At 44.5% G+C, this 115343-nt stretch carries 100 protein-coding genes, 13 tRNA genes and 1 pseudogene (2 of these 114 cut by a window edge); 73 read left to right on the top strand and 41 right to left on the bottom strand.

Annotated features, from left to right (window positions below; all coding sequences use genetic code 11):
- Positions 1-1135 carry the 5' portion of a gamma-glutamyltransferase gene (gene ggt / locus L5M40_RS03010; RefSeq protein WP_263177629.1) on the bottom strand. It extends 605 nt beyond the left edge of the window, so the window shows 1135 of its 1740 coding nt (coding positions 1-1135); it begins with the start codon at positions 1133-1135; its stop codon lies beyond the left edge, outside the window.
- Positions 1136-1243: 108 nt separating this feature from the next.
- On the opposite strand from ggt, the gene L5M40_RS03005 reads away from it, so the two are divergent.
- Positions 1244-2584: a GNAT family N-acetyltransferase gene (locus L5M40_RS03005; protein WP_263177630.1), complete on the top strand. Its 1341-nt coding sequence runs from the start codon at positions 1244-1246 to the stop codon at positions 2582-2584.
- Between the two features lie 74 nt (positions 2585-2658).
- Here L5M40_RS03005 and L5M40_RS03000 read toward each other — a convergent pair whose 3' ends face one another.
- Both L5M40_RS03000 and L5M40_RS02995 read right to left on the bottom strand, forming a co-directional pair.
- On the bottom strand, positions 2659-3282 hold the full coding sequence (locus L5M40_RS03000; protein WP_263171908.1) for a LysE family translocator: 624 nt from the start codon (positions 3280-3282) through the stop codon (positions 2659-2661).
- Between the two features lie 219 nt (positions 3283-3501).
- Positions 3502-3990 carry a hypothetical protein gene (locus L5M40_RS02995; RefSeq protein ID WP_263177631.1) on the bottom strand — a complete coding sequence of 163 codons (489 nt, stop codon included), beginning with the start codon at positions 3988-3990 and terminating at the stop codon, positions 3502-3504.
- 255 nt (positions 3991-4245) lie between these two features.
- On the opposite strand from L5M40_RS02995, the gene L5M40_RS02990 reads away from it, so the two are divergent.
- From L5M40_RS02990 to L5M40_RS02965, 6 genes are all read left to right on the top strand, one after another.
- Positions 4246-4821 carry a YbhB/YbcL family Raf kinase inhibitor-like protein gene (locus L5M40_RS02990; RefSeq protein WP_263177632.1) on the top strand — a complete coding sequence of 192 codons (576 nt, stop codon included), beginning with the start codon at positions 4246-4248 and terminating at the stop codon, positions 4819-4821.
- A gap of 11 nt (positions 4822-4832) precedes the next feature.
- On the top strand, positions 4833-5999 hold the full coding sequence (locus tag L5M40_RS02985) for a major royal jelly family protein (protein WP_263148910.1): 1167 nt from the start codon (positions 4833-4835) through the stop codon (positions 5997-5999).
- Positions 6000-6132: 133 nt separating this feature from the next.
- Positions 6133-6609 (top strand): VOC family protein, encoded by a 477-nt coding sequence (locus L5M40_RS02980; protein ID WP_263148911.1) that lies wholly within the window; start codon positions 6133-6135, stop codon positions 6607-6609.
- A complete protein-coding gene (locus L5M40_RS02975; RefSeq protein WP_263148912.1) occupies positions 6596-7585 on the top strand; it encodes a glycine betaine ABC transporter substrate-binding protein in 990 nt (329 codons plus the stop codon). Before L5M40_RS02980 ends, L5M40_RS02975 begins: the two co-directional genes overlap by 14 nt.
- A complete protein-coding gene (locus L5M40_RS02970) occupies positions 7582-8067 on the top strand; it encodes an Atu1372/SO_1960 family protein (protein ID WP_198573679.1) in 486 nt (161 codons plus the stop codon). The genes L5M40_RS02975 and L5M40_RS02970 overlap by 4 nt, the downstream gene beginning before the upstream one ends.
- A gap of 169 nt (positions 8068-8236) precedes the next feature.
- Entirely contained in the window at positions 8237-8791 is a 555-nt protein-coding gene (locus L5M40_RS02965) for a sugar O-acetyltransferase (RefSeq protein ID WP_263177609.1), read from the top strand.
- A 123-nt stretch (positions 8792-8914) separates the two neighbouring features.
- On the opposite strand, the gene hppD is transcribed toward L5M40_RS02965, so the two are convergent.
- Entirely contained in the window at positions 8915-9955 is a 1041-nt protein-coding gene (hppD, locus tag L5M40_RS02960; protein ID WP_263148914.1) for a 4-hydroxyphenylpyruvate dioxygenase, read from the bottom strand.
- 76 nt (positions 9956-10031) lie between these two features.
- The gene (locus L5M40_RS02955; protein WP_263177610.1) at positions 10032-11192 is read right to left on the bottom strand and encodes a homogentisate 1,2-dioxygenase; all 1161 of its coding nucleotides are present in this window, start codon (positions 11190-11192) and stop codon (positions 10032-10034) included.
- A gap of 207 nt (positions 11193-11399) precedes the next feature.
- Between L5M40_RS02955 and L5M40_RS02950 the strand changes: the two genes are divergently transcribed.
- Positions 11400-12314 carry a LysR family transcriptional regulator gene (locus L5M40_RS02950; RefSeq protein ID WP_028759592.1) on the top strand — a complete coding sequence of 305 codons (915 nt, stop codon included), beginning with the start codon at positions 11400-11402 and terminating at the stop codon, positions 12312-12314.
- Between the two features lie 256 nt (positions 12315-12570).
- On the top strand, positions 12571-13365 hold the full coding sequence (locus L5M40_RS02945) for a TIGR00266 family protein (protein WP_028759593.1): 795 nt from the start codon (positions 12571-12573) through the stop codon (positions 13363-13365).
- A 92-nt stretch (positions 13366-13457) separates the two neighbouring features.
- Here L5M40_RS02945 and L5M40_RS02940 read toward each other — a convergent pair whose 3' ends face one another.
- The 3 genes from L5M40_RS02940 to L5M40_RS02930 all read right to left on the bottom strand — a co-directional run bounded on the left by L5M40_RS02940 (position 13458) and on the right by L5M40_RS02930 (position 16005).
- Positions 13458-14726, bottom strand: a complete 1269-nt coding sequence (locus L5M40_RS02940; protein WP_219255603.1) for a hypothetical protein — start codon at positions 14724-14726, stop codon at positions 13458-13460.
- A 369-nt stretch (positions 14727-15095) separates the two neighbouring features.
- Positions 15096-15434: a hypothetical protein gene (locus tag L5M40_RS02935; RefSeq protein ID WP_263177611.1), complete on the bottom strand. Its 339-nt coding sequence runs from the start codon at positions 15432-15434 to the stop codon at positions 15096-15098.
- A gap of 109 nt (positions 15435-15543) precedes the next feature.
- Positions 15544-16005 (bottom strand): EVE domain-containing protein, encoded by a 462-nt coding sequence (locus L5M40_RS02930; protein WP_028759596.1) that lies wholly within the window; start codon positions 16003-16005, stop codon positions 15544-15546.
- 277 nt (positions 16006-16282) lie between these two features.
- Here L5M40_RS02930 and L5M40_RS02925 point away from each other — a divergent pair, with 277 nt between their 5' ends.
- The 5 genes from L5M40_RS02925 (at position 16283) to L5M40_RS02905 (ending at position 21699) form a co-directional block, all read left to right on the top strand.
- On the top strand, positions 16283-16663 hold the full coding sequence (locus L5M40_RS02925; protein ID WP_263177612.1) for a DUF6508 domain-containing protein: 381 nt from the start codon (positions 16283-16285) through the stop codon (positions 16661-16663).
- A gap of 139 nt (positions 16664-16802) precedes the next feature.
- On the top strand, positions 16803-18515 hold the full coding sequence (locus L5M40_RS02920) for an AMP-binding protein (protein ID WP_263177613.1): 1713 nt from the start codon (positions 16803-16805) through the stop codon (positions 18513-18515).
- 344 nt (positions 18516-18859) lie between these two features.
- Positions 18860-19606 carry a substrate-binding periplasmic protein gene (locus tag L5M40_RS02915; protein ID WP_212601317.1) on the top strand — a complete coding sequence of 249 codons (747 nt, stop codon included), beginning with the start codon at positions 18860-18862 and terminating at the stop codon, positions 19604-19606.
- Between the two features lie 165 nt (positions 19607-19771).
- On the top strand, positions 19772-20812 hold the full coding sequence (locus tag L5M40_RS02910) for a M14 family metallopeptidase (RefSeq protein ID WP_168827414.1): 1041 nt from the start codon (positions 19772-19774) through the stop codon (positions 20810-20812).
- A complete protein-coding gene (locus L5M40_RS02905) occupies positions 20809-21699 on the top strand; it encodes an alpha/beta fold hydrolase (RefSeq protein WP_263176605.1) in 891 nt (296 codons plus the stop codon). The genes L5M40_RS02910 and L5M40_RS02905 overlap by 4 nt, the downstream gene beginning before the upstream one ends.
- A 35-nt stretch (positions 21700-21734) precedes the next feature.
- Here L5M40_RS02905 and L5M40_RS02900 read toward each other — a convergent pair whose 3' ends face one another.
- Positions 21735-22142 carry a YccF domain-containing protein gene (locus L5M40_RS02900; RefSeq protein WP_263163022.1) on the bottom strand — a complete coding sequence of 136 codons (408 nt, stop codon included), beginning with the start codon at positions 22140-22142 and terminating at the stop codon, positions 21735-21737.
- A gap of 267 nt (positions 22143-22409) precedes the next feature.
- On the opposite strand from L5M40_RS02900, the gene L5M40_RS02895 reads away from it, so the two are divergent.
- The 4 genes from L5M40_RS02895 to L5M40_RS02880 all read left to right on the top strand — a co-directional run bounded on the left by L5M40_RS02895 (position 22410) and on the right by L5M40_RS02880 (position 26962).
- Positions 22410-23459, top strand: a complete 1050-nt coding sequence (locus L5M40_RS02895) for a pyridoxal-phosphate dependent enzyme (protein WP_263176602.1) — start codon at positions 22410-22412, stop codon at positions 23457-23459.
- Between the two features lie 61 nt (positions 23460-23520).
- Complete coding sequence (locus L5M40_RS02890; RefSeq protein ID WP_105252194.1) at positions 23521-24234, top strand: NrtR DNA-binding winged helix domain-containing protein; 714 nt, start codon at positions 23521-23523, stop codon at positions 24232-24234.
- A 357-nt stretch (positions 24235-24591) separates the two neighbouring features.
- Positions 24592-25479: a ribose-phosphate diphosphokinase gene (prs, locus tag L5M40_RS02885; protein WP_263176601.1), complete on the top strand. Its 888-nt coding sequence runs from the start codon at positions 24592-24594 to the stop codon at positions 25477-25479.
- Between the two features lie 10 nt (positions 25480-25489).
- The gene (locus L5M40_RS02880) at positions 25490-26962 is read left to right on the top strand and encodes a nicotinate phosphoribosyltransferase (protein WP_263176600.1); all 1473 of its coding nucleotides are present in this window, start codon (positions 25490-25492) and stop codon (positions 26960-26962) included.
- A gap of 157 nt (positions 26963-27119) precedes the next feature.
- Here the strand turns inward: L5M40_RS02880 and L5M40_RS02875 are convergent, their stop codons facing one another.
- The 5 genes from L5M40_RS02875 to L5M40_RS02855 all read right to left on the bottom strand — a co-directional run bounded on the left by L5M40_RS02875 (position 27120) and on the right by L5M40_RS02855 (position 30655).
- Complete coding sequence (locus tag L5M40_RS02875) at positions 27120-27380, bottom strand: hypothetical protein (protein ID WP_011789018.1); 261 nt, start codon at positions 27378-27380, stop codon at positions 27120-27122.
- A 300-nt stretch (positions 27381-27680) separates the two neighbouring features.
- Positions 27681-27854, bottom strand: a complete 174-nt coding sequence (locus L5M40_RS02870; RefSeq protein ID WP_006082106.1) for a hypothetical protein — start codon at positions 27852-27854, stop codon at positions 27681-27683.
- Positions 27855-28580: 726 nt separating this feature from the next.
- Positions 28581-29303 carry a ChrR family anti-sigma-E factor gene (locus tag L5M40_RS02865; RefSeq protein WP_105252198.1) on the bottom strand — a complete coding sequence of 241 codons (723 nt, stop codon included), beginning with the start codon at positions 29301-29303 and terminating at the stop codon, positions 28581-28583.
- Entirely contained in the window at positions 29296-29958 is a 663-nt protein-coding gene (locus L5M40_RS02860; RefSeq protein ID WP_028759609.1) for a sigma-70 family RNA polymerase sigma factor, read from the bottom strand. The genes L5M40_RS02865 and L5M40_RS02860 overlap by 8 nt, the downstream gene beginning before the upstream one ends.
- A gap of 145 nt (positions 29959-30103) precedes the next feature.
- On the bottom strand, positions 30104-30655 hold the full coding sequence (locus tag L5M40_RS02855) for an LON peptidase substrate-binding domain-containing protein (protein WP_028759610.1): 552 nt from the start codon (positions 30653-30655) through the stop codon (positions 30104-30106).
- Between the two features lie 101 nt (positions 30656-30756).
- Between L5M40_RS02855 and L5M40_RS02850 the strand changes: the two genes are divergently transcribed.
- Entirely contained in the window at positions 30757-31371 is a 615-nt protein-coding gene (locus L5M40_RS02850) for a class I SAM-dependent methyltransferase (protein ID WP_263176598.1), read from the top strand.
- Between the two features lie 289 nt (positions 31372-31660).
- Positions 31661-32605: a chemotaxis protein CheV gene (locus tag L5M40_RS02845; RefSeq protein ID WP_028759612.1), complete on the top strand. Its 945-nt coding sequence runs from the start codon at positions 31661-31663 to the stop codon at positions 32603-32605.
- Between the two features lie 174 nt (positions 32606-32779).
- Here the strand turns inward: L5M40_RS02845 and L5M40_RS02840 are convergent, their stop codons facing one another.
- Entirely contained in the window at positions 32780-33421 is a 642-nt protein-coding gene (locus L5M40_RS02840; protein WP_028759613.1) for a hypothetical protein, read from the bottom strand.
- 51 nt (positions 33422-33472) lie between these two features.
- Positions 33473-33832, bottom strand: coding sequence for a DUF2750 domain-containing protein (locus L5M40_RS02835; RefSeq protein ID WP_028759614.1), 360 nt, complete (start codon positions 33830-33832; stop codon positions 33473-33475).
- 419 nt (positions 33833-34251) lie between these two features.
- On the opposite strand from L5M40_RS02835, the gene L5M40_RS02830 reads away from it, so the two are divergent.
- Positions 34252-35556, top strand: a complete 1305-nt coding sequence (locus L5M40_RS02830; RefSeq protein WP_263176590.1) for a lytic murein transglycosylase — start codon at positions 34252-34254, stop codon at positions 35554-35556.
- A gap of 135 nt (positions 35557-35691) precedes the next feature.
- Entirely contained in the window at positions 35692-36180 is a 489-nt protein-coding gene (locus tag L5M40_RS02825; RefSeq protein ID WP_105252202.1) for a peptidylprolyl isomerase, read from the top strand.
- Between the two features lie 167 nt (positions 36181-36347).
- Here L5M40_RS02825 and L5M40_RS02820 read toward each other — a convergent pair whose 3' ends face one another.
- Positions 36348-38291, bottom strand: coding sequence for a M1 family metallopeptidase (locus L5M40_RS02820; protein WP_263176588.1), 1944 nt, complete (start codon positions 38289-38291; stop codon positions 36348-36350).
- Positions 38292-38559: 268 nt separating this feature from the next.
- On the opposite strand from L5M40_RS02820, the gene L5M40_RS02815 reads away from it, so the two are divergent.
- The 4 genes from L5M40_RS02815 to L5M40_RS02800 all read left to right on the top strand — a co-directional run bounded on the left by L5M40_RS02815 (position 38560) and on the right by L5M40_RS02800 (position 44715).
- Positions 38560-38787, top strand: coding sequence for a DUF3389 family protein (locus tag L5M40_RS02815; RefSeq protein ID WP_006082094.1), 228 nt, complete (start codon positions 38560-38562; stop codon positions 38785-38787).
- Positions 38788-38879: 92 nt separating this feature from the next.
- Complete coding sequence (locus L5M40_RS02810; RefSeq protein WP_263163007.1) at positions 38880-39551, top strand: alpha/beta hydrolase; 672 nt, start codon at positions 38880-38882, stop codon at positions 39549-39551.
- 363 nt (positions 39552-39914) lie between these two features.
- Complete coding sequence (ushA, locus tag L5M40_RS02805) at positions 39915-41633, top strand: bifunctional UDP-sugar hydrolase/5'-nucleotidase UshA (protein WP_105252205.1); 1719 nt, start codon at positions 39915-39917, stop codon at positions 41631-41633.
- A gap of 421 nt (positions 41634-42054) precedes the next feature.
- A complete protein-coding gene (locus tag L5M40_RS02800) occupies positions 42055-44715 on the top strand; it encodes a TonB-dependent receptor (RefSeq protein WP_263256219.1) in 2661 nt (886 codons plus the stop codon).
- A gap of 89 nt (positions 44716-44804) precedes the next feature.
- Here L5M40_RS02800 and L5M40_RS02795 read toward each other — a convergent pair whose 3' ends face one another.
- Positions 44805-45164 (bottom strand): TraR/DksA C4-type zinc finger protein, encoded by a 360-nt coding sequence (locus L5M40_RS02795; RefSeq protein WP_028759621.1) that lies wholly within the window; start codon positions 45162-45164, stop codon positions 44805-44807.
- A gap of 187 nt (positions 45165-45351) precedes the next feature.
- On the bottom strand, positions 45352-46302 hold the full coding sequence (locus L5M40_RS02790) for a tRNA-dihydrouridine synthase (RefSeq protein WP_105253104.1): 951 nt from the start codon (positions 46300-46302) through the stop codon (positions 45352-45354).
- A 266-nt stretch (positions 46303-46568) separates the two neighbouring features.
- On the opposite strand from L5M40_RS02790, the gene L5M40_RS02785 reads away from it, so the two are divergent.
- The 11 genes from L5M40_RS02785 to L5M40_RS02735 all read left to right on the top strand — a co-directional run bounded on the left by L5M40_RS02785 (position 46569) and on the right by L5M40_RS02735 (position 56341).
- Positions 46569-46997, top strand: coding sequence for a hypothetical protein (locus tag L5M40_RS02785; protein ID WP_028759624.1), 429 nt, complete (start codon positions 46569-46571; stop codon positions 46995-46997).
- Between the two features lie 116 nt (positions 46998-47113).
- Entirely contained in the window at positions 47114-47983 is an 870-nt protein-coding gene (locus tag L5M40_RS02780; RefSeq protein ID WP_173244261.1) for a DUF692 domain-containing protein, read from the top strand.
- Entirely contained in the window at positions 47983-48729 is a 747-nt protein-coding gene (locus L5M40_RS02775; RefSeq protein ID WP_173244264.1) for a DUF2063 domain-containing protein, read from the top strand. The genes L5M40_RS02780 and L5M40_RS02775 overlap by 1 nt, the downstream gene beginning before the upstream one ends.
- A 150-nt stretch (positions 48730-48879) precedes the next feature.
- Positions 48880-49002, top strand: coding sequence for a hypothetical protein (locus L5M40_RS02770; RefSeq protein ID WP_006082086.1), 123 nt, complete (start codon positions 48880-48882; stop codon positions 49000-49002).
- 81 nt (positions 49003-49083) lie between these two features.
- On the top strand, positions 49084-49452 hold the full coding sequence (locus tag L5M40_RS02765) for a YbaN family protein (protein WP_263256218.1): 369 nt from the start codon (positions 49084-49086) through the stop codon (positions 49450-49452).
- Between the two features lie 268 nt (positions 49453-49720).
- Entirely contained in the window at positions 49721-50272 is a 552-nt protein-coding gene (gene apt / locus L5M40_RS02760; RefSeq protein ID WP_263142462.1) for an adenine phosphoribosyltransferase, read from the top strand.
- Positions 50273-50309: 37 nt separating this feature from the next.
- Positions 50310-53597, top strand: a complete 3288-nt coding sequence (dnaX, locus tag L5M40_RS02755) for a DNA polymerase III subunit gamma/tau (protein WP_263176585.1) — start codon at positions 50310-50312, stop codon at positions 53595-53597.
- A 223-nt stretch (positions 53598-53820) separates the two neighbouring features.
- Positions 53821-54150, top strand: a complete 330-nt coding sequence (locus tag L5M40_RS02750; RefSeq protein ID WP_028759630.1) for a YbaB/EbfC family nucleoid-associated protein — start codon at positions 53821-53823, stop codon at positions 54148-54150.
- A 12-nt stretch (positions 54151-54162) separates the two neighbouring features.
- Positions 54163-54762: a recombination mediator RecR gene (gene recR, locus L5M40_RS02745; protein ID WP_028759631.1), complete on the top strand. Its 600-nt coding sequence runs from the start codon at positions 54163-54165 to the stop codon at positions 54760-54762.
- A gap of 441 nt (positions 54763-55203) precedes the next feature.
- Positions 55204-55695, top strand: a complete 492-nt coding sequence (locus L5M40_RS02740) for a GNAT family N-acetyltransferase (RefSeq protein ID WP_028759632.1) — start codon at positions 55204-55206, stop codon at positions 55693-55695.
- A gap of 232 nt (positions 55696-55927) precedes the next feature.
- On the top strand, positions 55928-56341 hold the full coding sequence (locus tag L5M40_RS02735) for a hypothetical protein (RefSeq protein ID WP_263176584.1): 414 nt from the start codon (positions 55928-55930) through the stop codon (positions 56339-56341).
- A gap of 184 nt (positions 56342-56525) precedes the next feature.
- Here L5M40_RS02735 and L5M40_RS02730 read toward each other — a convergent pair.
- The 5 genes from L5M40_RS02730 to L5M40_RS02710 form a co-directional block, all read right to left on the bottom strand.
- Positions 56526-56602, bottom strand: a tRNA-Met gene (locus L5M40_RS02730).
- A 145-nt stretch (positions 56603-56747) separates the two neighbouring features.
- Positions 56748-56824, bottom strand: a tRNA-Met gene (locus tag L5M40_RS02725).
- Positions 56825-56969: 145 nt separating this feature from the next.
- Positions 56970-57046, bottom strand: a tRNA-Met gene (locus tag L5M40_RS02720).
- A 145-nt stretch (positions 57047-57191) separates the two neighbouring features.
- Positions 57192-57268: transfer RNA gene (locus L5M40_RS02715), tRNA-Met, on the bottom strand.
- Between the two features lie 41 nt (positions 57269-57309).
- A tRNA-Met gene (locus L5M40_RS02710) sits at positions 57310-57386 on the bottom strand.
- Positions 57387-57643: 257 nt separating this feature from the next.
- On the opposite strand from L5M40_RS02710, the gene rlmKL reads away from it, so the two are divergent.
- The 5 genes from rlmKL to rmf all read left to right on the top strand — a co-directional run bounded on the left by rlmKL (position 57644) and on the right by rmf (position 64172).
- Positions 57644-59773: a bifunctional 23S rRNA (guanine(2069)-N(7))-methyltransferase RlmK/23S rRNA (guanine(2445)-N(2))-methyltransferase RlmL gene (gene rlmKL, locus L5M40_RS02705; RefSeq protein ID WP_263176582.1), complete on the top strand. Its 2130-nt coding sequence runs from the start codon at positions 57644-57646 to the stop codon at positions 59771-59773.
- Positions 59766-60020, top strand: a complete 255-nt coding sequence (locus L5M40_RS02700; protein ID WP_113940891.1) for a glutaredoxin family protein — start codon at positions 59766-59768, stop codon at positions 60018-60020. Before rlmKL ends, L5M40_RS02700 begins: the two co-directional genes overlap by 8 nt.
- Position 60021: 1 nt before the next feature.
- Positions 60022-61947, top strand: a complete 1926-nt coding sequence (locus L5M40_RS02695; RefSeq protein ID WP_263176579.1) for an ABC transporter ATP-binding protein — start codon at positions 60022-60024, stop codon at positions 61945-61947.
- 28 nt (positions 61948-61975) lie between these two features.
- A complete protein-coding gene (locus L5M40_RS02690) occupies positions 61976-63808 on the top strand; it encodes a DUF3466 family protein (protein ID WP_263199673.1) in 1833 nt (610 codons plus the stop codon).
- A 187-nt stretch (positions 63809-63995) separates the two neighbouring features.
- On the top strand, positions 63996-64172 hold the full coding sequence (gene rmf, locus L5M40_RS02685) for a ribosome modulation factor (protein WP_006082074.1): 177 nt from the start codon (positions 63996-63998) through the stop codon (positions 64170-64172).
- A 122-nt stretch (positions 64173-64294) separates the two neighbouring features.
- Here rmf and fabA read toward each other — a convergent pair whose 3' ends face one another.
- Complete coding sequence (fabA, locus tag L5M40_RS02680; RefSeq protein WP_028759638.1) at positions 64295-64810, bottom strand: bifunctional 3-hydroxydecanoyl-ACP dehydratase/trans-2-decenoyl-ACP isomerase; 516 nt, start codon at positions 64808-64810, stop codon at positions 64295-64297.
- A 74-nt stretch (positions 64811-64884) separates the two neighbouring features.
- Entirely contained in the window at positions 64885-66618 is a 1734-nt protein-coding gene (locus L5M40_RS02675; RefSeq protein WP_105253105.1) for an AAA family ATPase, read from the bottom strand.
- A gap of 221 nt (positions 66619-66839) precedes the next feature.
- Between L5M40_RS02675 and L5M40_RS02670 the strand changes: the two genes are divergently transcribed.
- From L5M40_RS02670 to L5M40_RS02620, 11 genes are all read left to right on the top strand, one after another.
- A tRNA-Ser gene (locus L5M40_RS02670) sits at positions 66840-66930 on the top strand.
- Between the two features lie 545 nt (positions 66931-67475).
- Positions 67476-69473 (top strand): methyl-accepting chemotaxis protein, encoded by a 1998-nt coding sequence (locus L5M40_RS02665; RefSeq protein WP_263176577.1) that lies wholly within the window; start codon positions 67476-67478, stop codon positions 69471-69473.
- Between the two features lie 178 nt (positions 69474-69651).
- Positions 69652-69742, top strand: a tRNA-Ser gene (locus L5M40_RS02660).
- A gap of 285 nt (positions 69743-70027) precedes the next feature.
- Positions 70028-70118 (top strand) — tRNA-Ser (locus L5M40_RS02655).
- A gap of 478 nt (positions 70119-70596) precedes the next feature.
- Positions 70597-71241, top strand: coding sequence for a UvrY/SirA/GacA family response regulator transcription factor (gene uvrY, locus L5M40_RS02650; protein ID WP_006082070.1), 645 nt, complete (start codon positions 70597-70599; stop codon positions 71239-71241).
- A gap of 103 nt (positions 71242-71344) precedes the next feature.
- A complete protein-coding gene (uvrC, locus tag L5M40_RS02645) occupies positions 71345-73174 on the top strand; it encodes an excinuclease ABC subunit UvrC (protein ID WP_113940885.1) in 1830 nt (609 codons plus the stop codon).
- 47 nt (positions 73175-73221) lie between these two features.
- Positions 73222-73770, top strand: a complete 549-nt coding sequence (gene pgsA / locus L5M40_RS02640; protein ID WP_028759642.1) for a CDP-diacylglycerol--glycerol-3-phosphate 3-phosphatidyltransferase — start codon at positions 73222-73224, stop codon at positions 73768-73770.
- Positions 73771-73984: 214 nt separating this feature from the next.
- Positions 73985-74060: transfer RNA gene (locus tag L5M40_RS02635), tRNA-Gly, on the top strand.
- Positions 74061-74104: 44 nt separating this feature from the next.
- Positions 74105-74178 (top strand) — tRNA-Cys (locus tag L5M40_RS02630).
- A 50-nt stretch (positions 74179-74228) separates the two neighbouring features.
- Positions 74229-74315, top strand: a tRNA-Leu gene (locus tag L5M40_RS02625).
- Positions 74316-74452: 137 nt separating this feature from the next.
- Positions 74453-74539: transfer RNA gene (locus L5M40_RS02620), tRNA-Leu, on the top strand.
- A 464-nt stretch (positions 74540-75003) separates the two neighbouring features.
- Here the strand turns inward: L5M40_RS02620 and L5M40_RS02615 are convergent.
- Together L5M40_RS02615 and pepE are read right to left on the bottom strand one after the other, a co-directional pair.
- Positions 75004-76587 carry a glucan biosynthesis protein G gene (locus L5M40_RS02615; RefSeq protein ID WP_249195627.1) on the bottom strand — a complete coding sequence of 528 codons (1584 nt, stop codon included), beginning with the start codon at positions 76585-76587 and terminating at the stop codon, positions 75004-75006.
- Positions 76588-77039: 452 nt separating this feature from the next.
- Positions 77040-77753, bottom strand: a complete 714-nt coding sequence (gene pepE, locus L5M40_RS02610; RefSeq protein WP_263256217.1) for a dipeptidase PepE — start codon at positions 77751-77753, stop codon at positions 77040-77042.
- Between the two features lie 435 nt (positions 77754-78188).
- Here pepE and htpX point away from each other — a divergent pair, with 435 nt between their 5' ends.
- Positions 78189-79052, top strand: a complete 864-nt coding sequence (gene htpX, locus L5M40_RS02605; RefSeq protein WP_006082065.1) for a protease HtpX — start codon at positions 78189-78191, stop codon at positions 79050-79052.
- A 117-nt stretch (positions 79053-79169) separates the two neighbouring features.
- Here htpX and L5M40_RS02600 read toward each other — a convergent pair whose 3' ends face one another.
- On the bottom strand, positions 79170-80105 hold the full coding sequence (locus L5M40_RS02600) for a LysR family transcriptional regulator ArgP (protein ID WP_263221919.1): 936 nt from the start codon (positions 80103-80105) through the stop codon (positions 79170-79172).
- A gap of 125 nt (positions 80106-80230) precedes the next feature.
- Between L5M40_RS02600 and L5M40_RS02595 the strand changes: the two genes are divergently transcribed.
- On the top strand, positions 80231-80848 hold the full coding sequence (locus tag L5M40_RS02595) for a LysE/ArgO family amino acid transporter (RefSeq protein WP_263176575.1): 618 nt from the start codon (positions 80231-80233) through the stop codon (positions 80846-80848).
- Positions 80849-81092: 244 nt separating this feature from the next.
- Here the strand turns inward: L5M40_RS02595 and bcp are convergent, their stop codons facing one another.
- Positions 81093-81560 carry a thioredoxin-dependent thiol peroxidase gene (gene bcp / locus L5M40_RS02590; RefSeq protein WP_113940881.1) on the bottom strand — a complete coding sequence of 156 codons (468 nt, stop codon included), beginning with the start codon at positions 81558-81560 and terminating at the stop codon, positions 81093-81095.
- A 3-nt stretch (positions 81561-81563) separates the two neighbouring features.
- The gene (locus tag L5M40_RS02585) at positions 81564-82115 is read right to left on the bottom strand and encodes a glycine cleavage system protein R (RefSeq protein ID WP_028759648.1); all 552 of its coding nucleotides are present in this window, start codon (positions 82113-82115) and stop codon (positions 81564-81566) included.
- Between the two features lie 172 nt (positions 82116-82287).
- Between L5M40_RS02585 and dapA the strand changes: the two genes are divergently transcribed.
- From dapA to nadE, 10 genes are all read left to right on the top strand, one after another.
- Positions 82288-83172: a 4-hydroxy-tetrahydrodipicolinate synthase gene (gene dapA, locus L5M40_RS02580; RefSeq protein WP_113940880.1), complete on the top strand. Its 885-nt coding sequence runs from the start codon at positions 82288-82290 to the stop codon at positions 83170-83172.
- Between the two features lie 3 nt (positions 83173-83175).
- Positions 83176-84273 carry an outer membrane protein assembly factor BamC gene (gene bamC / locus L5M40_RS02575; RefSeq protein WP_263176573.1) on the top strand — a complete coding sequence of 366 codons (1098 nt, stop codon included), beginning with the start codon at positions 83176-83178 and terminating at the stop codon, positions 84271-84273.
- A 368-nt stretch (positions 84274-84641) separates the two neighbouring features.
- Positions 84642-85724, top strand: a complete 1083-nt coding sequence (locus tag L5M40_RS02570) for an efflux RND transporter periplasmic adaptor subunit (protein ID WP_198572356.1) — start codon at positions 84642-84644, stop codon at positions 85722-85724.
- Entirely contained in the window at positions 85721-88816 is a 3096-nt protein-coding gene (locus L5M40_RS02565) for an efflux RND transporter permease subunit (protein ID WP_263176571.1), read from the top strand. Before L5M40_RS02570 ends, L5M40_RS02565 begins: the two co-directional genes overlap by 4 nt.
- 181 nt (positions 88817-88997) lie before the next feature.
- Entirely contained in the window at positions 88998-90911 is a 1914-nt protein-coding gene (htpG, locus tag L5M40_RS02560; protein WP_028759653.1) for a molecular chaperone HtpG, read from the top strand.
- A 184-nt stretch (positions 90912-91095) separates the two neighbouring features.
- Positions 91096-91959, top strand: a complete 864-nt coding sequence (locus tag L5M40_RS02555; RefSeq protein ID WP_263176569.1) for a tetratricopeptide repeat protein — start codon at positions 91096-91098, stop codon at positions 91957-91959.
- 140 nt (positions 91960-92099) lie between these two features.
- Complete coding sequence (gene adk / locus L5M40_RS02550) at positions 92100-92744, top strand: adenylate kinase (protein ID WP_028759655.1); 645 nt, start codon at positions 92100-92102, stop codon at positions 92742-92744.
- A 112-nt stretch (positions 92745-92856) separates the two neighbouring features.
- Positions 92857-93876 carry a ferrochelatase gene (gene hemH, locus L5M40_RS02545; RefSeq protein ID WP_263176567.1) on the top strand — a complete coding sequence of 340 codons (1020 nt, stop codon included), beginning with the start codon at positions 92857-92859 and terminating at the stop codon, positions 93874-93876.
- Between the two features lie 411 nt (positions 93877-94287).
- Complete coding sequence (locus L5M40_RS02540) at positions 94288-95592, top strand: inosine/guanosine kinase (RefSeq protein ID WP_028759658.1); 1305 nt, start codon at positions 94288-94290, stop codon at positions 95590-95592.
- A gap of 201 nt (positions 95593-95793) precedes the next feature.
- Positions 95794-96624, top strand: a complete 831-nt coding sequence (nadE, locus tag L5M40_RS02535; protein ID WP_028759659.1) for an ammonia-dependent NAD(+) synthetase — start codon at positions 95794-95796, stop codon at positions 96622-96624.
- Between the two features lie 117 nt (positions 96625-96741).
- On the opposite strand, the gene L5M40_RS02530 is transcribed toward nadE, so the two are convergent.
- On the bottom strand, positions 96742-97242 hold the full coding sequence (locus L5M40_RS02530) for a DUF6942 family protein (protein ID WP_263176564.1): 501 nt from the start codon (positions 97240-97242) through the stop codon (positions 96742-96744).
- Positions 97243-97477: 235 nt separating this feature from the next.
- Here L5M40_RS02530 and L5M40_RS02525 point away from each other — a divergent pair, with 235 nt between their 5' ends.
- Together L5M40_RS02525 and L5M40_RS02520 are read left to right on the top strand one after the other, a co-directional pair.
- On the top strand, positions 97478-99007 hold the full coding sequence (locus L5M40_RS02525) for an alpha/beta hydrolase (RefSeq protein WP_263176562.1): 1530 nt from the start codon (positions 97478-97480) through the stop codon (positions 99005-99007).
- 311 nt (positions 99008-99318) lie between these two features.
- Positions 99319-99395, top strand: a tRNA-Pro gene (locus L5M40_RS02520).
- A 342-nt stretch (positions 99396-99737) separates the two neighbouring features.
- On the opposite strand, the gene L5M40_RS02515 is transcribed toward L5M40_RS02520, so the two are convergent.
- The 4 genes from L5M40_RS02515 to L5M40_RS02500 all read right to left on the bottom strand — a co-directional run bounded on the left by L5M40_RS02515 (position 99738) and on the right by L5M40_RS02500 (position 103035).
- Entirely contained in the window at positions 99738-100151 is a 414-nt protein-coding gene (locus tag L5M40_RS02515) for a DUF819 family protein (RefSeq protein ID WP_317629661.1), read from the bottom strand.
- The gene (locus tag L5M40_RS02510) at positions 100151-100963 is read right to left on the bottom strand and encodes a DUF819 family protein (RefSeq protein ID WP_263256215.1); all 813 of its coding nucleotides are present in this window, start codon (positions 100961-100963) and stop codon (positions 100151-100153) included. The genes L5M40_RS02515 and L5M40_RS02510 overlap by 1 nt, the downstream gene beginning before the upstream one ends.
- A gap of 38 nt (positions 100964-101001) precedes the next feature.
- A complete protein-coding gene (locus L5M40_RS02505; protein ID WP_028759678.1) occupies positions 101002-101883 on the bottom strand; it encodes a LysR family transcriptional regulator in 882 nt (293 codons plus the stop codon).
- A 123-nt stretch (positions 101884-102006) separates the two neighbouring features.
- Entirely contained in the window at positions 102007-103035 is a 1029-nt protein-coding gene (locus L5M40_RS02500) for a porin (protein ID WP_028759679.1), read from the bottom strand.
- Positions 103036-103261: 226 nt separating this feature from the next.
- Here L5M40_RS02500 and L5M40_RS02495 point away from each other — a divergent pair, with 226 nt between their 5' ends.
- Positions 103262-105031, top strand: coding sequence for a flavocytochrome c (locus L5M40_RS02495; protein ID WP_263177242.1), 1770 nt, complete (start codon positions 103262-103264; stop codon positions 105029-105031).
- A 464-nt stretch (positions 105032-105495) separates the two neighbouring features.
- Here L5M40_RS02495 and L5M40_RS02490 read toward each other — a convergent pair whose 3' ends face one another.
- Complete coding sequence (locus L5M40_RS02490; RefSeq protein WP_411569014.1) at positions 105496-105810, bottom strand: efflux RND transporter permease subunit; 315 nt, start codon at positions 105808-105810, stop codon at positions 105496-105498.
- 196 nt (positions 105811-106006) lie between these two features.
- Here L5M40_RS02490 and L5M40_RS02485 point away from each other — a divergent pair.
- Both L5M40_RS02485 and trmY read left to right on the top strand, forming a co-directional pair.
- Positions 106007-106318 (top strand): annotated as a pseudogene (locus L5M40_RS02485) (sensor histidine kinase); the annotation flags it as partial.
- Between the two features lie 633 nt (positions 106319-106951).
- Complete coding sequence (trmY, locus tag L5M40_RS02480; RefSeq protein ID WP_028759682.1) at positions 106952-107548, top strand: tRNA (pseudouridine(54)-N(1))-methyltransferase TrmY; 597 nt, start codon at positions 106952-106954, stop codon at positions 107546-107548.
- 84 nt (positions 107549-107632) lie between these two features.
- Here the strand turns inward: trmY and L5M40_RS02475 are convergent, their stop codons facing one another.
- Complete coding sequence (locus tag L5M40_RS02475; protein ID WP_263177239.1) at positions 107633-108499, bottom strand: LysR family transcriptional regulator; 867 nt, start codon at positions 108497-108499, stop codon at positions 107633-107635.
- Between the two features lie 117 nt (positions 108500-108616).
- Here L5M40_RS02475 and L5M40_RS02470 point away from each other — a divergent pair, with 117 nt between their 5' ends.
- A complete protein-coding gene (locus tag L5M40_RS02470) occupies positions 108617-109723 on the top strand; it encodes an NADH:flavin oxidoreductase/NADH oxidase (RefSeq protein WP_168825364.1) in 1107 nt (368 codons plus the stop codon).
- A gap of 255 nt (positions 109724-109978) precedes the next feature.
- Here L5M40_RS02470 and L5M40_RS02465 read toward each other — a convergent pair whose 3' ends face one another.
- A complete protein-coding gene (locus L5M40_RS02465; protein WP_263138480.1) occupies positions 109979-111766 on the bottom strand; it encodes a DUF3413 domain-containing protein in 1788 nt (595 codons plus the stop codon).
- 66 nt (positions 111767-111832) lie between these two features.
- Positions 111833-112051: a YejL family protein gene (locus tag L5M40_RS02460; RefSeq protein WP_011847036.1), complete on the bottom strand. Its 219-nt coding sequence runs from the start codon at positions 112049-112051 to the stop codon at positions 111833-111835.
- A 77-nt stretch (positions 112052-112128) separates the two neighbouring features.
- Here L5M40_RS02460 and yejK point away from each other — a divergent pair, with 77 nt between their 5' ends.
- Positions 112129-113157, top strand: coding sequence for a nucleoid-associated protein YejK (yejK, locus tag L5M40_RS02455; RefSeq protein ID WP_006081997.1), 1029 nt, complete (start codon positions 112129-112131; stop codon positions 113155-113157).
- A gap of 156 nt (positions 113158-113313) precedes the next feature.
- Here yejK and L5M40_RS02450 read toward each other — a convergent pair whose 3' ends face one another.
- The gene (locus L5M40_RS02450; protein WP_263214227.1) at positions 113314-114312 is read right to left on the bottom strand and encodes a cytochrome-c peroxidase; all 999 of its coding nucleotides are present in this window, start codon (positions 114310-114312) and stop codon (positions 113314-113316) included.
- Between the two features lie 456 nt (positions 114313-114768).
- Here L5M40_RS02450 and L5M40_RS02445 point away from each other — a divergent pair, with 456 nt between their 5' ends.
- Positions 114769-115343 carry the 5' portion of a 6-carboxytetrahydropterin synthase gene (locus tag L5M40_RS02445; RefSeq protein WP_028759687.1) on the top strand. It continues 298 nt past the right edge of the window, so 575 of the gene's 873 nt are visible here — the first part of the coding sequence; its start codon is at positions 114769-114771; its stop codon lies beyond the right edge, outside the window.

The following is a 115343-nucleotide window of genomic DNA, read 5'->3' as shown; positions in this document are numbered from 1 at the left end:
TGATTTCAGCGCTCGGTGTAGCCTTATTCATCGCAATTTGGCTGGCGATTTTTTGGGCGTAGTCCTTACTGGTTAAGGCTCTGACGGGCACCTTATAAAAGTCGGGATCGCCTAAGTATTCGCTGCGATCGCTATAGGCGTACTTCATGGTTTCCGCCATCAGATGAATCGTCTGGGCGGTATTGTGGCCGAGTTTATCTATTGGGAATTGCTGCAATACGTTGAGCATTTCGATGATGTGTACACCGCCCGATGATGGCGGTGGCATAGACACAACCTCATAGCCACGGTATTCGCCGCGCACGGGTTCACGTTCCACAACCTTATAATTTTTAAGGTCGTCTAAGGTCATAATGCCGCCAGCGTCTTTCACCGCATTGATGAGCTTAGTGGCGGTTTCTCCTTCGTAGAATCCTTTGGTGCCTTTTTCAGCGATAAGACTTAACGAATGGGCAAGTTCAGGTTGTTTAAGAATATCATCCACTTGATAGTCACTGCCGTCAGCTTTGTAGAAGATAGCGGCCGTGGTTGGCCATTGGGCCATGCGGCGTTTTAGGCCTGCAAGGGATTGGGCAAGATCTGGCGTTACGCTAATGCCTTCCTGCGCCATTTTAATCGCGGGTGCCGTAACTTGGGCGAGAGTCATAGTGCCATATTTTTCAAGGGCTAAGCTCATGCCCATCACAGTACCTGGCACACCCACGGCAAGACCGTGTTCGCGGCTTAGTTTTTCAACTGCATCGCCATTTTCGTCGAGGAAAATGTTTTTCTTGGCTTTAGAAGGGGCCATTTCACGGTAATCGATAGCGATGGTTTTGTTTTCTTTGGCAATATGCACCAGCATAAAACCACCGCCGCCGATATTGCCTGCACGGGGTAAGGTGACTGCCAAACTGAAGGCGACAGCCACGGCGGCGTCAACCGCATTACCGCCTTGCTTTAGGATCTCAACGCCGGTGCGACTGGCGAGAGTTTCTTGGCTTGCGACCATGCCATGCTTAGCCCACACAGGTTGTGCGGTGGCCATCTGGCTGAAAATTGGCGATTCATCGGCAAGCAGACTGGGAGATGATAGTAAGGGAAGCGCCATCGCAATGGCGAGAATAAGAGGTCTAAAAGGTCTTGTTGGACGCATACTCAATCCTGAATTTATTTTAATTATGGCTATGCAATGTGCCGAGAATTAGGCTTAATTGCAACCTCGTATACTTGTTCACCCCAGTAAAGGACGATAATTTACCCAATGAGACAGCTTATTTTGGCTTTTGCGAGCTCAATGTCGGATATTTCGGCCAGTGCGTGGAATGCCGCCATGGGTGAGGCGAATCCATTTTGCCGCCATGAGTTTCTGTTGGCACTCGAGCAAAGCGGCTCCGCTTGCACAGCAACTGGTTGGACGCCTCGACATTTATGCGTGTTCGATGCGGGTGACACATTAAATGATGTTGCCAGCAAGGATAAAAGCTTGTCGCCTTTGGCTGAAGGAGGGTTTATCAGTGTGCAAACGGCTAAGCACTTCAATCAGTTCCCACTTATTACCGTCATGCCCTTGTACCAAAAATCCCATTCCTACGGTGAGTATGTGTTCGATTGGGCGTGGGCCGAAGCCTATGAGCGCCATGGTCTCGATTACTATCCCAAATGGGTGAATGCGATCCCTTTTACCCCAGTGCAAGGTCAACGGATGGGCATTCATCCCGCATTGGAGCGCGCCGAGCAACTGCGCGTGGCGGCATTACTGCTGCTGACATTGAATCGCCGACTAATATCAGCGCAGGATAATCTCGTACTTGAGGAAGCTATTCTTAATCAGCCAGGGCTGGGCGATAACCCGATTTCCTCATGGCATAGCCTGTTTGTTACCCCAACACAAACGCCGTTATTTGAAAGTTTGCCCAATTCGCTGTTAAAACGCTTAGGCACTCAGTTCCATTGGAATAATCGCAGTTATCGGGATTTTAATGATTTTCTGGCGGGCTTTAGTTCCCGTAAGCGTAAAAATATCTTGAAGGAGCGGGCGCAGTTACAGCCTTTTAATCTTAAGTTTCAGTTTGTCGAAGGGGAGCAGATCACCGCTTCGCAATGGCAGACTTTTATCCAATGTTATCAATTAACTTACCTTAAGCGCTCCGGTCATCGCGGCTATTTAACGCCAACCTTTTTTCAGCAGTTGGGGGCGCAACTCGCTGCGCAAGTCCTACTCTTGGTGGTTGAAGATGCAAAGGGCGAGATGGTCGCTGGCGCCTTGTATTTAAAAGGTGAGAATACCCGAGGGCAGAAATGCTTATATGGTCGTTATTGGGGGACGACGGTTGAGCTCGACGGTTTACATTTTGAGGCCTGTTATTATCAAGGTATTCAATATTGTATTGAACATGAGTTTCAAGTGTTTGATGCGGGCGCGCAGGGGGAACATAAGGTGCTGCGTGGCTTTGAACCCGTAGCAATGTATTCCTACCATAACATCGCCCATTTGGGATTTAAGGCGGCGATTGCCGACTTTGTTGAGCAAGAAACACTGCAAATGCAGCAATATATGGCGCAGATGCAGGATGTGTTGCCCTACAAAAAAGAGCCTTCATAAAGACCGAGTTAACGGGACTTTATTAGGCTCATTTTAGGTAGAACGGGTTACATTTAAGCGGTTAGTTCAAACCGTTAGCTCATGGCTAACCAAACTCCTACGCCTATCATTAGGCTGCCTGCAATGCGGTTTAACCAGCGAATATTATCGCCACGGCTCAAGAAGATGCGCAGGCTTTTGCCACCACTGGCGTAGGCGAGCATAGAGGTAAATTCGGTCACCATGATAATGCTCAGTAAGGCGAGGAGCTGCGGCGCGACGTCGCGCTCGGCATTGATAAAAGGGGGTAGTAGCGACACCATAAATGCCCAACCTTTTGGATTGGCAATGGCGGTAATAAAGCCTTGGGAGATCAAGGTAACATTGCTGGCTCTGGGGTTAGTGTCATCATCACTTAATATGGCCATCTTGCCGCGCGCGCGCCACATCTGTACGCCGATAAAGCCTAAATAAATTCCGCCAACCCATTTGAAGATTTGAAAGACTTCGGGATAGTTGAGCATGATACTGGCCACGCCCATCACGGCGGCTGTCGCCACCAACGCCACGCCTACCAGTTCACCCAGCATCATCCACAGGGTGCGGCGCACACCTATGCTCATACCCAGGGTCATGGCGAGTGTCATGCACATGCCCGGCGTGATAGAAACAAAGAAAAAAGTCGGGATAAACACAGCGAGTAAGGCAAAATCAGGCATGGTTTGGTCATTCTTGGGTGAAGATGAGAAGGCCGATAGTGTAATGAAAACGGCGGATTTAGCCAATCTGCTTATTTTGAACTTGCTCTCTTTAAATGTAATCGGTTGTGTTGGCTGGCGATATTTCACGCAAAAAGCATACTGTAGTTATTATTAACAATATGCTCACTAACCCCATTGTGATTAATTCTGCAGTTGTTCGGTTAACAGCGATTAACCTCATAGTTTACAAGATAAGACATTGACTGTAGGTTCTACATCAGTATCGATCAAGTAGACACTATCGGCGCCCACCATATAATAACTGTATAGGTCTTGGTAAATATGTTCGCCTAATTCACCATAATAAGGACGGCGTGCATTTTTTACCGACTTCCATATTGGCCAAGGTAAAGAAAAATAATCGACATTGGATTGATTCGTGATATTTAAATCTGAATCAATAGGGAATGGCGTATTGCTTTTATCATGATGTTGAATATCGCTAAAGTTATCACTTATGTTATCTAAGAAGGTTTGATAACTTGACTCATCAATTACTTGTATTCCAGATATCGTTGGGAAATATAATTCCATTGTGAATGCATCGTTATCAAGTTCCTGCCACAGAATGGTTAAAGATAAATGGTCTAATCTGCAACTCAGGTTCGGGTGTGGCTTTAGGTTTCTGCTCACGGGAAACCAAGGTTGATAAGCCGCTTTAATCATAGCTAATCCTCGTTATATTATTGTGTTAAGAACATATCTTAGTCGTTTGGTTGTTACTTTTTTGCATTATCTTTGCTGAAACTACCATAACCTAAAAATAACTGAGAAGCATGTTGAGATTATCCAATATTTTTTGAAACTCATATCAACCAAATGCGCCTTATCAATCATAATTTGATTGATATGCTAACCCACATTCTCAAATCAATGGTTAATGACTGTTCTAGTACAGTTCAAAAATGGGTTCAGCACATTATGAAATCGCCTTATTTCTCCTCTTTTAAAAAGACTCTCTTAGTGACTGTCGCTTTGGCCGCCAGTATTAATTACGTTATGGCTGACGACAGTGCCTCTGCGTTTAGTCTCGAAAGTAATTTAGCTGATAATTCAAGGTTTCCTCCTGAGTATTATTGGAATCAATTTGGTTGTTCGGGCGAAAATATTGCGCCGCGTTTAACTTGGCAAAATGTACCTGCCGGTACCAAGAGCTTTGCTGTCACTTTATATGACAAAGATGCGCCTACTGGCAGTGGTTTTTGGCACCGTGTTGTGTATGACATTCCGGCACAGGTGTCGACTCTCGCAGGTGGTGTGAATGGCGGAGCGCTACCCAGTGGTGCCATTGAAGCTAATACCGATTTAGGTAAACCTGGATTCTTTGGACCTTGTCCACCAGAGGGACGTGAACACAGTTATGTATGGACAGTGCATGCTTTGGATGTGGCGCAGTTGCCGATAGACAAGGGATCAACACCCGCTTTGGTGGGATTCAATCTTTGGCAGCATAGATTAGGCGAAGCAAGTTTAACGCTTTTAGCTGGCCCACGTTAGGAGGAATGAAGATGACCATATTATCTAAGCGCATTACATACCCAATTTTATCAAAGGCTTTTACTCTACTGGCAACCAGTTTGTTGTGTTCTCACTCATGGGCGACACAGACTGAGCCGCTGGCAAAAATGGAAGTCTTTGCCGAACTTGATGGGGCTGTGGGCGGTATTACTTTCACATCAGATGATCGATTGATTTTCAGTTATCACCCTTTCTATCAACCTAACATTAAGGTGGCAGAGCTTTTAGCGGATGGTAGTACTAAGCCATTTCCTAATTCGGATTGGCAGCAATGCCATGATCCGCAGGGCAAAGCGAAAGAACCTGACACTTGCCTTAATTGGGTGTTGGGGCTGCGAACCGACGATCAAGACAGAGTTTGGCTATTAGACTCTGGCCAGCAGGCGCCACGTATTGAGCCTAAATTAGTGGCGTGGGATACCAAGAAAAACCAATTAGATCGCATTATTCATTTGCCCGCGCCAGTCTCTCTTCCTGAGTCACAACATAATGACTTTGTTATCTCATCTCGACATCAAGCGATTGTGATTGCCGATGAGGGGATTGGCACGGGTCCCATTGGTGAAAAGGCTGCGCTGGTGGTTGTGGACTTAAATACAGGGAAAAGTCGGCGCCTATTACAGGGTGATAACAGTGTGATGCCAGACTTACAGCGGCCACTGATTATCGATAAGGACTCAAAAGGTAGAAAGCAGATTGAAGTCTATGTGGGTGCCGATGGCATTGCTTTAGATAAAACCCAAACATGGCTCTACTTTGCCCCGATGAATAAAGACAAAGTTTACCGTGTGCGGATGACAGATCTCATCAATCCTTCGTTAACGCCTGCGGCACTCTCTGCCAAAGTGGAGGCTTATGCCGATAAGCCCGACAACGGTGGCTTAAGTATTGATGAAGCGAATAATTTGTATCTAACAGAAGTGGGAGAGCGGGCCATTGGTGTGATCCCTGCTGATTCTCGCCAGTATCGCACTTATGTCCATGATGAACGTATGGTTTGGCCCGACGGTGTGAGTTATGGCAAGCAAGGTTATTTGTACTCTGGGGCTGCGCAATTACCGTTATCGGCACCATTAAACAATGGCAAAGCTGAAAACAGTCCACCTTATTATATTTTCCGTTTTAAGCCGTTAGCGGCGGGCGTTCGTGGTAATTAACCTTAACAATTAATCTTATAACCTTACGTCAAGTGCTTATCTTAACTGAATTTATTCACACGATTTTTGCGGATTAAAACGGTTTGGATTCGCACTTGGTTATACCGAGTCAGTACTGCCAGAGGATGACAATATGAACATAATCGGATTGGATCACTTTACCATCAGAACACCCAAACTGGTTGAAACGCTGTTGTTTTATCAAGTTATCCTTGGATTGAAATTAGGTTGGCGGCCACAGTTTGGTTTTCCTGGACATTGGCTCTATGCCTCAAATAAGCCCATTTTGCATTTGGTGGAAGCGGGCGATCAAGCGCTAGATGCCTACTTAGGGGAAAGCAGAAATATTTATGGCTCGGGACGTGTTGACCATTTGTCGTTTCGTGGTACGGATTTACACCAGATGCAGCAGCATTTATGCCAGCAGAGGATGATTTTTGAGGAACGAATTGTGCCTGAGATTGGTGAACATCAGTTGTTTCTTGAAGATCCGAATGGCATCAAAGTAGAGATGATATTCCCCTATGCAAAGGATAACGCCATCGTAGGAATTGTGATGGATAGGCTCACTATTTTAGACACCAAGGAGCCTGAACATGGCGGAGATTAATGTCTTCAGAAGGCAATTATTGCAAACGCTGGGATTGGGCAGTTTGGCATCATTGGCATTATTTCCTCGAGGTGTGATGGGTATGAATTCATTGAATACGAGTACAAATATGGAGAGCCCACAGGGTAAGCCGATGATTCGCATGGGAGTGACAGACTTAAGTTTTCATCGCGTCACCGCCGCTGTGGTGACCCATGTGATAGGGATTATGGGTAAAGAGGTGCAACGAAGCTATGCATTGCACGAGGCTAATTTTGAGCAGCTAGGTGAAGGCAAAGTGGATATGCTGTGTTCAGCATGGCTGCCCCATAGCCACGGGATTTATCGACAAGGTGTCGAAGAGCGAGTTGCTACGCGGCAACTCGGGCTACATTATGGGCCCTATGCGCTCTGGGGCGTACCCGATTATGTGCCTGTTGAGCAAGTATCGAGCATTGAGGATTTACTCAAACCTAACGTGCAGCAACGTATGCGGCCCATCATTCAAGGGATTGGTGAGGGGGCGGGGATCACGCGATTTTCTAAAAATATCATGGCGCAATATGGATTAACGGCGGCGGGTTATCAATTTAGAACTGGCACTCAGGCCGACTGTGTCGCCGCTTTTGAATCTGCTGTGGCGGTAAACGATTGGGTGATCGTTCCTTTGTGGCATCCACAATTTTTACATCATCAATACGGCATTCGCGATCTTCAGGACCCTAAAGGTTTACTCGGGGGAAAAGATAAAGCGGTATTGCTCGCCCGTGAACGCGAGTTAGCGGTTAATTTCTCGCCCGCACAAATTCAGGTACTTGATAACATAGTATTATCGAATCAAATGGTTGCAGAACTCGATTATGCGGTTAATCGACAAGGAATGACGGAAGATGAGGCCGCTGCGAACTGGCTGACAGTCAATCCTCAGCATTTGACGACGTGGTTAGCCCCGCTGCTTAATCCTGCGAATGTCTCATCTCAGGAGGTGACATTATGATGATCACTCCTGAATCGCGGCTAGTGGCCGCTGGGCTTGAACTACCTGAGGTTGCTGCGGCTCTTGGAAATTATGAACCCTATTCAATTGTTGGCAGTCAGTTAATGACCTCGGGTCAGTTTCCCTATTTAGAGGGCGAGCTTCAGTATCAAGGACAATTGGGCGCAGATCATACTGTGAGCGAAGGCTACGCTGCCTGTCGTCTTGCGACCCTAAATGCCATTGCCCAATTGAAACAGGCTTGCGGTGAGCTTTCGCGGATAAAACAAATTTACCGCTTGGAAGGAGTGCTAAATGTGCATCAATCTTGCTTTGAACATCCTAAAGCACTCGATGGGGCTTCGGATTTATTGCTTGAAATCTTCGGTGAAGCAGGGCGTCACAGCCGGATGATTTGGACAAATCCTGTCATGCCGCTGAACAGTTTGTGTCTAGTGTATTTATTTGCAGAACTCTATTGTGATGACGAACAAAGGCAATGACCTTTGTCTCGATTGAGATTTAATGCTTGAATGTGACTCACATTGGCTATTAGCTAAATGTTCTGTCAGCAAGACGGGTAGTTCATTCAAGAGCATATGAGGCAGTTCTTGAACTTTCATCAATCGATTGTTAGGGTTAGGTCATCATGGACTGAATGTTGACAATACGATGACTGAGAAACAAAAAATGTTGGCGGGCCAGCCCTATAAGGCTTGGGATGATGAGTTATTGGCTGAGCGGATGCGGGCGAAATCCATTTGTCATCAGTTTAATCTGGCCGAACCGACTTTGCTTGATGCCCGAATGGAGCATCTTCGTGGCCTGCTTGATATTCAACACTGCGCCCATATTGAGCCTAATTTCTTTTGCGATTACGGCTATAACATCCATATTGGCAAACAATTTTACGCCAATCATAATCTAACCATATTAGATGTTTGCTCCGTCTCGATTGGCGATAATGTGATGTTTGGTCCCCATGTGATGATTTCTACCGCAACACATCCTATTAATCCCATTGCGCGGCAAACGACGGAATACGGCGCGCCAATTCAAATCGGTAATAATGTCTGGCTAGGCGGAAACGTATCTGTACTACCCGGTGTGACCATTGGTAATAATTGTGTCATCGGTGCTGGTAGTGTCGTGAATAAGAGCATTCCGTCGAACTGTGTGGCGGCGGGTAACCCTTGTAAGGTTATCAAACCTATCGATGTGGACTAGCGTAGGAAAGTTAAAGCCGAGTGATTGGTGTCAAAGCTGATGGTGATTTAGATGGCGATGTAGATATTCGTAGAAAGAAAAACGGTACGCAGTGCGTACCGTTTTTTATTAGCAGGATGAATACTACAGTACGCCGCGGCGCATTTGGTCCCGTTCAATTGATTCAAACAGGGCAGTAAAGTTGCCTTCACCAAAACCTAAGTTATTCTTACGTTGGATGATTTCGATGAAAATCGGTCCAAACAGGTTTTTAGTAAATATTTGCAATAAATAGCCTGTATCATCACCATCCACCAAAATTTGGTGATGTTTGATGCGCTCACGATTCTCAGTCACTTGAGGCAACTTGTCGAAAATGGTGTCGTAGTATTCAGGGATGATGTCTAGGCATTGGATTGAGCTGCCTTCCATCGCATCCAGAGATTTAACGATATCGCGGCTTCTAAAGGCTAAATGTTGCACACCTGGGCCATTGTATTCCTTCAGGTATTCATCGATTTGGTTCTTATCGCTGCCTTTACCTTCGTTGATCGGGATACAGAAGCTGCCATCGGGTGAGCGCAGGGCGTAGGACACTAGCGCGGTTTGTACGCCGCTGATGTCAAAGTAGCGCACTTCAGTAAAACCAAAAATGTTTTTATAGAAGTTAGCCCAATGTTCCATTGTGCCTTTGTAGACGTTGTTGGTTAAGTGATCGACTTCGATAAAGCCTTTCTCTTGGGTGATGACTTGCTCGTCTAAATCTTCAAAATCAGCGGCATAGATATTGTTATCTGCGCCAAAGGTGTCGATGAAATAAATTAAGCTGTCGCCAATGCCGTAAATCGCAGGATAAGGCAGATCTTTGTTGGAATCATCGGCGGGTTTTGCACCACGTTCAACGGCAACGCGATAGGCAAAACCGGCATCTTCTACACGCCAGCCCATAGAACAAATGGCTGGGCCGTGGGATTTAGCAAACTTAGCTGAGAAACCTTCGCGCTCAGTGTTGAGCAGAAAATTAATGTCATTCTGTTTGTAGTATAGGATGTCTTTGTTCTTGGCTTTTTTCAGCAGAGAAAAACCAAAGTCGATAAAGACTTTGTGCATAAAATCAGTATCAGGGCTGGCGAATTCAGTGAATTCGATACCTAATAGGCCCAGTGGATTTAGTTCGCTTGCCATGTTGTTTTCCTCGTTATTTTAGTGCAACACGCCGTCACTCTAATGACTCCCGCATGGGAGTGCTGGTGGCTTGGGGCTAGTCTTCTAGCCAAGAGCGGTTGTAGTCTTTGCTCATGCAATTTTGTACATGTTCGGTTAATTTCAGTGGGGCGAACGTGTCCACCATCACTGCATATTCATAGGTTTCTTTTTTGCCAATTGAGGCTTCAGTTCGGCCCGGTTGTGGTCCGTGGGCCACACCTTTTTGATGTAAGGTCATGTAACCCGCTTCAATGCCCGTGCGGCTCATAAAGTCGCCATCGACGTAATACAAGACTTCGTCGCTATCTATGTTGTTGTGGTAATAAGGCGCCGGAATCGATTTAGGGTGGAAATCGTAGGGGCGCGGTACGAAGTTACAAATCACAAAGTTATGGGCGGTAAAGACTAAGTGATCAGAAGGAGGTAGATGGATTTTGCCTACCTTTGGCGCGTATTCGGTAATGTTGAATGCCCAAGGATAAACGCAGCCATCCCAACCCACTAAATCAAAGGGATGCCATTCAAGTGTGGTGAGTTGGTACTTATCGCCAAACTTACACACTAAGGGGAAGGCGCCGCGCTCAACCACAGCATCTTGCAATGTAGGTACGCGCAAATCGCGCTCGCAGTAAGGTGCCGATTCTAATAGCTGACCATACTCGTTACGGAAATGCTTAGGCACTTCCACCATAGAGAATGACTCGATGACGAAAAGTCGCACATTGCTGTAATCGTTGAATTTAAGCTGATAAGTGGTGCCACGTGGGATCACGAGATAGTCCCACTTTTGGACCTTAATCGTGCCGTACTCGCTGTAGAGTGTGCCTTCGCCTTCGTGGACAAAAACCACTTCATCGGCATAGGCGTTACGGTAAAACTCTTCGGTATCTGCGGTGACTTTGGCGGTATACAGTGCTAAGTCATTGTTATAAAAAATCTTGTTACGGGCGCTGAAAAAATTACCTTCACGGTCGGCGTCGCGGGAATCGAGTTTATAGTTTTGGACCAGCGAATCTTCCCAATTGGCACCATGGCCTAGGCTGTAGGGCGCCACTTCCAATGCTTTGGTTGGCATGTTGTGGTGATATTTATTGGAATAAATATTGGAAAAACCATGGGTTGAGAACAACTCTTCACGGTAAAGCTCGCCGTTTTCCTTTTCAAATGCGATATGGCGCTTATGGGGAATCTGGCCTTGTTTCACATAAAATGGCATGGAGGATCCTTGGTTTTTACAGCGGCGTGAGATTAGCTCTACTTCGCTTGTCGTTATGGTTATGTGATCTTGTTATCAATTTAGTTGCTTGAATGAACAAAAAAAAGAATAATAAATCCGTTATCTCAATCTAAAAATTAGATGGTATTCTAATCTTTACGAATCGTAGTGTTTCCGTGACATGTTCATTAGAGCCAAGGAGTGACCATGCGCATCGATATTGATGCTTTTAATGTGCTGCAAGTGCTGGTGGAAGAGGGCAGTTTTGCCAAGGCGGCGGAGCGATTACACAAAGCGCAATCGGCGGTGAGTTATCAAGTTAAAAAGTTAGAAGAGCACCTAGGCGTGCCGCTTTTTAGCCGTGAGCAATATCGTGCTGAGCTGACGCAAGAGGGCCGCGTGATTTTGGCCGAGGGACAAAGATTACTGCAACACCTTGCAAACATTGAACATCTTGCCAGTCGTTTCAGTGAAGGCTGGGAGCCCAAGCTAGAGCTAGTGATAGACGGTGCCTTACCGATGGAGCCTATCATGACGGCCTTAAAGCGCATGGCTGAACATCAGATCCCCACTAAAATTCAGCTGAATATGGAGTTTTTAGGCGGTGTACAACACAGATTTGAGCGTGATAATGCTGACTTGATGTTAGTGAAAGATTATCGCACTGGCCCCTATTATCATCCGCAGCCTTTGCCTGCAATTACTAGCGTGCTGGTGGCCAGTGCTTCGCATCCTTTATCTTTTATTCGCGAAATTAGTTTGTCTGAGCTGCAGCAACATGTGGAATTAACTATCGAAGACTCTTCACCCAATAAAAGTTACCGCGATGAAATGCAATTTGGCGGCGATAAAGTATTTTATCTTTCTGGCTTTATCATGAAAAAGAACGCCTTGTTAAAAGGCTTAGGTTTTGGCTGGTTGCCGGACTTTTTAGTGCAAGAAGAGTTGGCTAAGGGCGAATTAGTTGAAATCGACTTCGTCGGTGGCAGTCGTTTTACGTTTATTCCACAGCTCGTCTCGACCTTAGAGCGACCGTTAGGTCGTGCGGGACAACTTTTTACCGAGTTGATATTAGAGGAGTTTGCTAAGGCTGAGCAGTTTAATGGTGTGGGTTTGGGTTGATAAGTCTTCGCTTGTCATCTTTTGATACAAGTTACCGCATAAAATAATCGCATTTTGACATTTTATGTCATAGATTAATGCCTAGGTCAGATTAAGGCTTAGATTGAGAGTTAAAATAAGGCCTAAATTCAGACTGAGCTAAGATCTAGATTAAGGTCGAGATGAAGAGTGAAATTGAGCCGCGATAGGTAAAGAGTCGTCCATCGGGGTCAATCTAAAGGATAGTAACAAGGAACTGACAGTTAAGGGGAACAGTATGTCTAGACGTTGTCATGAAGTGGATTATGAAATTATCGGCCACAGTATGCAGTTGGTTGAAGTGGAACTCGATCCTAACGAAACCGTGGTCGCTGAAGCGGGCGCGATGAATTATCTAGAGCAAGATATTAGCTTTGAGGCCAAAATGGGCGATGGCTCTGAGCCTGAGTCAGGCTTTTTTGGCAAGTTGGTGGGCGCGGGTAAACGGGCATTGACGGGTGAGAGCATTTTTATGACTCACTTTACCAACCAAGGCAATCAAAAACGTAAAGTCGCTTTTGCCGCCCCTTATCCTGGCACTATCCTAGCGATCGACTTGGCCGAACATGGTGGTGAGCTTATCTGTCAGAAAGACAGTTTTTTGGCTGCGGCTTTAGGTACACGCGTGACGATGAAATTTAATCGCCGCTTAGGTACCGGATTTTTCGGTGGTGAAGGGTTTATTCTGCAAAGTCTACAGGGCGATGGTATGGCGTTTATCCATGCGGGGGGCACCTTAGTGAAAAAAGAACTAAAAGGTGAAACCTTAAGAGTTGACACAGGTTGTCTTGTTGCATTTACCTCAGGGATTGATTACGACATAGAGCGTGCAGGCTCATTAAAGTCTATGGTCTTTGGCGGTGAAGGTTTGTTTTTAGCCACACTCAAAGGCCACGGGACGGTTTGGCTACAAAGCTTGCCATTCTCACGTATGGCGGACCGTATTATCGCCCATGCCCCATCAGCGGGTGGCAGTGATCGCGGTGAAGGCTCTGTGCTTGGTGGTATTGGTCGCATGCTCGATGGGCGCTAAATTATAAGCTGACATGCTGTCTCCTGTTAAGGCATTCCAGACTATCCTCTGGGATGCCTTTTTAGTTGAAACCTGTCATTTCCTTTATTGTTTTAAGCATTTTCGCCGTTGTTAAGGCTTTGTTGAATGCGTCTTTCAATTAGTTTAGATATGAGATACATCATCAAATAGCCCGTGCCTAAGGCTAAAATCACCGCGACGACATTCTCCGTATACAGGCGGTAAGCGTAGAAAGTACCGACCAGTACTGCGATACCAGCAAGGCGAATAAGTAGGCTTTGAGTAAAGTAGCCATGAGCTTTGATATAAGCTAGCTGGTAGCCATTGAGCATCATAAATATAAAAAACATGGAGAAATGCATTAATACTGGGGCCGCTTTAATGTATTGCTCGGGGAATAACCAAGCGACTAACGGCTTGCTCGCAAAAACCATAACGACAAAAAAAATACCGCTGATCCACAAAGAAACTTTCGTCAGCCATGATTTAATTTGTTGGACTTCGTCAAAGCGTTTTTCTCGTACGCACACTGCGACTTCGGGCAGTACAAACCGGTAGATGGGAAAGACAAAAAGCAGGGTGAGGTAAGTGATCATCGGCCGCACCACCACTTGGAAATCACCCAGTTCATCTATGCTGAAATAGGCAATAGTCAGCAGTACGGTGATGTAAATCATCAAGATACTGGCCCCCGCTTCCATGGACGCCGTCAGGCTTTTCTTCATAAAACTGCGTAAACCCGTATCAAAATGCACTGCACTTAAGGGCGGAGTGGCAATATCTTTGCGCCGTTTTAAGTACATATATAAGGCAACGATGAGCGATGACAGTGTCATGCTGTAAAAGAGTGATGCAATGGCGGTTTGTTTTAAGCCGTAGAAACATAATAAAAAGCTAGTCACTTGCGCGAGCGGCTCTAACCAAGTGACTCTATTGGAGATGGCATATAGCCGGTACATGGCAATTTGATTGGTAAAATAGACCTTGAGCCCCATACTCAGAATAATCCCAACCAATTGAAAATATTCTACATTGAGCTGAAGTTTGTGTTTGATATAGGGTAAAACTAAGCCCCATGTCAGTAATACCATAGCGATCAAGCTGTAGCGGAATATATTGGTAATATCCACATCTTGCTTGGTCTGGGAGTAGGTCACCACCATAGAGGAGCGAAATCCCGTCATTAGGATTAGCGACAGTGAGATAATGTCGATCACTGTGTGATAGAGCGCTAGATCGGCTTTGGCAACCCATTGTGCTAGCCAGAGTTTAAATAGAAAACCCACAGAAATACTGGCGAGTGATGCCCAGAACCCCGCAATAATTGCCTGCTTAACCCGTTGAAGTGAGGTGTTTTCCATTATCAAAAATCCAGCGTTAGTCTACGGTCATTATCGGGATGCTATGAATTCAATTAAGATTTGGCCTTAGCCGCATGAGTATTTTTAGGTGACACTTATCTTGTTCTGTTCGATATCTTTTCACCCTGCATGAGTCTAGCATTTAGCCAATTTACGACCAATAGCCAGATAGTAAAGATATGATAAATATCAATATGTTGCTTTATTGTAAGTTAGAACGTTATTGAGTGAGGACTGGGATGATAAATTGTCTTACAGACAACGTTTTTTGATAGATGAAAGCAGTATTAAGAAGTACAACTACGCCCAGATAAGCGCTGGGCGTAGTTGTAAATGTGTCAGTTATAAATGCCATTTTGTCATGGGAAGTTAATCGGTAATGATATTGACGATATCGAGGATTTTACGGCTGTTATTATCGAGTTTGATTAGTGCACCTTCGACTTGAATGCTAATGATGCCATCTCTGTCTAAGGGCACTACGATGCGGCCGCGATCATAAATATCATGCTCAAGCACAGCACCACGCTGGAGTTTTTTCTGCCAACCGGGTGGCAGTGGCTGGCCTTGGTCAACTTTTTTCTGTAATCCCGGCGGTAGACTTTTATCCTTTTTGTGGTGCTTATGGTCATCTTTAGCAAAGGTTGAGATGGACATAGTTAAGCTGAGGACAAGTCCTGTGATTACCACTGAGGTCAATTTATTCATCTGTACTCCTAAGGGGCATTGAGTTGATGTTGTGTCCAATGCTGGATGTGGCCAACAATAGGCGATGCTAAATGAACTATAGCTGAACGTTCTGGTTCAAGATTGCTTTCTAGCGGGTTAACATGAGTACAGCTTGCCATTGTTCGGCGGTCACAGGTTGGATACTGAGTCTTGACCCCTTAGAGACTAAATACATGTCCGCCAGTTGGGGTAAACTTTTTATCAAACTTAAGGGAATAATCTCGTTAAATTTTTTGACAAAGCGGATATCCACTCGCAGCCATCTTGGTTTGGTTGGATCTGACTTAGGGTCGAAATACTTCGATTCGGGATCGAAGGCTGTGCTGTCGGGATACGCATTGGTCACGACTTCTGCTATGCCGACAATTCCGGGCACTTTGCAGCTTGAATGGTAAAAAAATACCTTGTCGCCAATCTGCATCTCATCGCGCATAAAGTTACGCGCCTGATAGTTACGGATCCCATGCCAAGCTTCGGTTTGGTTAGGGCAAGCCTTAAGATCATCTATGCTGAATTCGTCGGGTTCCGATTTCATAAGCCAGTAGTTCATCTTGTTTCCTTTACTCATACTTGCCGTTAAGCGCTTCAATACCGCTGAGTTTATCTGAATTTTGTCGAATACCCCAGTTCGTCACCCATATCAAACATTGTGAGTTTGATTAAGTTTCCGTTCAGATAACGTGGCTTAGCCTGTTGACAGCAATCTTATTTGGTATGCCTTATGCAAATTCTCGTTTCTAAGGCAAAGCGTCAAATTCGATCTCGGTTTGTGACTGGTGTCGTGCAAGTTGTGGCAGCAGAGGCAACCAAAACCTGTGAGGTGTGTTATGGGGACTTCAACAATGACATCCGATTGTGGCTTATACACTAAATATCTTAAGGATTTTACGGCGGGTGATGTGATCTTAAGTCATGAGCGAATGCTGGAATTTATTAATGACCTGACAACGCAAGGTTGGTTATTGGCTAATTTCACTTGGGACTATTGGTATAACAACAGTTACTTAGTCGATAAACCTGCCTATATTCGTGATGCGAGCATCGCACAATGTAAGTTGCTGCTAACCGCCATGACGCGACTCGAGGTTTTTAGCCCCGGCGTGTTAGAAAATATGCGTCGCCAAGGGGTGTTACTGGCCATTGTTGAGCGGTTACAAAGCTTAAATGTGCCTAAGTCGAGTACTCATTTTGAGTTTCTCAGCCGCTAGCACTGGGCTTTAATGGATTGTTATCTAATAGTTTGTCTTACTCTTTAGTCTAATAAAGTGCTTTTTTACTTGTGACATGATCCGTGGATTGGTTAGTTTGGACCTCGCTAACCATAATAATAAATGCACGGAGGCCTTAATGTCAGTTCCTACAAGCCAAGTTATAAGCCCGCTCAATGTTAGCGAGTTTAGAGGCGAGTCATCACCGAAACTCGTTGAGAAGACCATAGGTCAATATCTTGATGAGATTGCGGCAACGTATCCCGACCAATTAGCTGTCGTAGTACACCATCAACATATCCGCTGGAATTACCGCCAATATCTTGCTCAAATCGATGCGCTCGCCACAGGACTCTTAAAACTCGGTATTAAGTCTGGTGATAGGGTAGGGATTTGGTCGCCTAACAATATCGAGTGGTGTTTAACCCAATATGCGACCGCTAAAATTGGCGCCATCATGGTGTGTATTAATCCTGCGTATCGTCCTGAAGAGTTGCAATACGCGCTAAGTAACGTGGGTTGTCGCGCGGTAATTTGTGCTGATAAGTTTAAATCCAGCAATTATCTTGAGATGCTATATGAATTGGCGCCTGAGCTAACTTCTTGCCCAGCGGGTAAATTACAAGCTAAAGCCGTACCTGAGCTTGAATTTGTGATCCGTATGGGCGCAGAGAAATCCGTCGGTATGTTGAATTTTGATGACTTGATCGTTGATGTGACCGCCGCTGACAGGATAATGCTCGAGAGTATTGCTAAGGAATTAAGCCCATACGATGCGATTAATATCCAGTTTACCTCTGGTACGACGGGCAGCCCGAAAGGTGCGACCCTATCCCATCATAACATATTGAATAATGGCTATTTAGTCGCAGAGGCGATGAAGTTTACCTGTCACGATAAACTCTGTATTCCAGTACCTCTATACCATTGTTTTGGCATGGTACTCGGCAGTTTAGTCTGCTTAGCCAAAGGCGCAACTGCTGTGTTCCCCGGAGAATCCTTTGATCCACTGACGACATTGCAAGTGATTGAGCAAGAGCGTTGCACCGCTTTGCATGGCGTACCGACCATGTTTATTGCCGAGTTGGAACACCCAGAATTTGCTCGTTTTGATTTGAGTTCCTTACGTACCGGCGTGATGGCGGGGGCAACTTGTCCTGAAGAAGTGATGCGACGTGTACAAAACCTGATGTATATGAAGGAAGTGCTGATTGGCTATGGTCAGACCGAATGCAGTCCGCTCAATCACATTACTGAAATCGACTCACCCGTAGAGAAACGCGTTCTCACCGTTGGCCGTGCTTTACCCCATACCGAAGTAAAAATTGTCGATGAATTTGGCGAAGTGCTGCCAATTAATCAACCCGGTGAAGTTTGTAGTCGCGGTTACTGCATTATGCAGTGTTATTGGAATGATCCTGAGAAAACGGCGGCAACCATAGACAGTCAAGGCTGGCTACATTCGGGCGATATTGGCCAAATGGATGAGCAAGGTTATGTGCAAATTGTGGGGCGCATTAAAGATATAATTATTCGCGGCGGCGAGAATATTTATCCCCGTGAGATTGAAGAGAAACTTTACACCCATAAAGATGTGCAGGATGCGGCGGTCTTTGGCGTTCAAAGCGATAAATACGGCGAGGAAGTGTGTGCTTGGATCAAAGTCCGCTCAGGAGCCGCGATTACAGAGGCTGATATTCGTCATTTTCTCACCGAGAAATTCGCCTACTTTAAAGTGCCGCGCTACATCAAGTTTGTGGATCAGTATCCAATGACAGTGACGGGAAAAATTCAGAAATTCAAAATGCGCGAGCTGATGTATCAAGAGTTATATGAAGATATTAATGCTTAAGTGATGTGATTTTGCGAGTGCGCTTTTTTGACTTTCAAGCCGCGCAATGTGGCTTGAATTTTATTCTATCTAGCTATTTCGGTTAGCAGATAAACGAACAAGCTAATTGGCTAATGAAAAAGTTGGCGAGTCATACCATCAAGTCAAGCTGCATGTTGAGTTAGCTTTCGCTGCTAATGTCGTTATTCTAATTGTAACAAAACTTCACTTCCCCGCTGTGGCTTGATGGCTATACTAAAACTAGTCATAAAATCTAACCAGTCATAAAATCTCGGCAGATAAAAACGAAAGCGTTAAGTTGTCGATGATGTAGTCGTAAATCCATGTAGGCAAAGGAGTACTAAATGGTTCGATGGCGTTCAATGCTCCTTGTGTATTGTCTTTCCTTTATGGGATTGAGCGTAGCTAAAGCGGATACCTTAATGCTCACTTCTTTACTTTGGCCGCCTTATTCAGGAGAGCAATTAACGGAGCAGGGTGCCAGTATTGCCGTGGTACGGGCGGCGCTGAACGTTATGGGACATCAGTTAAAAGTGGATTTTTATCCGTGGAGCCGCGCTGTCAAACTTACGACTATGCCGAACTCTGACTACATAGGTTATTTTCCTGAATACTATGTAGAGACAGAAAAGTTTATCTTTTCAAAACCGATTGGCGAAAGTCCATTGGGGCTGGTGGAGCAAAAGTCCCATCCAGTAAGTTGGAATTATATTGAAGATCTTAATCGCTATACCTTAGGTGTGGTGAAAGATTATGTGAATACTCAGGCCTTAGATCGCATGATCGTTTCCGGTGTACAGCGGACTGAAGCTGTGACTTCGGATGAGCATAATGTCAAAAAAGTTGCCGCAGGTCGGATTGATGCCGCGGTGATTGATGTCAACGTTCTGCACTATTTACTCAAGCAAAAGCCCTTACAGCCGCTGGCGACAAAGTTGCAAATCAATCGGCAAATTCTGGCGAATAAGCAGCTCTATATCGCGTTTCGTAATACAGAAGAGGGACGGCGTTGGCGAGATATTGTTGACCAAGGTTTAGCGCAGGTTGACGTAGAAACCATCATTGGAGAGCTACTTTATCGTGAAGACTAATGTAGGGTTTTAGGATAGTTTATTCTTTGTTTTACTCGTTATTTTTCTGCTTATTTCCCCGTACAGTCACTTCTGATATGCAGTTTGTCATCATTTTGTCTTTGTTCACTATTAGTATCACTTTAACGGCATGAGTTGTTCTCTCATTTTATTGATTAAGGTGACATGAAGAAACTTCCTTTTGAGCTTCCATTTGAGTTAGATACGCTGCAGCAACTCATTGATACTCATCATCTTAAGTTAGATTATCAGATCCTTGCCGACATTCCATTCCGCCAAGAGCATTTCCCCCTTTACAGTGTTGAGTTAGGTGGTACAGATACGCCTTGTCCGACAGTACTCTTTGTGGGGGGCGTGCATGGGGTTGAGCGTATTGGATCTCAAGTTATTTTGGCATTGTTAAACAGTTTATTGCAGCGGCTTGTTTGGGATAAACACCTACAACAGATGTTAACGGGCCTGCGGTTAGCTTTTGTACCTGTAGTGAATCCTGTTGGGTTATTCATGGGAACGCGGGGCAATGGTAATCAAGTGGATTTGATGCGTAACGCTCCGATAGAATCCCGTGAAAAAGTGTCCTTTATGGTGGGAGGACAGCGTATATCGTCACGGCTGCCCTGGTATCGCGGTATTGGGGGAATGGAGCTGGAAACTGCGGGTTTAGTTGCCTATGTACAACAACTGTTGAGTCGCAGCACAAGTTTGATTTCGCTCGATGCCCACTCGGGATTTGGCTTGAGTGATCATATCTGGTTCCCCTACGCCCATACCCGTACCGCCTTCGAAAATGCCAATTATATTTTTCATCTAAAACAATTATTTGAACAGAGTTATCCCCATCACGGCCATTATCGGTTGGCGCCGCAGAGCCAGTTTTATCGCACTCATGGTGATATTTGGGATTATCTCTATCGCCAGCACCAAGTGGCTGATCCTTCTGCTCAGGTGCCATTTTTACCTTTGACATTAGAGATGGGATCTTGGGCATGGATAAAGAAGAATCCTAGACAAATATTTAATTTTGCTGGCTTTTTTAATCCACAAAAAACACATCGTCACCATAGGATTTTACGCAGGCATACAGTACTCATGCAATTTATGATGGAAGCGGCCTATGCCCAATCGTTAGAGCAGTTAACACCTGAACGTTTGACTGAGCTGACAGAGCGTGCGCGGCATTATTGGTATCGGGAGTCTCAGTCATGACAACTTGGGTGTTATTAAGGGGATTAATGCGTGATCAGCGCCATTGGAATGGTTTCGATCAGCGTCTGCGACAAAAGGGATTGCGAGTGCTGACACCGGATCTTCCGGGCAATGGGACGCTATCCCACGAATTAAGTCCGCTTAAGATTGCTGATTATGCCCATGCCGTGTGGCAGCAATTAGATGAGCAGGTACAGGAAGGGGAGACTATTTATCTCCTCGGCTTGTCTATGGGCGGTATGTTGGCGTTGGAAATGGCATGCCAGCGACCTTGGCAGATAAGGCATGCCTTTGTATTAAACAGCAGTGCGGCGAATTTATCGTATTGGTATCAAAGATTTAATCCGCTGAATGCATTGAAGGCTTTTTTCATGCGTGCTCGGGGTAACGCTTTACATCCAATCGAGTCGACTATAGTGCGTTTAACCAGTTTTCGTCATCGGCGAGACCGAGAGTTAATTGTCAAGTGGAGTGAGTTTCGCCGCGATACCACACCAAGTAGACGCAATGTATGGCGACAACTTTGGGCGGCTTTTCAATACCAATGTCCATTGACAGTGGAAGTACCGATAACTGTGCTCTGCGGTGACCGTGATGCGCTGGTGAGTATGGCATCGAGTAAGGCGTTAGCACGGCATTTTTACACTGATTTGATTGTACTCGCGTATTGTGGTCACGATGCCGCTATAGATACACCCGCAAAACTGGCGCATTATCTGTTGGAAATTGTGGGGGCGACTAAGCCGCAAGTGCAGTTTTCTGTGGATAGTGAGCCTGCCAATACTCAATATGATTGCAACGATTTATTGGAGGAAGAAATAGCCTTAAACGAAGCGATATTTGCTGTATGGGATGACAAAGCGCTATCCACTCTTGAAACCAAATAATCGAGAGTGAATAGCGCAGTTAACACATTGTCTTATTAAGCTTTAGCCACTACGGTTTGGCCTATCGGTGTGAGGCTGATTAAAGCTAACTTAAGATGTTGTATCCCAAAGGGAATACCGATAATCGTCACAAAACAAGCTAAGGCGTGGACCAAATGCCCTATGGCTAACCAGATCCCAAACAGTAAGAACCAAATGATATTTCCTACCATGCCTAATGCACCTGTGCCCAAGTCTTCACGTCCAGTTAAGTGGCGACGGTTCATTTGTTCTTGGCCGAAGGGCCAAAAGGTCATTTCGCCGATAACAAAACAGGCGCGGCCGAAGGGAATACCAATGATACTGATAAAACACAGGATACCTGCGAGCCACCAAGCGAGTCCCATCACAAATCCGCCGAGTACAAACCAAGCTATGTTGAATATTAAGCGTAATACAGCCATTGAAAGCTCCTTATGTTTACCCTGTTAGCCTTTATCGTTAGCTTCGATAAATTGAATATATGTCAATGTCTAAGCGATAACTATGCCAACTATTTAAATTGTTCATAATCAATTGGTTAATTATATGTATTCGAGATTCATGTGTCATTTTCACTAGTTTTTCGCCAAATTGATAATTTCTTAAGGGCGTAACAGGAAGGGCGGAGTTACACTAGCCTTCCCTTAACTGGTTTAAAAACCAGAGAATTTAATCGTTTGAGTAGCTTGATGTTTGCAAATTCCCCTGTCGATACATTTGCCTTTGCTGGCAGAGACATATTCCTAAAACGTGATGATTTACTGCATCCGGCGTTTAGTGGCAATAAAGCTCGCAAATTCGGCTATTTTTTAGATCATGAGTTTGCAGGCATCAGCAAGGTGATAGGTCACGGCTCGCCATTGGCTAACTCACTGTATTCATTGTCAACATTAGCGAAGATGAAAGGCTGGCAGTGTGATTTTTATGTAGATCATATTGCCAGTCAAATAGTTAAACATCCCACGGGCAATTATGCTGCCGCCTTAGCAAATAGCGCCAATATTATCGATTTAAGTGTGTTAATGGCGCAAAAGCAGACGTTTACTCAGTCGCAATCTGAACCTCAGGTTTTGTTAGAGATTAATGCTAGATCTGAGCCTGCTTTGCAAACGGGTAGTGCGCGACTGAGTTGCCAAGATTATATCGAGGCTCAAGTGCTCGCGAATGAACCGACGGCGCTGTTTATCCCAGAGGGCGGACGCTGTTCCTACGCTGAATACGGGGTAAATGTATTGGCGCAAGAAATAGTGCAATTTGCGCAGGCGAATGATTTAGTCGATTTAACGGTCTTTTTACCGTCGGGGACGGGGACGACAGCGTTATTTTTAAATCAGTACTTTATTCGTCAGCAAACGGCTATTCGCGTCGTGACTTGCGCCGTGGTGGGGGGCGATGATTATTTACGTTTACAATTCTCTATGCTTAATCCAAACACTCTCGAGCATCCACAGATTGTTAATGTCGGCAAGAAATATCATTTTGGTAAACTTTATCCGGAATTTTATGCCATGTGGCAGCGGGTCTGCGCCTCAGGCGTGCAGTTTGAATTACTCTACGATCCCTTAGGTTTTATTGTGCTTGAGGAATATTTACAAGGCGGAGGCTCTCGTCCAGTGATGTATATTCACCAAGGTGGCTTACTCGGGAACGAGACCATGTTGCCGCGTTATCAGCGTAAATTTGGCCAAAGTAGCTATGCCCACGGTGCCAGATATTTACTTAGTGACGCTAAGACATAATGTGTTTGAAGCTGTGTCATGCCTAAGTTAAGCTTATGACATTGAATGATGGGGAATACTCATGACTGAAGCGGAATATCTTGCCAATTACGATCCTAAGGCTTTTAAGGCTCAGCTACTGACAGTGGATGCCGTATTGTTTACCTATCACGATCAGCAACTTAAAGTACTCTTAGTACAACGCTCAAATCATCCATTTTTAGGTTTATGGGGATTACCAGGAGGGTTTATCGATGAAAATTGCGATCAATCCCTTGAGCAAACTGTATTACGTAAACTGCATGAGAAAACCGCAGTAGTGCCACCTTATATTGAGCAGCTATGCACTGTGGGTAATCGTAGTCGCGATGTAAGAGGTTGGTCTGTGACTGTGTGTTATACCGCCTTGATGAGTTATCAAGCTTGCCAAATTCAGATTGATTCAGTGAGTGATGTTAAGTGGTGGCCATTAGCAGATGTGTTGCAGATGCCCTTGGCGTTTGATCATCTGCAGTTAATTGAGCAAGCGCGGGAACGCTTAACACAAAAAGCCTTATATTCTTTAGTGCCAGGATTTGCACTGTCTGAACCTTTTACCTTGCCAGAACTGCAGCATGTACATGAGGTTTTACTGGGCAAGCCTATCCAAGGTAAATCCTTTCGCCGCCGGGTTGAACAGGCCGATTTATTGATCGATACGGGATTAAAGCGCACCGAACGTGGTCGTCCTGCTAATTTATACCGCTTGAAACCCAATACCGCATCGTATCGCTTCTTAAGAAATTTAGAATGTTGATCACAGTGAATGTGGATTTAAGCCAGATATTCACCTTGCTCAATATGAGTTACGGCGACTGCTTATGCCTTATTCATGGTGACTTTGAATCAGTAAAGGCTGTTTAATTACTGATTTTGCCTTAATGTCTCCGGTTCTTGTATTACTCGATACCCATATTGTAGCTTCTTAGTTGTCGCGCCCACAAATAGTGTCTAAAGGACACTATATGCCATTTAAGCATAACATTTCAGGTTGCTCCGTCTGAAATAGTCTAAAAATCAACTTTACACAATAATGTCTTTAAGACACTATTGTTCATGTAGACAACAAGGGCGCCGTCAATTTCGGCAATCTTGCCATAGACAGGAGGTTACTATGTCTCAACGTATTCAAGCGTCTCAAGATATTTCTCACGCTCAATGTTCGCAAGCCGATTTTTATCGGTTACCCGCAGCTAGCGATGAGACTCACTACCGTTTATTTCAATTTGGTGCGGGGGAGAATCATGTTCAAATACTGGTTCCTCCTGCTAAACGAGTAACGATCTTTTTCAGTTATCGGGGCGATCATTCCATCATGCAGCTCTTGTTGTTAACTGATGCATTGCGTCGCAGTGGTGCCGAGCAAATTAATTTGCTACTGCCTTATATGCCGGGCGCTCGCCAAGATAGGGTGTGTAATGCCGGTGAGGCCTTGTCGGTAAAAGTCTATGCTAGCCTAATTAATCAGCAGCAATATGCTTCGGTCACCGTTTTTGACCCTCACAGCGATGTCACCGCCGCATTGTTAGACCGAGTTCAGGTTATAGACAATCACAGCTTTGTCGCCGCTATCACTGCCCAATTATCGGGTGAGCTAGTGTTAGTCTCGCCCGATGCGGGGGCGAATAAAAAAGTATCCGGCTTAGCTAAAGCGTTACAGGGAATGCCGGTGATCAGGGCCGATAAACATCGTGATGTGGTCAATGGCCATATTATCGCTACCGAAGTGTTCTGTGATGACTTATCGGGTAAAACCTGCTTAATCGTTGACGATATTTGCGCGGGTGGCAGAACCTTTATTGAACTTGCCATCAAATTAAAGCAAAAGGGGGCACAAAGCGTCATTTTGATCGTGTCACATTATGAAGATAAGGCCAGCGAGTTGGCTCTGCGCGAGGCGGGCATAGACAGATTATTTTGTACCGATAGTTTAGGTGTCCCAACACATATTTCGAGCGAGTTCTGTCATTGCCATGCTGTTTTGAGTTATATGAATCATTAAGGAAAATATTATGTACTTGAATCCCGTTACTGCTATTGATGGCTACAAAGTCGACCATCGTCGTCAATATCCCGATAATACTCAGGTGATTTTTAGTAACCTGACCGCCCGTAAATCCCGTCGTGGTTACACTGACCAAATGGTGTTTTTTGGCTTGCAATATTTTATCAAGCATTTCTTGATCGACAGTTGGAACCGTGATTTCTTTCAACAACCTAAAGATCAGGTCATTCGCCAATTCTCCCGCCGTATCAATAACTATCTCGGGCCGAATAACGTCGGCACTCAGCATATTGAGGAGTTGCATGACTTAGGCTATTTACCAATTAAAATTATGGCATTACCTGAAGGCTCAGTGTATCCATTAAAAGTGCCTTGCTTGATTTTGTACAATACCGATGAGCGGTTCTTTTGGTTGACCAATTATCTCGAAACCATCCTTTCCGCTAATGTGTGGGGTATGTGTACCAGTGCTACTACCGCGCTGCAATACCGCAAAATATTTGAGACTTACGCGCTAGAAACCGATGGTGACATCGCTTTTGTTGATTGGCAGGGTCACGATTTTAGTTTCCGTGGCATGTATGGTGCAGAGGCCGCTGTAATGAGCGGCGCCGCACATTTACTCAGTTTTACTGGGACTGATACCATACCCGCCATCGATTTTCTTGAGCAATATTACCTTGCCGATAGTGATAAAGAACTTGTCGGTGGCAGTGTGCCCGCAACGGAGCACAGTGTCATGTGCGCGGGTGGCATGGAGAATGAATTAGAGACGTTCCGCCGTTTGATTGAAGATATTTACCCAACGGGCATTGTCAGCATTGTTTCAGATTCTTGGGATTTTTGGCAGGTGATGACAGAATTCACCTTAGCGTTAAAAGACCGCATTCTTGCCCGCGATGGTAAAGTGGTGTTTAGGCCTGATACGGGTTGCCCTGTGAAAATCATTTGTGGCGATCCACAAGCACCAATCGGGAGTCCTGAATATAAAGGCGCTATTGAGTGTCTGTGGGATGTCTTTGGGGGTAGCACAACTGCCAAAGGTTACAAAGCGCTGAATAGCCATGTTGGACTGATCTATGGCGATTCAATCACCATTGAACGTGCTGAAGCCATTTGTGCTGGCTTAAAGGCCAAAGGTTTTGCGTCAACCAATATTGTGTTTGGAATTGGCAGTTTTACCTATCAACACGTGACCCGAGATACTGACGGTTATGCCGTGAAAGCGACCTTTGCGAAAGTTGATGGTAAAGACAGAGAAATATTTAAAGATCCTAAAACTGATGATGGTACTAAAAAATCCGCTAAGGGTTTAGTAGCGGTATTTAAAGATGAGCAGGGTCAATTTTATCTTAAAGATCAAGCCAGCTGGCAAGATGTCAACAATTGCGAGTTTGTCCCCGTATTTGCCGATGGTGAACTATTAACGGAATATTCTTTGGCAGATATTCGCGCAAGGTTGGCAGAGTCTAGAAGTTGAGCCTATCGATTTGTGATTTTTAACGGCTATCGACAATAGCGAAGATAAAACTGGCAATGTGATTTCTATTAGGGTCATATTGTCAGTTAGGTTTTGAATTTATTTTAAGTCGCGTAAGTAAAACGCCCCATAAATAGTCAAATGCAAATACAAGCGATTAAGACAGTAACTGGTTCCGTTTAAGAATTTTATAGGTACGACGGCCAATGTTTTCGAGGTTTTTTAAATCTTTTAGGCTAGGCGTTACCTCACTAAATTGCCAATAACTGATTTCGGCATCTAACATTTCCAGCATTTTCTTCGAACAACCTAAACATTGTCCCTGGCACAGTTGTGCTTCTTCTAAATTGAGTGGAATAGTCTCTTTTATCTGGTTTATCAAGGTTTGCATGGCAATTTGAGTATTGGGTTTTGGCATAGATGATGTGCTGAACAGTATTCATGTGTATGAATATTAGCGGATGCTGCAATGGAAAGAGGTGATCTAACGCTGGATTTGACTCATTTGGTTCGGCAGGTATCTGTGTGAGAGAGATACAGCCTGAACCAAATGTGCTCGTCATAATGACGTAAAAAAGGATAGCGTGTTCGTGACATTCGGCTATCAGTCTACTTAAGTGCTCGGTACTGCGAAGATAATGGAAACCGATTAAATACACTTGAGTAAACGGGTACTGCGGTATTAATTTTTAACTTATCGTTTTACTTACTTTTTGACTTATTTGTTCGCGGACAATAACCATTTCATAAAGCTGATGGCTTCTGTACGTTTAGAAAAAGTCTGTCTGTTTTTACCTTGACGATCGGTAAAAGCAATTGAGGTTTTATTTACTGAGATTGAATCTACAGGGAAGTTCACTGTAATTTCATGTCCATTAATTTTGTATGACATATGCCACACTCCTTTTTGTTAATTCACCCATAGGTGAGATAGTTGTAACTATAAAATATCCTTAGCAATTGTGCGAAAGATTCGTTCTATTGAGTATCGAGGTTACCCCATCTTTGATTCATTAATCAAGAGATGCTTAATCGATAAATATTTCATGTTGTCGATTACGTCAATGGAATAACTCGATTCAACCAGTTGACCATAGCTTAATGACAATACTATGACAACAAGGAGAACAGTAAGTTCACAGACATAACCACATGATTTTAGTGATATCGAATGATTGAGCTTATGGGGTTTTGCTTGTAGTAGGCTTTCTTTATGAGGACCGAACTCTGATTGCTAAATATCAGGCTGGGTTAAAAAGGTAAACAACAAGGTGTATCTCAAAACGACGTGCAGTATATCAATAAAAATGGCTTATGCAAGTTTAATTTTTATTCGATGTCATTATTTATTTGCTAATGTTGAATTAAAGTGTATTTTTCGTGGCTATTTACTTGATTTAAATAGGTATAGTTAGGTTTGTTTATGGGTTGGTTTTTATTTTTGTGGTAATTGACTAAGGTTAATATTGCCGTTTTATAGGTAAATGTTATAAAAATCCCACTAAAATAGGTCATTTTAATGGGATTAATCGTAGTCAGTTATGTAATGGAATTATTAAACTGAATTTATAAATGAATCTATGCGTTTGCTCTTATTTAAAAAGCTCAGTCAAAAGGTTTAATAAATCAGTTCACCTATGGGATTGAGTAGCTTACTCAGACCTTTGGTAAAATGCAGCGGTGCATCTAATACTGTGTAGCATAAGCAACCGTTAATGGTTTTCGGTGAGTGATGGTGTTGGCCGTCGAGCACGATAAAATCACCTGGCACATAGTCACCATTAAGATCGGAAAACTCTCCGGCTAGTAGTAGTGTTAGTTCATAACCTTTATGGGTATGTTGGGGGATTTCACCTTGGGCATCTATATGCAATAGGCTAGCGCGGGTGTTCGTTTCGTCGACATCAAAACGCATGCGACTGACTTTGCCTAATATTTGCCATGGACGGGCCAAATGCTGACGAAACACCGAGGGCACAGTGTAATGCTGTTGCTTTATGTCGACATCGATAGGGGCGTTATTAGGCACATTTGTCGCTGCCGGTTGAGCCATGATTTGCGCCATCATAGCGTCAATGTCCAATGCCGATTCTTGATTGTCGCCTGAGTGTTGCACCTCAACATACTCTCTGTGCATCAACTCTTCGCCCGTATCATTTGCAGCATGACCGCCATCAGGATTTAATGCTAAATTTGCAGCTTGTTCTGTGAATAGGGCAAGCTGCTCTCGACAAGTCTCACATAGGTCGCAGTGTGCGGATATTGCTATCGCCATTGATAAAGGTAAGTTCCCATTGGCATGGCTGACGAGTAATTCTTGTTGGGGATGATGCTTAATCATTGTGTGTCTCCAAGAAGCTTTTCAACTTTTCTAGCCCTAATCTTAAACGGGACTTTATGGTCCCTATCGGTACCTTTAGGGCATCGGCTAGCTCTTGTTGAGTGAGTTCTTGCATGTAAATGCCTTGCACAACTTGTCTTTGTGCTATGGGAAGGGCATCAAGATGTTGGAGTAATTTAGCCGTCAACTTGTGATCAGTGAGTGTGTCTTGAGCCATGGTCGCATCACACAGCGGCCAAATATCATCACCGAAAGTATCTTCTCTATTGTGTTGTACCCGTCTAAGCATATCGAAACATTGATTACGCATAATGGTAAACACCCAAGTTGTCACTGACCCTTTTTCTGCATTATATAGATGAGCCTTAGTCCAAACGCTGGTCATGGTTTCTTGTACTAAATCCATCGCCAACCCTTGTTGATTTAGTCTTTGTAAACCAAAGGCTCGGATCTTGGGCATGAAATGCTGAAATAAGTGACCAAAGGCGGCTCTGTCTCGGTTGTCTGCTACTTGTAGCATAAACGTGATTAAAGCATCCGCTTGAGGCTCGCAGGTTTGGGAAGCTGGAATTTCGTTATCCATAGCCGAATTAGTCAGAGACGTGATTGGGACATGATACCGAGTTTGCCTGCTTTGTGATTGAATATTTTCCATTATTTTCGCTCTTATCCCAGTCGTGAGTGCTGAGTGTGATATCAGTAACGACAAAATTGAGAAGTATGTTGCACTTCTGAGCCCATTTTTGCTGTCAAACTTTCAATCAATACGAAGTGGCTTAAATAAAGGATCATTCACAGTATTATTTAATGACGGCCCGCAATAGATCTCGGGTCATAATATGATCTAAGGCATTAATGCAGGTGTACTTTTCGGATGCTTGTACGGGTAATATTTCTAGCCAGCGCTGGCAGACCCAAGCGATATCATCGAACTGTTCTGTCTGGTAGTGCTTGAGATGTTGCGGATATTCCTTAAGAATGTTTTGTAACATTTGACTCAAGTAACGTTCATCGGTCGCAATACGTACAGCAGGCCAATTGTCGATTAAACTGACGTCTCCGCGCTTTAAACCATCAGCTTCGACACTGATTTTATCAAGTTTAAAGCGTTTTGAACCTTGAATACTGATCCCTAATAGTCCGTCTGGTAAGGTTTCAAAATCAATAATATGCACTAAGGTGCCTATGGGCTGAATGGTTTTACCATCCTCTTCAAGCATACATAAGCCAAAGCCTTGGCCTGACTTTAATGATTCGGCGACCAAGCGCTTATATCTAGGTTCAAATACCCGCAGTTGTGTGTAACCTTCGGGCAATAAACAAATGGGTAATGGAAAAAGAGGTAATTTCATCGTGGCCTCTGGTGAACTTATGTTCTTATCATTACGTACCATAATGGCAGTTCGATCAGTAAAATTATTCAACAGTAGTTTACCCATAGTGAGAGGATGGCATGAAATTAAATCCATTTGAGAAAAAGATCGTTCAGCATCCATTACGTTTTTGGTTACAAAATCATCTCGAAGCGCCCTTATTGACCTCTATGATGCCAAAACCTATGGCTTTGTGCGAACGCGCATTAGAAATAGGTTGTGGGTTTGGTAACGGTATTCAGTTGATCCGCGAACATTTTGGCGCGGGACATATCACGGCAGTGGATATCGACCCTGACATGGTTGCCTCCGCACAATCCCACTGGCAATCTCGGCCGCAAGGGTTAAAAGGGCTGAGTTTCTCGGTTGCTGATGCAACATGTTTACCCTTTGCCGATAGCGAGTTTGATATGGTGTTTGATTTTGCCGTATTTCACCATATTCCAGAGTGGCAAGCGGCCATTAAGGAAGTTGTAAGGGTGCTGAAACCGAACGGATACTTTGTGATAGAGGATTTATATCGTGCCGCAATTTGTAATCCATTGAGCCGACGCTTATTTGAGCATCCACAGCAGAATCGCTTTAATCATAGTGAGTTGTTAACGGTATTGCGCCAGCTGGGATTTGAGATTGTCCGCGATAGAAATGCCTTTAATCTTGCGGGTATGGTGCTCGCCCAGAAAATATTGCGTTAGGCGTTAGAGTTGATGCTTAACCTAAATTGAATCGTTAGGATTAAATGATTGCGCTAGCACTAAGACCAAATATTAGCAATGCCGCGTATTATCTGAAGATATCAGCTTAGGGATGCAGATATCTGAGATGCGCTAAACGAAGTTTATGGCCGAACTTTGCGAGAGTGGTTGTAATTTTTAGATAAAATAGACTCTCGGCATGGTTCTTCATGGGAGTTTACCGCTATAATTTGAGCTAATCCGTCGCATGTGGGGAAAGGATTTTCCTCAAGAGTAGAGAAGCAGCATTATGGCAAACGTACTTGCAACCGTAGATCAGCGTACCAAACTCGTTGGTGAGAACCGACTTGAGTTGTTGCTCTTTAGCATTAATTCCACGCAGTTATTTGCCATTAACGTCTTTAAAGTCAAAGAAGTCGTCAAGCTTCCTCCCTTGAATGCGATGCCGGGTAGTCATCCGCATATTTCTGGTGTTGCTAATATTCGTGGGATTTCTATCCCTGTGATTGATTTACGTTCGGCCATAGGGTTTAAGCCCGTGCCGCCTAACGAAGATGCCAATATGATCATTACAGAATATAACCGCAGTGTGCAGGGTTTCTTAGTCGGTAAGGTTGAACACATTATCAACATGACTTGGAGCGATATTATGCCGCCTCCGAAAACGGCTGGGCGTAATAATTATCTAACGGCAATTACGCGCATAGAGCATCAAGGTCAGTCGCAGTTAGTGTCTATTATCGACGTAGAAAAAGTCTTGGCGGAGATCATTCACTACGATATCCGTTTATCTGAAGGTGTACTCGACGAAACCTTAGTCCATGAAATGCCAGGCAGAAAAATCCTGATCGTGGATGATTCATCGACCGCTAGACGTCAAGTGCGTGAAACGTTAGGCCAACTGGGTATCGAAATTATTGAGGCATCTGATGGCTTACAAGCGCTGACGTTATTGCAGAAATGGCGTGATGAAGGTAAACAAGTTGCCAAAGAATTATTGATGATGATTACCGATGCCGAAATGCCCGAAATGGACGGTTATAAGCTCACTTCTGAAGTGCGTAGCGATAAAGCTATGTCGGATTTATTCATCACCTTAAATACTTCGTTGAGTGGCAGTTTTAACCATGCCATGGTTGAAAAAGTGGGCTGTGATAAGTTTATTTCTAAGTTCCAACCGGATTTGCTGGTGGAAGTGGTGCAAGAAAGATTAAGACAAGTGATCAATCTCTGATCGCATTTTGAGATTCGAACTATCGGTGATTGACCTTGAGTCGATCATCGGTAGGTTTAGTGTTTTTAAAGAACGCTTTAATAACAGTTTTTAATATGGACTTTGAATCACATTCTTTCAACTGCTACTTTTTCAACTGCTTTTCTGCAAACTCACTACCTATAACTCGCTCGATTATAACGCTAATTCGGCTGCTACATCGTGTAATACTTGGCGCTTCATTTCTTTGGCGGCGGCGATATGGATACGGGCGAGCCTTAAGGCATAGTTGAATCTTGCTCGACCGACGAGGCTTACCAGTTCGGCAAAAAACTGTGGATCTAAAGTGAATTGCGTCGAATAGTATTGGATAGCGGCATTGACTGAATTAAAAGTCACGCCATCGAATTCAAAACCTGCGTTATAACCTTGGTCGTCAATTTCTTCGCCCTCTAATACCAGTGGCCAACCGGGCGCATTGATACGGTCGCGGGCAATTTGGTACATCATCCAAGCACTTTTTTTAAAACCTTCAAACACTTTGCAGGAGAATTCAGACTCGGCAAGCTCTTCTTCGGTCCAATTAATCCCAATGGCGAGGTGTTTCGCATAAATACGCATTAGTGCATCTTTGACGGCCATACGACAATCCCAAATGGAGCTAAGAGTATGTTGTTTGGCTAATCGCAAACATTCGCTGCAGGCGGGCACAGCTAACGAAGAATGTGGTGTATGTGTGTGTGCAATATATTCGAAGTGTTGATGACTCGGTTCGCCACAAAACCAGCAAGTATGGCGTTTGTCGAAGGGAATATCGATAAGCGGAATAGCAGACATCAAGGAATGAGCACCTCAGTCCTTGATATCATCAATGGCATACTGAAGCGATTAAACTTCTTCAACATCAACCAAATCTTTTGCTAAAACAATCGGATCAAGTTCAAGACAATCTTCATCGGTTTGCCAATCAACACCGATCAATACACCATCGTCGTTTAGATCTGAGACCCAATATTCTAGAAATTCTTCTAATGAAATAGAAACAGGTTGATAGTCGTGCCATTCGTCGCTGCAATGGGATTTTGCTGTAGCTTCATTTGACCATAATGGCATCACATCTGTGTCTTCAAATTCTGAAGAATCACAAACGACCCAGCCTTCGCCAGTTTCATCCATTAGACCCCAGAGCGTCTGATGTTGTTTTACATTTTTGATAAAGCCAGCCAAAGCCGCATTGATTTCAGTCATGATAGGTCTCTTTGATGTGTGCTGTTAACTTATCCATTATACGGTAACGTGCTGCGATACCAAGGGATTCTTTGTTAAGAATTTTTTTGTGTTGGATAACTGAGCAATAAGCCTATGCCGCAAGGTATTTATGGCGATAAGGATTGTGTTACGTGTCACTATGGGTCAGGATTATTGGTAATGAGTCGCCTTGGTACAGGCTGTTTTACTGACTAAATGTGGCTCAGATAGGGGCTTTACGTAGCGGAGAAACATGTCTTCTATGCTTTTGGCCGTTAAAGGTGTTTTGGATTCTAACCTTTAACTCGTTATGCCAAGGCGAATATCTCTCTAGGGCAATTCCCTCTTGAAGATGGAATATTGTCGTGTTTAGCCACAACAGTGTGATTGTTGTGAGATCAAATATTGGAGTTGTTGATTTGATTAAAATTAAAGGGTTAACTTATCTGTTTGCGAGTATTGCCGCCTGTGTCAGTCTGAGTGCCTGTTCAAGTGCGCCAACGGCGAGTGCCAATGCCAATGCAACCAGCACTAACGCAAGTGGCATTGCAGCTGAAGTCAATCAAATGCCCGATATCAGTGCTAGCGTACAATCTAATGCAGAGGCGTTTCCAATGTGCTTGACTGGACTGCAAGCGCGAGCACGTGCAGAAGGCCTGTCAGAGGCGACGATAAACTCTACCATTGCGAACTTGAAATTTGTCCCTCGAGTGATTGAGCTGGACCAACAGCAACCCGAATTCAGCCAGACATTTGATAATTATTTCAGTAAGCGCGCGACCGAATGGCGCGTCAATGAAGGCCGCCGTTTACTGCAAAAGCACAGTGTCTTACTTCATCAATTAGCGCAAAAATACGGCGTTCCGCCGCAATATATCTTGTCTTTTTGGGGACTGGAAACGAACTACGGTTCCTATAAAGGCAAAATGTCGGTATTGAATTCGCTGGCGACTTTGGCCTGTGAGCCACGCCGTAGCAATTATTTCACCATAGAGCTGATGCAAGCCTTAAAACTGAAAGAAAAGTATCAGTTCGATGATGACACTATGGTGGGATCATGGGCAGGTGCTATGGGACATACGCAATTTATGCCTTCTGCGTATGCCAAATATGCGGTCGATGGTGATGGGGACGGTAAGGCCGATTTATGGAATAGCACCACAGATGCGCTCACGTCTGCCGCGAACTTTTTGCAGCACTTAGGTTGGCAGCGTAATCAGCGTTGGGGGCGTGAAGTCTTGTTGCCAAAGGATTTTAGTTACAGTCATTTAGGTGCGAAACAGCCCTTGTCGTTATCTGAATGGGCAGCGCTCAATGTAACGCAGTCGAATGGGCAACCTTTGCCTGCCGTCGATATTCAAGCTGCGCTGTATTTGCCTGCGGGACACACAGGCCCAGCCTTTTTAGGTTATGAGAATTTTAATGTGATCATGCGTTGGAATCGCTCCGAATTTTATGCCATTACGGTAGGGCACTTGGCCGATCGTATTAATGGTGGACAACCCTTGACAGTCAGTCCGCCTGAGCAACCACGCCTAAGCCGCGAGCAAGTAAAGCAACTGCAAACAAAACTGAACGAGGCTGGATTTGATGTTGGTAAGCCTGATGGCGTGTTGGGACGTAACTCTATGGCAGGGTTGCAAGCCTTTCAACGTAGCAAACAGATGATTGCCGATGGCTTCCCAAGCCCAGAGGTGTTTACCGCTTTAGGACTATCACTGTAGTTACTGTCACTGTAGCCAAAGAGCGCTCGCTACGGGTTTTGAGTGCTTTGAGGCCGGATAAAAAAGTGGAGTGAAAAGCGCAGTTTTGTTAAGCTCGGCCCACAATTGAAATCGAAGAAAATCAAAGGATATTCGATGAGCATTAAAGACGATATGGTTGTGCAGTTTAACTACACACTGCGTGACGAGAAAGGTGAAGTGATCGAGACGAACGAAGGTCGCGATCCGATTGCCTATTTACACGGTCATGACAACATGATGCCAGGTGTAGAAAACGCGATAAACGGTAAAGCCATAGGTGAAAAGTTCACTGTTACCTTGCCTGCCGCTGAAACCTACGGTGAGCGTGTAGCGGATGCTGACGCACACCAACGTGTGTCAGTTAAGCATTTACTGGGTGCGACTGTGTGGAAACCAGGCATGACAGCAGTGGTTAATACCGACCAAGGTCAGCGCCAAGTGACTATCGTTAAAATGGGTAAGTTTATGGCGACTGTGGATGTAAACCATCCATTAGCCGGCCGCGAACTGACATTTGATATTGAAGTCGTAGGTGCACGTGATGCGAGTGATGAAGAAATCGCCCACGGTCATGCCCATGGTGCAGGTGGCCATCACCACTAATCTTTAGGCTTCAGGCTCGGCTTCGAACTTGGCTTTTATCTGACTCCATGTGAGTGGAGTATAAGTTCAGTATGAGTTGAATGAATCGAGGCTAAATATTAAATAGCAAAAGCCCAAACCTAGGTTTGGGCTTTTTGTTTTTATGGTGCTAATGGCTCTTTATCTCGCTAATGGCTATGTTCATGCTCGAGTGGTTTGTCGGCAAACATCATATCTAGGCTTGCTTGGGTTTGGGGATGGTAGCCGCTGTGAGCCTTGAGATAGACACTCTTGGCCCAGTCGTATTTATCAGAGCTTGCTAGCTTTTGATATAAAGGCACGATTAAGCGCATGCGGCCAATATGGGTTAAGTGTTGTTTTAATGCGGGTAGTACTGCGTAATAGCCGTTGTCTAGGGCGAGTGAATACCATGCGAAAGCGATTTCACTGTTGCCAGTGCCCGTAAAATGGAACGCCTTATCTAGCTCGGCAAGTTTGGTTTGATCTAGATTGATCCTTGGCATTTCATTGATGAATCTTAACCACTGGTGGACTGTCCAAGTGCTGGTTTTCAACTCGCTTGCACTGAGTTTACCCTCGAGCCAAGTTTGTCTTTGAGCATCGATATCATCGAAGGCGTGGGAATTGGGCGGCACAAGAAATGACGGTAAACCTTGACCTTCAATCCAAGTATCCACTTCACCTTCACTGACAAGATGGGGATATTTGTTTAATAGATTCAAAGATAAATATTCACGGAATTGCGCCGTAGTAATACTCTGAAATGCAAAATGATTGAAGTAGCTTTTCACAAAAGTGTCGAAGCGTTCACGGCCAAATTTTTGCTCTAAAAATATTAAGAACAACTGGCCTTTTATATAAGGGACACCGCTGAAGGCTTCGTCGGGTGAGCGTTTACCGAGATCGAGATGTAGCACTGAATCGGCAGGAGTAAGTTCTGCAAGCTCTGCAAGCAATTCAGAGTAGCCGATGGTTTGCTCCATCAGTGCTCGGTCTCGGCCATAGAGGTCTTCCATAATGCGATTCTCAACATAGGTCGTAAAACCTTCATTAAGCCAGAGATCGCGCCAAGTGGCATTCGTCACTAAATTACCCGACCACGAGTGCGCAAGTTCGTGGGCGATGAGGCTCACTAAGCTTTTATCACCCGCGATCACTGTGGGTGTAATAAAAGACAAACGCGGGTTTTCCATGCCGCCAAAGGGGAAACTTGGTGGCAAGATAAGTAAGTCATAACGTCCCCAAGGGTAATCGCCATAACGTTTAGCCGCGATTTTGATCATTTCTGGCGTGTCGGCAAATTCTTTGCTCGCTTTGTCGAGGATCTCTGGCTCAGCCCAAATGCCCGAGATGTTATCTAAGGGAGCAAACTTTAAATGTCCTGCCGCAATAGCAATCAAATATGCTGGAATAGCCTGCGGCATAGTGAATTGGGTCTGAGTGCTCGACAGGGTTTTGCGATCGGCACTCATGACCACAGTGATGGCTTTATCGGCAGTAATTATTGCGCTATAGGTTTGGCGAACGGCTGGCGTATCTTGCAGTGGGATCCAACTGCGGGCGTGAATCGCCTGACTCTGACTGAACATAAAAGGCAACTGTTTACCTTGGGTTTGCTCAGGGGTTAACCATTGAATACCAGACGGATTATTCGACGTGTGGTAATTGATTTTAACTTTTTGGGTATCTTCATCGGCAAGTTTGATGGTCAGCGCCGCGCCTTTTACAACGTCCGCTTTGGCTAAGGTGAAGGGCACGCTTTGCCATTTCCCAGCTGTATTTAAAGCACTTACGCTGTTAATCGTCAGATCTCGAGTATCTAAGATGAGTTCTTTCCCCACCTTATGCCAAGCTAAATCGAGGGTGGCTTCACCGGATAAGCGGTTTTGCTTAAAATCGACGGTAAGGGCTAGTTCCAAATGACTCACGCTGACTTCAGTGTAATTGGCGTAGGTCAGTGCATCTTGGTTCTGCTGCGTATCAGCTTGTACAACAGTGGCAGTAGGCTCAGTGGTTAAGGTATTTGGAGTGCTATTGGCATAAGCGCAGGGAAGTAGTTGCAGGGCAAAGACTAGGGTGCTGCAAAGGACGGTTCGGCGAAGTGAAAGCATTATTTATAGTAGCCTAATGATGAAGTATGTTAGTTCGAGTTTGGGGTGATAAGACCATCAATTCAGCTTGGTTTTCTGTTAACCCACTCTATATAGCACAAAAGATATAGCGCAAAAGTTTACCTGATAATTCACTGGATTTGTTATCTCACTGTTAGCTCAAATGTAATCAAACTTTAATGGCTTGGATGCTGGTCAGGAAATGCCATCGGTAAAAGAGCACAAGTTTGCTATGATGACGGCGTTTTCACATAGGGCGGTTATCATAATGGTGTTAGATTTTTCGCAGGGTAAGTTAATCGTTACTGAGTTTGAGGTTCAAGTGCGCCTCAACGTTGCCAGTATCGTACTGCAAGCGAGTGCTGAGGATATCGGCTTGAGACGTCAGCCTCCTATGCTGATCGCCGATGGTGGCGGTGTACGTTGGAGCTTAGTATTGGACTCAAATGCTCAGTTACGTGCGATTCAAGATGTGCTGGGCATGGATGCTGAATAACCTGTGCCCGAGTGGTGATGAGTGTTTAACGTATAGATTTATCATCATTTTTTAGTTGATGAGTGTTTAATATCGAATTGGGAATTTTTAGTATGTCAGTTTCTCTTGAGCGTATTGTTGTCGAACCTAAGACGCCTGCTACGGCTGTGGTTATTTGGTTACATGGATTAGGGGATTCGGGGGCCGGATTTGCTCCCGTAGTGCCTGCATTAGGCTTACCTGCAGATCATGCTATTCGATTTATTTTTCCCCATGCACCAGAGCAAGCCGTGACCATTAATGGTGGCTACATTATGCGCGCTTGGTACGATATTAAAAGCATGGATTTGCATGACAGAGCCGATATGCAAGGCGTGCTTGAGTCGGAGAAAATGGTTGCCGCATTAATTAATGAACAAATCGCGGCGGGTATTGCGAGCCAACGTATCGTATTAGCAGGATTCAGTCAGGGTGGAGTCATGAGTTTATTCTCTGGACTGCGTTTCCCTGAGCCACTTGCAGGGATTATGGCGTTGTCTTGCTATTTACCGACGGGTGATGTGTTACCCGCTGAATTAAGCGCGGCGAATCGCAATACACCCATATTACAGCAACACGGTCTACAGGATGATGTTGTACCATTTTCCGCTGGAATGTTAGCAAAAGAAGCCTTAACTGCGGGCGGCTATCATGTTACGTGGCAAACTTATCCAATGCCTCATTCTGTCATTCCTGAACAATTGAAAGCGATTTCTAAATGGTTATTACAGCGATTTGAAATGTAGATAAGTCTAATTGCTGATAAAAACAGCATGCGGTAAGTTGAAATTTACCCATGCTTGTTTTTTTAAAGGAACAATCGCGATGTTTTTTCATATTTCCTAAGTTATTTATAACAAACGATTAAAATCCATTTATTCCATTTTTATTTTGTATTCTCTAAATATATAAAAATCAGTCATTCAGCTTATTTTTTATATGAAACAAATCCTTCTTAAAATGCCCGCCAAATTTCATATAAATGTCAAGTTTTTAATAAAAATGACACAATTTATCTTTATTATTTGCTATTATCCGTGACGCTGAACTTGATGGAGTTCACGACAATCTTTCTATGATAAAATAATTAAAATCAAGGGGTTGATGTAATGAGACATATGCTTATTAAAGGATTAGTTGCAACTGCTGTTCTCGCTGCACTTGCGGGTTGTAATAATAGTGATGACGATAAAGTTCCAACAACGTGTGCTGAAGCGGGAAGTGCTTGTAAAACGTTTACCGTTTTACATACCAATGACAACCATGGCCGTTTCTGGGAAAACAGTGATGGTGAATACGGTTTAGCCGCTCAGAAAACTCTGGTTGATCAAATTCGTGCAGAAGTGAGTAAGAATGGCAGTCAAACCTTATTATTATCTGGTGGTGATATTAATACGGGTGTACCAGAATCTGATCTTCAAGATGCCATACCAGACTTTACGGGCATGAATAAAATTGGTTACGACGCCATGGCTGTTGGTAACCATGAGTTTGACAATCCGTTATCAGTACTTGATATGCAGCGTCGCCTTGCTGAATTCCCTATGTTAGCGGCGAACATTTACCGTAAAAATGCCGATGGTACTCTTGGTGAGCGTTACTTTGATGCCTATAAAGTATTTGACGTTAATGGTCTTAAAGTTGCTGTTATTGGTTTAACGACAGAAGACACTGCTAAGATTGGTAACCCAGAATACATTAGCGATCTAACATTCACCGATCCCAAGGTGGAAGTTGCTAAAGTGATTAAAGAAATTAAAGATGCCAAAGCGGCAGATATCATTTTCGCTACCACGCACATGGGTCATTACGCGGATGGTAAAAATGGTAGTAATGCCCCTGGCGATGTAGCTATGGCTCGCGCATTGAAAGAAGGGGATTTACAAGTTGTTATCGGTGGTCATTCACAGAATCCAGTGTGTATGGAACCGGGAACTGACAACAAAGCCTATGCAGCCTTTAAGCCTGGTGATGCATGTGCACCTGATAAACAAAATGGCACTTGGATCATGCAAGCCCATGAATGGGGTAAATATGTTGGCCGTGCAGATTTTGAATACTTTAACGGTGAACTCCATCTAGCGAGCTACAAGCTTGTCCCTGTGAATATGCGCAAACTGGATGATGCTGGTAAGAAAACTGCTGACTTAGCTGGCACTAAAATTGAACCGGATTCAGAGTTAAAAGAGCTGCTTTCTTACTATCAAGAGAAAGGTCAAGCTAAGTTAGACGAAGTCATTGCGACAACGGATGCCCTGTTAGATGGTGAGCGTGCAAACGTGCGTAATAAGCAAACTAACTTAGGCCGTATGTTAGCGATGGCACAAAGTGCTAAAGTGACTGCTGATTTTGGTGTAATGAACTCAGGTGGTGTACGTGCATCTATCCAACCAGGCAACATTAGTTACCGTGACGTGCTGACTGTTCAGCCATTTGGTAATATGGTTACCCTTAACGAAATGACGGGTACTGAAGTTGCGGCTTATTTAGGCGCTGTCGGCAGTCTTCAAGTTGGTTCTGGTGGTTATGCACAAATCACTGGTGTGAAAATGACCATTGACTGTGTGGCTAAAACAGCCAACATCAGCGACATCGGTGGCAAGGATTTTAGCCCAACAGCCACTTATAAGTTCACTGTACCTAGCTTTAATGCTGCGGGTGGTGACGGTTATCCTAAACTAACCAGCCCAATTCAAACGGGTTTTGTTGATGCTGATTTACTCTATTCTTTCTTGAAAGAGAAACAAGTGATTAAAGCTGCTGACTACAATCCTGTAGGCGATATTGTTTATGAGAACTCAAAAAGTGTTGAAGGTTGCCAACTTTAAGTAATCAATCATTACTCAGTGTTTCAATATTAATGCCACTCAAATGAGTGGCATTTTTTATGGTTAATTAATATTGAACTAAGTGTGAATTAATATCCAGCGTTTTATTTTTGATACACTTTGATTCATTTGTGGCGTGAGTTTCTCGGTATTCTTTTAGTTAACAATTAAGATTTATTGTATCAAATTAAATATTTAATATATTCAACAGGTCTGTATTGCTTAACCCCATGATGTATATCCGGATATCTTATATTAAAGTTGATTTATTTTGTGTCAATTTGTTTTAATTTGAGATTAATTGTTTTTAATGGTTGACTTAGATGTTGCGCATTAACATTATCCCTACAGCGAAATAGAGTTCGCTTGCCAAATATAAAAATAACAAACATAGGGTTTTATTTACCTCAAGGAGAGATTAATGCGCTATTTAAGTTTAACGGCCAAAGCTGTTCGTACTAGTTTAATTACAGTGACGACAAGCAGTGTGGTTTTTTCTGGAATAGGCTTTTCTGCAGCGGTAAATGCGGCAGAAGAAAATGCGAAAGTTGAACGCATTGAAGTGACGGGTTCTCGTATTAAACAAGTTGATATGGAAACTGTTTCACCCGTGACTGTCATTAATGCTGCGGATATTGCCATGACGGGTGAAAAAACCGTTGCTGACGTATTGAATAACTCTGCGATAAACAGCTTTGGTTCTTGGCGTGGTATTTCTGGCTATGGATCAGGAGCAAGCTCAACCAGTGATGTCAATTTACGTGGTTTAGGAGCGTCTGCGACATTAGTGTTATTAGATGGACGCCGTATGCCGGGCACGAGTTCGAGCTCTGGCTCTGTGGCCGATACATCTTCTATCCCTATGGCTATCGTGGAGCGTATTGAAATCCTGCGCGATGGCGCCTCGGCAGTATATGGTTCCGATGCGGTTGCGGGTGTGATAAACATTATCACTAAGAAGGAGTTTGAAGGGTTTCAACTCGATTACAGCACTGAGCAGCCAAGTGTGGAAGGAGGCGATGCCAACCGTTTATCACTTGCAACGGGCTTTAATACTGATAAAGGCAATATCACGCTAACCTATGAATATTATGATACTAAAGCTGTAATGGATCGTGATATTTGGCGAATGGACGATTCAAGTTATAACGCATATAGTGGATATAGCTCAGTACCAAACGGTAAATATGGACCAGGCAATGGTAGCTGGTATAGTAATTCAGATATATGTCAAAAAACGGAAAATACCATAGACTCAGGTGATGGTCGTTGTTTATATAATCATGGTAATGTCACTAAGTTATTTGGCGATCAAACTCGTAATTCGCTGTTATCTAATTTCTCCTATGAGATTTCAGAGAATATAAAATTCCGAGGTCGTGCTTCTGCTTCATTAGCAGAAACTGAAACCCGTTATGCGGGTACGCCAGTATCAACGAATACCCCTGTGATGAGTGCCGATAATAAGTTTAATCCAGTTGGCGAAGAATTAGTGATTTCTATGCGAGGCGCGCAACTTGGCGAGCGAGATACATTAACTGAAACCAACAATTTTGATATTCTAGGTGGCTTTGTTGGTACAATAGATTCAGGGAATGGTATCGACTGGGAATTAAATGCCCAGCACGCAACATCGACGACAAATAGTTTTAATTATAATTTACTGAACGACGATATTATTCAGCAAGAAATTGATTCAGAGCAATATGATATTTTCAATACCTCTGGAATGAGTTATGAGCAGTGGGATCAACAGATGACAGATCTGTATCGTAAAGCAGCGCATACTGGGGTTTATCAGGGCAAATTTGAAAGTACTCAATTGGATGGTCTTGCTTCGACCTTACTGCTCGATGACGGTGATCTTTCGGTCGCTATGGTCGGTGGTCTTGAATATGAAATGATCAAGTTTAAGCAAACCAGTGATCCAGAATCGGCCGCGGGTATTATCTCCGGCGGTTCGGGGGGTGATGATGTGGATGCCACACGTGACCGTAGCGCCGCTTATTTGGAACTCCAAGTAGGCTTACCTGCCAATGTTGAGTTTTCTGCCGCAGTACGTTATGAGCGCTATGAGCAGGAAGGAACTCTCACAGGGCCTCAGGGGGAAGTCGTTAATTCATCGACCTTCGATGCCGTGGTGCCTAAGTTTGGTTTAAGCTGGCGTCCTATAGACACGTTATTACTGCGTGCTAGCTATGGTGACTCATTCCGCGCGCCGAATATGAGCGAAATGTTCTCGTCTCAATCCTTGAGTTTTGAGAAGGGTGTTGATTCTTTATGGTGTAATGAACCTGGTAACGTGGATGCCATATATTGCGCGACTAATAATCAACACAAAACCTGGTATGGAGGGAATCCTGATCTAGAGGCTGAAGAGGGCAACTCGTTAACCTTTGGCGGCGTTTGGAATGTTACTGACGCATGGAACTTGGAGTTATCTTATTACTCAATCACCTATGACAACAAAATTGAGTCAATTGATGTGGATGATATCCTGCGTGATGAAATCAAGAATGGTTCTTCTCCCTATGTGACGCGCGGTCCTGATGGCAAGATTGAATATATTGAAGCCGGAGTTCGTAACTTAGCTACAGTTGAGACCTCAGGTATCGATTTTGTTACGGCTTATAACTTAGAAACAGGCTTTGGGGATTTCAATTTCAAACTGGATTTAACTCATGTGCTTGATTTTAAAAAGCAGGATAACGCTGAAGCAGACATGATCGATTACGCAGGGTCGACTGACTCGCCCGATTGGCGCGGTAACTTTGCGACCAGTTGGAAATACGATGATTTTTCTGCCGCATGGAGAGTTGTTTATATCGGTAGTCAATCAGCAAGTTATTTCAATGAGTTAGAAGAAACCGACCGTTATGTTGATTACGATAATTACTTTAAACATAATATTCAGTTTGGTTATACCCATGCTTATAACGGCTCTATCACAGTAGGGGTGAATAATGTGTTTGATGCTGAAACACCAAACTATTACACCTACGCCGATTATCGCGATGTGAATGTGGGTTTATATGATGTGTTAGGTAGAACGTATTACCTGAGAATAAACCAGAAGTTTTAGGTTGTCCGCCCTCCCTGGATAACTCAAACCTCCGCTTGCGGAGGTTTTTTTGCTTATAAGGCAGTTTACTGGGTGTCGAATGAGCGCTATCAATGCGTGAGGCGCAGTTCGTGGCGGTGTTCATGCTGATAATGCTCGGCGCAGGAGGTGCAGCGTTGTTCGGTGGGATCTTGGCTTAAGCGTTCGCTTTCAATTTCTGCCTCACAATCCGAGCAAAGACCGTAGAGACCTAAGTCGAGCTGGCAAAAGGCGGCATCAAGTTTATTTAATCGGCAAAATAGTGGGTGTTCAGCCAGTGGTGTCTGAGCCAATTTATCAATTAATTCTGCCAGACTCAGGCTAGCGTAATGCTCCCCTATGGCTTCGAGGAACAGAGGGAGCGCGCCTATTTCTTTCCTTAGATTAGCTTCAAGCTCTGACAATTCATGTCTGATATGGGTGGTGCTCACGTAAAATCGCCTATTTCATTTGACTCTAGGCGTCCAGTCTAATAGTTCCACTATCAACGACTATGATAAAGATCAAGTATCTGCCACATTTTCGGTTTTTTAGCCGTTAAAAATCGAAAAAGTACTTCATTCTTATCGCATTATATGTGCTACGGCAAAAGCCCTTTTATCACATATATCGTTGCGATTATTCGTCGCATAAGTTCCGTTGCGCTGTTTCTAATACGCGGACAATTTCTTCCGTTGTTTTAAAGACTCGCAGTTCCCTAAACAAGGTATCGGCTTCGGGATATTGACGGTTGAGATAGGTAAACCACTGTTTGATCCGGGCTGGATAATAGTCACTTTTACGGCCATTGAGTTCCCTTTGGGTATAACTGAGCATGAGCCCTAAGGTTTGCGCCCAAGTATAAGGAGTGGCTCCTGTCTTGATAGTATCAGCCAAGTTCGGCAATGAAATTGCCCCGCGGCCGATCATGATACTGTCGCAGCCCGTGACCTCGATACAACGCTTAGCATCGTCACTGTTCCAAATTTCACCGTTGGCGATCACCGGGATCGGCAAACGTTTGCGCACTTCGGTGATGTATTCCCAGTAGGCTGGCGGTCTGTAACCGTCGACTTTACTGCGCGCATGGATGGCAAGTTCAGTTGCACCGGCTTCATACACAGCAATGGCGTTTTCCATAAACAGTGACTTATCTTCGTAGCCCAAACGTATTTTGGCCGTTACGGCATGCTCTTTTGGTACTGCTTGACGCATGGCTTTGACAATATCGTGCACACTCTCAGGATATTGCAATAATACGGCGCCACCTTTACTGCGGTTAACAATTTTTGCTGGACAGCCAAAGTTTGCATCAACACCGTGTGAGCCTAGCTCAATGGCACGCAGGGCATTTTCGCCCATACATTGGGGTTCTTGACCAAGCAATTGTACTCGTACTGGCGTACCTGAAGGGGTGTTGCCGTTGTTGAGCAGTTCAGGACACAGTTTGAGAAAGACCTTTTCAGGCAGCAGTTGGTCTACCACTCGCACAAATTCGGTGACGAGCAAATCGTAGGGATTGATGGTCGATAGGATGTCACGCATCAAAGCGTCTACTACGCCTTCCATTGGAGCCAAAATCACACGCACTGCAGTAAACCCATATCTGTTGCAAAGGGCGAGCATTCTACCTTATCAGCCCTAAGTTACAAAGTGGCCTTGTGAAGGAGGATGAATAGGTACGCCAATAAATAAAATCCAAGCTAAACTGATTGTCCTAGCAGGATATTTTTACCATTTCTGTGACTTAGTGATATTTTTGCAATAGAATCGAAATAAGGCAGGTCTTTTGTTGTAAGCCAGCTACTTAAACTGTTGTTGGTCATTATTACTCAATAAACAAGAAGGGATTATTTATGAATTCAGTTAAAAAAACAGCAGTTGCAGTAGCGTTAGGTTCAGTTGTGATGAGTTCAGCTTTTGCTGTCAATGCACAAACTAACCCATTTGGTTTTGAAGCTATGGATGCGGGCTATCAAATTGTCGGTTCAGAAGGCAAATGTGGTGAAGCCAAATGCGGCGCAGACATGAAGAAAGCCGCCGCTGAAAAAGCCAAAGAAGGTAAGTGTGGTGAGGCTAAATGCGGTGCTGAGATGAAAAAAGCGGCTGCAGATAAAGCTCATGAGGGGAAATGTGGCGAAGCGAAATGCGGTGCTGACATGAAGAAAGCCGCTGATAAGGCCCATGAAGGTAAGTGTGGTGAAGCAAAATGTGGCGCTGATATGAAGAAAACCGCCGAAAAAGTGGATGCTAAAGTCGAAGCCGTTAAAAAAGAAGTGAAGTAAAGCGGGTTTGTTTTATCCCTGCAGTTATTGGGATAATTGAGCCTAAAGAGGCCAGCCAGCGCTGGTCTCTTGTGTTTTATTCTTAAGCGATTACAGGTTAGCATTCGTGAGGTTCTATGAATGATCAAAAAAATACGACACAGGTAGGGCTGGGATTAAGACGAGAAATGCTCAGTGAATTTTGTTTACAGGTGCCTGATGCTATTAATTTTTTTGAAGTGGCACCTGAGAATTGGATGACCTTAGGTGGTAAATTTGGCCGCCAATTTCGTGAGTTGACTGAGCAACATACTTTCTACTGCCACGGTTTGAGTTTATCCATTGGTAGCCCTGAACCTTTAGATCTCGCGTTTGTAAAAAATATCAAAACCTTTATGGATTTACATCAAATCCAAGTCTATTCCGAACATTTAAGTTATTGCTCAGGGCAAGGTCACTTATATGATTTAATGCCTATCCCTTTTACCGACGCTGCGGTGAAGCATGTGGCGGCGCGGGTCAAGCAAGTAGAAGATATTCTAGAGCGGCCGCTTATTTTAGAAAATGTGTCTTTTTATGCCGCTCCAGGTGCGCAAATGACAGAACTTGAATTCGTTAATGCCGTGCTGCAAGAAGCCGATTGTAAACTGCTACTGGATGTGAACAACATCTATGTGAACTCGATAAACCATCAATACGATGCCGATGCCTTTTTACAGGCCATGCCGACGGAGCGCATCGCCTATTTGCATATTGCTGGGCACTACAAACAAGCTGAAGATCTGCTCATTGATACCCATGGCGCCGCCATTAACGATCCCGTCTGGACATTATTACAGCGCTGTTATGCTTTGCATGGGGTAAAACCGACTTTGCTTGAGCGTGACTTTAATTTGCCGACAACCGCTGAATTGTTGCTCGAGATAAATCAAATTCACGGTTATCAAATGGCGGCGTCCAGCTCCCATGCCCAAAATAGTGCTCATGCCGTAAAGAGGATCGCCTAATGGATTTTAAGCAAGTGCAGCAATCCTTTATCGATTATATCCGCGATCCATCTTCGCCATTGCCCGTGGATACTGATTTCCGGCGTATGCAGGTTTACCGCGAGTTATTTTTTAATAATGTGCTGGGATTTGTGTCGAACGGCTTCCCCGTGCTGAAAAGTTTGTATTCTGAGGAGGATTGGCTGACTTTGGTGCAGCGTTTTTTCAGTCAACATGATTGCCAATCGCCCATCTTTATCGATATCGCGGGTGAGTTTTTAGATTTTTTACAGCAGGAATATCAGCCCACGGCAAATGATCCTGTTTTTATGCTCGAATTAGCGCACTATGAATGGCTGGAGTTGGCCGTTGCGGTCGCACAGGCGAGTGGGGATGAATCTCAACTTAGCCTAGCGCAAATGTCGACGCAGGCTTTATGTTTGTCGCAGACGGCGAGGGTGGCGCAGTATCATTTTGAGGTGCAGCACATTCGTCAGGATTATCGGCCGCAGCAACGACTCGATACGCCAGTGTTTTTTTGTCTCTATCAAGATGCCGATTGTGAAGTGTGCTTCTTACAGTTAAATCCCTTAAGCGCGCAGGTGCTGGCATTTCTTCAAGCTCAAGGCCAAGCGGGTTTTAAAGAGATAGTTGATTGGTTAACAATCACTTACCCTCAAATGGCGCCAGAGATTATTGAGCAAGGTTGTATGCAGTTACTCGAGCAATTAGCGGCCAAAGGGATAGTGCGCGGACGTCAGTCTTAAGGTTGGGTTTATTGCCGAAATAAATGCAATAACCCTACATTTAGAGGGTTTTTATTAATTTGACAAACCGCTACAATGTCGGCCGTTTTGTGATCTCAATCACTGTACGATTCCTGCGCACTTATACTTGCACATACTAGAGGAGCTGTAATGAGTAGTCAGCCGTTTAAAGACCCATTTAATTTTTTGTATTTTATTGGTTTTATTTTAGTTTTACTGTTGCCGACTCTGCCAGCAAGTCTGTCTTGGTTAAAGCATTTAGGTTTAATTTAAGCGAGCGTTAATCTCTAGCGCGTAGCCTATTGGCCACTCTTCGAGTGGCTTTTGTTTTTCCGATAAAGGGCATTTAAACCTATGGTATTAAAGCGCGGATTATTTTTACTGTTAGGCTTAACCGCTTTAGTCTTAGGTTTAGTTGGTATCGTGCTACCGATATTGCCGACCGTGCCTTTTATCTTGCTTGCTGCCTTTTACTTTGCCCGCTCGAGTGAACGTTTACACCATTGGTTGATGACACATCCCTGGTTTGCCGACGCCTTAACCCAGTGGCAAGAGCAGCGAGCAATGCGTAAGGGATTGAAACGCAAAGCCATGATAGTTAGCGCACTCAGTTTTAGTCTCAGTATTATTGTGGTCCCTATCCTTTGGGTAAAAGGTCTGCTGTTTGTCATGGCATTGGTCCTACTTTGGTATCTTAAAGGTATACCTGAAATAGAGGGATGATTGAGTGATTGAATGGGCTCAGGCGCTGTGACTGAAAGTTTAGTCGTGTTCTTGTTGAGGCTATTTAACTGAGAGCCAACAGGGTTTGATCTAAGGCACAAATTGATAACCTTTCCATCACTTGTGCATTGTGATTGTTGCAACTAAAACTAAAGCGGCATAAGCTTTGTCCGACTTTCGACAATGCGTCCACCCAGTGTGGACGTTTTGTTTTATACCGCCACCGCTAGGTTGGTGAATTGATTAAGTAACTTATTAAGCAAATATGATGGCTATGAATACAGAAACCTTATCCTTGATAAAGCAAAGCATTAAAACGATTCCTAATTATCCTAAGGAAGGGATTTTATTTCGAGATGTCACCAGTTTGCTTGAGAATGCAGCAGCCTATAAAGCGACCATCGACTTGTTAGTTGAACATTATCGTGGTCAAGGCTTTACCAAAATTGTGGGCACTGAAGCCCGTGGTTTCTTATTTGGTGCTCCGTTGGCTTTAGAATTGGGTATCGGTTTTGTACCTGTGCGTAAACCCGGCAAATTGCCGCGTGCAACCATCAGCCAAAGCTATGAACTGGAATACGGTCACGATAGCCTAGAAATTCATACTGATGCGATTAGCGCAAATGACAAAGTGCTCGTTGTTGACGATTTACTCGCCACTGGCGGTACTATCGAAGCGACCGTTAAACTGATCCGCCAACTCGGCGGTGAAGTTAAACATGCGGCCTTTGTGATCTCATTACCTGATTTAGGCGGTGAAGTCCGTTTAACCGCATTAGGGCTTGAGTTGGTTAAACTTTGTGAGTTTGAAGGCGAATAAATCTGCAGCTAAAGGCGCCTTGGGATAGTTTGATGGCATGTCAAATCATGGCATGTTATCTTTCAAAGTTCTCGGGGCGCATGCTCCCGCTTTTGTATCACATACTCTGGGGAGTTCCATGTCATATCAGGTGTTAGCCAGAAAATGGCGCCCTGCCACATTTGATCAAATGGTTGGCCAAAGTCATGTTTTGCATGCCTTGACCAATGCGTTAAGCCAGCAGCGCTTACACCATGCTTACCTGTTTACGGGAACGCGCGGTGTTGGTAAAACCAGTTTAGCGCGACTCTTTGCCAAAGGCTTAAACTGCGAACAAGGTGTGACAGCGACTCCCTGTGGTGTTTGTGGCAGCTGCGTGGAAATCGCCCAAGGCCGTTTTGTCGATTTGATTGAAGTCGATGCCGCATCTCGCACTAAGGTCGATGATACCCGTGAGCTGTTAGACAATGTGCAGTATCGTCCAACCCGTGGCCGCTTTAAGGTTTATCTTATCGACGAAGTGCATATGCTGTCGCGCAGCAGTTTTAACGCACTGCTAAAAACCTTAGAAGAACCCCCTGAGCACGTTAAATTTCTTCTGGCGACCACCGATCCGCAGAAACTGCCAGTGACTGTGTTATCTCGTTGTTTGCAGTTCAATTTAAAAAGCCTGACCCAAGCTGAAATTGGCACTCAGCTCAATCATATCTTGACCCAAGAGCAGTTTCCCTTTGATGTAGAAGCCCTAAAATTGCTGGCTAAAGCTGCCAATGGCAGTATGCGTGATGCCTTGAGTTTGACAGATCAAGCCATCGCCTTTGGTGGCGGTAATGTGATGCTTGGCCAAGTGCAAACCATGCTTGGCAGTATTGATGAGCAGCATGTAGTTGCCTTGCTTAATGCCTTAACCGATGCCGATATTGGTGTGTTAATGCATACCTGTGCCCAAGTGCTTGCGTACGGCGCAGATGCCCAAGAAGTGCTACGCAGTTTACTTGAGTTGTTACATCAAATTACCTTGACCCAATTTGCCCCCGCTTGCGCGCAGCAATCCTTGTATAGCGCACAGATTCGCGCCTTTGCCGAACAGCTTAAGCCGGAACAAGTGCAGCTTTATTATCAGATTTTATTAACGGGTCGCAAAGATTTACCCCATGCACCAGACCCTAAATCGGGTCTTGAGATGGCACTATTACGCGCTGTGGCGTTTGTGCCGGAAAAGCCAGTAAAGCGCTGGCAGCCTGATGCGGTCGCTGAGATCAGTTTACCCGAAGGGCAAACGCCAGTTGCGATAGCGCAAGCTCTTGATGTAAATGAACAACAGTTTGCTGAACCACATACAGCTGAAAAAAAAACAGCATTAATTGAGCCTGCCGATACCGCAGAGCAGGCACTTGATGCTGAGCTCGAAGCGGATGCGGCATTAATTGCCGAACAGACGGTGATTCTAAGTCAGGCGCAGAGTCAGGGATTTAACGCTGGCAGCTTAAACGTTGAGATAGTGAATGCTGAGGTTGAGCCACAAACTCAAACAGTATCAACCGCTCAAGCGCCTTCTCAAGTTACTGAAGCTGCTGCTGACATTGAGGCATCGGTTGCGAGTTTAGATGCTCAGAATAGTGAAGTTCCTGAATTAATAGGGGAAACTGCCGAGTCGAGTATTGTTAATCCAGCAGCGGCTGAAATGGTTGTTGGTTCAAGCGCTGTGGCTGTTGGTAGTGACATTGCAGAGAAAGACAGTGCTGTTCAAGAGACTGTTGATGAAAACACTGCTGTTGACTCCCTCGCTAACCATACTCTTACTAATAGTACGCTAGAGCAAAAGGGGTTTGATGAACATAGCCCTTATGGAACTGAAGTCGAGCATTCTTATCCAGCGATGGGAGCTTATGCCCAAGAGTCAGCGCCGCTCGATTCCTATCAAGATGCTTATGTTGAATTCTCCTCCGGCTCTTACAATGACGATGATTTTCATCACAGCTTTGACTCTCATGCTGTACCTGATGATGTCCAACACTTAGATAATGTTCAAAATTCTGCTGATATTCAAAGCGCTGTAGGCATGGAAGGCTCAGTTGATAGTCAGTCAGTAGTAATGGCTCAAGTGTCTCCTCAGACATCAATTCCAATACTAGCCTCCGCATCCTTAGCCGACGACGATATTCTTTCAGCTGTGTTGGCGGCGCGGGATTCACTGCTATCGGATCTTGACGCTTTAAGTGCTAAGGACGGTGATGAAAAAAAGTCGTCATTGGACTCAAAACTTAAGACGCCAAACACTAAATCACATGGTGTAACCTTACCTAAATCGGTTACTAAAATTGAAGCGAGTCAGCCAAGTGTGGCATTTTCTGTTGATCCAGCATCTGACTTAGACCCTGATTTAGCGATAGATTTTGATGATGACTTCGACTTAGATCTTGAGCCTATCGATCTGCACCAAGCAGTATCTTCAGTCGTCATCTCAACTGGAATTGTCTCTGAGAAGCCTGTCAAACCGTCCGCTGCAGATGATCGTCCGCCTTGGGAGGCAACGCCTGAAGCTGAATCTATCGAAGTGACGCAAGTCGATAGCAATAAGACTGACAGTGTTCAGCCTGTGAGCGCGCAAGCTACTGATATAAATAATGTTCAAGCCTGTCATGCTCAAGATCTTTTAGGCGCGAGTTACGCACCTAATCATGCACAAGATGACACTCTATCCCTGAGTGACGGGCAGGCCGCAGCATCAAGTTTGAAGTCGGAAATACTTCAAAATCAGGCTGTACGTCAAGAAGAAATACCCGCCTCAGAGTTTGCCTCGGTTAGCGCAACAGAACTGACAAATGCGTCGAATACAGTGGAACACACGCATGAGACACAAGTCGCGCTCAGTTCGACTCAACCTATTAGCGGTCATCCATTAGATTTACATTGGTACAAGTTGATGGCGAGCTTAGAGATCGGCGGGCGAGTGCGGCAACTGGCGGTTAATTCTGTCTGTCAAACTTTGAGCGATCCTTTGCCGTTGCTGCTTAAACCAAACCAGAAGCATCTAGCGGCCGATGTTGCCATAGTGCAGCTTGAGCAAGCCTTAACTACCGCGCTCGGGAACCCAAGACGGGTACAAGTGGTCATAGGAATCGATGAACAGCGGGAAACGCCCTTAGAGTTACGTAAGCGTTTCCACCAAGAGTTGCTGCAACAAGCGCATCAATCATTGATCCATGATGACAATGTGCAATGGTTGATCCAACGTATGGGCGCCGAACTCGATGCCGATAGTCTAGTATATCCGCCAGAGTTGTTGAATTTACGCAGTCAGCAAATACAAGCGTTACCTGAGTTAACTGATGCCGCGAGTTAGCTATTATTGGCGAGTCTTTGGGTAAAATTTTTATCGTTAATTTGTAACGCTGTGGTTTAAATTTAGGCTTCGAGTGCATATTTATAGTGATGCTGCTGAGAAACTCTGCATCGAGATCATAAGTTTATTAACAAGATAACGGCATTGATTGCCAATCCCATTTATTTAAGTAAGATTAGCCGCGTTAATGCTTGCGACTAACCCTAATAGAAGAGAAATGACTATGTTTGGAAAAGGCGGTATGGGCAATTTGATGAAACAGGCCCAGATGATGCAAGAAAAAATGGCCAAAATGCAGGAAGAAATCGCCCGTATGGAAATGGTGGGGGAATCTGGTGCTGGTTTGGTGAAAGTGACTATGACAGGCGCGCACACAGTGCGTAAAGTCGAAATCGACCCAAGCCTGATGGAAGACGACAAAGAAATGCTGGAAGATTTGATTGCTGCGGCCTGTAATGACGCTGCTCGTCGAATCGAAGAAAACCAAAAAACTAAAATGGCCGAAGTCACTGGTGGTATGCAATTACCTCCAGGCATGAAAATGCCATTTTAATTGAGATAGCCGATGAAATTTAGTCCACTGTTAGATGAGTTAATTCAGTCCCTGCGTTGTTTACCTGGGGTTGGGCCTAAATCGGCGCAACGTATGGCGTTTCAGTTACTCGAGCGCGACAGAAAAGCAGGGCTTAAATTAGCCAGTGCGCTGTCCAGTGCGATGAGTGACGTCGGTCATTGTCAGTCTTGCCGAACCTACACTGAAGAAACCCTCTGTCCGATTTGTGCTAGCCATAAACGCGGAACCTCCTCCACCATTTGTGTGGTGGAAACGCCGGCTGATGTGTTAGCCATTGAAGCGGGTGGACATTTCACTGGCCGTTACTTTGTGCTTTTAGGCCATTTATCGCCCCTCGATGGTGTAGGGCCAGAAGAGTTAGGCTTAGCGTTACTCGAGCGCCATTTGGCATCGGGTGATGTCACCGAACTGATTTTAGCGACAAATCCAACAGTAGAAGGTGAGGCTACAGCGCATTTTATTGCCGATATGGCCAGACGTCACAAAGTGATGATAAGTCGCATTGCCCATGGCGTACCAGTGGGTGGCGAGTTGGAATACGTGGATAGTACTACGTTGGCGCTGTCCTTTAATGGTCGTTTACCACTTTAATTAAACAGTTTATATTAGAAACATACTATTGATTGTATTGGATTAATTGAAGGCTGAAGTATTCAACTCGATTATCACCTTAGTGCCAGAATATTATAAACCCGCCAAGATTTCATCTTGAGCGGGTTTTTATTTGTCCAGAGTTTCAACCTAGGTGTTGAGGCTGGGTTATGGAGACAGGGCGGTGGTTGATTCAATTCCTATATTGATTGATATCTATCTGTATAAAATCCATGTTTATCAATAGTTTTTTAAATTTCATACTTGTCTTATGTGAGCTTCATCCGTAAAGTCGGTTTAATAAAAATCGGGTTGAGTTGCTTAATCACAGTGATCCACAGTATGCCTAAGTCAATTCGTTGGGCTTAGACCTGTGTACTTAGTTCTGTGTACGTTGAATTGGCCACGTCTTTTTTATTTGAAAACCAGGGAGGGGACTCATTGGGAAATATTACGATTAGGCATGCAGAGAAGAGTGACGCTGCAGCCATTCAAGCAGTATATGCCTGTCCAAATGCCTATGCCGGTACCTTGCAATTACCTTTGCCATCGACCGATAAATGGGAGGCGCGTCTTGCTGCAACATCGAATCATGTTCATCGTTATGTCGCAGAGATTGAAGGTGAAATTGTCGGTGAGTTAGGTTTTGAAGTGTATGAGCAACCTCGCCGTAGGCATGTTGCCTCCTTTGGCATGGGTGTAAAAGACAGTTGGCAAGGCCGCGGTATAGGCAGTGCCTTGATTAACGCGATGCTTGAGCTTACCGATAAATGGATGAATATAAAACGAATTGAATTAACGGTTTATACCGATAATCATGCCGCAATTGGTCTATATAAAAAGTTTGGCTTTGTAATGGAAGGTGAGTCGAAAGATTTTGCTTTTAGAAATGGTGAGTTTGTCAGTGTGTATCATATGGCGCGGTTAAAATAACATGCTGATCTATATGCTATTTAAGCTGTTACTTAAGGCTCTCACTCTAAGAACGAACTTTAAATACGCACTCCAAGTACTAACTTTAAGAATTTGTTCTAAGCGCTCAATTTAAGAACTTACTTCAAGATCTCACTTTACGAACCGAGATCTTGGAATAGTATTAAGCGCTCATTTTCAGAGCTCGCTTTAGGTGTTAAGTGTATGTCTATCTCAACTTTTAAGGATAAAAATGGGACTCATTTTATTGCCGCTGCTGATACTTTGGTTGGGTGTCGGTATTTATGCCATACGTATCGGCTATCAAGTATTGGCTAGGGCTTCTCAATTAAGCTATGCACTCAGTATTTGTACTCTCGCTATAGTGGCATTACTGCTTTATCTCTATTTCGGTTTCGCTCAATTTAAGGAAAATAAAGAGTTGTGGGCGTTCGAAATCTCGATGTTTTTTGCCGCGAATAAGTTCGCTTTTGGCATCATGATTCTTGGTCTAATACTGCACTGGTTCGGTCAAGGTGTTCTCACTTCCGCTTATTTGAAACCTCTACCTTTCATCATGATTTTCACCGTTTCCTTTGGTGCCATGGCAGGAGTCATATTGTCCGACACTTTTATGGCGAAATTTGACATCCAAAAAATGTATTGATGTCAGCTGAACAGTTTAAATCTTATTTTGGACGCTGTTGTTATAGTGGATTTGACCTGATTGCTTTCATCGGTTGTTTATAGGTCGATGGTCTTCTGGTTAGGATTTTACAGAGGGTTATTATGAATTTTAGATACAAAAAAGCCAGCTTGTGCTGGTTATTTTTCTCTTTCATGAAGAGAAGTGGTTGCGGGAGCCGGATTTGAACCGACGACCTTCGGGTTATGAGCCCGACGAGCTACCATGCTGCTCCATCCCGCGTCCGATTGTTGCTGTTAATAACTGTTTTAATTCTGTCATTTGAGAATTGGTTGCGGGAGCCGGATTTGAACCGACGACCTTCGCCTGTTGTTTATAAGGAGTTGAGCCCGATAAGCTGTTTCTCGTTATAAGCACATATATAAAGTGGTTGCGGGAGCCGGATTTGAACCGACGACCTTCGGGTTATGAGCCCGACGAGCTACCATGCTGCTCCATCCCGCGTCCGATTATTGCTGTTAATAACTGTTTTAATTCTGTCATCTAAGAATTGGTTGCAGTAGCCGGATTTGAACTGATTACCTTCGCCTGTTGTTTATAAGGAGTTGAGCCCGATAAGCTGTTTCTCGTTATAAGCACATATAGAAAGTGGTTGCGGGAGCCGGATTTGAACCGACGACCTTCGGGTTATGAGCCCGACGAGCTACCATGCTGCTCCATCCCGCGTCCGATTGTTGCTGTTAATAACTATTTTAATTCTGTCATCTAAGAATTGGTTGCTGGAGTCGTATTTTAACTGACTACCTTCGCCTGTTGTTTATAAGGAGTTGAGCCCGATAAGCTGTTTCTCGTTATAAACACATATAGAAAGTGGTTGCGGGAGCCGGATTTGAACCGACGACCTTCGGGTTATGAGCCCGACGAGCTACCATGCTGCTCCATCCCGCGTCCGATATCTATCTGTATTACTTTACTATTTTGCTTTTAAATGGTTGCGGGAGCAGGATTTGAACCTACGACCTTCGGGTTATGAGCCCGACGAGCTACCATGCTGCTCCATCCCGCGTCCGTCTTCAAAGCGGGGCAGACTATAACGGCAGCGCCTTGGCATTGCAAGGACGAAGATCGAAAAAGGTGGTGAACGCTTAAATATAAAGCGGAGTGGGGGGCTTTCATACAATTTAAACATAAGTTAGGGATTTTTCGTTGATTATCTTAGGTCGAGGATGAGACTAAATGGGGTTTCGACTAATAACTGTTTATCTTTTATGTATTCGAGCAGGTATAATGTCGCTTTGATTTTGACTGCGTACTGATTATCCCATGCTTAATTTTTTTGCCGCCGCCCCTAAGGGCTTTGAATATAGCTTAGCCCAAGAGCTGACAGAATTTGGTGCGACTGAAGTAAAAGAGAGTGTTGCTGGTGTGTATTTCACTGCCCCCTTAGCTTTAGCGTATCGGATTACTTTATGGACACGCTTAGCCAGCCGTATCGTGTTGGTTATCTATAAAGGCAGCTGCGAGTCGGCAGAGCAACTTTATAATGCCGCCTATTGTGTCGATTGGCCGGCGCATTTTTCCAATAAAAGCACTTTTAGTATCGATTTTCATGGTACGGGTGGTTTTATCAATAATACTCAGTTCGGCGCCCTCAAGATTAAAGACGCGGTTGTGGATAGATTCCGGGACGATGACGTTGAGCGCCCAAATGTGTCACGCGTCGATGCTGACTTTAAAGTTGATGCCCATTTTCGTAATGGCGTAATCACGATTGCGATGAACTTCTCTGGTCCATCATTGCATCAACGTGGCTATCGTTCTACTACTGGTGAAGCGCCACTGAAGGAAAACTTAGCCGCCAACATGTTAGTACGCAGTGGCTGGCAAGCGGCGCCTTCGACCTTGCTCGATCCTTTCTGTGGTAGCGGTACTGTGTTGATCGAAGCGGCTTTAATGGCGGCCGATATTGCGCCTGGTCTGCAGCGTAGCCGTTTTGGGTTTGAACATTGGCGTCGTCATGATAAAGCTGTGTGGCAAGAAATCGTTGAAGAAGCGAAAGCGCGTGCCTCATTAGGCGTGAAACGTTGTGAGATTAAATTCTACGGCTCAGATATCGATTCGCGCTTAGTCGCGTTAGCCAAACGTAACGCCGAAAATGCCGGTGTACTCGAGTTAATTGAGTTTCAAGTTGCAGATGCGTTGACGATAACGCCGCCTGCAGAAAGTGGCTATTTGATCACTAATCCACCTTATGGTGAACGTTTAGGCAATGTGTCTGAGTTATTGCAGCTTTACTATCAGCTAGGCGACAAGTTTAAGAAAGAGTTTGGCGGCTGGAAAGTGGCCATGCTGTGTAGTGATATCGAGCTGGTATCATCACTTAAGCTTAAAGCCGACAAACAGATGAAGATGTTCAACGGTGCCCTAGAATGTGCCTTTAACATTTATACCTTGCATGCGACCAGTACGCGTCGTGATACGCCAGTGCTGCCAGACGGCGTCGACATTGCCGATATCGCCCCTGCATTTGCTAACCGCATTAAGAAAAATGCCAAGTTATTAGAGAAATGGGCCAAGAAAGAAGGCATCGACAGCTATCGTATTTATGATGCCGACATTCCTGAATATAACGTCGCAGTAGATAAGTATTTAGATTACGTGATTATTCAAGAATATATGGCGCCAGCAACTATACCTGAAGCCGTAACCAAGCGTCGTTTAAGCGATGTTTTGTTAGCACTGCCGTCGGCCATTGGTATCAATCCGAACAAGATGATCATGAAGACGCGTGAGCGTCAAAAGGGTACGAGTCAATATCAAAAGTTGGATGAGCGTAAGTTAGAGCTTATCACCACTGAATATGGTGCTAAGTTCAAACTGAACTTAACTGGTTATTTGGATACAGGTTTATTCCTTGACCACAGATTGACACGCCGTTTAGTCGGTCAAAAATCTAAGGGACGCCGTGTACTTAACCTGTTTTCTTACACAGGTTCTGCTTCTGTGCATGCGGCGCTTGGTGGGGCTAAATCGGTGACGACGGTGGATATGTCAAATACCTATATTGCTTGGGCGAAGGACAACTTTGCACTCAATGGACTGCAAGGTAAGCAGTATGAGTTTGTTCAATCTGACTGCATGCAGTGGATCCGTGATTGCCGTGAACAGTACGATCTGATTTTTATCGATCCGCCGACCTTCTCAAATTCTAAGCGTATGGAAGATTCATTCGATGTGCAGAGAGACCATGTGAACTTACTGGCATCCTTAGTGAAACTGCTCAGCCCAACGGGTGAACTAGTGTTCTCTAACAATAAACGTAAGTTTAAGATGGACATAGAGGCGCTGACGAAGATGAGCATTAATGTGAAGAACATTGATGACGTGACTTTGCCTATGGACTACAAACGTAATCCACATATCCATAATACCTGGCTTATCACCCATGCCTGAGTTGACTCAAGCAGAATTAGATAACAGGCATTATCTGCTATATCACACAGAGGGATGTCATCTGTGTGAACTGGCCGCAGCCTTATTGGCAGCGGCTGACATTGGCTATCGGGCCATAGATATTTGTGACGATGAATACCTCGCGCAGCGTTATGGCGTATCGATCCCTGTGCTTAAAGCTTGGGATGGTAGAGAATTACATTGGCCATTTAACGCAACGCAATTACAAGAGTTTACAGGAGCTTAGTTTGAGTCTGGTTCGTATCAATAGTGGCTCTTTAGCCTATGGTTACACTCCGTTGTTACAAAAAGCGGATTTTACTATTCAACGCGGCGAGCGCGTGTGTATTGTTGGCCGTAATGGTGCTGGCAAGTCGAGTTTATTAAAAGTGTTATCTGGTGATGTACTGCTGGATGAAGGCGAATTCAACATCGCTGGTAATGTGACCGTTAGCCGTCTACAACAAGATCCGCCAAAGGCTGAGCAAGGCACGGTATACGCTTATATTGCTGCGGGATTAAAGGAAGTGGGTGAGGCGCTTGAGCGTTATCATCAACTGTCCCACGATGTGGCCCATGCCGATCCAGAGCAAATGGATCGTATGCTAAATGAGATGCAAGGTCTGCAAGAAACCTTAGACCACTATAATGGATGGCAGTTAGATTCTCGCATCCAACAAAACTGCGAGTTGTTAGGTCTCGATCCTGACAAATCCTTGAGCGAGTTATCGGGTGGTTGGCAGCGTAAAGTGGCGTTAGCCAGAGCACTGGTGAGCGAGCCAGATCTGTTGTTACTTGATGAACCGACCAACCATTTAGACATAGACACTATCGAGTGGCTTGAAAAGTTTTTACTAGATTATCAAGGCGCTATCGTCTTTATCAGCCACGATAGGGGCTTTATTGCCCGTATGGCGACGCGGATTGTCGATTTAGACCGTGGTGTGGTGACCTCATGGCCGGGCAACTATCAAATGTATCTTGATGGTAAGCAAGAATGGTTGCGCGTCGAAGCCGAGAAAAATGCCTTGTTTGACAAGCGTCTCGCTGATGAAGAAGTGTGGATCCGTCAAGGCGTTAAAGCTAGACGTACCCGTAACGAAGGTCGAGTTCGCGCACTGAAGGCTTTACGTGAAGAGCGAAGTGAACGTCTGAATCGTCAAGGCAATGCTAAAATGGCAGTATCGGATACTGAACGTTCTGGTAAGTTAGTGTTTGATGTGACCGATCTTAACTTCAATCTGCCCGATAAAAATCTGGTTAAAAACTTTAATACAACGGTTATCCGCGGTGACCGTATTGCGCTGATTGGGCCAAACGGTTGTGGTAAATCAACCTTGATCAAGCTGTTAATCGAGAAGCTGCAACCGCAATCGGGCGAAATTAAAGTCGGTACTAAGCTCGAAATCGCTTATTTCGACCAATATCGTGAAGCGTTAGATCCTGAGCAAACCGTTGAAGATAACGTTGGTGAAGGTAAAAAGACCATCACGATCAATGGTCAAGACCGCCACATTTTAAGTTATTTGCAGGACTTCTTGTTCTCGCCTATGCGTGCCAGAACGCCAGTGAAAGCGCTGTCGGGTGGTGAGAAGAACCGTTTGTTATTGGCTAAGTTATTAATTCGCCCAGCAAACTTAATCATTCTCGATGAGCCAACTAACGATCTTGATATTGAGACCTTAGAATTGCTAGAGTCGTTGCTCACTGAATACCAAGGTACGTTGTTGCTAGTGAGCCATGATAGGGCATTTATCGACAATACTGTGACCAGTAGCTGGTGGTATGCGGGTAATGGCCATTGGAGCGAGTATGTAGGTGGTTATCAAGATGCCGTGAACCAAGGGGCAAAGTTTTATTCTGAGGAACCTAGTTCACAAAAGGTGGTCGAAGCTCCTGCGGTTGAAACTAAACCCGTTGAAGTTAAAACTGCAGAACCTGTGAAAGCGGTAAAAAAACTGTCGTATAAGCTACAGCGTGAGTTAGAGTCGCTACCTAATGTGATGGAGCAATTGGAGGCAGAAATTCTCGCATTGCAGACCACTATTGGACATTCAGACTTTTATAGTCAGGCGCAGGATAAAGTCAATCAGGTATTGAGTCAGTTGGCTGATAAAGAAAAGCAATTGGAAGTTTGCTTCGAGCGTTGGGAAGAGCTTGAGTCACTGAAGTAAACCAATAATAAAAATGGGAATAGAATTAATGAAGTCAAAGTTGGATAAAGCCCTTTCCTTGGTTGCCTTAGGTGTCCTTGGTGTATTAAACAGTGCCCATGCTGCACCTGTCTACGAAATCGTTAACATCGATAATTATGACCTGCAGGGCACGCTTGAAGGCACTCGTAACGGTTATGCTTTAGGTGTGAATGCCAATGATGAATTAGTCGGTATTTCAAAGGGTAAGAAAAAACTTAGCAGTTCAGATGTCGAAGGCGGCGTGATTGATGTTGCCGATGGTATCGCACCGGAAGAAACCATTACTTATTCTATTACCGCTGCCATTGTTGCAAATAACTTTGCTTTTATTGCTGCAGAAAATGGTGCAGCTGGGGCTTGGTTACCGACATTCGACAGCATTAATGGTACTACACCGCCAAATGATACTGCTGTGATTAACTCTGTTGATACCTTTTATTACGGTATTAATGATGCCGGTATTAAAGTGGGCAGCATGACTGCGCCTGAAAAGAAAACAGAGAACACTGCAACTACTGATGTTACCGATGATTATTGGTATTACCGCGACTATGAGTTCCGCGGTGTTGTAAAAGTGGGGAGCACTGAAATTCCATTAGTTCCTCCCTACACGCAATTTGTTAATGCTGATAAGACTAAAACCGCAGAGTTAGGTGGATGGTCTGCTGCTACAGCTATTAATAATAATAACTTAGTGGCTGGTTATGCCAGTACTGCTATCAGTAAATATGGTAGTGATCGTGTTAATTATTGTTTAGGCTCGGATAACACTTTGCCATTGGATGTTTGTGTACAACGTGAGCAATATCCGAACTCTACGGGTACGCGTAACATTCAGTACCAGACGCGTGCCTATGTATGGCAAATCGACAATAATATCGCTACGGGAATTGAGTTGCCTTTAGGGTTAACGCCTAAAGCTGATAACACCTTAACCTTTACTGCTCAGGCGCTCGGCGTGAATGATAACGGCGTGGTTGTTGGTCGTTCGCACGTTTATCGTAACAACAATACAGATAAGTTGCACCAAGATGCGGCTTATTGGGCTAAGGATGCCGAAGGTAATTATAAATACCACTGGATCCCAATGGGCGAATCGATTTCAAGTTCCATTGCCTATGACATCAATGATAGTGGTATTCTTGTCGGTAGTTATCGTAGCTATATTCAAGGTTATTTACGCGACAAGTTTTTCTATTTTGATACTAATACACCCGATGTTGGCTATGTAACCCCTAATGATTTTGCCTCAACGGCAACGGATCTTTCGAGTAAACCCAAGGATATTAACAATAAAGGTCAAGTAGTTGGTTACGTTGAAACGACTTACGATAAAGAGAAGCCACGCCCCAAAGCGGGTTTCCTGTATGAGAAGTCGACGGGTGAGTTTAGCAATATCAATAAATTGCTGACCTGCGAGTCTAAGGGGTATGAAAAATCAAACGATGGTAGCTGGGCACGTCATCAGGTCGAAGTTCAGGATGGCTCGGGTAAAATTCTTCAATATAACGCTGATATTTTAGTGGTTGAAGGTACGAGTATCAATGAAGATGGCACTATCGTAGGTACGGCTTTTATTCGTAAACCTTCTTATCAATTTGATAAAGATGGCAACATAGTTATTGGTGAAAATGGCTTACCGCTATTTGAGCTGAGTGGTAGTGGCGAGCCTGTAACGGCTTATGTTCCACGTATGGTTGTACTTAAACCGGCTACCAGTGGTGAAGCTTGTACTGTTGAAGATAGTACCGATACCGGTAATTTTGAGCGTTCTGGTGCGGCAACGTTAGCTTGGTTATTTGCCTTGCCATTGGTGTGGTTCCGTCGTCGAATTCGTTAAGTTTTAAGCTTCAATTCAGACTAAAAAAATCGAGGCGAAATGCCTCGATTTTTTTTCGCTAAGATCTCAATAGTTTAATAAATAGTCAGTATAATAGCCGATTTTTTGATTGATCTTGGCGTCAAAAAGCACTATTTCTATGGGTGAAGCTTTTGCTTCTATTTTATGTAGAACAGAGGACGCTTGCATGAAAAGACAAAAACGAGATCGTTTAGACAGAGCTTTTTCAAAAGGATTCCAAGCTGGGGTTGGTGGACGCTCTAAGGAGCTCTGTCCATATGCAAATCTTGATTCGCGATCGCAGTGGTTAGGCGGTTGGCGTGAAGGTGTGGATGGCCGAGTTAATGGGCTATTTAATAAATAATTGAGTTTTACTCATTAATTAAATAGCCCAGAACAAGCAAAGTAATGCAGCATATTGCCCTCAGATGAGGGCATTTTTATATCTGCAGTACTGATATCTTCAGTGTATTGGAGTAAGACTGATCAGAATGTAGACGTATCGCTAAAGACACCGACTTTAAGATCGGTTGCACTGTAGATTTGACGGCCATCAACTTCAAGGATTGCATCGGCAATACCCATCACCAGTTTACGGTGAATAGTACGCTTGATATTGAGTTTATAAGTGACTTTCTTAGCGCCTGGTAATACTTGACCAGTAAACTTTACTTCACCTACACCCAGAGCACGCCCTTTGCCTTCTGCGCCTTCCCAGCCTAAATAGAAGCCAACGAGTTGCCACATGGCATCAAGCCCTAAACAGCCAGGCATTACCGGGTCGGTAATAAAGTGGCAGTCAAAAAACCATAAGTCTGGATTAATATCGAGTTCAGCGACAATTTCACCTTTGCCAAACTCACCGCCATTATCATTGATAGTAACGATTCTATCTATCATCAGCATGTTATCGACAGGCAGACGAGGTGAGTTTGGACCAAATAATTTCCCATGGCCACAGGCGATGAGTTCTTCTTTATTGAAACTGTTTGCTTTGTTCATTGTTTTACTACTCCAGCAATAAGAGCCGCCAAGATTAGCGAACACGTGTAAGCTAAACAACTCCGATCAGCTAATTAGCGGCGAAAAAATCCCAATTTTGCGAGTAATCTCGTGATTATGCCGATTTCCTCCTCGCCATTTCCTGCGAGCTTGTCTAATCGTTCCTGCACAAGGCCGTATAATGAATCATGTGGAAAATCATTATCTTCATCGGCTACACCCGCAGGCATTTGCATTAATAGCTCAACAGCTTGGTCCATATGCTCGATTGCATAGAGGTGAAATAAGCCTTTGCCTACAGCTGTAATCACTTTGGGATTGAGGTTAAGCTGTAACACGTTCGACTTGGGCATAATAACGCCTTGTTCTCCCGTGAGACCACGACGTTCACACAGATTAAAAAAGCCTTCAATTTTCTCGTTGATGCCACCAATCGCTTGCACATTACCAAATTGATCCAATGCACCAGTTATTGCCAGTGACTGAATAATGGGTTGTTCGGCAATCGCTGACATCAAACAGCAGTATTCGGCGAGTGATGCACTATCACCATCAATTTCTTGATAGGATTGCTCGAAAACGATATTGGCATTTAGGTGTAATGGTGCATCTCGCCCAAAGATACGGTACAAGCAGGCAGAAAGGATCATCATTCCTTTGGCATGTATATTGCCACCAAGTTCAGATTTTCTTTCGATATCGGCGACTTCACCATCACCATAGTGAACAGATGCCGTGATCCGCGCAGGCTCACCATAACTGTAATCGATGGCATCAATGACAGTTAAGCCATTGATCTGACCTACCATAGCACCCGAAGTTGGCAGATTTATGAAGTTGTCATCGAAGCTTTGACCTGAATACTCTTCCGAGCTGTTATGACGATAGTTGGCTTGGGCTAACGCGAGCTCAATACTGCTCGCATTGATACTCGGTTTACCACAATAGGCTTTAGCTTGCACCATCAGTTGGGCAAACTCGAGCATAGACAAACTGAGGCGGCGCTGATGTTCGGTTAACCGTGCACTATAACGAAAAAGTGGCGCTAGGCTTGATTGTTCTAGAGTGACCTCGACACTTTGTGCAACCGCTTGCAACCATGCGACGTATTGTGACTCTGTATAACGGACCAAGTCGATTTCGCTAGCGAGTTCTGCTAGTAGGGTAAAGTGACGTTGAAATTGCCAATCTTCAGTTCTGACTTGGCTATAAATCATTCCTGCACCGATAAGGACAATTTTACAATTGAGCGGGATAGGACTTAAGTTATTGCTAATCTGATACGCTTTATGGGTGAGGATTTGCATCACTAATTCCCATAAACCTTCACGTTTCCACAGTGACTCGGCGCAAATAAATACATAATGACATTCGGCCAGAGCACCAGCTTGATATTGACTTGTTGTTCCTGTTTGTGCCATACGGCCAATGAGGTCTACACGGCGAATATTACCACTGAGGTAGCGATAGCGAGTGGTTTTTTCGGCAATACTGATCTGATTTTCTAGTGGTTTCTCTGATTGCCACTGAAATGTTGCCGCTTTGTCAGTCGGGCGTGTTGCCACTAAATAAGCTGGAGATAACGGCGCTAGGCTATCAATACAGGCTTGGATCATTAATTGGCGGTCAATGCTCGGGAAATCAGCCAGATACAAGTGCTGATCGACAATAGCTTGGTGGAGTTTAAACGCATCCACAGCACGCTCTTGTCCTAAGAGTAATGCGCTTAGATTGTCAGCCGTTTCGGGAAGGGTTGGCAGGCTAAATTCAGGTGCGAGTGAAGACGTGGGTATCAAGAGTGAATTCATATAAGCATTTACCGTGAAAAGTTGCAGTGATTTTACCATACCAAGACGACAAGTCTCTCACTGTATAGGTGTTTTTACCTCTGTTTACTCGATTATTCCTTGAAACTGGGCATGTATTTGTTGTAAAAAACATCGGGGTGAACATAAGTTGAGCATTTGACTCGATATTTAAAAATTGAGGTTTACAAGTTAGCGGTATACTTATATTATTTTCGGCGTTCGGAGGGGTGGCAGAGTGGTTTAATGCACCGGTCTTGAAAACCGGCGTGGGTTTATAGCCCACCCAGGGTTCAAATCCCTGCTCCTCCGCCATATTTAGTCAAAAAGCCGCTAAGCAATTAGCGGCTTTTTGCATTTATACAGTTTGAACCCTTGGGTTCCTGATTTGAAGCGCAGCTCCTGCGCCATATTTACGAGAAAGGCAATCAGTAATGATGGCCTTTTTTGTTTGTGCAATTTGAACCAAGGTTCCTCATTCTAAGTTCAGCTCCTCCGCCATATTTAGTCAAAATGCCGCTAAGCAATTAGCGGCGTTTTGCATTTGTGCTATTTCCGCTCTTGGGTTTTGACCTTAAACGTGGCGTCAGTGCCATGCTTTAGGGAAAGACTATCTGTCATGATTGTTCATTGTGTTAACCTAGATTCTTCATTCTGATATCAGTGACGGCTACTGATTAATGGGCTTTTTTATCCGCGCTTCTCGTTTATGGTCTACACTAAGTTTGTGGCCAAGTTAATGGTTTTTATGGCCTTTAAAATTTGCACTAGGATGGTGCGACGTATGATTCTCGACAGTCTTGGACCATACGGCCGAACAATTCTCCCATCTGGGTGACTTATTTTAAGTAGAGAAAGCTATGTTGTTACCTACACGTATTTCGCAGCGGCTCACAATGGGCAGTGTAGTGCTGCTTCTACTCACCGGGCTCGCGGTTTTTGGTGTGATGTCACTTCGAGGGCAGCCTCGAGTGGTGGCGGCGAGTCAAGAGTTAATTGAGCAAACGGGGAGCAGTATCGTAAGGCAACTCGCACTTAAGTTGGCAAGCATTGAGGGGATTACTTTAAGCCTTGCACACCTCGCCGAAGTGTTGCCCCATGAGCAAGCTCTTTATCTTAACTCCTTACCTAATTTGATTGATAACAATGGCGATCTCACTATTGCTGGGGGCGGGATCTGGCCTGAGCCAGATAAATTCGTCGCTGGGAGTGTCCGCCACAGTTTTTTCTGGGCCCGTGGTAGCGATAATCTACTGGCTTATTCGGATGACTATAATGCGCCATCTGGCCCTGGGTATCATAATGATCCTTGGTATACGGGCGCGCGGACTAGCTCAGTATCTCAATGTTTATGGTCAGAGGCTTATCAAGATCCAGTCACAAAGGTGGCGATGGTGACATGCAGTGTGCCATATCGTCTCTCGGGGACATTTGCAGGGGTCGCAACGATAGATTTAAAACTTGATGATTTAGCTAAATTTTTAACAGAACATGGCAATGTGACTGACGGTTATGCTTTTGCTTTAGACCAAGCAGGTAATATCTTACATTTTCCTGAAACGAATAAGTCCGACACTTTGTTACGTTTTACGGATCTCGTCGGGCAGTTACCTTGGCTTGCCCCCGTTGAAACTGCACTTAAGCAAACCTCAATCAACAAAGTGGTGTCTGTAAGCTTAAATAAGGATGGAAGACTTAATCAGGCGAGTGAGGTGAGTCTTTTTGTGATGCCTGATACCGGATGGGTGATTGGCCTTGTGACGCCTAAAACGCGAGTCACAGGGCTTGCCCGTGAGCTAACATTTGATATTTTATTGTTTTTATTACCATTACTCGCCATTTTACTTTCTCTGGCTTGGTTATCGGGTAAAAAACTGTTGGCGCAACTTGAGGAAACCACAGATCAAATTGCTTCCCTTGGGAGCGGTAGTTTGGGGGCGAATGTTGAACTGCAAATTCAGCGGGATGATGAGATTGGTGCTTTGCGCCGAGCCGTAAACACCTATGCAGGGACGTTAAGGGCAATGTTAGCTCTGATCACTCAAGAAGCGAAGAAAATTCAATTTGAGGCAACGCAATTAAGCGGACTTAGCCGTAAGTTAGCTCAGCGCGCAGAGCAACAGCGGCTGGAGAGTGCACAATTAGCCGCTGCGATAACGCAAATGTCTTCAAGCGCTATGGAAGTTGCGAATAATACCAATGATTGTGCTGCAACTGCGCAATCGTCTTTGATTGTAGTGCGAGAAGGGCAAACTCGTGTTGCAGCCAGCAATACTTCCATCGAGGCATTATCAGGAGAAATAGCCAACGCAACTAAGGTGATATCCCAATTGGCCCAAGACAGCCAAAAGGTGGGCGCTGTATTAGATGTGATTAAGGCGATTTCTGAGCAGACTAATTTGCTCGCTCTCAATGCGGCAATTGAGGCGGCTAGAGCGGGCGATCAGGGTCGTGGTTTTGCAGTCGTTGCTGATGAAGTTCGAACCCTTGCGGGGCGAACTCAAGATTCGGCCAATGAAATTAGTACCATGATTAACGCTTTGCAATCGGCTTCGCGGCTCGCTGTGCAAGCAATGCAAGCTGGGGAGTCCCGCACTGTCCATGCGGTTGCGGAGGCTGAGGGCGCTGCCGATTCTCTATCGAGTACCGTACAAAGTTTCGATGATATTTCACAGCGTGCCCAACAAATCGCGTTAGCTGCTCAGCAGCAAAGCCAAGTCACTCAAGAGATTAATGAGTTGGCAGTGCGAATAAATAGCATTAGTGAAGATAACTCCCTCGATGCAACGGCGCTTGATGTGTTAAGCCTTGAGATGCAGAAACTATCTGACCGTTTAATCAATATCAATCGAGCTTAGTCTTAATATAGTGTGAAGTGTGCCACCTTAAAATGGCACTTCACCTGACAAGGGGGTCAAAGATAAGTTGAATAACGCGATATTTTTAAGCGGATTGGATGTAGATTGACCATGTAGATTGCTTCTTTAAATTAAGGGTTTACAGCAGAGTAGTTGATAGCTATTATCTCGCTCGTTCGGAGGGGTGGCAGAGTGGTTTAATGCACCGGTCTTGAAAACCGGCGTGGGTTTATAGCCCACCCAGGGTTCAAATCCCTGCTCCTCCGCCATATTTAGTCAAAATGCCGCTAAGCAATTAGCGGCATTTTGCATTCATATAGTTTGAACCCTTGGGTTCCTGATTTGAATTGCAGCTTCTGTGCCATATTCACGGGAAAGGCCATCTGCAATGATGGCCTTTCTTGTTTGTGCAATTTTCATTTCAGTTTTCTCATCCTAAGCCCTTTGTTGTTCACGGCTTTCGATTTAAGTGAATATGAAATAGTCAATCAACGCTATTAACCATAAATTTAAGTTTACAGTGGCGACAGAGATAGCTATTATCTCGCTCGTTCGGAGGGGTGGCAGAGTGGTTTAATGCACCGGTCTTGAAAACCGGCGTGGGTTTATAGCCCACCCAGGGTTCAAATCCCTGCTCCTCCGCCATATTTTACAAAAAAGGCCATGTTTATTCATGGCCTTTTTTGTGTGTGAAATTTGAACTAGGGTTCTTCATTCTAAGCGTAGCTCCTACGCTTTTTTGCATTTAAGCTATTTAAAAACCTTAGGTTCCTGATTCTAAGCGTATCTCTTCTGCTATTTTCACGTGAAAGGCTATCAGTAATGATGGCCTTTTGTTTTTCTTGAACTGAAAAATTGCCTATATTTGCTGGATATTTTGATATCGATTTAACAGGGATTTTAGGCTGGTCATTCTGGGGTTATTGCTTCGTTTTTAAACGCTTTTTATTGGTATGCTATTCTGGAATCCTTCCTTTAAATATCATCTAGTTAACAATGTTGAATTTATGCTTTGCGAAATGGGGTTGTTGGGCTAAATTAGCCCTATGAACTCGTTATCCGTTTGCCATGTTGCTTTTTCTAACACACGGATCGAGCTGTAAATTGTAAAAGGTGGGTTAAGTTGATTTCGATATATTTGGTTGACGATCATGAGCTTGTGAGAACTGGTATCCGCCGCATCTTGGAAGATGAACGTGGGATCAAAGTCGTGGGCGAAGCCCCTGATGGTGAGACTGCGGTGCAGTGGGCTCGCCAAAATGAAGCGGATGTGATCTTAATGGATATGAATATGCCTGGGATGGGCGGATTGGAAGCCACTCGAAAAATTTTACGATATCAACCCCATGCAAAAATTATTGTATTAACTGTACACACGGAAGATCCGTTCCCAAGTAAGGTGATGCAGGCTGGCGCTTCGGGCTATTTAACAAAAGGAGCGACGCCACCAGAAGTATTGCAAGCGATACGTCAGGTCTCTCGCGGACAACGCTATTTGTCCCCAGAAATTGCCCAACAGATGGCGCTGAGTCAGTTTAATCCTGCCGATGAAAACCCGTTTAAGTCTTTGTCCGAGCGTGAGTTACAGATCATGTTGATGATCACCAATGGCGAGAAGGTTAACGATATTTCTGAGCAACTGAACTTAAGTCCTAAAACCGTTAACAGTTACCGTTATCGTTTATTTGCTAAGCTGGGGATCAGTGGTGATGTCGAACTAACGCGGTTAGCTATTCGCTATAAGATGTTGGATGCTGGCCATTTTTAATGGAAAGTGGATTGCGTTGGTCGATGACTTTAATCTAGCGAGTTCTTGGGTTATATGTTCCTATGTTGTTTGTGTTAAGTCTCCAAAACTGTGGGTGTGAATGATGTCTAATGAATTTAACGCCCAAAGTTTCTTACGTACTGTTTCATCCTCCGCTGGGGTTTATCGCATGTATGACGTCAAGAATGACGTCATTTATGTGGGTAAAGCCAAAGATCTTAAAAAACGGCTCAGCTCGTATTTTCGTAAAAACCTCGGTAATGTTAAGACCCAAGCCTTAGTTTCACATATTCACCATATTGATGTGACGCTGACCCACAGTGAAACAGATGCTCTGTTGCTTGAGAATGATTACATCAAGCAATACATGCCAAAATACAATGTGTTATTGCGTGATGACAAATCTTATCCTTACATCTTATTAAGCCAGCACGAACACCCAAGGCTCGCCTATCATCGCGGTCCGCAGCGGGAAAAAGGCCACTATTTTGGTCCTTATCCCAATGGCGGCGCCGTGCGTGAAAGCCTGCATTTGATGCAGAAGCTGTTTCCTATTCGTCAATGTGACGATCTTTACTACAAATCGCGCTCACGCCCCTGTTTGCAATATCAACTGTCTCGCTGTAGCGCGCCCTGCGTGGGCAAAGTCAGTAACGCTGATTATGATGAGCAAGTGAAATTAGCCAGCCTGTTTTTAAAGGGGAAAGATCAGCAAGTGATCAGCGCCTTGGTTGATAAAATGGAACTTGCGGCCGAGCAGCAGGCCTATGAACAGGCTGCACGATTTCGCGATCAGATCATGGCGCTGCGTAAAGTTGCCGAGCAACAGGAAGTCTCTAATAATAAAGGCGATATGGATGTTATTGGGGTGCATTATGCGTCAGGCATCGCCTGTTTCCATCTGCTATTTATCCGCGAAGGTAAAATTTTTGGCAGTCGTAGTTATTATCCTTCAGTGCCAGCCCAAACTGATATGGATGAGGTGCTACGCTCCTTTATCCTACAGTTTTATTTAAATGCAGATATTCAACGCACGATTCCAAAAGAAGTGGTGATTAGCCATAATTTTGAAGAATTACATGAACTTGAAGCGGCGATTTCAGAGGCGCTAGATAAAAAGTTTTCGATTAAGACCAATGTTCGCGCCGACAGGGCGAGCTTCTTACGTTTAGCCGTGACTAATGCGACGAATGCAGTGGTTACGCGCCTATCCCATAAGAACACCGTCGAACAGCGTTTTGTGTTACTCGAAGAAATCTTAGAGTTGAGTGGGCCTATCCAGCGGATGGAATGTTTCGATATCAGTCATACCATGGGGGAGAGCACCGTTGCCTCCTGTGTGGTGTTTAATCGCGAAGGGCCGCATAAAGGCGAATATCGTCGTTATAACATCGAGGGTATTACGCCGGGCGATGATTACGCGGCAATGAAGCAAGCGGTAAGCCGCCGTTTCGATAAGATTGAGGCAGGCGGTAAAATCCCTGACATTCTGTTTATCGATGGTGGACTCGGGCAGTTGCGTATTGCCCAAAAGATAGTAGATGAAAAGTTTGTCCATTTAGATAAAGCACCGCAGCTTATTGGGGTGGCAAAAGGTGAGGGCCGTAAACCTGGGCTTGAAACCTTGATCTTAGGGGATACCGAAACCAGCTTTTCCCTCGAAGGGGATTCGCCAGCACTGCACCTTATCCAACATATTCGTGATGAATCCCATCGATTTGCAATCACTGGCCACCGTAACCGTCGCCAGAAAACCCGTAATACTTCAACACTGGAATCGATTCCTGGTATTGGTCCTAAACGCCGTAAAGCTTTGTTACAGCATTTAGGAGGCTTGCAGGAAGTGAAAGGGGCAAGTGTGGCGGAATTAGTCAAAGTACCAGGGATCAGCATAGAAATGGCACAAACCATTCATGATGCATTGCGAGGGTGATAAAATTAAGGCAAGATTGGCGCTGCTTTTGACTAACTGGTTTGATCATGCCGTTTAACTTACCTATAGCATTAACTCTTTTCAGGCTTTTTTTACTGCCCATTTTTGTGGTGCTGTTTTATTTACCCTATGACTGGACCCCTTTTGTTGCCGCATTTACCTTTTGGCTCGCGGCGTTAACGGATGCATTAGATGGTTATGCTGCCCGTAAATTGAAACAATTAACTCGTTTTGGCGCTTTTCTTGACCCAGTCGCTGATAAGTTGATGGTGATTACAGCTTTAGTTTTGTTGGTCGATCAATACGCGAATATCTGGCTGACATTGCCCGCCCTGTTTATGATAGGTCGTGAGATTGTCATTTCAGCGTTGAGGGAATGGATGGCTGAAATTGGTAAACGTGGTACTGTCGCCGTGTCTTGGATTGGTAAATATAAGACGGCTGCGCAAATGGTGGCAATTATTGGGCTGATTTGGCAATACAATCCTTTAATGACTAATGCCGCATTTGTACTGTTATATATCGCCGCTGTATTAACGTTTTGGTCAATGATGAGTTACATTTTAGCCGCTTGGAAAGATCTTACTGCTGAATAGTGCAATAAAAAATCAAAGAGATTATTTAGTGTGCAAGCAGTAAGTTATCGATAAAACAGCGGTTGACACTGGGTGGTAAATCGGTAGAATGCCACCCCGTAGACAAGAGGCAATGTGCAAACAAAGTCTTAACGTTACCAAATATTGATGTTTGATATTAGCTAGGTAATAAAGTGAAATGCTTTGTTTATCTGAGTGAATAGTAAAACAAGATGCGACATTAGCTCAGTTGGTAGAGCGATACCTTGCCAAGGTATAGGTCATCGGTTCGAACCCGATATGTCGCTCCAATATTTTTAAAGTCTAATTCTACTCAACATGAGTTAGCAACTATGGCGCGATGGCAGAATGGCTATGCTGCGGATTGCAAATCCGTCGATCTCGGTTCGACTCCGGGTCGCGCCTCCATAGATATAAAATATTAATGACACGATTCCCGTCGTTAATATCAAGAGTTTGCCCGAGTGGTGGAATCGGTAGACACAAGGGATTTAAAATCCCTCGCTGGTAACAGCGTGCCAGTTCAAGTCTGGCCTCGGGTACCATTATTTTGGTCGTGATGGTAAAAATAAAGTCCGAATCTTCAATAGGCTTTATTAAATAGATTTATTAGTGTTAAGCGTTAATGATGTAGAGTTAATAATATTTTTGACATGATTCCCGTCATTAATATTCAGCGTTTGCCCGAGTGGTGGAATCGGTAGACACAAGGGATTTAAAATCCCTCGCTGGTAACAGCGTGCCAGTTCAAGTCTGGCCTCGGGTACCAAAAAAGAAAAAGCCTCGATATTTATATCGAGGCTTTTTTGTATTTAGATTTCTACTTTTAGTCGGCATTCTTCGTGAGGGGTTTAAGGTCAAACTTGACTGACACACTTAACGTACTGCTTACTTTAGTTCGCAGAGGTCCTTGCGGCGACGCACATCAGGAGAGGCTAATAACCCTAAAATCACACAATAGTGCTACGTTTTAAGCTGATAGTGTCATTTTGAAGTAAGCCTGTAGTTATGCTGGCAGAAGTCGAACGATAAAGTGTGGGATTATGTTTGCTGAAAAGCAGGTCATGAGTTTTTAGCCTTGGCTTGTTCTATTTATGCTAGAGATAAAACCTATAAATAGTAAGCCTATAAATAAAACCCTAGGTATAAAAAAGCGCCAGTAAAAACTGGCGCTTTTATTCATTTACTCGGTCAGTTTATGCTTGTTAGACAGTGATACTAGTGAATATCAGCTTATTGCCAATCATCGCTATTCCAGCGGTACAGCCAAGTCGCTGCAAGTGGTTTATCGTCTTTCTTAAGCTGTATTCTCAGTTCGGCTACATTGGTACTTTCTGGTTCGAAGCTGATAAATACTCGAGCGCCATTGATGTCTGGGTGGGCGACAATCCGAGACGACAGGATTTTACCTTTGCTGATGCTGGCATCGATGATAATTTTATCAATATCTTGCGGCTTGATGTTACTGAAATCGATAAGTAATTCTTTGCCTTTTGCTAACACTTGCCCCTTAGTACTGCGGACAACACGTGCTTTTGACGCCGTAGAAGGGCTGTCGTTTGAGGCTGTTATGCGATAGGAGTATTTATAGGGCTGATCCTTTTTCAGTCCGCCTTGCGGCTCCCAATAGGCAACTATGTTGTCGTTGGTTTCAGCATTAGAGGGAATTTCAAGCAACACCAGTTGGCCTTTGCCCCAATCATTGAGGGGTTCAATCCATGCTGAAGGTCGAAGTTGATAGTTTGCACTCAGATCTTGATAGTCTTCAAATTTACGATGGCGCTGGATAAGACCAAACCCCTTTATATCTTCATCGCCAAAAGCACTGATCTGCAGTTTGTTAGGATTATTTAATGGGCGCCATAGGCGCTCGCCATTACCGCGATCGATTTGTAGGCCGTCGGAGTTATGTACTTGTGGGCGGTAATCGGGTTTATCTGAGTTATCGAGTCCGCCAAAGAGGAACATAGAGGTCAGCGGTGCAAGACCCACATGCTGGATATCTTTACGTGGGAATAAGGTTACATCCACTTCGACACGTGATGGTGCACCGGGATAAATACCAAAACGATAGGCGCCAGTGACACTTTGGCTATCTAGCAGAGCATGAACCACAATTGCCGTCTGATATTTAGATGGGCGCTCGACCCAGAAACGCTTAAACAGGGGATATTCTTCACCTTTTGGCTGAGCGACATCAATCGCTAGACCACGATTAGACAAGCCATAGGTTTGCCCTTTAGAGAGCACGCGAAAATAGCTCGCACCTTGAAACATGATGAATTCATCTTTTATTTCATCATCATTGATAGGGTAATGTAAACGCACACCCGCATATTGGCCCACTTGGGTGATGAGTTTTTCAATGGTGTCGTTAGGGACATCGAACGAAGCTTCTGTTAGCTCAATTGGAATAGCTTTGCTGTTTTCGACCACGTCGATATCGACAAGGTTTTTATAGAGAAAGCCTGGAGCAAAAAGTTGTACCGAAAATTTGGTCGGTGTTCCGCCCCAAATCGCGGCATTTTCTTGGTAATTGATTTTGCCATAGGTAGCGAAATCGAGATCAACCAGTTCTTTAGGTGCTTTTTTCGCTTCTTTAAATGGCTTTTGCGACAGTTGTTGAGCGAGTTCAATAACTGTGTCTTGGGAGAATTTTTTAGATTTCTTCTCTGGTGCAGGCGTTGGTGTTGTCTCTGCCGCTGCGGCATTGACGTTGTTTATGCCGACGACATAGACGATGGCGGTCAAGATGACAAAAGGTAGTTTTTTGAGTAATGCCGGATAACCGGTAGGGTAATTCATCATAAGATTCATTCGCAAAATGGAAACTCCTTACTAAAATGACGCTGATTCATAGGCACAATATATGCTTCAGTCTATCTAATCCCTAAATATTAATAACTTGTCTGCTATAAAATCCTCAGTCGTGGGATTCGAGTAGCTGAGGTGAGGGATAATTTTACCTGCGTAGCTAGAGATTTGTAACATAAATTATGCTTGGCGCTATTTTAGGTGCCGTTCTCAATATTTTGCGGTGTGATTTTACGATAAGTAATCGCAATTGGTACTGCAGTAAAAACTGTCTTGGCTGAGCTAACACTGTTTTCATTGAATTCAGTGGCGTTTTTACACAAAATTGGCGCAGTTGAATCGAGAGTGTTAATTAAAAACTTACAATATCAAATGGTTAATGTTGACTATTGCTAATGAGTGTTTCAGGCTCACGGTGTTAACTGTGAGCCCATTTAGATATGCTAACGTGGATATTAGGACTTGAGTAAGTGCGATAGGTCACTGCCCACAGGGATTGGGATCTCTTGCTGCTCACCACTGAATAAATACGCAGGTTTGTCACCTAAGAGTGATAGTGTGTCTCCTTGTCGCCACAAAGCTGAGCCTTCAACTATGCCGATCACTGGGGTTAATGGGTCGACTTTAGTGAATTCTAATAACCGCTGGGCACGGGTTTCACCATTGTGGCCCGGTGCTTGGTAATTGGAATAGTGTGGATTGAGCTGGAACGGCACTAAGTTTAATGCGTTGAACGAAGGCGGTTCGATGATCGGCATATCATTAGTGGTGCGAATACTCAGTCCCGATACGTTTGAACCCGCGCTCCAGCCGATATAAGGTTTACCAAGGGCGACTTGCTCACGAATAAGCGCGACCAGATCATAATGATATAGTTGGTGTAACAGGTGAAAGGTGTTACCCCCACCGATTAAAATTCCATCGGCATCTTTTATTGCTTGTTTAGGGTCTGGATGCTGATGAATACCACTGATATCGAGTTCAAGCTCAGCTAGCCCAGTCACGACAGACGCTAAATAAGTGTCATAACTCATGCTAACCCCTGCATAGGGGATAAAAATCCATTTTTGTGCGTTGGCGGTGAGCGGTTTAATAAAAGGGATCGCGTGGGCAAGATAAGGCGTATCACCGACACGAGAGCTGCTCAGTAGTAGGGCGTTGATTGTCATTTTGTATCCTGAAATCTCGGAGTGTATTGGTATGTTAACAAAGATTAATTCCGATAAACATAGAGAGTTAAAGCAGAATTGCGCTCTAGCACGGCTAGCGGCGGTGTTTTTCAAGATACTTATCCCCACCAAGATGGAGCGTTCGGGGCATTCTACTTCTGTATTGCATCAATGCAAAAGTCAGTGATTGATGCGCCTTGAATTAAAGCTCTCAGAACGCGATGAAACTCGTCTCTTGAGGTTGCTTGGGCATAAGTTTAAGTTTCGATTAATATACTGTCCCTAGACTCTCGGCCATGAAAGGCAGTGTCTATATACGAGAAAGATAATCTATTTTAAAAACTCTTTTCTTTTACCACTTGAATTTCGATGATTTGGACATATTATGTCTTTGAACAAAGTTAAATGGCCTATTCTTGCCCTAAAGGAGCTGAAATGAAGCGTATATTTCTATTGATTGCGACTAACCTAGCTGTGTTGCTAGTAGCCTCAATTGTGATGTCTATTCTAGGCGTGAACACGTCTACTATGGGTGGACTGCTGGTGTTCGCTGCCATTTTTGGATTCGGTGGGGCCTTTATCAGCTTAGCCATTTCAAAATGGATGGCGAAAAAGACCATGGGTTGTGAAGTCATCACTACCCCACGTGACAGTACCGAACGTTGGTTAGTGGAGACGGTTGCCCGTCAAGCTAAGCAAGCGGGGATTAAAATGCCAGAAGTGGCTATTTATCAATCGCCTGACATGAATGCGTTCGCTACTGGTCCAAGTAAAGACAATTCATTAGTGGCTGTCAGTACGGGTCTGTTATATGGCATGAGCCAAGATGAAATTGAAGGCGTATTAGCCCACGAAGTGAGCCACGTTGCTAACGGTGACATGGTGACCTTGACACTGATCCAAGGTGTGGTAAACACGTTCGTGATCTTCGCGGCACGTGTGGTTGCTGGCATTATCAACAACTTTGTATCGAGCAATGATGAAGAAGGCGAAGGTTTAGGTATGTTTGCTTACATGGCCGTTGTTTTCGTACTGGATATGCTATTCGGTATCTTGGCTTCAATTATCGTCGCTTACTTCTCACGTATTCGTGAGTACAAAGCCGATGAAGGTGCGGCACGTTTAGCGGGTAAAGGTAAGATGATTGCTGCGCTTGAGCGTTTACGCCAAGGCCCTGAAAGTACGGCAATGCCTGCACAAATGTCAGCCTTCGGTATTAACGGCAAACGTTCAATGGCGGAAATGATGATGAGTCATCCTCCATTAGAGAAACGTATTGCTGCGTTAAGAGCGAGCTAATAAAAGAGTGAGTTAACTCTTAACTCTTAACTCTTAAATGTGAGTGCTTAAGACTCACTTGATATTAGATTTAAGACTTTTAACATCGGGCTCAAACTTTGGTTTGAGCCCGATTTTTTATGCCTGCAGCAAATTATGCTGCGCGGTTGCCGCAAGGGCACGGTAAACCAGTGTCGTTTGTTTTGCTTTGATATTCCAATGCTGCCAAAACAGCGGCACCCGCATGCGCCGTTCAGGGGTGATCTCAATCAGTATCCCTTTATCGATTAATGGTTTAGCTTGTAAGTGCCCAACAAGTCCATAACCTAAACTCAAGTTAATCGCTTCTAAAAAGCTTTCTGAGGAGGGGATTGTATGTTGCCACCATTGCCCTGGGGTCATATTGAAATACTGGGCGAGAAACTTCTCGTGCAGCTTATCTTTGGTGGAGAACACTACTGCTGGCGCCTTTGCTAACTGAGCTTGGTTGATGGCGTTGAATGACGAGGTGTCACTAAATGATGGAGTATCGCTCAGATCGCTAAAATAGCGCGCGGCAAATTCGGGCGTAGCCACACATAGGTATTCCATGGTGCCTAAAAACTCACTGCTGCAACCCGCCATCGGCACTTCGGTTGTGGTGACACATCCGACCGCTTCACCATTTTTCAATAGATGATGGGTGTAAGACTCATCATCGACAATTAATTCCAATAACCAAGCGTGGCGACTGAACATGCCTGCTAGCGCAGGTAAAAACCACGTGGCCAAACTGTCGGCATTCACAGCGATGCGCACTGTGGTTGGATGGTTGGGATCGTCGGCGTCCATCTCGGCTCTTAATTCACTCTCGAGTAATTGTACCTGTGAATAGTGGCGCAACAGGCGCTTACCTGTGGGCGTTGCGACCACAGGATTGGAGCGAATAAGCAGTGACTGACCGACTTTTTCTTCAAGTTGTCGAATGCGCTGTGATACAGCTGACTGAGTAATGTGCAGCACTTTAGCGGCGCGATCGAAACCGCCTTCCGAGACCACAACGGCGAGCGCTTTGAGATTGGCGTATTCCAGCATAGTCATCCTCAAATGAGTGTGTTTGGACCGTTATTAATTTTACTTATGATACATAAAAAACATTAGTTATATTAATTTTGTTGTTTTGACTATTCTAGCGCCTTCTTCGAACATGAGAGGTGGTTATGCAAGCGGCATTTATACAGGGTATGGGAATTGGTGGCAGTTTGATTATTGCTGTGGGCGCGCAAAATGCCTTTGTGCTCAAGCAAGGCATTAAGCGCTCGTACACATTACCGATTGCCTTGCTCTGCTCTATCATCGATGCGCTGATGATCACTGCGGGTGTCGCGGGGCTAGGACATATTATTGAGTCGTTTCCCACTATTAAGCATGTGGCGAGTTTCGGTGGCGCCGCGTTTCTACTTTGGTATGGTGCGAATGCGCTAAAGGCGTCGTTTGTGGCTAAGGGCATTGAGATGGATCAGGCCGATAATGCGGACACATTTAAGAAAGCCGTACTGACGACGCTTGGGATCAGTTTACTTAATCCGCATTTGTATCTTGATACTGTGGTGTTGCTCGGCAGCATTAGCACTCAATTTGATGATTTCGATCGGCCTTGGTTTGGCGCGGGTGCCATACTGGCATCATTTATTTGGTTTTTTGGCTTAAGTTTTGGTGCGCGTTTGTTAGCGCCCATTTTTACTCGCCCAGCGGCATGGCGTTATCTTGACCGTTTTATTTGGTTAACCATGTGGAGCATTGCCGCTGCGATTATTTGGCCCTATGTGGCAGGATAACCGGTGTTGGGATGCCATAGAATACGGGCATAGCTGAATACTTTTGCGGTTTTTTTGCTCGGTTAGAACGTATCTTGTGATATGAAAGTGAAAATTTTTCATGAAAAAGGTCCTGATTTCAGGACCTTTTCGCTATCGATTGCCGATTATTTATTCAGGCTACCAAGATCAACTGACAACGTTTACACTTTTGTGCCGATTAAAGCAGCAGCTTGAAGCCTTGTATTCGTCGTCATATTAGTCATTAACCCGCGATTTGCGCGAGTACGACTTCATGGTGATCTTTGGTTTTAAACTTATCGAATACGTGGGCGATGGTGCCGTCGGTATTGATAAGGAAGCTTAATCTGTGGATGCCATCATAGGTTTTTCCCATGAATTTCTTTTCACCCCAGACCCCAAAAGCGTCGGCGACACTGTGGTCTTCATCGCTCAGCAAAGTGAAGTTGAGTGCTTGTTTCTCTGCAAATTTAGCCAGTTTAGCCACAGGATCTGGGCTAATGCCAAATACAGTGACATTATGACTATCGAGCTCGGCTTTACTGTCACGTAGGCCGCAGGCTTGAACTGTGCAACCCGGCGTTGATGCTTTCGGGTAAAAATACACTAAAACAGGGCCTTGCTTAAGGCTGTCTGCCAGCGATACTGAGTTGCCATGTTGATCTTGCAGTGTAAAGTGAGGCGCTTTTGCCCCAGCCGTTAAGGTATTCATCTATTATCCTCTGTCCTCTAAGATGGCAGTGCCTTCCATACGACGAATAGTACAATCTAAGGTCATATCTTGGGCGAGCTGATAGATACTCTGTTCGAGCTTTTCTAGTTCAACTTTTTCAGGAATATTAATGGTTAGCGACACATTTTGCGTTTGTTCACCACCGGGGAGTTCCTCAGAAAATGAACGTACTGCGGCAAGATCTAATGACCTGTCAGCAAGGAACTGGGTAATACGTTTAATGGTGCCGCGTTGGTCTTTACCCGTAAAGCGTACTTCGAGGCGAGAAAGGTAGTTTTGTGGTGTGTGTTTAGAGGTGCGTTTCATCACCGTCAGCAGTTCTAACTCAACGCTGAGACTGGGGAACATACTTTCAATTTTCGTTATTGATGCCCACGAGCCAGACAACATCATGATCAGGGTAAATTCGTTACCAAATAATGCCATACGGCTGTCGACGATATCGCAGTCACAGTCACTGGCAAGTCGAGCTAGTTTACTTACAAGTCCAGGACGGTCGAGACCCATCGCTGTTACGACCAGGAAATTGGTCATGAATTTTCCTCACTTTTTCGATATCATAGAGCGAAAACTCAGGGTTAAAGCTGAGTTTTTGTGCGGGATGTAATGCTACCATAACTAATTCAATTTGAGAGCCCCGTTAATGCTTGTCATTAGTGGTTGGCATCAGTACCATAGCGAATCCTGAAATCTTGGGGAAAGTCAGATGATAAACGGAAGCATCGTAGCCTTAATCACGCCAATGAACAGTGATGGCTCAGTAGATTTTGCAAGTCTTGAAAGGTTAGTCGAATTCCATATTGACCAAGGCACAGATGCCATTGTGGCCGTTGGTACTACTGGCGAGTCAGCGACTCTGCCTATGCCTGAGCATGTAGCGGTCGTTTCACAAACCGTTAAATTTGCTGCGGGACGTGTTCCTGTCATTGGTGGCAATGGCGCCAATGCCACATCTGAAGCCGTTGAGCTCACCAAGTCCTTATCTAAGGTGGGTGTTGCCGCTATGCTTGGCGTAACGCCATATTATAATAAGCCAACGCCTAAGGGATTGATTGCGCATTATAAAGCTGTGGCCGCTAGCACAGATATTCCACAAATTCTTTATAATGTTCCAGGCCGTACTGCCGTTGATATGCTGCCAGAAACTGTTGCCGAGCTTGTTAGCGTGAGCAACATTATTGGTGTAAAAGAGGCGACCGGTGACTTATCCCGTGTAAAACGTCTGCGCGAACTGTGCGGCGACGATTTCCTCTTGTATAGCGGTGATGATGCCACTGCCAGAGAGTTTTTACTCTTAGGTGGAAATGGCGTAATTTCTGTGGCTAACAACATAGTACCAAAGGCTTTTAAAGCTATGTGTGATGCGGCGCTCGCGGGCAATGGCGAGTTGGCTCAGAGCATAGATACCCCGCTGCGCGGTTTGTATAGCACACTGTTTTGTGAAGCCAACCCTATCCCAGTAAAATGGGCTGCCCATCGTATGGGTTTGATTGAATGTGGCCATATTCGTTTACCTTTGACTGAACTTTCTGAGCAATGTCATGGTCTGTTGATAGAAGCAATGACTCGTGCCCAGATAGAGGTTAAATAATTAATGTTAAAGAAAGTCACTCCACTGATCTTAGTTGCTGCAGTTGCAGCCTGTAGTTCGCCACTTGATCGCCGCCAAGCGAACGGTAACGACGACTATGTTCAGGCCGAGCAAGCGCCTTTGCTTAAGATCCCCGCGGGATTAAAAACGCCACCCTACAATAAAGAATTCGATTTACCAGCACTGGGTTCTAAAGTGAATGCTTCGCTGTATGGCAAAAACTTAGATATTCGTCCGCCACTGCAAGTACTGCCAATGGCGGAAGGTACTCATGTGGAAGAGGGCAGTGACAACATTAAAATCGTGGTTGAATCCATCGACAATGCTGTGGATTTGAAACAAGAAATCTTCACAAACTTAGATGGTTTCTTTGCCCAAAAAGGTATTGCTGTTCGTAGCCGTGATTTTGACAAAGGCAACGTAGAAACCGATTGGATTGAAAGCCGTGAAGTGATTGAATCGAGCATGTGGGGTGCGGATAAAGTTTATCTGTTGCGCCAACGCTATCGTTTTGACGTGGAAACGCGTCCACATGGTCGTACTGCAAATATCGTTATTCACTTAGTTGAACACGAAGAGTTCTACGACGATAAAGCGCAACAAGTTTTATTAAGCGGTGAAGATAAGCAAAGATACACTATTGATATGCTGAACAGCGCCATTGCGTATATCAGCGTTAAGCGTGACCAAGCGATCCAATCGAATCGTTTGAAGCAAACCTTAGGTATTAATGTTGATCTCGTGACGCCTGAAGAAGGTAAAGCTTACTGGTCTGCTAAAGCCTCTTATAAGCAAGTGTGGGATCGTCTACGCATAGTGCTACCAGAAATGGGCTTTGAAATTGCCGATATGGATAGTGCTAAAGGATTGTACTTTATCAAGTTTGACGATAACTCTGGTTTCTGGAGTTCATTGTGGGGCGAAGATAAGTTAGCACTGAAAGAAGGTAGCTACCGTTTACTGCTTGAAGATGGTGATACTCCAGAAGAAACGAAAATCTTCCTTCGCGATAACGAAGATCAGCCATTAAGCGATGAAGTAGTTAGCAATGTGTACCAGTCACTGTCAAACCTGATGAAAGAAGAACGTCAAATACGTTAATTTCAGCAGTTGACTAGAAAAGGGCGAATTATCGCCCTTTTTTATTGACTGCAATTTGAGTTTTAAGCAGGGGATTGTCGATTATCTAGGCGATCTGTGTTGCAGAATTAAATTATCTATATACCAATCTTTTTCAAATGGTTTTAGTGATAAATGTTGATTTAGTGGCAATAAGTAAAATTAATCACTTAACAACCTTGTTATCGTACTGCATTCTGGCAACTCAACCATTGATATCGCCAAAGACACTTAATCATACATATTTTGCGCTATCAGCGTAATTTGTAAGAAAAAGTAAAACGTATTGATGCGATGATGTGAGTGAGTAAACTAGCCGTCATTAATGCGAGTCATTCCTTGGAAGCCCGATGAAAAAAATTATTCTAATAATCGCCATATTGGCCGCGGCATGGTTTGGATACCAAGCCATGCAACCGCAAGAGATTGCTGCAGCCCAGATTAAACTCATACCTAATGTGGTGATTGCCACTGCCGCTATGGCGCCCATTCGCGATGAAGTTGAAGCTATTGGTAGCAATAAAGCCGCAGAATCTGTAACGATAACGCCTAAAGTCACCGACATGGTGATAGCGCTTAAATTTGACGACGGTGATATCGTTAAAAAGGGCGAGTTATTAGTCCAACTGCAAAATGCTGAGCAGATCGCTAAGGTTAAAGCCGCGCAAGTCAAAGTCAGTGATAATCAACGTGAATTAGCTCGGATCAGTTCGTTGGTGACTAGCCGCACTGTGGCCGAGTTAGAACGCGACAGATTACAAACCCTTATTGATACCACCCGTGCCGAGCTCGAACAGGCGCAATCATCACTCAATGATCGCAGTATTCTGGCGCCTTTTAATGGCCGTTTAGGTTTACGTCAAATCAGTGTGGGCAGCTTAGTGTCACCCGGCACTGTAATTACGACATTGGATGATATTTCTACCATTAAGCTCGATTTTTCAGTGCCAGAGCGCTTTATTCAAGATTTAGAGCCAGGTAAAAAGGTGGAAGCCAAAGCGGTCGCTTTCCCTGATGTGACTTTCAAAGGTGTGGTGACATCGATTGATAGCCGTGTGAATCCAACCACGCGCACAGTGATTGTTCGCGCCGAAATCCCCAATCCTGAACTGCGTTTATTACCGGGCATGTTGATGAAGGTTAAACTCATCAAGCGTAGCCGCGAGGCCTTGATGTTGCCTGAATCTGCTATTATCCCGATCCAAAACAGCCATTATGTTTACAGCGTCAATGCCGACAAGGTGATTGAACGTAAACAAGTCACTATTGGTATTCGCACCCGTGGCTGGGTGGAGATCTTAGATGGTTTAGCCTTGGGCGAAAACGTGGTCATCCGCGGCTTACTGAAAGTTCATCCTGGGGATAAAGTGCAAACTGAGTTCGCGGAAAAGTTTAGTTATCTTGCCGATACGAACGCGGAGCCAAGTGTATGATCCTTACTGATCTCTCGGTCAAACGTCCCGTATTTGCCTCAGTGATCAGCTTGCTGCTGGTCGCTTTCGGGCTTGTCTCCTTTGATAAATTGCCCCTACGCGAATACCCGAATATAGATCCACCAGTGGTATCTATCGACACGAATTACCGCGGTGCCAGTGCTGCCGTGGTGGAAAGCCGCATTACCCAATTGATTGAAGACAGGATCAGTGGCGTCGAAGGTATTCGTCACGTGAGTTCATCGAGCAGTGATGGCCGCTCATCGGTTACCTTAGAGTTTGATATTAGCCGTAATATTGAAGATGCAGCTAACGATGTGCGCGACAGGATCTCAGGTTTACTCGACAATTTACCCGATGAAGCAGATCCCCCAGAAGTACAAAAGGCCAATGGCAGTGATGAAGTGATCATGTGGCTCAATCTCGTGTCGGATCAAATGACCACCCTCGAATTGACCGATTACACCAACCGCTATTTGTCGGACCGCTTTTCGGTGGTCGATGGTGTTGCGCGGATGCGTATTGGTGGCGGTAAGGTTTACGCCATGCGCGTTTGGCTTGACAGACAAGCCTTGGCCTCTCGCAGTTTAACGGTTGCCGATGTTGAGGCCGCGCTCAGAGCTGAGAACGTCGAGTTACCTGCAGGTTCGATAGAGTCGAAGGAGCGGCACTTTACAGTGCGACTGGAGCGGGGTTATCGCACTGCCGAAGATTTCGCAAACTTAGTGATCACCCAAGGGGAAGACGGTTATTTAGTCAAACTGAGTGATGTCGCACGGGTGGAAATTGGCTCTGATGAAGAGCGGATTATGTTTCGTGGCAACAAAGAGGCAATGATAGGTTTAGGCGTGTCTAAACAGTCAACCGCCAATACGTTAGAAGTGGCGCGCGCAGTGAATGCGCTGGTTGACAAAATCAACCCGACCTTGCCAGCGGGGATGTCGATTAAACGCAGCTACGATAGCTCAGTGTTTATCGAAGCCTCGATTAAAGAAGTGTATCAAACCCTGTTCACAGCGATGATTTTAGTGATTATCGTGATTTATCTGTTCCTTGGCAGCGTGCGCGCTATGTTGATCCCCGCGATCACTGTGCCAGTGTCTCTGCTCGGCACCTTTATTGTGCTGTATGCACTAGGTTATACCATTAACCTCTTGACCTTATTGGCAATGATCCTCGCCATTGGTATGGTGGTGGATGATGCGATTGTGATGCTGGAAAACATCCATAGACGTATCGAGGAAGGAGATTCACCACTCAAAGCTGCTTTTCTCGGTGCGCGTGAAGTGGCTTTTGCTGTTATCGCGACTACACTCGTGTTGGTCGCGGTCTTTATGCCAATCACTTTCCTTGAAGGTGACTTAGGTAAACTCTTTAAAGAGTTTGCCGTGACCATGAGTGCGGCGGTCCTGTTCTCTAGCCTAGTAGCGCTCACACTCACGCCCATGATGTGCTCTAAGTTGCTTAAGCCGAGCTCGCAGGATTCTTGGTTGGTGCGTAAGGTCGACGGCATAATGACAAAAGTGTCCAACCGATACCAATTGTCCTTAAAATCCGCCATGGCCCACCCGATATTGGTGTCGATTCTGGTGTTAGTCGCATTAGGTTCTAGTGTCTATTTAGTCCAAAAAGTACCGCAAGAATTTGCACCACAGGAAGACCGTGGTTCGTTATTCTTGATGGTCAATGGGCCACAGGGCGCGAGTTACGAATACATAGAATCCTATATGAATGAAGTGGAAAACCGCTTGATGCCATTGGTCGAAACGGGTGATATCAAACGTCTGCTCATTCGTGCCCCCCGTGGCTTTGGCCGCGCGGCGGATTTCTCTAACGGTATGGCAATCATAGTACTGGAAGATTGGGGCAAACGTCGTCCAGTAAAGGAAGTTATCGTCGACATTAATAAGCGTCTTGCCAATCTCGCCGGGGTGCAAGCGTTCCCTGTAATGCGCCAAGCCTTTGGTCGCGGCGTAGGTAAACCTGTGCAATTTGTGGTTGGTGGACCTAGCTACGAAGAGCTTGCCCGCTGGCGCGATATCATGATGCAAAAGGCGGCACAGAATCCCAAATTATTGGGATTAGATCATGATTATAAAGAGACTAAGCCTCAACTTCGTGTCGTCATCGACAGAGACAGAGCGGCGAGCCTTGGAGTGTCGATTTCAAATATTGGCCGTACGTTGGAATCCATGTTGGGCTCACGCTTAGTGACGACGTTTATGCGTGACGGTGAAGAATACGATGTGATCGTTGAAGGCGAGCGCGATAATCAAAATACGGCGGCGGATCTGCAAAATATCTATGTTCGTTCCGAGCGCAGTCAGGAGCTTATTCCGCTGTCGAACTTAGTGACTGTGGAGGAGTTTGCCGACGCCAGTTCGCTTAATCGCTATAATCGCATGCGCGCGATCACCATAGAAGCCAGTTTGGAAGATGGTTATAGTCTAGGTGAAGCCCTTGATTATATGAATCAATTGGCGCGTACCTATTTGCCAGCGGAAGCGGTGATTAGCTACAAGGGCCAATCCCTCGATTATCAAGAGTCGGGTAGCTCTATGTACTTCGTATTCATCCTCGCACTGGGGATTGTATTCCTCGTGCTCGCGGCGCAGTTTGAGAGTTATATCCACCCTGTGGTGATCATGCTTACTGTGCCGCTGGCTACCGTCGGTGCATTAATTGGTTTGTGGCTTACGGGGCAGAGTCTTAATATTTACAGTCAGATAGGCATTATTATGCTGGTCGGGTTAGCCGCGAAAAATGGCATCTTGATTGTCGAGTTTGCTAACCAATTACGGGATAAAGGTGTTGATTTTGATAAGGCCATTATCCAAGCGTCAGCGCAGCGGTTACGACCTATCTTAATGACAGGGATCACCACTGCTGCTGGTGCCGTGCCATTGGTATTGGCGGTAGGCGCGGGTGCTGAAACTCGTTTTGTGATTGGTGTGGTTGTGCTATCGGGGATTTTACTGGCAACCCTATTCACTATCTTCGTGATCCCCGCCGCTTATGGACTCTTTGCCCGCAACAGCGGATCGCCCGAAGCTATCGCCCAACAGTTAGAAAAAGAATTAGCCCAAGACTAACGCCTCGTGCAGGTTGATGTTGAAAGCATACATATAGGCGCTTGGTATTCATCAAGCGCCTTATTTTTCGCCATTCGAACCTCGTTTTAGCCCTTGCCCTTGAAAAGCAAATTTGGAGCCCCATTTAGTAAACACTAAGCGTTACTTTTACCAAATTGCGTAACAAATAAAGGAAAATTTCATGTCACAACAAGAAACTCATGGTTTTCAAACAGAAGTCAAACAGCTGTTGCATTTGATGATCCATTCTTTGTATTCCAACAAAGAAATTTTCTTGCGTGAACTGGTCTCCAACGCTGCGGATGCGGCGGACAAGCTGCGTTATCTGGCGTTGACCAATGACGCACTCTATGAAGGCGACGGTGAACTGCGAGTCCGTATCAGTGCCGATAAAGAAAAAGGCACTGTGACCATCGAAGACAACGGCGTGGGTATGACCCGCGACGGCGTGATTGAGCATTTAGGCACAATCGCAAAATCAGGCACCGCTGATTTCTTTAAGAATCTATCGGGCGAATCCTCAAAGGATTCCCAGCTAATCGGTCAGTTCGGTGTCGGTTTCTATTCGGCTTTTATCGTGGCGAAAAAAGTCACCGTTCGCACCCGTGCTGCCGGTCATAAGGCCGATGAAGCCGTATTGTGGGAATCAGAAGGCGAGGGTAACTTCACCGTTGATACCATCACTAAGGCGAGCCGTGGTACTGAAATTACGCTGCACCTGCGTGACGAAGAAAAAGAATTTGCCGATGATTGGCGCCTGCGTTCGATCATCACTAAATACTCAGATCATATCTCTGTGCCAGTCGAAATGTGGCAAGAAGGCTCGCCAGAGCGTGATGGTCCTGATGGCGAAAAAATTCCTGCGACCGAAGGTCAATGGAAAGTCATGAACAAAGCCACGGCTTTGTGGATGCGCAATAAAGCTGACATCAGTGATGAAGAGTATCAAGAGTTTTACAAACACATTTCCCACGATTATACCGATGCACTACTGTGGAGTCATAATCGGGTAGAAGGTAAGCAAGAATACACTAACCTATTGTATATTCCTGCAAAAGCGCCTTGGGATATGTGGAATCGCGACCGTAAACACGGCCTAAAACTGTTTGTGCAACGTGTGTTCATCATGGATGACGCTGAGCAATTTATGCCATCTTATCTGCGCTTCGTGCAGGGCTTAATTGACTCAAACGATCTGCCGCTGAACGTATCCCGCGAAATTCTGCAGGATAACCACGTGACCAAAGCGATGCGTACTGGTATCACCAAACGTGTGCTTGGCATGCTGGAAAAACTGGCGAAAGACGATGCGGAAAAATATCAACAGTTCTGGGCTGAATTTGGTCAAGTGCTGAAAGAAGGGCCTGCGGAAGATTTCGCTAACCGTGAGCGTATTGCTGGCTTATTGCGTTTTGCCTCGACCCACACGGGCAGTGCGGCGCCGACTGTGTCACTTGATGACTACATCAGCCGCATGAAAGAAGGCCAAACTAAGATTTATTACATTGTTGCCGACAGCCATGAAGCCGCAGCTAACAGCCCACATTTAGAGTTGCTACGTAAGAAAGGCATTGAAGTCTTACTGATGTCAGAGCGTATCGACGAGTGGCTAATCAACCACTTAACTGAGTACAAAGAGAAACAATTGCACTCAGTGACCCGTGGTGATTTAGAACTTGGCGAGCTGGAAGATGCATCTGAAAAAGAAGCGCAAGAAAAGCTTGAGCAAGAATCGGTAGCTTTAGTTGAACGCATTAAAGCGGCATTAGGCTCAACCGTTGCGGATGTGAAAGTCACGTCACGCTTAACTGACACCCCAGCCTGTGTGGTGGCGGGTGAAGGCGAAATGTCGACTCAGATGATCAAGCTGATGCAAGCTGCGGGTCAACCTGTGCCAGAAGTGAAGCCGACATTTGAGATCAACCCAGCGCACCCATTAGTATCGCGCTTAAATGATCTTCAAGATGAAGCCGCCTTCGCGGATTGGTCAAATCTGCTGCTGCAACAGGCGCAATTATCTGAAAAAGGTAGCCTTGCGGACCCATCGGCCTTTATCAAGCTGATGAACCAAATGTTACTGGCTAACATGAAGTAAATGACTATCGGGGCCCTTCTTTGAACGGCCCCGATATTGTTTCTAGTGCAGGAAGAGTGGTTTGCGCCTAGCCTGTCACTCAATCCGTTAGCGGTAAGACTCGATTTTAAGACTTGGTTCTAACGCTTAGTTTTAAAAGAATAAGGCCTCCCATGATAGAGGCCTTAAATGTTAAGGGAATACTATGGACAATATCCTCAGTCTGACTAAAGACAATATTCAGCAAGTGGTTGACGCCTCGATGCAACAGATCGTGGTGTTAGCATTTTGGGCTCAGCCGCAGGAACAAAGTGTGGCTATGCTGCACACCTTAGAGAAAATTGCCGCGCAAAATGCGGGTCGATTCGTGCTCGCAAAAGTTGACTGTGAAGCCGAATTAGAAATTGCCAATTACTTTCGCATTCAAAGTCTACCGACCACGTTAGTATTAGATAAAGGTCAGCCTGTCGATGGTTTTGCTGGCCTGCAAGATGCGGCGCAAGTCACGGCTATGCTGGATAAACATTTGCCGCCTATGTGGCAGTTACAGTTAGTACAGGCCAAAGCATTGCTCGCCTTGAGTCAAGTAAGTGCAGAAGATCTTGCTACTGCAGCTGTGTTGCTTAAAGAAGCACATACAGGGTCAAATCAAGCGGGTGAGGTGAGTCTAGTGCTTGCCGATGTGTATCTGATGCAGGGCGAATTAGTGTTAGCACAAGCCATGCTTGAGAAGGTAGGGCTTGCTGACCAAGATGGTTACTACCAGAGTTTAAAAGCTAAGCTCGCACTTGCCTTAGATGCGGCGGATACCCCTGAAATTCGCGATTTGCAGCAAAAGTTTGAGCAAAATCCAACAGATTTAGTGTTATTACTCGAGCTGAGTAAGGCATTGCATGCTGCCCACCGCGATGATGAAGCATTAGAACTGTTATTCGGTGTGCTAAGTAAAGATTTAGGTGCTGAAAATGGCACAGTAAAACAAGTGTTTATGGAAGTATTAACGGCACTTGGCCAAGGTAATCCCATAGCCAATCAATACCGCCGTAAGCTCTATACTTTGCTCTATTAATGAAAAAAATCGCTTAGTAACCGCAGTTTATTTGCGGTTTCTGAGGCTAAAGTCGAAGCTAAAACCCTTCTCAATGGCGGCCAGATGTGCGAAGATCGCCGCCCTAAGAAGAATATCAATGCGAAAAGAGGACTCTTGAGATGCGCATTATCCTATTGGGCGCCCCAGGTGCCGGTAAAGGTACCCAGGCCCAGTTCATTATGGAACAGTATGGTATCCCACAAATTTCCACTGGTGATATGTTACGTGCCGCGGTAAAAGCTGGTACTCCACTGGGTTTGGAAGCGAAAAAAGTGATGGATGCTGGTCAACTGGTTTCTGATGATCTGATCATCGGTCTGGTTAAAGAGCGTATCGCACAGGAAGACTGTGTTAAAGGTTTCTTGTTAGACGGTTTCCCACGTACTATCCCACAGGCGGATGCGATGGCGGCAAACGGTATTAGCATTGATCACGTGATTGAAATCGACGTGCCAGACGAAGAAATCGTTAAGCGCATGAGCGGTCGCCGTGTTCACCCAGGTTCTGGCCGTGTTTACCATGTGGTTTTCAATCCACCTAAAGTGGAAGGTAAAGACGACGTGACGGGCGAAGATTTAGCTATTCGTCCAGATGACGAAGAAAGCACAGTGCGTAAACGCCTCGCGATTTATCACGAGCAAACTAAGCCGCTCGTTGAATACTACGGTAAAGTGGCTGCCGCTGGCCAAACTCAATACAACAAGTTTGACGGTACTCAATCGGTTGCGGCCGTGAGTGAGCAGTTAGCTAGAGTGTTGAAATAACCGAATAAAGGTTAATTTACGAGAACAAGTTCTCATATTAAGAAAAAGCCTGCCGATGCAGGCTTTTTTTATGGGTATCGCAATGTTAGCCTCCAAGTGAACTTCATTAACCATGAGCCTAACGTTGAATCCTTCCCCTGCTTTTGGTGTGTTATTGGTTAACCTCGGCACGCCTGATCAACCTAGTCCTAAGGCCGTTAAACGCTTTTTAAGGCAGTTTTTAAGTGATCCCCGTGTCGTCGATTTATCGCCGTGGATTTGGCAACCGCTGCTGAACGGCATTATTCTCAACACCCGTCCGGCGAAAGTCGCCAAACTCTACCAAAGCGTGTGGACGCAGGAAGGCTCGCCCTTGATGGTGATAAGTGCACGCCAAGCACAAAAGTTGGCGGTGGACTTAAGTGCAACCTTTAACCAGACCATTCCGGTTGAACTGGGTATGAGTTACGGCAATCCCTCCATCGATGCGGGATTTGAACGCCTGAAAGATCAAGGAGCAGAGCGTATTATTGTGCTGCCTTTGTATCCCCAATATTCCTGCTCGACGGTGGCAAGTGTGTTCGATGCCGTTGCCCGTTATCTTAAAACTGTGCGTGACATGCCGCAGGTTCGCTTTAATAAAGACTATTTTGACCATAGCGCTTATATTGCTGCGCTGGCACACAGTGTGACGCGCCACTGGAAAACCCATGGGCAGGCCGACAAGTTGCTCTTGTCATTTCACGGTATTCCACTGCGTTATGTGAAAGAGGGCGACCCTTACCGCGAGCAGTGTTTTGTCACGGCTAAACTGTTGGCGCAAAAACTTGAGCTGAGCGAGTCGCAATGGCAAGTGTGCTTCCAATCGCGCTTTGGCCGCGAAGAATGGTTAACGCCCTACGCCGATAAATTACTGGCCGAGTTACCTGCGCAAGGGATCAAAAGTGTCGATGTGATTTGCCCTGCGTTTGCGACCGATTGCCTCGAAACCTTAGAAGAAATCTCCATTGGCGCTAAGGAAACCTTTTTGCATGCGGGTGGCAGCGACTATCGGTTTATCCCTTGTTTGAACGACGATGAGTTACACATTGAATTATTACGGCAATTAATCCAAGAACAAGCGGTATCTTGGGCCCATACCCAAGCCACCTGAAGATACGAGTTTCAGAGCGCCTAGGGTGATTCAATTCAAGGCGCATCAATGACAGAATGTCGGCCACCTTTTGAATTGATGCAACACGGAAGTGAAGTGCCCTAGGCGCTCCGTCCCGGCGTTTTTTAACGCACTTTATACTGTGTTGACTATTTTTAACTTAGCCCACTAGGTCTGCAAATAGCCGCCTTGCCTAAAGTGCGTTAAATTCCCGCTGAATCCTGCATCTTCAGGTTGTTTGGGTATTGGAGCACTGGCTTCGAACTGATTTTGTGATAGAATCTGCGCCCTTCCGGCTAAGGGGTGGTTTTTTTGTCTCGCTAGCCTAGACTCAATATTTTTAGGATGCTGCTTGGCTTGACCGCCTCGGCAGACGCCAATTAGCATGGATGCCAGGAAAAGAGAGCCACTATGAAGTTTCCCGGTCAGCGTAAATCTAAACATTATTTTCCGGTTAAAACCCGAGATCCGCTGCTTGAACAGCTGACTCAACAGCCTCAGCCGTTTGCGACCTATATCAGCGGTATTGATCAAACCTTAGTGGATATCGAAGCGAAAGTGGAAGACGAATTGCTGAGCCGTTATGGCTTGCCCAAAGGCAATTCTACCTTGATCAATGATGAACAGGCCCACAGACTCTACACTGAGTTAAAAATTCATGGTTTGATTAGCGATGAATTTGCTGGTGGCACGATTGGCAACACAGTGCACAATTATTCTATTCTGGCCGATGACCGTTCAGTGCTGTTTGGGGTAATGAGTCAGAATATCGAAGTGGGCAGTTATGCCTACCGCTATTTATGTAATACCTCTTCTAAAGTCGACCTTAACTTTCTACAACCTGTAGATGGTCCTATCGGTCGCTGTTTTACCCTGATTTCTGAGTGCGGCGAGCGAACATTTGCGATCAGCAAAGGCGCTATGGATAAACTCACACCTGAATTTATCGATAAAGACGTGGTGCAGGGCAGTTCAGCCTTAGTGTTGACCGCGTATTTGATGCGCGCCAGTGATGGCGACCGTATTACCGATGCGGCCATGTGCGCTATCGAATATGCAAAAGCCGCCGAAGTTCCCGTGGTATTAACCTTAGGCACGCGTTTCTTGATTGAAGAAGACCCGCAATGGTGGCAAAACTTCATCAAAGAACATGTCACCATTTTGGCGATGAATGAAGACGAAGGTGAAGCCTTAACGGGTTCAAGGGATCCTCTGCTTGCCAGTGAAAAAGCCTTGGAATGGTGCGACATGGTATTAACCACGGCGGGGCCTATCGGGCTTTATACTGCGGGTTATACTGAAGATTCTGAAAAACGCGAAACGACGCACACCTTGTTGCCGGGCGCGATCCCTGAATTTAATCGTTATGAATTTTCCCGTCCAAAGCTTAAAAGTGACTGTGAAACACCAATCAAAGTGTTTGCCCACATTTCACCTTATATGGGCGGCCCAGAAAAAATCGGTAACACCAATGGCGCTGGCGATGGCGCGTTATCGGCGTTATTGCACGATCTGGCGGCCAATACTTTCCACAAGACTAACGTGCCAGGCTCAAGTAAACATAAGCGTGATGGCCTATGTTATTCCTCGTTTTCTCAAGTGTGTAAGTACGCTAACCGCGTCGCCTATGAAGTCTTAGCTCAGCATAGCCCGCGTTTATCCCGCGGTTTACCTGAGCGCGAAGACAGCTTAGAAGAATCCTACTGGGAAAGATAAGTCGGTAGCTGTATTGGGATTAAGCTGACTGATTTACGCTAGGGCAATAACGGCAAACCGTTGTTGCCCTTATTTTTATGGCGTTTATCAATAATCAATTAACTAAGCATTAATTTTAACTACAGGCAGTTGCGAATAAATGTTAACGTTAGTCGGGTTCAGGTAGTCCAAATACAGCGATGATTTAAGGTGGAATTTTCGGTGAAAGCGCAAATCTTAAGAGAAATGAAGGTACTCACGGCCATAGAGCCAGAGTTCGAAGTGCAACGTCGTGTCGCGTTTATTAAAACCAAACTAAAAGAAGCACGCAGCAAGGCATTGGTATTAGGGATCAGCGGTGGGGTGGATTCTTCTACCGCTGGGCGTTTGTGTCAGTTAGCGGTGGACAGTTTAAATAAAGAAAATAGCCAAGGCGGTTACCAGTTTATCGCTGTGCGGTTACCTTATCAGATCCAAAAAGATGAGCATGAGGCGCAATTAGCCTGTCAGTTTATTCAGCCCTCTAAGTTGGTCACTGTGAATGTGCATCAAGGCGTTGATGGCGTGCACAGCGCTACCGTTGCCGCGTTAGCCGAAGCCGGATTGCCTTTGCCCGATGTGGCGAAAGTGGATTTTGTGAAGGGTAACGTTAAAGCCCGTATGCGGATGATCGCCCAGTATGAACTCGCCGGACTCGTAGGCGGGCTTGTGGTGGGGACAGATCACAGCGCCGAAAATATCACAGGTTTTTACACTAAATGGGGCGATGGTGCCTGCGATTTAGCGCCATTATTTGGTCTTAACAAACGCCAAGTTCGCCAACTCGCCGCGTATCTTGGCGCGCCAGAATCGTTAGTCTATAAAGCGCCGACCGCGGATTTAGAAGATAATAAACCGTTACTCGAAGATGAAGTCGCGCTTGGCCTAACCTATGCGCAAATCGATGATTTCCTTGAGGGAAAAGACGTTGGCAAGGCGGTTGAAGACAAGTTAATTGGTATTTATAAGGCGACGCAGCATAAACGTCAGCCTATTCCAACTATTTACGACTAACCCTGAATCGTCCTTGAATATGCACTCGTTTGAACTCTGTTCACGAGTGCTTTTTTATGCCTTTGTTATTTGGTGACTAATGCTGTGGTGACAGCCGTTACCACAATCATAATGGGATTATTCACTGTGGTGGGGCTCTGGCGTTGCTAAGTGTTGGCGTGTCAGGGCGATCAGTTGGTTTGGGTATTGGCGATAATCCAAATAGGGCGTGAGTAAACAATGCTGTCCTAGCGAAGATGGCAGCTTAAGTACGGTTATGGATTTATTTTGGGCAGTTAAATGCTGCGCACCGGAATCGTTCACGGACATGGTGAGCCCTAAAGCATTTGCGGCCACTTGCCCCGCAATGAGATGAATCTTAGCGTTTGCCATCAATTCAGTGCCGCCTATGCAGAGCAGTTCATTTTGCTTGAGTAACACTTGGTCACGATAGCTGCGCCAATCTTCTCCAACCGCGCTGACTTTTGCCATAATAGTGAAGATCTTACGCCAATGATTGCCATTGAGAGCTATAAGAGTCGCGACAGCATCTGGCTGAGTGTAATGCCAGCTCTCAGGTACCAGCGGCGCTGTAGGAAGATAGTAAGCGAACCTAGCGTGTGGATTACCAATTATCATCGAGAGCGTATAAGTTTCGTTGGAATAAGACTATTTTCGATCCTAACCCGATTAAGGCCTATGCGGCTAATAAAATTGCGAGATGAGTAAATTGGGGTGACTAAATTGAAGTGACTAAATTGGAGTGATTAAATTGTACTGCTTAAGTGGTTTTTATCGCGGTAAAACGTTTGAAGGATGTTTTTATCTACCCGTATAATCTAGTTGCACATTTTATCTTCATGTAGGAACAGCGATGAAGGCTATCATCATAGGTTCGACAAAACACCTATTTTTAGCTGCAGTGTATGCAAGTACTGGCATAGTGGTGGCGTTACTCGCGACAGGGATCTATTTTCTTAATGCGCGCCCTGAGCTGTCACTTTGGCATACGGTCGAGCTAAAAAATGAGTTCCATTACAATACCAAACTTGCCAATTTTAATGAGTACTTAGCGCTAGAAGACCGCTTATTCGCCGAAGTTGAGCGTAAAGTTGTCAAAAAGATTCCCGCCAATGAATTTTCTCCAGTGAACCGCTATGTCAAAAATAGCTTATCTGATCCTGCCCATTGGCCACAAAACTGGAATCGCAGTTATGAATGGCCTGTGGCTAATGCCGAATTTGGAGTATTACTGCTCCACGGTATGTCGGATTCGCCCTATGCTCTATCCAATGTGGCAGTGCACTTTAAAGGTAAAGCCCATGTGCTCGGTTTAAGACTGCCAGGACATGGCACGATTCCAAGTGGATTGACTGAGCTTTATTGGCAAGATCTGGCCGCAGCGGTGAATTTAGCCACAGCGCATATGCGGCAAACTCTGAAAGATAAACCATTATTTGTGGTGGCTTTTTCGACGGGTGCCGCCGTCGCGCTGAACCATGAGTTAGAACGTATAAGCCATAATAAAACCCCTGATTATGATGGAATGATTTTTATCTCTCCCGCGATAGGGCTAGCGCCATCTGCGGCGGCTGCACGCTGGCAGAGTTGGATAGGACGATTGTTGGAGCTGGATAAACTGCAATGGAACAGTATTCAAGTAGAGTACGATCCCTTTAAATACACCTCTTTTGCGGTTAATGCGGGCGATGTAGTTTATCAATTAGCCCTGCGTAACCAAGGTTTATTGGCAGGATTAACGCCGAAGCAACGGGTGCAAGTTCCGTCGATACTCACCTTTCAGTCAGTGGTGGACGCAACGGTTTCAACTGCGGCGGTGGTGAATAATCTGTATCAAACGTTGCCTGAAAAAGGTCATGAGCTAGTGCTGTTTGATATGAACCGACTCGATGTAAATGCCAAGATGGTGTCCAATGATCCGCTTGCGGGCTTGTTGGCGAACATTAATAACCCTGAGTTACATTATCGCGGCACTGTGGTGGAAAATATCAGTAATGAAACCACGCAGGTTCAGGCGCGATACTTTGGTTTAGATGAACTGGGTTTAGATGAACAAAATTTAGATACACAGGATATAGACACACAGGGTAAAGTGCTCACTCAGGTCAGTGAAAACGTGCGGATATTAGATTTATATTGGCCTGCAGGCGTGTATTCTTTATCCCATGTTGCGCTACCTTTTGGCATAGATGATGGGCTTTATGGCGCCGTGATCCAGCCTGATTTACATAGGATCCAAATCGGAGCCTCAGCTTCGCGCGGAGAGCGCGGCTTGTATAGCGTGTCAGCGTCTGAAATGTTACGACAGAAATGGAATCCCTTTTTCCCGTATCTACTCGAGCGCATGGATGAGTACCGACTCGCCCATATGCACTCGCATTGAATGATGATTTAGTAAACAGGTGTCATTATGTCTGTTCTGCAGCTAAATCTTGTTTGAGTATGGTCGTAATCAGTATCGAGCAATCATTATCGACGAAAATTGTGTCATTCAGAACATAAACTAAGCAGTTGATCAAAGAGATGTAATGAAGCCCTTGCGCAGTTGCGAGGCAATTGCTACAGTTCTGGCTCGCTTAAGATAAACCCCATAAACAGTATCTTAGGTGATAAGTAATTAAGCAAAAGCCGTAAAGATTATCGCTAAACTATATTTAGCTAAGTCAGCACAGGTATGCAATATACTTAAAAATTCGGTATGTAGCGCAGCCCGGTAGCGCACTGTCATGGGGTGTCAGGGGTCGGAGGTTCGAATCCTCTCATACCGACCAAATTCATAAACAAAAAAGCCTGCAATCTTAATCAGTTGCGGGCTTTTTTATTTTTATGCGATTTTAAAGTTCTTTTTAAGCATGCCAAAAGACTTAGGTATATGTAATGGTAAAGTGTCCCAGTTTGAATCATGAAAAACATAACAAATATGGGCAGGTTGCGCGTAGCTGCGACTTTATCCCAGTGTTGAATCACCCCGAGGTTTGATTGATTGGGGGGGGAATGGATAAGTTGTATAGTTAAATAGAAATTTTCTGAAAGCTTTGGGTAATGCTTTGAAGATTCAGGAGTGGCATTTATTGGGAGCAAAAAATTAGTTGGACACACTTTTTGTTCCCGTCTTATGGTTGAATAAACTGCATTAAAAAACCAAAATACCACGCCAACAAAGAAGCCCAAGTATAACCCCAAACTGCCATCAATAAAGCAGCGGAAGCCAGCCTTGGGTGAAAAGCGCTGGCGATAACTGGTGCAGAAGCCGCACCACCAATATTACACTGACTCGCGATCGCGAAGTACATGATAGGTAATCGAAAAAATACAGTAAAAATAAATAAGATAATAATGTGTATAGAGAACCAAATAAGAGCGATACAAACATAATAGGGCGCGGCGCGCAATGCGCTAATATCAAAGTTCAACCCCATCAACATTATCATGATATAGATTAAAAAAAGAGCTATTTGCTGAGTTTCCTTGACTAACACATGTCTTGCATTTGTTAATGAAAAGAATAATCCTAAAAAAGTTGCAATTAATACTGACCAAAAAAATCAGAAGTAAGATTGTATTTAAATAAGTGTGGGAAACTATTAGCGATTCTTGTTGCAAGGAAGGATGATAATTTTTCACTAAAGAGAATTACAATGAAAAAAGTCAAGCTCAATATCAGAATCCAATAATAGCTTGTTTGTTTTCCTATCACTTTACGTTTGATGTCAGTGCAAAATATCGGTCTATAGCTTTTATCAGCTTTCAGGAAATCATCGATTTTATCTTGGCGTTCTGCAATGAAAAGTAATATAACCATCCATATACCGGAAAAAAGAATATTAATAGCCATCATTACCGCAAATACGGCATCACCGACACTGTGGATTTCTTTTACAGCCAATTGATTGGCGGTTCCGCCAAGCCAGTTTGCCATCAGTGTTGACATGCCTTTCCAGGCAGCATTATCTCCCTGCCAGACGAGTTCGTTCGGAAAAAATATAGAGCCTAACCATAGGCTTAATGGACCGCCAATACAGATGCTCACAGCACCTAGCACGTACATACCGAGAAGTTTTTTTCCCACTAAACTGAGAGCAAAGAAATCGGTACCTAAAATCAGCAAAAATAAACAACCGGGCATTAAGTGTGTTTTTGCCATTTCGCTAAGTTGACTATGACTTGCATCAATAATATTTAGCGAGCTAAAGATGGCAGGTAAGGTGTAGCACATTAGCATCAGTGGAAAAATACGATAAAATTGCTTAAAAAGTGTAATAGAGGATGTGTGTGTATAAAATAAACCACATAGTAAAAAGACTAAAAAAAATCCTATTCCAAGATCTGATGATATCAATTAAATTCACCTAGTAAGAATAGCTGGTATACATTATTTTACAGTAGCTTACTAAAGGCTAGGAAACTCATGCTTAATGCAGATAATTCTTCTCCTTCACGCTGAATTGACCAATAAGTTCGTTTATAATCCCACCCATCCACAGGTAATAAAATAAGGTCTTTTCTTGCTAATTCAGCGTCAATCGCTAATAGGGGTAATACACTCAAACCTATACCTGTTCCAATTGCCCTTTTAATAGAGCCAATGGTTGACATGCAGATTTCATCACGAACGTGGATATTTAAGCTTTTTAATAACTGAATTGCACGAATTCGAGAGAACGATGATTCATGGTCGAATATCCACAATTGTTCACTAAGCCAAGATTTTGTATTTAAACCATTTGCAGCAGGATGAGTTACGCCACTCACAATGCAAAGATTATCTTGTAACCAATGCTCACAAATGAGATTTTTACTCGCGGGTTTAGCATCAATAAAGCCTAAGTCTAGTTCTTTTTCTGAAACCATTTTTTCAATAACTAAACTATTATCAATGACTAGTTTTATTTTTACATCGGGATATTGGTTCTTAAATAATGGAATTTTTTTAGATAATACATAGTTACCAGCAGTCTTACTGCTCCCAATGGTTAACGTCCCCTTAATGCCATGTTCAGGGAATGAAAATATATTTTCTAACTCTTTTCCCTTGGATAGCATTTCATTAGCATAAGGTAATATTATTTCTCCATGCGCATTTACAACCAAACCTCCCGCCACTCGCTCAAATAATCTGCAGCCTAAAGAACTTTCTAATTCTTTAAGTGCCATACTTACAGCAGGCGTTGACATATGAAGTACTTTTGCCGCTTTTGAGATCTGCCTCTCAGAATGTATGGCTTTAAAGATCATCAATTGTCTTAATGTTATCCGCATCAAATGCTCCGCGAGGGGGAAATCAGTTATACTAACAGTATAATAGTTTAAAACGATAAATAATTAACATGATAAATATCTGATTTTTATAAAGCGGCTATTTAGCCGCTTTATCTATAGAGGTTAAAATAGATATCTTGTAGATACAAAAATGAGAGTGTCATCAAACTCAGTATGTCCTTTGACGTCAGTATAGTCACCATCAAAATAGGAAATACCTACCCCAAAAGTCAAATCCTTTTGAGCCTTAAAATCAACGCCTACTGAATATTGACTTGCATCACTCTCTCTTAGTGTTTTTAGATCTGCTCCGGCATTTTTTGTCACTTTACCCAGCCCAGCATCATCTTTTAAATATTGAAATTTTATATCATATTTATTAATAGGAACAACCATACTTAACAGGTAGGAGTTACCTTTAATATTATCATAAATACTTGACTCAGAGCGCTGGTACATAGCCCCCAATTTTACGGATGAAATAGCAACACCACCCACCAGTCTTGTTGCCTCTAACTGGTTCAATCCATCAGCATAGGCTATTGAAATATAGTGACTATTCTTTTTAAATGCAGCATCGCCTAGGGAAAAACTAATTGCATAATTGTTTTGTTTATCAGAAAGTTCTGGATTTTTTTGATTAAAATCCTTTTCAAAAACATAACTAATACCCATAGTAACACCTGCGACCTTAGCGCTATTTAATGTTACCGAATCGCCTAATCTATCGTTACCTGCAATGATCATATTCATATCGCTTGAGGTAATATTAAATAAATCCACTTTACCTTCAGCACTTTTAAAAACGGTATCATTTCTTCCGAAAACAGCTGAACCATAGTTAGTTTTAAAACCTAAGTATGAGTTTCTCGGTTTGAAAATATTAGAATCATCGTTATCAAAGCTTTCTATCCCTGCTTCAAATTTATATAACAAGCTAAAATTATCATATACACTATACTCACCTTTAACGCCTAAATATGATGCATAATTTTCAAGGGAAAATCCATCAACTTTTTCGTTACCAGAAAGACCATTACTTGAGTTGGCCACACCAAGCCACAGTCTTCCATAAAAATCTAGTGGCTCAGATAAAGCTGGAGTTGAACAAATTAAAATTAAACTAAAACCAATATATTTAGTGTTTTTCATCGACATCACCTTTTTAGAATGTAAAAGCAATGCCATATTAGAGATTTAAGCAAACACATCTCCGTTTTAGATCACATCTAATCAACAAAAATATCGAGTTAAGCATAACTTAAAGTGTGTTAAGTTATATTTAATAATTTCAATTTATTGCTCAATGTCACTATTTAAAAAAATTAAGAAACTATCATCACGCCAAATCTTACCAAAATAAAAACTGGAGAATTGCATGAGGATAAAATACTTGAGTATTATTGTCTGTTCGATTTTAACGGCGTCATCATGGGCTGCTGATAATAAAAATGATTTAGCATCATTCCATAAAGATGTTAATGGTTGTAAAACCTGCCATACAGCACCCAATAAAGTGAGCGATAGCGAGACATTTGAAAATAAACAATGTAAATCCTGCCATGGTGATTATGGAAAACTAGCAAATCCCAAACTAGAAATTGACCCACATTCTTCACACTTAGGTGATATTAATTGTACGTCTTGTCATAAAGGACATGAACAACCAAAGTTATATTGTAATGAATGTCATTCATTTAAAGGGCTCGACATGCCTTTTAGTAAAGCCAAATCTAAAGAACCGTGGGACAAAGGTTGGGATAATGAAGCAATAAATAAAGCGATAGCTGCAGGTCCTAAAGAAACAACGGATGTGATTGTTGTTGGAGCTGGTAGTGCTGGATTTAATGCTGCGATTGCAGCTAAAAAGGCGGGGGCTAACGTTATATTGCTTGATAAAGCACCATTTAGTGGTGGTAACTCTATGCTCGCCGCTGGCGGGTATAATGCTGTGGGTACAGTTCAGCAAAAAGATCATAAAGTCGATGATAAAATCGAATGGTATGTCGAAGATACAATGAAAGGCGGTCGATATGCTAACGACCCTAAATTGGTACAAATATTAGCGGAGCAATCGGCTGATGGCATTAAATGGTTAGAATCTTTGGGCGCCAATATGGATGATTTAAAACGCTCTGGCGGCGCTAGAGTCGATAGAACACATCGTCCATCTGGTGGTTTAAGTGTTGGTCCACATATTATTGATGTACTAAGAAAAGCATCGGATAAAGAAGGGGTTGATACAAGACTCAACTCCAAAGTTGTTAAATTGGTTGTTGATGATGAACAAAAAATTGTGGGTGTTGTCATCCACGGTAAACACTCTGGTCACTATATGGTTGCAGCTAAGTCGGTTGTTTTAGCCACAGGTGGTTATGGGTTTAACAAAGAAATGATTGCTTTTTATCGCCCTACATTTAAAGGCATGATAAGTTCAAATAATATCACTTCAACTGGGGATGGTATTGAACTTGCTAAAGCAGTCGGTGCAAGTATGACTGATATTGATTGGATCCAGACACATCCAACAGTAGGAAAAGATAGCCGTATATTAATTTCAGAAACGGTTCGAGGTGTCGGGGCCATAATGGTTAATAAAGAAGGCAATCGCTTTATCAATGAATTAACGACTCGAGATAAAGCCTCCGATGCCATTCTAAAACAACCTGAACAATATGCTTGGCTAGTATTTGATAATGAATTATATAAAAAAGCTAAAATGGTTCAGGGGTATGATCATTTAGAAATGCTTGAAAAGGCCAATACTGTTGCAGAGCTTGCAAAAATAACAGGAATGACCCAAAGTGTTTTAGACAAAACTATCACAAACTACAACCATTATTTCAAACAGGGTAAAGATGAGGCATTTAACCGTGAGCAGATGCCGCTATCAATAGAAAAATCTCCTTATTATGCCGTAAAAGTTGCTCCTGGCATCCATCATACTATGGGGGGAGTTGCCATTGACACTAAAGCTGAAGTACTCGATATACAAAGCCAACCGCTCAAAGGTTTATTTGCGGCGGGAGAGGTGACTGGTGGTGTTCATGGGTATAATCGACTGGGTGGTAACGCTGTCGCTGATACTGTGATTTTCGGTAAAATCGCAGGGACAAATGCTGCCAAACATGCTCTAAATACAAAGTAATGCTAAATCAGTGAGAGACTCGTTATTGTCTCTCACAACATCTCAAGTTTTATTCATCGTAAATATTAGCAATAAAATTATTGCTTGAGTTAAAGTGCTCCCCTGCTATTTTTGAGAGGCTAATGTAGCCTCTCTTTTTTATTTGTCGGCAGCATTAGATTCGATGGATTTTGCTCACTTTTCGATGGCTTCATCTTTTTAGATAGCGCGGGAATATTGGCGAAATGTACTTACTCTTTCCATGAATCGAATAATACACTGTAGGCGAGTCCAGCATCGCACCACTTCTTAGAGAACCAATTACAGATTTGAACGTCTGAACCTTAAGCCGGATACGCAGTAACGATTCCTATCACTGAACCTACATTTCCGCGTTTAAAATTATTACACATATATTGATCAGCTTTAATGCTCAATAGGATTGTGTTGGCTCTCTTTCCTAGAGAGCATCAAAGCGGGTGAGGCTATTTGGCAGTATTATGCCGCGCAAGCCAGGCACTCAAGCGCTCTTGTGTGCCGATGACAAAGACAAAAAACGCCGGTACGAAGAATATTGCCAGCAAGGTACCACTGAGCATGCCACCGAATACGCCAGTACCGATTGCATGCTGAGTTTCGGCGCTGGCACCGCTCGCAAGTATTAAGGGCACCACTCCGAGAGTAAATGCCAATGAGGTCATCAGTATTGGACGCAGACGCAAGCGTGCAGCGGTCATTGCAGCATCTATCAGCGTATGGCCCTCGGCATGCAATTGGCGGGCGAACTCGACGATGAGGATAGTGTTTTTGCCGATAGGCCGAGGTGGTGGCTAGGGTGCCGGCGGTACTGCGACGCGATCGCACTAACACGCCCATAAATACCCAAATGTTGCGCGTCGGCCCGTTCCAAATCGACTTAGACAGTCACGAGGCTAGCGTAATCTGTAACGGTCAGTAGCAGGCACTGGATCTGACTTTGACCGAGTTCAAAATGCACGCCAGCATGCTGATCTTGGCACTTTGACTGTACGATTTTACCGCTCGGGGGCAAGCTGTTATCTCTGCGTCGAAGATGAAGGCCCTGGTATCCCTGATGAGGCAGCAAGCTACGTATTCGAAGCATTTCGCCGAGTAGATCCGTCTCGCTCTCGAAAAAGTGGCGGCAGTGGGCTCGGTCTCGCAGTGGTTAAAACAATTGTTGAAGCTCACGGCGGCCATGTGGTCTGCCAGCCATTGGGCCATGGAGGAACAATATTCGTTCTGTCTTGGCCTGTTAAGGCAAGTTTAGAGCCCCTTAATTTGTCCTGATGTTGGAATTATCTATAGGAAAGGTGACATGCTGAGTGATTCCTGCACGTATGGCCACCGCGTCAGAGCACATTGCTGAATCGGGAAAATGCAGGGATTGTAGGTATTCCCTAGATCCCTTTGGTTGTTATCCGATATTGATTACAACTAATGGGATGTTATTTTGTTTGAATACGCTCAATTTGTTGTACTTGTAGTCTTGATATCGCATTTGCGTGTAAGTGTACATAAATTGTTGAGGTAATTAAAACGTGCAAAATTACATTATTTATGTTTAAATTTAGCAGGTTATGATTAAGCGGTTCACTGTTATAGAGTATCAGGGAGTGGAGGCTCGAATCCTCTCATACCGACCAAATTAGATGCTTTTTGTTAGTTTGTTTTAATCATTAAAATAACCAGCAGTTAAGTAAAACAAAACCCCGTGTTAGCATTGCTATACGGGTTTTGTTTTTTATACCTTTTCGCTGCCCATATGATTAACGCTGCTTGCGACTAAGGCTCAAGTTCGAGTGATTAGGCTGGCTTTGGCACAGCAAAAGGCAAAAATTTTCAAGGCGAAATCGTCAATTTCACAAATTATATGTATCCGCCATTTAGCATTTAAGACATTATTGAGTAGGACATTTACCTATGCGCGCGTTTGTTTTACGAGCAAGATCAGCACCTACTGACAGTCAGTTGTTTTTGGCTTCTGTCGGCCAAGAGGCGCATACCGAGATTTTAGCTCATACCCTGATGAACACTATCTTTGTGGCTCAGTCCCATCGAAACGATGTTGTCGTTTATTTGGTGCTAGAAAGTACCCATGATTTTTCCCGCACTATCTGCTTCGATACTCGAAATATTTGCCATATTGGTGGTTTTCACGAGCAAGCTTTGCTCACTAAAATTGCCAAAGCCTTAGATATTTCTCGGGGCATGACGAAGGAGCAAACCCGTGTTGTTGACGAGGGCATCAGTGTCAGTACCATCAGTTTTGAAAAGCTGGTACAGGACCTCGCGGTGGATTATCAATTGTTTATGATGGATAAGAAGGGTACATCAATCCGTGAGCAAGAATTTGTGGGTAATCCGTGCTTTTTACTGACCGATCATATTCCTATGCCGAAGAAAAGTTTTAATACCTTGAAACGACTCGGCGCGCAAAAGATCAGCCTAGGGCCTAAGATGCTGTTTGCTTCCCAGTGTGTGGTATTGATCCATAATGAATTGGATATCAATCAATAGCCTCTGAGTCTTATGTATCCGTTGCTAACGCTGACTATTCCTGTGCGGCAACTTGTGTGCCGAACCCCATTTTTAAATGGGGTTTTATATTTTCTCCTTTAAAAATGTGATCGCTTTTTGGGCTCTGCGTGACAAGGGCCATTCCGCGCGGTGGATAAGCCAAATGGTGTCTACAACTTGGCTGCCACATTCCACAACATAGATATCTTCTTGTCGTTCAAAGGCTTTGCGGGCGTATTGCGGTATAACCGTAAATCCTAGCCCTTTTGCGACAGGTTCGAGAATGAGGCTGATTTGGTTGGTAAATCCCTTGCAAGGGATCTCTTGAATGCCGGGGTGAGCTGGATATTTACGGCTAAGCAGCCGAGTCGCCATGGCCTCACCATCGGGATGGGAGATAAACCCTAGCCGTTGTAAATCAGCCCATTCATGTTGTTTATGGCTCGCAGGTACCACAAGTTCAAGCGGCTCTTCGGTAAAATGTGTGCTGTGAATACGAGGATCGGAAGGTTTTAAGGTTACCATGCCGATTTCATGTTCATTGGCCAACACTGAGGCCACTATCTCACTGTCAGGGGCAAAACGGTGGCGAATGCTTAACGCCGGAAAGGCTTGTTGTAATTCGATTAATAATGGAAAAAGCGTTAAACCAATGCTACCTGGAGTGATAAGGCTAATATCACCGGCATTGGCGTCATCATGGATAAGTTTCTGTTGTAGGCGTTTCTGCGCGCATTCAACTTCTTTAACGTAGGTCAGCAGGTTTTCCCCTATGGGAGTGATTTCAAGCTGGCGGGTGCGGCGTAAAAACAGTGTGCCGTAGGTTTCTTCTAAGCGACTGATATGCTGGCTCACAGCCGCTTGGGTGATACCTATAGCTTCGGCGGTGCGGGTGAAATTCCCTTTCTCGACTAGAACGCTAAAGGTGTGTAACCACTGTGGATTTATCATAAGTAAAATTTATCAAATATATAATCTGTATGTGCTTTTAATTATGGCACGATAAGGCTAGTCTGTCGTCATTCAGTATTCAAATACCTTTTGATCTTAATAGACACAGGAAACACCATGGCCGATCTATTTTCATCCTTCAAACTTAAAGACATCACCCTCAAAAACCGTATTGCCGTTGCACCCATGTGCCAATACCAAGCCACAGATGGACTCATCAACGACTGGCATCAGGTGCATTACACTAGCCTTGCCCGTGGCGGAGCGGGTCTTGTTGTGGTTGAAGCCACTGCGGTTTCTCCTGAAGGACGTATTACCCCAAAATGCCTCGGACTATGGAATGACGAGCAAGCCCAAGGCCTAGCTAAGGTGGCCAGCGCGATTAAAAATGCCGGCGCAGTGGCGGGGATTCAAATTGGTCATGCGGGCCGTAAAGCGAGCGCGAATATTCCGTGGGAAGGGGATGACCATATTGCCGATGATGACGCGCGAGGTTGGCAACCGATTGCACCATCAGCCGTTGCCTTTGGGGCAAACTTACCTAAAGTGCCTACCGCTATGACGATTGAGGACATTGAGCGGGTTAAAGCCGACTTTGTGGCGGCAGCAAAGCGTGCTTTAGCCGCAGGATTTGAATGGTTAGAACTGCATTTCGCCCACGGTTATTTAGCCCAAAGCTTCTTTTCAACCTATGCCAATCAACGCACCGACCAATATGGTGGCAGTGCCGAAGGGCGGGGGCGCTTTTTGTTAGAAACCATTGCCGCGGTAAGAGATGTTTGGCCATCGCATTTACCCTTAACGGCGCGATTTGGCGTGATTGAATTCGACCATAAAGATGAAGAAACACTGACGGAATCGATAACCTTGGTGAAGCAATTTAAGCAAGCGGGGCTCGATATGTTAAACGTCAGCATTTGCTTCTCGACCCCAACGGCAAATATTCCCTGGAGTCCTGCATTTTTGGCGCCTATTGCAGCGCGGGTTCGTCAAGAAGTGGGGTTCCCCGTTGCGACTTCTTGGGGTATGGATGATCCACATCAAGCCAATGCGGCCATTGAAGATGAACAAATGGATTTAGTGATGATAGGTAAAGCGTTTTTAGCGAATCCACATTGGCCATATCAAGCGGCGCAAACCTTGAAAATTGCGCGCCCATCTTGGGTATTACCCGCTTCCTACGCCCATTGGTTAGCACGCTACTCTACGGTTAAAGCCGATTGATTGTAGAGTGAGTTGATTTAAGCCTAAGCCTTAAAAAGCCGTTATCTAAAGATAGCGGCTTTTGGCTTTAGTGGCAGGTAAGGTCCATCATAAGAGACTAGCTACAAGAGACTAGATTCAAGATACTGGCCACGCAGCCTTCAACCCACGCAGTTAAATCCAAGCTTCGTGCATTTTGTATTCATCCAGTCACTAGGGAATAAAAAAAGCCCCAATCCTTTAGGAATGGGGCTTTCTTAACTAAGATGATGAAGCTCAGTGGTTATAGAAACGTCGACCTTCACGCATCACTTCAATTAATTCAGGCGCGCTCATTTTTTTATTGAGCCTATGTTCATAGTTTTCATCGTAAATACGATATTTACCGTGGCGGTCAATCACTGTCACTTCTGCTTCTTGATAGATAGCAAAAATACGGCTATCACCTATATAGATCCACGTTTCTTTGTCAGGTTGTAATAGGCTGCGGCCAGCGCTGTAATCTGTCGTGTTATTGGTGCAACCTAGCACGTGGGTCATTAAAGTCGGCGCAATGCCGTAATGGCTGGTGCGGTATTTGACCTTAGAAGCACCCGTATTCGGCCAGTGGATCACTAATGGCACTTTGACACTCTGTGGTGACAGGTTGCGATTAGCTTCATCACTGTTGCTGGTGAACATTTTGCCATTGACCCCAGTGATAATCACTAAGGTGTCGTTGGACACATTGGCCAGCATCGCCTTGAGTTGTTGATCGACAAAATACAGAGATTGGCGATATTGATTAAACAATACTTTTTGCGCTGGCATAAGGTCGGTATCGGCTTTCACAGTTTCGATACCCAGAAAACCCACGGGAGTATCAAAATTTTCTGGCGCTTTTAAGTTAACGAGCGCCAACCAAGGCTTATGTTGGATGCTGTGCCACTCGTTAAAACTGGCCACTGTGTGCAAATCGGCATCGGCACTGCCATTGGTTTCTTTGGCTATGACAGGATTAAAGTCATTAAACATCGCCTGTGATGAACGCAAATTGAGATTGGTTTCAGGGAGGAAAAGCCCCAATTCATAGCCTGCTTGTTGAAAACTTCTGGTCAGTAAAGGACTGGTGCTATTAAAAATTCGCGCATCGCCATAACTGCCTTGCAGGCCATAGAGTAGTGAAAACATGCCCGTTCTAAATTGGTTGCCGCCGCTGAAATGCTGGGTAAAAGATTGATTATTTTCAGTGTATTGGTGTAGGAATGGCATGCTTTTGCCATCGACCATATCCGCCCGCAAACTGTCGATGGTAATCATCAACACGTTGATTTTCGTGTCGGCCTGGCAGGTGAGTGGCTGCTCTGGATAGCTGAGTACACTGGTGTTGTGATTGACGTCATCGCCTTGGTATGAACCATCGATACCGTGACTTTCCATAAAGGAGCGAGCAGTCGCGGGATAAGATAAAGGATAAGTATCGTCGAAACGGGTAATTTCTGTGATATCGGCGGCATCGGCCCAAATGTGGATCAAGTGGCTGCTGATAAAACAGATACACACTAAGGTGATAACTTTATTGCCTAAATTGAGTTTTTGGATTTTCTCTATGCGTTTCCACAAAAAATTGGCCATGGTCAGTTCAATGGCGATGATGGCCAACGGGGTGACGATATAAGAAGTACCACGGAGCAGGGCATTGAGATCCGCCCAAGCTAAATCGAAGGCGAAGGGGCTCAAGTGCATGCCGTAATCGGCGTAAACAATGGTATCGTACAATAAGATACAAAGACTTAGGGTCGCGATCACCGCCGCGACACCTCTTAATATCTTTGAATAGGGCAATATCAAGGTTAGTGGAAATAGGCAGATCAAATAGGCGATAAAGGCGAGAAAGCTAAACTGACCAATAGTGCTGACGCTCAGATAAAACCAGCCATACCAAGTTTCTGGATAACCCACGCTGCCAAGGTATCGGCTTCCGACTATCATGGCTAATAAGCCATTGAAGAAGGCGAACCAATGCCCCCAGTTGATGAGCCGGGAAACCCGATCGCGGCTCATTTGCTTTTTTCGCTCGACCATAGTGATCCGCTTATTCCTAAAAGGCCTTGTATCTTATATTCTTTTGATGATTATTACCCAGTTAACTTACTGGGATTTAACCGATTGTGCGAGTGCTTTTGCAAATTGTTCGGCCACGGCTTGGCGCGATTCGCTGGGCACTTTACGTTCTAGCAGGTTAGTCACGCAGTTACCCAATGCCATCAGGCTCAGGTCAGTCGGTGCTTTATGCTTTTCTAACACAGCCAATATTTCGGCGATTAATGATTCAACTTGGGTGTTTGAGTATTTCGATTGGATTGCCATAATCAAAAAATGTTTCACTTTGGAATGGATTAGCGGCATATAATAGCGGATTTATCCCAGTATCACTATCAGGGCTTATGAGTATTAACATCGAACACGCAATTATTCACGAGATTTCTCAGGACAGTCAGGGGCAATTACGCTGCCGTTTGCGTCCTCAACCTCTGCTGAACGGTCAGGCGGTCGAGGTGATGCTCGACGAGTTGCATCAGACATATACGGGAAAGGCCGGTAAAGGTTTTGGCTATTTTGGTATTCACGGCGACGACGGTGAGGCGAATCCTGCTTTTGCCAATGCGCTAACTCAATACCGTGGCGGCGATTTAGGGTTTGTGGAGTTTTCCGGTCAAGCCAGTAAATTGCTGCAAGAAGAATTGTCAAAGTACGACTTCAGTCAAGGCGGTTTCCTGTTGATGTCTTGCTATACCAGCATCACCAGCGATTATTTGTTTGTGGCTTTATTAAGTGCGAAGTCGTCAATGACAGTATTAGACGATATGGAACTGTCGCAAAATAACCACTTGGATTTAAATAACATCCAACTCGCGGCACGTATCGATTTAACCGAGTGGCAAGCCGATAAGGATTCTCGCAAGTATATCTCCTTTATCCGTGGCCGCGCGGGACGTAAAGTCGCCGACTTTTTCCTCGACTTTATGGGCTGTGTAGAAGGCGTCAACACTAAGGCGCAAAACAAAACCTTAATGAATGCGGTTGAAGATTTTGTTGCCAGTAGTGAGTTGACGAAAGACGAGCGTCAGCAGTGCCGTAATAAAGTGTTTGAATATTGCAGTGAGCGTTTCGATGAAGGCGCTGACATTGAGATCAAAGACTTGGCCGATGAGTTAGCCGATCAAGGTATGGACTCCTTCTATGATTTTGCCCGTGGCGGCAGTTATGATCTTGATGAAGAGTTTCCGGCCGACAAATCAACCCTGCGCCAATTAAAGAAGTTTTCTGGTACAGGTGGCGGCGTAACGTTAAGTTTTGATGGCGGCCACTTAGGCCAACGGGTGATTTACGATCCCATCTCTGACACGATTTTAATCAAAGGTGTGCCAGCAAACTTAAAAGATCAGCTTGATCGTCGTCTTAAAGGCGAATAGCACTTAATTAATCCATCGTTTTTAAGCGAAAGAATAACCAAAGGCCGAGAGTTTTTACTCTCGGCCTTTTTGCTAACTAAGTCGCGCTGACTTAGTGTCTATGCTAAGTGAGTACAGCTAAGTGAGTACTTCTTAGTCAGTGACTCGTTGCCTATGTTAGTTATTGGAGCTAAATGGCACAGGACGTGGCGTATCTTTATTCGATGGTGGCAAAATAGGTAGCGTGATTTGCGGCTGTTCGCCTGTTAAGGACTCAAGGAAGGCGACCATTTCTTTCACTTCTTGGTCAGAGAGTTTTTGCCCTAATTGAATGTCTGCCATGGTATTCACCGCTTCTTCCAAGGTCCAGACGCTGCCATCATGGAAGTAGGGATAGGTGAGTTCAATATTGCGTAGTGTCGGCACTTTAAACACATATTTATCAGCTTCTTTACCAGTGACGCCCTTACGACCTTCTGCTGGGTTATTGGTGTGGAACGGTTTGATGAGTCCCATTTTCATATACATAGTTCCACCGACAGCGGGGCCGTTATGGCAACTCACGCAACCTTTATCCTTGAAGAGTTGGTAACCCGCTTTGGCATTCGCGCTTATGGCCTCTTGCTTGCCCAGAAGAAATTGATCGAAGGGGCTATTAGGGGTAACTAAGGTTTTTTCAAAGGTGGCAATCGCATCGGTTAAACGGTCAATTGTGACTTTTTCATCGCCATAGACCTTGGCGAAGTGCGCTCGGTAGGCAGGCATAGAGGCGATAGTTTCAGTTGCGAGTTCATGGGTAAAGCCCATCTCTTTCGGGTTGGCGATAGGGCCCGCGGCTTGTTCTTTCAAATCACTGGCGCGACCATCCCAAAATTGAGCCAGCATAAAGTCGGCATTAAGCACTGTGGGTGAGTTAATTGGGCCTTCCTGCCAATGATGACCAATGGACGTTGGCAGAGCATCGACACCACCAGTGGATAAATTATGGCAAGAGTTACAAGAGATAAAGCCAGATTTAGACAGTCTGGGTTCGAAGAACAGCATTTTACCTAATTCAACTTTTTCAGGCTCAGTGATCTTGGCTGCTGTAATGACTTCGATGGGTTCTGCACTGATAGCATGGGTACTGGCTAATATACCTGCGATGAAAATGGCGATAGATGTAAGTTTGGTCATCTTATTTCTCCCTGTATAACCTTGGTTTTTGTATGGTTTAACAGGGATGCTAGCTGTTAATGATGCTGAGTGATAATGCTTTGTTTCGATTGGGTCTATCGCTGTTGCGGATTAAGCTTTTGCGATCTAATTCGCTGTTTTTACGTTGTTATTTTGCTAGGTTGAGTGGTATTTCTGTTAAGGCTTTATCTGTTAATCGACAAGGTCGATGCATTGTTGCTTTCTGCCTATCGGTACCTGATGGTTGCAATGAGTTGCATTGCTGGATTTTAGAAAACCTGATACAAAATATTGGGCCGAGTGGATTCATTTGTCGCGACAACAGACGGAATTGATTAGAATCTCCATTCATGTTGAGTTAACTCGTGTTGAGTGCCTCAAGTTAGCATGCTCGGCCATCGCCAAGCGGTGCTATAAAATTATATAGGTGGACTGTTTTTCTGCCGAGGAGCGTTAATGCAATTGTTTGTCAAAGATTTAACTGTGATCGATTTTTCCTATTTGTGCCCAAAGCGCGGCATGGTGGGGGAGAGTTGGATTGTTGATGTTCTGCTAGAGGGCGGATTAGACGAGCAAAACATGGTACTCGATTTTGCTAAAGTCAAACGCACGATCAAGCAAACCATAGATGCGGTGGCCGATCATCGTTTATTAGTGCCTACGGCCTGCAGTAGTGTGCGATGGCAACAGCAGGGCGATAGAGTATGGATGGATTTTGATAGTCAGTTAGGTGAAATTCATTTGGCCTGTCCTTCACAAGCCTTTGCCTTAGTGCCGACCGAAGAGATTGATATTCCCAGCGTGAATGCCTTTTTACAGAAAGCATTGCGCGAAGCTTTACCTAAGAATGTCGAAGGGATCACGCTCACCTTAAGACACGAAATACTCGATACGCCTTATTACCATTACAGCCATGGTTTACGTAAACACGATGGTAATTGTCAGCGTATCGCCCATGGGCATCGTAGTCCTATTCACGTTTATGAAAATGGCAGTCCAGCACCTAAGTGGGATGAGTATTGGGCCAAACG

Origin of the sequence: Shewanella sp. SM68, assembly GCF_025653925.1 — a bacterium.
Lineage (GTDB): Bacteria > Pseudomonadota > Gammaproteobacteria > Enterobacterales > Shewanellaceae > Shewanella > Shewanella oncorhynchi.
The sequence above is the reverse complement of the archived record's forward strand: the minus strand, read 5'-3'. Positions and strand labels throughout refer to the sequence as shown.

Bases quoted from the DNA above. Each gene is read 5' to 3' on its own strand.
- L5M40_RS03005 (WP_263177630.1), top strand. From the start codon at position 1,244: ATGAGACAGCTTATTTTGGCTTTTGCGAGCTCAATGTCGGATATTTCG.
- L5M40_RS03000 (WP_263171908.1), bottom strand. From the start codon at position 3,282: ATGCCTGATTTTGCCTTACTCGCTGTGTTTATCCCGACTTTTTTCTTT.
- L5M40_RS02995 (WP_263177631.1), bottom strand. From the start codon at position 3,990: ATGATTAAAGCGGCTTATCAACCTTGGTTTCCCGTGAGCAGAAACCTA.
- L5M40_RS02990 (WP_263177632.1), top strand. From the start codon at position 4,246: ATGAAATCGCCTTATTTCTCCTCTTTTAAAAAGACTCTCTTAGTGACT.
- L5M40_RS02985 (WP_263148910.1), top strand. From the start codon at position 4,833: ATGACCATATTATCTAAGCGCATTACATACCCAATTTTATCAAAGGCT.
- L5M40_RS02980 (WP_263148911.1), top strand. From the start codon at position 6,133: ATGAACATAATCGGATTGGATCACTTTACCATCAGAACACCCAAACTG.
- L5M40_RS02975 (WP_263148912.1), top strand. From the start codon at position 6,596: ATGGCGGAGATTAATGTCTTCAGAAGGCAATTATTGCAAACGCTGGGA.
- L5M40_RS02970 (WP_198573679.1), top strand. From the start codon at position 7,582: ATGATGATCACTCCTGAATCGCGGCTAGTGGCCGCTGGGCTTGAACTA.
- L5M40_RS02965 (WP_263177609.1), top strand. From the start codon at position 8,237: ATGACTGAGAAACAAAAAATGTTGGCGGGCCAGCCCTATAAGGCTTGG.
- hppD (WP_263148914.1), bottom strand. From the start codon at position 9,955: ATGGCAAGCGAACTAAATCCACTGGGCCTATTAGGTATCGAATTCACT.
- L5M40_RS02955 (WP_263177610.1), bottom strand. From the start codon at position 11,192: ATGCCATTTTATGTGAAACAAGGCCAGATTCCCCATAAGCGCCATATC.
- L5M40_RS02950 (WP_028759592.1), top strand. From the start codon at position 11,400: ATGCGCATCGATATTGATGCTTTTAATGTGCTGCAAGTGCTGGTGGAA.
- L5M40_RS02945 (WP_028759593.1), top strand. From the start codon at position 12,571: ATGTCTAGACGTTGTCATGAAGTGGATTATGAAATTATCGGCCACAGT.
- L5M40_RS02940 (WP_219255603.1), bottom strand. From the start codon at position 14,726: ATGGAAAACACCTCACTTCAACGGGTTAAGCAGGCAATTATTGCGGGG.
- L5M40_RS02935 (WP_263177611.1), bottom strand. From the start codon at position 15,434: ATGAATAAATTGACCTCAGTGGTAATCACAGGACTTGTCCTCAGCTTA.
- L5M40_RS02930 (WP_028759596.1), bottom strand. From the start codon at position 16,005: ATGAACTACTGGCTTATGAAATCGGAACCCGACGAATTCAGCATAGAT.
- L5M40_RS02925 (WP_263177612.1), top strand. From the start codon at position 16,283: ATGGGGACTTCAACAATGACATCCGATTGTGGCTTATACACTAAATAT.
- L5M40_RS02920 (WP_263177613.1), top strand. From the start codon at position 16,803: ATGTCAGTTCCTACAAGCCAAGTTATAAGCCCGCTCAATGTTAGCGAG.
- L5M40_RS02915 (WP_212601317.1), top strand. From the start codon at position 18,860: ATGGTTCGATGGCGTTCAATGCTCCTTGTGTATTGTCTTTCCTTTATG.
- L5M40_RS02910 (WP_168827414.1), top strand. From the start codon at position 19,772: ATGAAGAAACTTCCTTTTGAGCTTCCATTTGAGTTAGATACGCTGCAG.
- L5M40_RS02905 (WP_263176605.1), top strand. From the start codon at position 20,809: ATGACAACTTGGGTGTTATTAAGGGGATTAATGCGTGATCAGCGCCAT.
- L5M40_RS02900 (WP_263163022.1), bottom strand. From the start codon at position 22,142: ATGGCTGTATTACGCTTAATATTCAACATAGCTTGGTTTGTACTCGGC.
- L5M40_RS02895 (WP_263176602.1), top strand. From the start codon at position 22,410: ATGTTTGCAAATTCCCCTGTCGATACATTTGCCTTTGCTGGCAGAGAC.
- L5M40_RS02890 (WP_105252194.1), top strand. From the start codon at position 23,521: ATGACTGAAGCGGAATATCTTGCCAATTACGATCCTAAGGCTTTTAAG.
- prs (WP_263176601.1), top strand. From the start codon at position 24,592: ATGTCTCAACGTATTCAAGCGTCTCAAGATATTTCTCACGCTCAATGT.
- L5M40_RS02880 (WP_263176600.1), top strand. From the start codon at position 25,490: ATGTACTTGAATCCCGTTACTGCTATTGATGGCTACAAAGTCGACCAT.
- L5M40_RS02875 (WP_011789018.1), bottom strand. From the start codon at position 27,380: ATGCCAAAACCCAATACTCAAATTGCCATGCAAACCTTGATAAACCAG.
- L5M40_RS02870 (WP_006082106.1), bottom strand. From the start codon at position 27,854: ATGTCATACAAAATTAATGGACATGAAATTACAGTGAACTTCCCTGTA.
- L5M40_RS02865 (WP_105252198.1), bottom strand. From the start codon at position 29,303: ATGATTAAGCATCATCCCCAACAAGAATTACTCGTCAGCCATGCCAAT.
- L5M40_RS02860 (WP_028759609.1), bottom strand. From the start codon at position 29,958: ATGGAAAATATTCAATCACAAAGCAGGCAAACTCGGTATCATGTCCCA.
- L5M40_RS02855 (WP_028759610.1), bottom strand. From the start codon at position 30,655: ATGAAATTACCTCTTTTTCCATTACCCATTTGTTTATTGCCCGAAGGT.
- L5M40_RS02850 (WP_263176598.1), top strand. From the start codon at position 30,757: ATGAAATTAAATCCATTTGAGAAAAAGATCGTTCAGCATCCATTACGT.
- L5M40_RS02845 (WP_028759612.1), top strand. From the start codon at position 31,661: ATGGCAAACGTACTTGCAACCGTAGATCAGCGTACCAAACTCGTTGGT.
- L5M40_RS02840 (WP_028759613.1), bottom strand. From the start codon at position 33,421: ATGTCTGCTATTCCGCTTATCGATATTCCCTTCGACAAACGCCATACT.
- L5M40_RS02835 (WP_028759614.1), bottom strand. From the start codon at position 33,832: ATGACTGAAATCAATGCGGCTTTGGCTGGCTTTATCAAAAATGTAAAA.
- L5M40_RS02825 (WP_105252202.1), top strand. From the start codon at position 35,692: ATGAGCATTAAAGACGATATGGTTGTGCAGTTTAACTACACACTGCGT.
- L5M40_RS02820 (WP_263176588.1), bottom strand. From the start codon at position 38,291: ATGCTTTCACTTCGCCGAACCGTCCTTTGCAGCACCCTAGTCTTTGCC.
- L5M40_RS02815 (WP_006082094.1), top strand. From the start codon at position 38,560: ATGGTGTTAGATTTTTCGCAGGGTAAGTTAATCGTTACTGAGTTTGAG.
- L5M40_RS02810 (WP_263163007.1), top strand. From the start codon at position 38,880: ATGTCAGTTTCTCTTGAGCGTATTGTTGTCGAACCTAAGACGCCTGCT.
- ushA (WP_105252205.1), top strand. From the start codon at position 39,915: ATGAGACATATGCTTATTAAAGGATTAGTTGCAACTGCTGTTCTCGCT.
- L5M40_RS02800 (WP_263256219.1), top strand. From the start codon at position 42,055: ATGCGCTATTTAAGTTTAACGGCCAAAGCTGTTCGTACTAGTTTAATT.
- L5M40_RS02785 (WP_028759624.1), top strand. From the start codon at position 46,569: ATGAATTCAGTTAAAAAAACAGCAGTTGCAGTAGCGTTAGGTTCAGTT.
- L5M40_RS02780 (WP_173244261.1), top strand. From the start codon at position 47,114: ATGAATGATCAAAAAAATACGACACAGGTAGGGCTGGGATTAAGACGA.
- L5M40_RS02775 (WP_173244264.1), top strand. From the start codon at position 47,983: ATGGATTTTAAGCAAGTGCAGCAATCCTTTATCGATTATATCCGCGAT.
- L5M40_RS02770 (WP_006082086.1), top strand. From the start codon at position 48,880: ATGAGTAGTCAGCCGTTTAAAGACCCATTTAATTTTTTGTATTTTATT.
- L5M40_RS02765 (WP_263256218.1), top strand. From the start codon at position 49,084: ATGGTATTAAAGCGCGGATTATTTTTACTGTTAGGCTTAACCGCTTTA.
- apt (WP_263142462.1), top strand. From the start codon at position 49,721: ATGGCTATGAATACAGAAACCTTATCCTTGATAAAGCAAAGCATTAAA.
- dnaX (WP_263176585.1), top strand. From the start codon at position 50,310: ATGTCAAATCATGGCATGTTATCTTTCAAAGTTCTCGGGGCGCATGCT.
- L5M40_RS02750 (WP_028759630.1), top strand. From the start codon at position 53,821: ATGTTTGGAAAAGGCGGTATGGGCAATTTGATGAAACAGGCCCAGATG.
- recR (WP_028759631.1), top strand. From the start codon at position 54,163: ATGAAATTTAGTCCACTGTTAGATGAGTTAATTCAGTCCCTGCGTTGT.
- L5M40_RS02735 (WP_263176584.1), top strand. From the start codon at position 55,928: ATGGGACTCATTTTATTGCCGCTGCTGATACTTTGGTTGGGTGTCGGT.
- rlmKL (WP_263176582.1), top strand. From the start codon at position 57,644: ATGCTTAATTTTTTTGCCGCCGCCCCTAAGGGCTTTGAATATAGCTTA.
- L5M40_RS02700 (WP_113940891.1), top strand. From the start codon at position 59,766: ATGCCTGAGTTGACTCAAGCAGAATTAGATAACAGGCATTATCTGCTA.
- L5M40_RS02690 (WP_263199673.1), top strand. From the start codon at position 61,976: ATGAAGTCAAAGTTGGATAAAGCCCTTTCCTTGGTTGCCTTAGGTGTC.
- rmf (WP_006082074.1), top strand. From the start codon at position 63,996: ATGAAAAGACAAAAACGAGATCGTTTAGACAGAGCTTTTTCAAAAGGA.
- fabA (WP_028759638.1), bottom strand. From the start codon at position 64,810: ATGAACAAAGCAAACAGTTTCAATAAAGAAGAACTCATCGCCTGTGGC.
- L5M40_RS02675 (WP_105253105.1), bottom strand. From the start codon at position 66,618: ATGAATTCACTCTTGATACCCACGTCTTCACTCGCACCTGAATTTAGC.
- L5M40_RS02665 (WP_263176577.1), top strand. From the start codon at position 67,476: ATGTTGTTACCTACACGTATTTCGCAGCGGCTCACAATGGGCAGTGTA.
- uvrC (WP_113940885.1), top strand. From the start codon at position 71,345: ATGTCTAATGAATTTAACGCCCAAAGTTTCTTACGTACTGTTTCATCC.
- pgsA (WP_028759642.1), top strand. From the start codon at position 73,222: ATGCCGTTTAACTTACCTATAGCATTAACTCTTTTCAGGCTTTTTTTA.
- L5M40_RS02615 (WP_249195627.1), bottom strand. From the start codon at position 76,587: ATGAATCTTATGATGAATTACCCTACCGGTTATCCGGCATTACTCAAA.
- pepE (WP_263256217.1), bottom strand. From the start codon at position 77,753: ATGACAATCAACGCCCTACTACTGAGCAGCTCTCGTGTCGGTGATACG.
- htpX (WP_006082065.1), top strand. From the start codon at position 78,189: ATGAAGCGTATATTTCTATTGATTGCGACTAACCTAGCTGTGTTGCTA.
- L5M40_RS02600 (WP_263221919.1), bottom strand. From the start codon at position 80,105: ATGCTGGAATACGCCAATCTCAAAGCGCTCGCCGTTGTGGTCTCGGAA.
- L5M40_RS02595 (WP_263176575.1), top strand. From the start codon at position 80,231: ATGCAAGCGGCATTTATACAGGGTATGGGAATTGGTGGCAGTTTGATT.
- bcp (WP_113940881.1), bottom strand. From the start codon at position 81,560: ATGAATACCTTAACGGCTGGGGCAAAAGCGCCTCACTTTACACTGCAA.
- L5M40_RS02585 (WP_028759648.1), bottom strand. From the start codon at position 82,115: ATGACCAATTTCCTGGTCGTAACAGCGATGGGTCTCGACCGTCCTGGA.
- dapA (WP_113940880.1), top strand. From the start codon at position 82,288: ATGATAAACGGAAGCATCGTAGCCTTAATCACGCCAATGAACAGTGAT.
- bamC (WP_263176573.1), top strand. From the start codon at position 83,176: ATGTTAAAGAAAGTCACTCCACTGATCTTAGTTGCTGCAGTTGCAGCC.
- L5M40_RS02570 (WP_198572356.1), top strand. From the start codon at position 84,642: ATGAAAAAAATTATTCTAATAATCGCCATATTGGCCGCGGCATGGTTT.
- L5M40_RS02565 (WP_263176571.1), top strand. From the start codon at position 85,721: ATGATCCTTACTGATCTCTCGGTCAAACGTCCCGTATTTGCCTCAGTG.
- htpG (WP_028759653.1), top strand. From the start codon at position 88,998: ATGTCACAACAAGAAACTCATGGTTTTCAAACAGAAGTCAAACAGCTG.
- L5M40_RS02555 (WP_263176569.1), top strand. From the start codon at position 91,096: ATGGACAATATCCTCAGTCTGACTAAAGACAATATTCAGCAAGTGGTT.
- adk (WP_028759655.1), top strand. From the start codon at position 92,100: ATGCGCATTATCCTATTGGGCGCCCCAGGTGCCGGTAAAGGTACCCAG.
- hemH (WP_263176567.1), top strand. From the start codon at position 92,857: ATGAGCCTAACGTTGAATCCTTCCCCTGCTTTTGGTGTGTTATTGGTT.
- L5M40_RS02540 (WP_028759658.1), top strand. From the start codon at position 94,288: ATGAAGTTTCCCGGTCAGCGTAAATCTAAACATTATTTTCCGGTTAAA.
- L5M40_RS02530 (WP_263176564.1), bottom strand. From the start codon at position 97,242: ATGATAATTGGTAATCCACACGCTAGGTTCGCTTACTATCTTCCTACA.
- L5M40_RS02525 (WP_263176562.1), top strand. From the start codon at position 97,478: ATGAAGGCTATCATCATAGGTTCGACAAAACACCTATTTTTAGCTGCA.
- L5M40_RS02505 (WP_028759678.1), bottom strand. From the start codon at position 101,883: ATGCGGATAACATTAAGACAATTGATGATCTTTAAAGCCATACATTCT.
- L5M40_RS02500 (WP_028759679.1), bottom strand. From the start codon at position 103,035: ATGAAAAACACTAAATATATTGGTTTTAGTTTAATTTTAATTTGTTCA.
- L5M40_RS02495 (WP_263177242.1), top strand. From the start codon at position 103,262: ATGAGGATAAAATACTTGAGTATTATTGTCTGTTCGATTTTAACGGCG.
- trmY (WP_028759682.1), top strand. From the start codon at position 106,952: ATGCGCGCGTTTGTTTTACGAGCAAGATCAGCACCTACTGACAGTCAG.
- L5M40_RS02475 (WP_263177239.1), bottom strand. From the start codon at position 108,499: ATGATAAATCCACAGTGGTTACACACCTTTAGCGTTCTAGTCGAGAAA.
- L5M40_RS02470 (WP_168825364.1), top strand. From the start codon at position 108,617: ATGGCCGATCTATTTTCATCCTTCAAACTTAAAGACATCACCCTCAAA.
- L5M40_RS02465 (WP_263138480.1), bottom strand. From the start codon at position 111,766: ATGGTCGAGCGAAAAAAGCAAATGAGCCGCGATCGGGTTTCCCGGCTC.
- L5M40_RS02460 (WP_011847036.1), bottom strand. From the start codon at position 112,051: ATGGCAATCCAATCGAAATACTCAAACACCCAAGTTGAATCATTAATC.
- yejK (WP_006081997.1), top strand. From the start codon at position 112,129: ATGAGTATTAACATCGAACACGCAATTATTCACGAGATTTCTCAGGAC.
- L5M40_RS02450 (WP_263214227.1), bottom strand. From the start codon at position 114,312: ATGACCAAACTTACATCTATCGCCATTTTCATCGCAGGTATATTAGCC.